General features: G+C 72.3%; 89 protein-coding genes, 2 tRNA genes and 3 pseudogenes (1 of these 94 running past the window's edge). 43 read left to right on the top strand and 51 right to left on the bottom strand.

Annotated features, from left to right (window positions below; translation table 11 throughout):
- A protein-coding gene (locus AB0H83_RS20380) for a LuxR C-terminal-related transcriptional regulator (protein WP_360095853.1) crosses the window boundary here: on the top strand, positions 1-82 show its 3' end. 539 nt of this gene lie to the left of the window's left edge; the window shows 82 of its 621 coding nt (coding positions 540-621); its start codon lies beyond the left edge, outside the window; it ends in the stop codon at positions 80-82.
- On the opposite strand, the gene AB0H83_RS20375 is transcribed toward AB0H83_RS20380, so the two are convergent.
- From AB0H83_RS20375 to AB0H83_RS20360, 4 genes are all read right to left on the bottom strand, one after another.
- Positions 54-1,688 (bottom strand): cellulose binding domain-containing protein, encoded by a 1,635-nt coding sequence (locus tag AB0H83_RS20375; protein ID WP_360095850.1) that lies wholly within the window; start codon positions 1,686-1,688, stop codon positions 54-56. The two genes, AB0H83_RS20380 and AB0H83_RS20375, sit on opposite strands and share 29 nt — an antisense overlap.
- 35 nt (positions 1,689-1,723) lie before the next feature.
- Complete coding sequence (locus tag AB0H83_RS20370; RefSeq protein WP_360095847.1) at positions 1,724-1,909, bottom strand: hypothetical protein; 186 nt, start codon at positions 1,907-1,909, stop codon at positions 1,724-1,726.
- Positions 1,910-2,174: 265 nt separating this feature from the next.
- Positions 2,175-2,651, bottom strand: a complete 477-nt coding sequence (locus tag AB0H83_RS20365) for a DUF4913 domain-containing protein (protein ID WP_360095844.1) — start codon at positions 2,649-2,651, stop codon at positions 2,175-2,177.
- A gap of 20 nt (positions 2,652-2,671) precedes the next feature.
- Entirely contained in the window at positions 2,672-4,564 is a 1,893-nt protein-coding gene (locus tag AB0H83_RS20360) for a TraM recognition domain-containing protein (RefSeq protein ID WP_360095841.1), read from the bottom strand.
- 1,120 nt (positions 4,565-5,684) lie between these two features.
- On the opposite strand from AB0H83_RS20360, the gene AB0H83_RS20355 reads away from it, so the two are divergent.
- Positions 5,685-10,559 (top strand): zeta toxin family protein, encoded by a 4,875-nt coding sequence (locus AB0H83_RS20355; protein WP_360095838.1) that lies wholly within the window; start codon positions 5,685-5,687, stop codon positions 10,557-10,559.
- Between the two features lie 641 nt (positions 10,560-11,200).
- Here AB0H83_RS20355 and AB0H83_RS20350 read toward each other — a convergent pair.
- Positions 11,201-11,273 (bottom strand) — tRNA-Thr (locus tag AB0H83_RS20350).
- Between the two features lie 71 nt (positions 11,274-11,344).
- On the opposite strand from AB0H83_RS20350, the gene AB0H83_RS20345 reads away from it, so the two are divergent.
- The gene (locus AB0H83_RS20345) at positions 11,345-13,147 is read left to right on the top strand and encodes a metallophosphoesterase (RefSeq protein WP_360095965.1); all 1,803 of its coding nucleotides are present in this window, start codon (positions 11,345-11,347) and stop codon (positions 13,145-13,147) included.
- Between the two features lie 212 nt (positions 13,148-13,359).
- Here the strand turns inward: AB0H83_RS20345 and AB0H83_RS20340 are convergent, their stop codons facing one another.
- The 5 genes from AB0H83_RS20340 to tmk all read right to left on the bottom strand — a co-directional run bounded on the left by AB0H83_RS20340 (position 13,360) and on the right by tmk (position 18,584).
- Positions 13,360-14,052, bottom strand: a complete 693-nt coding sequence (locus tag AB0H83_RS20340; RefSeq protein ID WP_360095835.1) for a WXG100 family type VII secretion target — start codon at positions 14,050-14,052, stop codon at positions 13,360-13,362.
- A gap of 445 nt (positions 14,053-14,497) precedes the next feature.
- Positions 14,498-14,806 (bottom strand): hypothetical protein, encoded by a 309-nt coding sequence (locus tag AB0H83_RS20335; protein WP_360095832.1) that lies wholly within the window; start codon positions 14,804-14,806, stop codon positions 14,498-14,500.
- A gap of 26 nt (positions 14,807-14,832) precedes the next feature.
- Positions 14,833-15,150 carry a YbaB/EbfC family nucleoid-associated protein gene (locus AB0H83_RS20330; protein WP_360095829.1) on the bottom strand — a complete coding sequence of 106 codons (318 nt, stop codon included), beginning with the start codon at positions 15,148-15,150 and terminating at the stop codon, positions 14,833-14,835.
- Between the two features lie 75 nt (positions 15,151-15,225).
- Positions 15,226-16,425 carry a DNA polymerase III subunit delta' gene (locus AB0H83_RS20325; RefSeq protein ID WP_360095826.1) on the bottom strand — a complete coding sequence of 400 codons (1,200 nt, stop codon included), beginning with the start codon at positions 16,423-16,425 and terminating at the stop codon, positions 15,226-15,228.
- A 2-nt stretch (positions 16,426-16,427) separates the two neighbouring features.
- Positions 16,428-18,584, bottom strand: coding sequence for a dTMP kinase (gene tmk, locus AB0H83_RS20320; protein WP_360095823.1), 2,157 nt, complete (start codon positions 18,582-18,584; stop codon positions 16,428-16,430).
- 142 nt (positions 18,585-18,726) lie between these two features.
- On the opposite strand from tmk, the gene AB0H83_RS20315 reads away from it, so the two are divergent.
- From AB0H83_RS20315 to AB0H83_RS20295, 5 genes are read left to right on the top strand one after another with little or no spacing between them, the layout of a single operon-like run.
- Positions 18,727-19,935 carry an amino acid deaminase/aldolase gene (locus AB0H83_RS20315; RefSeq protein ID WP_360095820.1) on the top strand — a complete coding sequence of 403 codons (1,209 nt, stop codon included), beginning with the start codon at positions 18,727-18,729 and terminating at the stop codon, positions 19,933-19,935.
- Positions 19,932-20,885, top strand: coding sequence for an SAM-dependent methyltransferase (locus AB0H83_RS20310; protein WP_360095817.1), 954 nt, complete (start codon positions 19,932-19,934; stop codon positions 20,883-20,885). Before AB0H83_RS20315 ends, AB0H83_RS20310 begins: the two co-directional genes overlap by 4 nt.
- Before the next feature lie 32 nt (positions 20,886-20,917).
- Complete coding sequence (locus AB0H83_RS20305) at positions 20,918-21,175, top strand: DUF6364 family protein (RefSeq protein ID WP_033363510.1); 258 nt, start codon at positions 20,918-20,920, stop codon at positions 21,173-21,175.
- Positions 21,162-21,452: a type II toxin-antitoxin system PemK/MazF family toxin gene (locus AB0H83_RS20300; RefSeq protein ID WP_360095814.1), complete on the top strand. Its 291-nt coding sequence runs from the start codon at positions 21,162-21,164 to the stop codon at positions 21,450-21,452. Before AB0H83_RS20305 ends, AB0H83_RS20300 begins: the two co-directional genes overlap by 14 nt.
- 10 nt (positions 21,453-21,462) lie before the next feature.
- Positions 21,463-22,599 (top strand): NADH-quinone oxidoreductase subunit D, encoded by a 1,137-nt coding sequence (locus AB0H83_RS20295; RefSeq protein WP_360095811.1) that lies wholly within the window; start codon positions 21,463-21,465, stop codon positions 22,597-22,599.
- Positions 22,600-22,802: 203 nt separating this feature from the next.
- Here AB0H83_RS20295 and AB0H83_RS20290 read toward each other — a convergent pair whose 3' ends face one another.
- The 4 genes from AB0H83_RS20290 to AB0H83_RS20275 form a co-directional block, all read right to left on the bottom strand.
- Positions 22,803-24,854 (bottom strand): hypothetical protein, encoded by a 2,052-nt coding sequence (locus AB0H83_RS20290; protein WP_360095808.1) that lies wholly within the window; start codon positions 24,852-24,854, stop codon positions 22,803-22,805.
- 96 nt (positions 24,855-24,950) lie between these two features.
- Complete coding sequence (locus AB0H83_RS20285) at positions 24,951-25,931, bottom strand: glycine betaine ABC transporter substrate-binding protein (RefSeq protein WP_360095805.1); 981 nt, start codon at positions 25,929-25,931, stop codon at positions 24,951-24,953.
- 166 nt (positions 25,932-26,097) lie between these two features.
- Positions 26,098-26,787 (bottom strand): ABC transporter permease, encoded by a 690-nt coding sequence (locus tag AB0H83_RS20280; protein ID WP_360095802.1) that lies wholly within the window; start codon positions 26,785-26,787, stop codon positions 26,098-26,100.
- Positions 26,784-27,464: an ABC transporter permease gene (locus AB0H83_RS20275; protein WP_360095800.1), complete on the bottom strand. Its 681-nt coding sequence runs from the start codon at positions 27,462-27,464 to the stop codon at positions 26,784-26,786. The genes AB0H83_RS20280 and AB0H83_RS20275 overlap by 4 nt, the downstream gene beginning before the upstream one ends.
- 38 nt (positions 27,465-27,502) lie before the next feature.
- Between AB0H83_RS20275 and AB0H83_RS20270 the strand changes: the two genes are divergently transcribed.
- Complete coding sequence (locus AB0H83_RS20270; protein ID WP_360095962.1) at positions 27,503-28,459, top strand: ABC transporter ATP-binding protein; 957 nt, start codon at positions 27,503-27,505, stop codon at positions 28,457-28,459.
- A 51-nt stretch (positions 28,460-28,510) separates the two neighbouring features.
- Here AB0H83_RS20270 and AB0H83_RS20265 read toward each other — a convergent pair whose 3' ends face one another.
- From AB0H83_RS20265 to folP, 7 genes are all read right to left on the bottom strand, one after another.
- A complete protein-coding gene (locus AB0H83_RS20265) occupies positions 28,511-28,984 on the bottom strand; it encodes a hypothetical protein (RefSeq protein WP_360095797.1) in 474 nt (157 codons plus the stop codon).
- Positions 28,985-29,032: 48 nt separating this feature from the next.
- The gene (locus tag AB0H83_RS20260; RefSeq protein WP_360095794.1) at positions 29,033-29,320 is read right to left on the bottom strand and encodes a hypothetical protein; all 288 of its coding nucleotides are present in this window, start codon (positions 29,318-29,320) and stop codon (positions 29,033-29,035) included.
- Between the two features lie 30 nt (positions 29,321-29,350).
- Positions 29,351-30,778, bottom strand: a complete 1,428-nt coding sequence (locus tag AB0H83_RS20255) for an ABC transporter permease (RefSeq protein WP_360095791.1) — start codon at positions 30,776-30,778, stop codon at positions 29,351-29,353.
- Between the two features lie 67 nt (positions 30,779-30,845).
- Positions 30,846-31,418, bottom strand: coding sequence for a DUF3180 domain-containing protein (locus AB0H83_RS20250; RefSeq protein WP_360095788.1), 573 nt, complete (start codon positions 31,416-31,418; stop codon positions 30,846-30,848).
- 15 nt (positions 31,419-31,433) lie between these two features.
- Positions 31,434-31,955: a 2-amino-4-hydroxy-6-hydroxymethyldihydropteridine diphosphokinase gene (folK, locus tag AB0H83_RS20245; protein WP_360095785.1), complete on the bottom strand. Its 522-nt coding sequence runs from the start codon at positions 31,953-31,955 to the stop codon at positions 31,434-31,436.
- A gap of 255 nt (positions 31,956-32,210) precedes the next feature.
- On the bottom strand, positions 32,211-32,576 hold the full coding sequence (folB, locus tag AB0H83_RS20240; protein WP_360095782.1) for a dihydroneopterin aldolase: 366 nt from the start codon (positions 32,574-32,576) through the stop codon (positions 32,211-32,213).
- A 20-nt stretch (positions 32,577-32,596) separates the two neighbouring features.
- Positions 32,597-33,394: a dihydropteroate synthase gene (gene folP, locus AB0H83_RS20235; RefSeq protein WP_360095960.1), complete on the bottom strand. Its 798-nt coding sequence runs from the start codon at positions 33,392-33,394 to the stop codon at positions 32,597-32,599.
- Positions 33,395-33,732: 338 nt separating this feature from the next.
- Here folP and AB0H83_RS20230 point away from each other — a divergent pair, with 338 nt between their 5' ends.
- The 7 genes from AB0H83_RS20230 to AB0H83_RS20200 all read left to right on the top strand — a co-directional run bounded on the left by AB0H83_RS20230 (position 33,733) and on the right by AB0H83_RS20200 (position 42,301).
- Positions 33,733-34,047, top strand: a complete 315-nt coding sequence (locus AB0H83_RS20230) for a hypothetical protein (protein WP_360095779.1) — start codon at positions 33,733-33,735, stop codon at positions 34,045-34,047.
- A gap of 47 nt (positions 34,048-34,094) precedes the next feature.
- Positions 34,095-34,469 (top strand): hypothetical protein, encoded by a 375-nt coding sequence (locus tag AB0H83_RS20225; protein ID WP_033363524.1) that lies wholly within the window; start codon positions 34,095-34,097, stop codon positions 34,467-34,469.
- A gap of 122 nt (positions 34,470-34,591) precedes the next feature.
- Positions 34,592-38,029, top strand: a complete 3,438-nt coding sequence (locus AB0H83_RS20220) for an ATP-binding protein (protein WP_360095958.1) — start codon at positions 34,592-34,594, stop codon at positions 38,027-38,029.
- Between the two features lie 41 nt (positions 38,030-38,070).
- Positions 38,071-39,993, top strand: a complete 1,923-nt coding sequence (locus AB0H83_RS20215; RefSeq protein ID WP_360095776.1) for a DMT family transporter — start codon at positions 38,071-38,073, stop codon at positions 39,991-39,993.
- Positions 39,994-39,999: 6 nt separating this feature from the next.
- The gene (locus AB0H83_RS20210; RefSeq protein ID WP_360095773.1) at positions 40,000-40,542 is read left to right on the top strand and encodes a hypothetical protein; all 543 of its coding nucleotides are present in this window, start codon (positions 40,000-40,002) and stop codon (positions 40,540-40,542) included.
- A complete protein-coding gene (locus AB0H83_RS20205) occupies positions 40,539-41,675 on the top strand; it encodes a M23 family metallopeptidase (protein WP_360095770.1) in 1,137 nt (378 codons plus the stop codon). The genes AB0H83_RS20210 and AB0H83_RS20205 overlap by 4 nt, the downstream gene beginning before the upstream one ends.
- 38 nt (positions 41,676-41,713) lie before the next feature.
- Positions 41,714-42,301 (top strand): hypothetical protein, encoded by a 588-nt coding sequence (locus tag AB0H83_RS20200; protein ID WP_360095955.1) that lies wholly within the window; start codon positions 41,714-41,716, stop codon positions 42,299-42,301.
- On the opposite strand, the gene AB0H83_RS20195 is transcribed toward AB0H83_RS20200, so the two are convergent.
- The gene (locus tag AB0H83_RS20195) at positions 42,302-42,925 is read right to left on the bottom strand and encodes a hypothetical protein (RefSeq protein WP_360095767.1); all 624 of its coding nucleotides are present in this window, start codon (positions 42,923-42,925) and stop codon (positions 42,302-42,304) included.
- A gap of 359 nt (positions 42,926-43,284) precedes the next feature.
- Here AB0H83_RS20195 and AB0H83_RS20190 point away from each other — a divergent pair, with 359 nt between their 5' ends.
- On the top strand, positions 43,285-45,342 hold the full coding sequence (locus AB0H83_RS20190; protein WP_360095764.1) for a hypothetical protein: 2,058 nt from the start codon (positions 43,285-43,287) through the stop codon (positions 45,340-45,342).
- 59 nt (positions 45,343-45,401) lie between these two features.
- On the opposite strand, the gene folE is transcribed toward AB0H83_RS20190, so the two are convergent.
- From folE to dacB, 7 genes and pseudogenes are all read right to left on the bottom strand, one after another.
- A complete protein-coding gene (gene folE, locus AB0H83_RS20185) occupies positions 45,402-46,034 on the bottom strand; it encodes a GTP cyclohydrolase I FolE (RefSeq protein ID WP_360095952.1) in 633 nt (210 codons plus the stop codon).
- Positions 46,035-46,117: 83 nt separating this feature from the next.
- Positions 46,118-48,121, bottom strand: a complete 2,004-nt coding sequence (gene ftsH, locus AB0H83_RS20180) for an ATP-dependent zinc metalloprotease FtsH (protein ID WP_360095761.1) — start codon at positions 48,119-48,121, stop codon at positions 46,118-46,120.
- 212 nt (positions 48,122-48,333) lie between these two features.
- Positions 48,334-48,909: a hypoxanthine phosphoribosyltransferase gene (gene hpt / locus AB0H83_RS20175; protein ID WP_360095758.1), complete on the bottom strand. Its 576-nt coding sequence runs from the start codon at positions 48,907-48,909 to the stop codon at positions 48,334-48,336.
- Between the two features lie 84 nt (positions 48,910-48,993).
- On the bottom strand, positions 48,994-50,613 hold the full coding sequence (locus tag AB0H83_RS20170) for a gamma-glutamyltransferase family protein (protein ID WP_360095755.1): 1,620 nt from the start codon (positions 50,611-50,613) through the stop codon (positions 48,994-48,996).
- Between the two features lie 292 nt (positions 50,614-50,905).
- The gene (gene tilS, locus AB0H83_RS20165; RefSeq protein WP_360095752.1) at positions 50,906-51,874 is read right to left on the bottom strand and encodes a tRNA lysidine(34) synthetase TilS; all 969 of its coding nucleotides are present in this window, start codon (positions 51,872-51,874) and stop codon (positions 50,906-50,908) included.
- 455 nt (positions 51,875-52,329) lie between these two features.
- Positions 52,330-53,373 (bottom strand): annotated as a pseudogene (locus AB0H83_RS20160) (zinc-dependent metalloprotease); the annotation flags it as partial.
- Between the two features lie 92 nt (positions 53,374-53,465).
- Complete coding sequence (dacB, locus tag AB0H83_RS20155; protein ID WP_360095749.1) at positions 53,466-54,860, bottom strand: D-alanyl-D-alanine carboxypeptidase/D-alanyl-D-alanine-endopeptidase; 1,395 nt, start codon at positions 54,858-54,860, stop codon at positions 53,466-53,468.
- An 81-nt stretch (positions 54,861-54,941) separates the two neighbouring features.
- Here dacB and AB0H83_RS20150 point away from each other — a divergent pair, with 81 nt between their 5' ends.
- Positions 54,942-55,481, top strand: coding sequence for an inorganic diphosphatase (locus tag AB0H83_RS20150; RefSeq protein ID WP_360095746.1), 540 nt, complete (start codon positions 54,942-54,944; stop codon positions 55,479-55,481).
- 4 nt (positions 55,482-55,485) lie between these two features.
- Here AB0H83_RS20150 and eccCa read toward each other — a convergent pair whose 3' ends face one another.
- A complete protein-coding gene (gene eccCa / locus AB0H83_RS20145) occupies positions 55,486-59,418 on the bottom strand; it encodes a type VII secretion protein EccCa (RefSeq protein WP_360095743.1) in 3,933 nt (1,310 codons plus the stop codon).
- Positions 59,419-59,548: 130 nt separating this feature from the next.
- Here eccCa and eccD point away from each other — a divergent pair, with 130 nt between their 5' ends.
- Positions 59,549-60,883 (top strand): type VII secretion integral membrane protein EccD, encoded by a 1,335-nt coding sequence (eccD, locus tag AB0H83_RS20140; RefSeq protein WP_360095740.1) that lies wholly within the window; start codon positions 59,549-59,551, stop codon positions 60,881-60,883.
- A 423-nt stretch (positions 60,884-61,306) separates the two neighbouring features.
- On the top strand, positions 61,307-62,617 hold the full coding sequence (locus AB0H83_RS20135) for a S8 family serine peptidase (protein ID WP_360095737.1): 1,311 nt from the start codon (positions 61,307-61,309) through the stop codon (positions 62,615-62,617).
- A 155-nt stretch (positions 62,618-62,772) separates the two neighbouring features.
- On the opposite strand, the gene AB0H83_RS20130 is transcribed toward AB0H83_RS20135, so the two are convergent.
- From AB0H83_RS20130 to AB0H83_RS20110, 5 genes are read right to left on the bottom strand one after another with little or no spacing between them, the layout of a single operon-like run.
- The gene (locus tag AB0H83_RS20130; protein WP_360095734.1) at positions 62,773-63,957 is read right to left on the bottom strand and encodes a MarP family serine protease; all 1,185 of its coding nucleotides are present in this window, start codon (positions 63,955-63,957) and stop codon (positions 62,773-62,775) included.
- Between the two features lie 4 nt (positions 63,958-63,961).
- Positions 63,962-64,615: a CoA pyrophosphatase gene (locus AB0H83_RS20125; protein ID WP_360095731.1), complete on the bottom strand. Its 654-nt coding sequence runs from the start codon at positions 64,613-64,615 to the stop codon at positions 63,962-63,964.
- Positions 64,612-65,235, bottom strand: coding sequence for a TlpA disulfide reductase family protein (locus AB0H83_RS20120; protein ID WP_360095728.1), 624 nt, complete (start codon positions 65,233-65,235; stop codon positions 64,612-64,614). The genes AB0H83_RS20125 and AB0H83_RS20120 overlap by 4 nt, the downstream gene beginning before the upstream one ends.
- Positions 65,232-65,957: an endonuclease III gene (gene nth / locus AB0H83_RS20115; RefSeq protein WP_360095725.1), complete on the bottom strand. Its 726-nt coding sequence runs from the start codon at positions 65,955-65,957 to the stop codon at positions 65,232-65,234. The genes AB0H83_RS20120 and nth overlap by 4 nt, the downstream gene beginning before the upstream one ends.
- Before the next feature lie 35 nt (positions 65,958-65,992).
- The gene (locus AB0H83_RS20110; RefSeq protein ID WP_360095722.1) at positions 65,993-67,981 is read right to left on the bottom strand and encodes a CapA family protein; all 1,989 of its coding nucleotides are present in this window, start codon (positions 67,979-67,981) and stop codon (positions 65,993-65,995) included.
- Positions 67,982-68,642: 661 nt separating this feature from the next.
- On the opposite strand from AB0H83_RS20110, the gene AB0H83_RS20105 reads away from it, so the two are divergent.
- The 8 genes and pseudogenes from AB0H83_RS20105 (at position 68,643) to AB0H83_RS20070 (ending at position 78,376) form a co-directional block, all read left to right on the top strand.
- Positions 68,643-69,320, top strand: a complete 678-nt coding sequence (locus AB0H83_RS20105; RefSeq protein ID WP_033363643.1) for a Crp/Fnr family transcriptional regulator — start codon at positions 68,643-68,645, stop codon at positions 69,318-69,320.
- 126 nt (positions 69,321-69,446) lie between these two features.
- A complete protein-coding gene (locus tag AB0H83_RS20100; protein ID WP_360095949.1) occupies positions 69,447-70,049 on the top strand; it encodes a TetR/AcrR family transcriptional regulator in 603 nt (200 codons plus the stop codon).
- Position 70,050: 1 nt separating this feature from the next.
- On the top strand, positions 70,051-70,881 hold the full coding sequence (locus AB0H83_RS20095) for a TIGR03084 family metal-binding protein (protein WP_360095718.1): 831 nt from the start codon (positions 70,051-70,053) through the stop codon (positions 70,879-70,881).
- A 56-nt stretch (positions 70,882-70,937) separates the two neighbouring features.
- Positions 70,938-72,445: pseudogene (locus AB0H83_RS20090) on the top strand (acyclic terpene utilization AtuA family protein).
- A gap of 11 nt (positions 72,446-72,456) precedes the next feature.
- The gene (locus tag AB0H83_RS20085; protein ID WP_360095946.1) at positions 72,457-73,563 is read left to right on the top strand and encodes an acyl-CoA dehydrogenase family protein; all 1,107 of its coding nucleotides are present in this window, start codon (positions 72,457-72,459) and stop codon (positions 73,561-73,563) included.
- 3 nt (positions 73,564-73,566) lie between these two features.
- Positions 73,567-75,147 carry a carboxyl transferase domain-containing protein gene (locus AB0H83_RS20080; RefSeq protein ID WP_360095715.1) on the top strand — a complete coding sequence of 527 codons (1,581 nt, stop codon included), beginning with the start codon at positions 73,567-73,569 and terminating at the stop codon, positions 75,145-75,147.
- Positions 75,148-75,170: 23 nt separating this feature from the next.
- Complete coding sequence (locus AB0H83_RS20075; protein WP_360095712.1) at positions 75,171-77,192, top strand: biotin carboxylase N-terminal domain-containing protein; 2,022 nt, start codon at positions 75,171-75,173, stop codon at positions 77,190-77,192.
- Positions 77,193-77,215: 23 nt separating this feature from the next.
- Positions 77,216-78,376, top strand: coding sequence for an acyl-CoA dehydrogenase (locus tag AB0H83_RS20070; protein ID WP_360095709.1), 1,161 nt, complete (start codon positions 77,216-77,218; stop codon positions 78,374-78,376).
- Here AB0H83_RS20070 and AB0H83_RS20065 read toward each other — a convergent pair.
- The 5 genes from AB0H83_RS20065 to AB0H83_RS20045 all read right to left on the bottom strand — a co-directional run bounded on the left by AB0H83_RS20065 (position 78,370) and on the right by AB0H83_RS20045 (position 85,113).
- Positions 78,370-79,962 carry a serine/threonine-protein kinase gene (locus tag AB0H83_RS20065; protein ID WP_360095706.1) on the bottom strand — a complete coding sequence of 531 codons (1,593 nt, stop codon included), beginning with the start codon at positions 79,960-79,962 and terminating at the stop codon, positions 78,370-78,372. The genes AB0H83_RS20070 and AB0H83_RS20065 overlap by 7 nt on opposite strands.
- A 79-nt stretch (positions 79,963-80,041) precedes the next feature.
- Entirely contained in the window at positions 80,042-83,602 is a 3,561-nt protein-coding gene (locus AB0H83_RS20060; RefSeq protein WP_360095703.1) for an adenylate/guanylate cyclase domain-containing protein, read from the bottom strand.
- Positions 83,599-84,384: an MBL fold metallo-hydrolase gene (locus AB0H83_RS20055; RefSeq protein WP_360095700.1), complete on the bottom strand. Its 786-nt coding sequence runs from the start codon at positions 84,382-84,384 to the stop codon at positions 83,599-83,601. Before AB0H83_RS20055 ends, AB0H83_RS20060 begins: the two co-directional genes overlap by 4 nt.
- Positions 84,385-84,491: 107 nt before the next feature.
- Positions 84,492-84,953 (bottom strand): RidA family protein, encoded by a 462-nt coding sequence (locus tag AB0H83_RS20050; RefSeq protein ID WP_360095697.1) that lies wholly within the window; start codon positions 84,951-84,953, stop codon positions 84,492-84,494.
- A 1-nt stretch (position 84,954) separates the two neighbouring features.
- A complete protein-coding gene (locus AB0H83_RS20045; RefSeq protein ID WP_169788980.1) occupies positions 84,955-85,113 on the bottom strand; it encodes a hypothetical protein in 159 nt (52 codons plus the stop codon).
- Positions 85,114-85,259: 146 nt separating this feature from the next.
- On the opposite strand from AB0H83_RS20045, the gene AB0H83_RS20040 reads away from it, so the two are divergent.
- The 3 genes from AB0H83_RS20040 to AB0H83_RS20030 all read left to right on the top strand — a co-directional run bounded on the left by AB0H83_RS20040 (position 85,260) and on the right by AB0H83_RS20030 (position 88,436).
- The gene (locus tag AB0H83_RS20040; protein ID WP_360095694.1) at positions 85,260-86,270 is read left to right on the top strand and encodes a hypothetical protein; all 1,011 of its coding nucleotides are present in this window, start codon (positions 85,260-85,262) and stop codon (positions 86,268-86,270) included.
- A gap of 68 nt (positions 86,271-86,338) precedes the next feature.
- Positions 86,339-87,289 (top strand): ArsA-related P-loop ATPase, encoded by a 951-nt coding sequence (locus AB0H83_RS20035; RefSeq protein ID WP_360095943.1) that lies wholly within the window; start codon positions 86,339-86,341, stop codon positions 87,287-87,289.
- 28 nt (positions 87,290-87,317) lie between these two features.
- Entirely contained in the window at positions 87,318-88,436 is a 1,119-nt protein-coding gene (locus AB0H83_RS20030) for an ArsA-related P-loop ATPase (protein WP_360095691.1), read from the top strand.
- Between the two features lie 8 nt (positions 88,437-88,444).
- Here the strand turns inward: AB0H83_RS20030 and AB0H83_RS20025 are convergent, their stop codons facing one another.
- Positions 88,445-88,753, bottom strand: coding sequence for a WhiB family transcriptional regulator (locus tag AB0H83_RS20025; protein ID WP_033363547.1), 309 nt, complete (start codon positions 88,751-88,753; stop codon positions 88,445-88,447).
- A gap of 432 nt (positions 88,754-89,185) precedes the next feature.
- On the opposite strand from AB0H83_RS20025, the gene AB0H83_RS20020 reads away from it, so the two are divergent.
- The gene (locus tag AB0H83_RS20020; protein WP_360095687.1) at positions 89,186-91,627 is read left to right on the top strand and encodes a transglycosylase domain-containing protein; all 2,442 of its coding nucleotides are present in this window, start codon (positions 89,186-89,188) and stop codon (positions 91,625-91,627) included.
- Between the two features lie 173 nt (positions 91,628-91,800).
- Here the strand turns inward: AB0H83_RS20020 and AB0H83_RS20015 are convergent, their stop codons facing one another.
- Positions 91,801-92,253: a GatB/YqeY domain-containing protein gene (locus tag AB0H83_RS20015; RefSeq protein ID WP_360095684.1), complete on the bottom strand. Its 453-nt coding sequence runs from the start codon at positions 92,251-92,253 to the stop codon at positions 91,801-91,803.
- A gap of 77 nt (positions 92,254-92,330) precedes the next feature.
- Here AB0H83_RS20015 and AB0H83_RS20010 point away from each other — a divergent pair, with 77 nt between their 5' ends.
- The 3 genes from AB0H83_RS20010 (at position 92,331) to AB0H83_RS20000 (ending at position 94,522) form a co-directional block, all read left to right on the top strand.
- The gene (locus AB0H83_RS20010; protein WP_360095681.1) at positions 92,331-93,224 is read left to right on the top strand and encodes a metallophosphoesterase; all 894 of its coding nucleotides are present in this window, start codon (positions 92,331-92,333) and stop codon (positions 93,222-93,224) included.
- Positions 93,221-94,387: an alpha/beta fold hydrolase gene (locus tag AB0H83_RS20005; RefSeq protein WP_360095678.1), complete on the top strand. Its 1,167-nt coding sequence runs from the start codon at positions 93,221-93,223 to the stop codon at positions 94,385-94,387. The genes AB0H83_RS20010 and AB0H83_RS20005 overlap by 4 nt, the downstream gene beginning before the upstream one ends.
- 61 nt (positions 94,388-94,448) lie before the next feature.
- Positions 94,449-94,522, top strand: a tRNA-Pro gene (locus AB0H83_RS20000).
- A 1,504-nt stretch (positions 94,523-96,026) separates the two neighbouring features.
- Here the strand turns inward: AB0H83_RS20000 and AB0H83_RS19995 are convergent.
- Positions 96,027-96,638 carry a Uma2 family endonuclease gene (locus AB0H83_RS19995; protein WP_360095675.1) on the bottom strand — a complete coding sequence of 204 codons (612 nt, stop codon included), beginning with the start codon at positions 96,636-96,638 and terminating at the stop codon, positions 96,027-96,029.
- A gap of 1,025 nt (positions 96,639-97,663) precedes the next feature.
- Between AB0H83_RS19995 and AB0H83_RS19990 the strand changes: the two genes are divergently transcribed.
- The gene (locus AB0H83_RS19990) at positions 97,664-100,801 is read left to right on the top strand and encodes a diguanylate cyclase (protein ID WP_360095940.1); all 3,138 of its coding nucleotides are present in this window, start codon (positions 97,664-97,666) and stop codon (positions 100,799-100,801) included.
- The gene (locus AB0H83_RS19985; RefSeq protein ID WP_360095672.1) at positions 100,785-101,396 is read left to right on the top strand and encodes a metal-dependent phosphohydrolase; all 612 of its coding nucleotides are present in this window, start codon (positions 100,785-100,787) and stop codon (positions 101,394-101,396) included. Before AB0H83_RS19990 ends, AB0H83_RS19985 begins: the two co-directional genes overlap by 17 nt.
- Here the strand turns inward: AB0H83_RS19985 and bfr are convergent.
- The 3 genes from bfr to AB0H83_RS19970 form a co-directional block, all read right to left on the bottom strand.
- Complete coding sequence (gene bfr / locus AB0H83_RS19980; RefSeq protein WP_360095669.1) at positions 101,371-101,853, bottom strand: bacterioferritin; 483 nt, start codon at positions 101,851-101,853, stop codon at positions 101,371-101,373. The two genes, AB0H83_RS19985 and bfr, sit on opposite strands and share 26 nt — an antisense overlap.
- Positions 101,854-101,874: 21 nt before the next feature.
- Positions 101,875-102,063, bottom strand: coding sequence for a (2Fe-2S)-binding protein (locus AB0H83_RS19975; RefSeq protein WP_360095666.1), 189 nt, complete (start codon positions 102,061-102,063; stop codon positions 101,875-101,877).
- Positions 102,064-102,135: 72 nt separating this feature from the next.
- Complete coding sequence (locus AB0H83_RS19970) at positions 102,136-102,426, bottom strand: DUF4031 domain-containing protein (protein WP_360095663.1); 291 nt, start codon at positions 102,424-102,426, stop codon at positions 102,136-102,138.
- Positions 102,427-102,445: 19 nt separating this feature from the next.
- Between AB0H83_RS19970 and AB0H83_RS19965 the strand changes: the two genes are divergently transcribed.
- Positions 102,446-103,861 carry an FAD-linked oxidase C-terminal domain-containing protein gene (locus tag AB0H83_RS19965; RefSeq protein ID WP_360095660.1) on the top strand — a complete coding sequence of 472 codons (1,416 nt, stop codon included), beginning with the start codon at positions 102,446-102,448 and terminating at the stop codon, positions 103,859-103,861.
- Here AB0H83_RS19965 and AB0H83_RS19960 read toward each other — a convergent pair.
- Both AB0H83_RS19960 and AB0H83_RS19955 read right to left on the bottom strand, forming a co-directional pair.
- Complete coding sequence (locus AB0H83_RS19960) at positions 103,858-104,481, bottom strand: UdgX family uracil-DNA binding protein (RefSeq protein WP_360095657.1); 624 nt, start codon at positions 104,479-104,481, stop codon at positions 103,858-103,860. The two genes, AB0H83_RS19965 and AB0H83_RS19960, sit on opposite strands and share 4 nt — an antisense overlap.
- A 29-nt stretch (positions 104,482-104,510) precedes the next feature.
- The gene (locus tag AB0H83_RS19955) at positions 104,511-106,358 is read right to left on the bottom strand and encodes a glycerol-3-phosphate dehydrogenase/oxidase (protein WP_360095654.1); all 1,848 of its coding nucleotides are present in this window, start codon (positions 106,356-106,358) and stop codon (positions 104,511-104,513) included.
- A gap of 66 nt (positions 106,359-106,424) precedes the next feature.
- Between AB0H83_RS19955 and AB0H83_RS19950 the strand changes: the two genes are divergently transcribed.
- Entirely contained in the window at positions 106,425-106,874 is a 450-nt protein-coding gene (locus tag AB0H83_RS19950; protein WP_360095651.1) for an SRPBCC family protein, read from the top strand.
- On the opposite strand, the gene AB0H83_RS19945 is transcribed toward AB0H83_RS19950, so the two are convergent.
- Positions 106,859-108,460 (bottom strand): NAD(P)/FAD-dependent oxidoreductase, encoded by a 1,602-nt coding sequence (locus tag AB0H83_RS19945; RefSeq protein WP_360095648.1) that lies wholly within the window; start codon positions 108,458-108,460, stop codon positions 106,859-106,861. The genes AB0H83_RS19950 and AB0H83_RS19945 overlap by 16 nt on opposite strands.
- Positions 108,461-108,522: 62 nt before the next feature.
- Between AB0H83_RS19945 and AB0H83_RS19940 the strand changes: the two genes are divergently transcribed.
- From AB0H83_RS19940 to AB0H83_RS19930, 3 genes are all read left to right on the top strand, one after another.
- Entirely contained in the window at positions 108,523-110,814 is a 2,292-nt protein-coding gene (locus tag AB0H83_RS19940; protein WP_360095645.1) for a S8 family serine peptidase, read from the top strand.
- A gap of 742 nt (positions 110,815-111,556) precedes the next feature.
- Positions 111,557-111,769 (top strand): hypothetical protein, encoded by a 213-nt coding sequence (locus AB0H83_RS19935; protein ID WP_360095642.1) that lies wholly within the window; start codon positions 111,557-111,559, stop codon positions 111,767-111,769.
- 803 nt (positions 111,770-112,572) lie between these two features.
- On the top strand, positions 112,573-113,454 hold the full coding sequence (locus AB0H83_RS19930) for a GNAT family N-acetyltransferase (RefSeq protein ID WP_360095639.1): 882 nt from the start codon (positions 112,573-112,575) through the stop codon (positions 113,452-113,454).
- A gap of 149 nt (positions 113,455-113,603) precedes the next feature.
- On the opposite strand, the gene AB0H83_RS19925 is transcribed toward AB0H83_RS19930, so the two are convergent.
- Complete coding sequence (locus AB0H83_RS19925) at positions 113,604-113,831, bottom strand: hypothetical protein (RefSeq protein ID WP_360095635.1); 228 nt, start codon at positions 113,829-113,831, stop codon at positions 113,604-113,606.
- A gap of 90 nt (positions 113,832-113,921) precedes the next feature.
- Here AB0H83_RS19925 and AB0H83_RS19920 point away from each other — a divergent pair, with 90 nt between their 5' ends.
- Positions 113,922-114,995 (top strand): dipeptidase, encoded by a 1,074-nt coding sequence (locus tag AB0H83_RS19920; RefSeq protein ID WP_360095632.1) that lies wholly within the window; start codon positions 113,922-113,924, stop codon positions 114,993-114,995.
- A 179-nt stretch (positions 114,996-115,174) separates the two neighbouring features.
- Here the strand turns inward: AB0H83_RS19920 and groEL are convergent.
- Positions 115,175-115,343, bottom strand: a pseudogene (gene groEL, locus AB0H83_RS19915) (chaperonin GroEL); the annotation flags it as partial.

The raw sequence follows: 115,343 nt of genomic DNA, 5'->3' as shown, positions 1-115,343 counted from the left end.
GATCTATCTGAAGCTGCGGGTCAACAACCGCACCGAGGCGATCGTGCAGTGGCTCAGCCGCACTGAACGCCGTTCAGGGTGAACGCGGTCGGCGCGGGGTTGGCGTCCTGCCAGGTGCCCTGCAGCCCGAACATGAGCATCGCGCCCGGCGCCAGCTCCGGCGTGTACCCGCCGTCCTCGACGATGACCGTCGCGCCGGTCTGCGTGGCGACCGCGTTCCAGTAGCTGATGAGCTTCTGCCCGGAGGAGTACTCGAACCGCAGCGACCACCCGTCGATCGCCTTCGTGCCGCTGTTGGTGACCACGACCTCGGCGACGAAGCCGAAATTCCACTCGTTGCGCTTGGAGTAGCGCACCCTGCAGGCGTTTGCGGCGCCGGTACCGGTGGATCCTCCGGCGCCGGGAACGCCTGCGGCGGTCGAGGGGCCGGACGAGGCGGCGGCGGTCTTCGGCGGTTTCGAGGCGGCCGGTGCGACCGTCGGCCCCGACGCCGAGGGCGGGACGGCGGCCGGCGCCTGCGCCGTCATCAGCGACGGGACGGACCCGGCCGGCGGCGCGGCGATTTGGTCCCGGGGCGGCGCCGCGGCGCCGGTGAACGGCAGGATCAGCGCCACCGGCAGGGCGACCGCGGCCGCGCCGACGAGCAGCCGCAGCCGGCGCGACGGCGGCGCGCCCACCGGCGCCGGCCCGGCCGGCACGGTGGCGGTGACCCGGGTGCCAGCGCCGGGGCGGGACCACACGGTCAGCGCCCCGCCGCACAGCCGGGCCCGCTCGGTCATCCCGACCAGGCCATGGCTGCCGGCGCGGTGCAGCACGCTCAGGTCGCCGGGCACGGCGAAGCCGTCGCCGTCGTCGCGGACCTCCAGGGTCACCTCGCCGCCGGCGCGGGTCAACGTGATCGCGACGAGCTCGGCGCGGGCGTGCGCGGCGATGTTGCGCAGCGCCTCGCGCAGGATCCAGCACAGCTCGATGCCGACCTCGGGCGCGACGTCGACGTCGGTGTTGTGCAGGATGACCCCGACGCCGCTGGTCACCGACCATTCCTGGCCGATCGCGGCGACGAGGTCGGCCAGCGGCGCGTCGGCCGGGTTGGAGCGCAGCTCGTCGATGAGCACGCGGGCGTCGCGGGCCGCGTCGAGCGTCCCGTCGCGCAGCGTCGCCGCGAGCCGGCTGGCCCGGTCCGGCTCGGCGAGGGTGCCGGGCAGGGCCGCCGCGCCGAGGGCGATCGCGTCGAGGGTCTTGCTCAGCGAGTCGTGCATCTCCCTGGCGAGCCTGGCCCGCTCCGCGGCCGCGGCGGCGGCCCGGGCCTCGACCCGCAGCCGCTCGCCCCGGCTCGCCCACATCCGCCGGATCCGCAGCGCGAGCACGGGCAGCAGGCCGGCGGTGGCGACCACGCCGAGGACGACCAGAGGGTGCGGCCCGGCCACCGCGCCGCCGGTGCCGCTGCCGGAGCCCGGGCCGCCGGTGGTCCCGGTGCCCGGGTGCAGCCACCACAGCAGCGCCGCCGCCGGCAGCCAGATCGCCGCCGCGGCCGGGCCGAGCAGGGTGCCCGCGAGGGCGGCCGCGGCCGCCAGGGGGACGACGGCCAGCGCTCCGGGAAGGGCACCGGTCAGTCCCACCCCGGCGATGGTCGCTCCCGTGGCGGCGAGGAGCGACGCGCCCGCACGAAGACGCACAGAGTCACGCATGGTGCGACGAGTATCACTCGCCGCCGGTCAGCCCGCTACTGTGCCGGCGGGCAGCTGCCGCTCCAGGCGGTGCGCTCGACCTCGGCGGTGTGCGCCTGCAGGTGCCCGAGGGAGCCGTCGCCCACGGTGAAGACGACCATCGCGGCGGCCACGATGCCCAGCGGTCGCCGCGCCGCCGGGTCCGTGCCCCGCAGCAGCGCCCTGGCCAGGACGAACAGCATGGCGAGGTCGGCCCCTGGTCTTCCACTGTGGCGGGTGAGCGGTGCAGCACGTCGAGGAACTGCGGGTGGTGTGAGCCGGGCACGGCGTGGATGCGGCGGATGTTGGTCGCGATGATCGCGTATCGCCAGCCGGTCTTGCGTTCCAGGGTGGTGAGTTTATTCGCGTGCCGGGCGGTGGGCCGGGTCAGGCGCACCTTTCCTTCATCGCCCCCGATGAGCCAATTCCCCTCTGAACGGGGGAGGCTGACTGAGGCCGCATTCGACCTCAGCCGCCATCGTAGAACTGGGCGAGTATCTCTGGTGGCGCCGGCTCGGATGGCAGTGGTTGTGGGTCGACGTGCCGGTCCGGGCGGCAGCGGCTGAAGGGGCCCACCTCGCTGGTGAGGGCAGCGAAGTGTGGATCGAAGTGGTCGCGCCACCAGAGGCTCATGCCGGTCTGGGGGTCCGACACCCGCAGGGTCTCCCACACCCGCCAGAGGCAGTACAGGCGGGAGATGCCCTCCGGGTGGGCCCACCAGCGCGGACACCAGTAGAGCCCCGCTGTGGCACCGACGGCGATACGCCGCTCGACCACCTGGGTGAGATAGCCGCGGACGAAGGCGTCGATGTTGCTGAAGACGGGTTTCGGGTCATCCGGCTTTGGTCCGTGCGTGTTGGGAACCGGTGGGATGCTCGAAGACCCGGTCGCAGCCCTGGCGGGCCGGCCCGGCAGGACGCTCGGATCGGCGCCGGGGTTGATCATGAGCTCTGCTCCGGCAGTCGTCAGCGGTCACCAAGGGGTTCGGTCGACACATGACCGGCGTGATCCCAGCGGGCAATGGAGGCACGGATGGCGTCGGCGTACCGGCCGGTCTGCCATGGTGCGGTCCGGGCAAGGACCGGTGGGCTGCCTGAGTGGTAGACGACCATCCGGCCGAGGGGGAGCGCGTGCAGGTCGGACACGTCCAGGACACGCTGCCGGCGTGGGGCGTGGTTGATGGATCGCTGCATGTCCCCCCACCCGTTTTGCGTTCCGAGTCCCAGCCCATCGCCGAGGCTGGTCGACCGGACGGTGACGTCATGTTCGCCGATGAGTTTGGACAGTTCTTCAAGCCAGTCCGGGTCGGCGACGCCGCCGCCGTAGGTGCGTACCGTCGCCGCGGACCACAGTTTGCGCATACCCTCCTGTCCCCAGACCTCGACGCCTTGGGGGTAGGACTGCAGGATGGTGATGAGTGACAGTCCGTGGGAGCCGTAGTACGAGTACAGGTTAGGCAGTTGCGGGAGGCGGCAGATGTTCGCGGCCTCGTCGAGAACGCCCAGCAGGGGTGGGTCCAGCCGGCGGTTGGCTGAGGTACGGGCTCGTAGTTCACCGGCGTGCAGCACCGCATGGGTGATGGCGGCGACCAGTGGGGCGGGGGAGCCGGGGCCGCCCTGGGACAGCAGGTAGAGCGTGTCGGTGCTGGTCACGAACGCAACCGGGTCGAATTCGGGGAGCGCGGGATCTGCTGGTGGGGTGACCCATCGGGCAACGGCGGGTTCGGTCAGGCACATGAGCATTTTCTGTGCACCGGCGAAGATGCCGCCTCGGGTCTTGTCGGGCATGTTGAGCATGCCCGACACCGATTCCGCCGGCAGTGCGAAGCCGTGATCGCGCAGCAGCAGTGCGGGTTCGTCGTCACGCGGGTTGACCGCCCACCGGTACGCGGTCAGGATGTCCCGGTCTCCCACCGCGGCGGCGAGGAGCAGGTTGGCGACCAGTTCCTCCGAGGTGGGGTCGAAGAAGGCGTCCCGGCTGACGTCGGGTTCCCGTTCGACGGCGGCGAAGTGTTCGGCAAGGCGGCGGGCGTCGGTGACGGTGCGGATCTGGCCCAGCGGGTTCCACCACAGCCGCTGTTCGCCTGCGAGGATGTCCTGCGGGTCGAATATCCATACCGTGCCCCGAGTGGCCCGTACCTCCCGGGTGGCATCGACGATGTCGCCTTTGACGCTGGTGACGACGGTGGGTCCGGGTGCGGCGACCACGGCAGGGATGGCTCTGGCCGTGGTCTTGCCGGTGCGTGGCCCCCAGATGTCGATGGCCATGTCCTCCCAGGACTGCCGCAGCGGCATGCCGCCCTTGACGGTGTAGCCGATCAGTACACCGAGTTGGTCGGGGTCGGGCTTGTCGACGCCGGCGAGGCTCGCCCGTAGTCGCCGGCCGCTGACGGCGACGCCGGCCGGGCTGAGTTTGGCCAGGTCTTTCCGGCTGGCCATCGAGCCGGCCATCGCGTCGACCCGGGTGCGGCCAAGCCTCCGCCGCTGCCACTCACGTGCCGCCCACGTGGCCGGCACCGCCACGACGATGCCTTCGGCTATCACGACCACGGTGCAGGCGGCGGTCCACTGGATCTCGCCTGAGGCCAGGGACATGACCACCTGGAAGGGCCCGCCGCCGTGGTAGCCGGGCGGGTCGGTGAGCCAGATCGGCAGCCACACCACGGCACACACCACGCCGACGCCGACCAACGCCAGCAGAATGGCCGCTAAAACCAGTAGATCCTGGAATTCCCAACGAGGGGCAAGCAGCGCGAATATGCGCCGGCTCTTCACGATGAGGCGGCTTTTCACTTCACCATCCCGACTATGCGGCGACTCTGCCGCAGTCCAGCGGACCCTGGCGTTACCGAATTGCATTTCAGCCCATGCGATTGTTGCGAAATGGGCCGATTACGGAAGGTGTGCCCGAAAAGCACGGCTGTACGGCTGCTGCGGACGAACGGCGGACGCCACCGGATCGAAGGCGGCTCAGTTTCGAGCCATCGGTCCAATTTGAAACGGCACGCGTATCGCTCCAAGATGCATTCAGAAAGGAAATCAGGCGGGTATCGAGGTATGTACCAGTGCTACGACCTGCACGGAAGTGGAGAAATCCAGAATGCTACCCATTGCTTGCAGCTACTCACGCATCGGCGAAGGTACCAGTCCTCTCGCGGTAAGTCAAAGACGTTGATCAAGCAGTGCTACTGGGTCTGGGACGGCACGCCGAGGCGGCGTTGCGTCAGCGCGCCGAGCGGTCCGCACAGTCGAGAGGCAGGTCAGGCCGCGAAGATGAGATGATTCACGTCGAAGGAGCCGATGCCGACATCAAAAACTACCAAAAGTCAATGGCCAACGTCTCAGCCCTGGCACTTGCATAGACGTCTACCTATTAATGCCGGTTTTTCGTTCGAGCTGCGGGCGCTGTGCAGCAGTTCCACGGACGGCGCACCGTGTCTCGGGGTCATGACCGCTCGGTCGTCGCGATCATGGACACACGCTCGCTCGGCCTCGAACTGGTGATATACCGCACTGGACGCAACGGGGTCGGTCCGTAAAATCAGGGTCGCGCAAGGGAGCGCTCGGAGCGGCGGGGGAAATGCTTGAGGCGTTGGTGTCAGCGGTCTCCTCGATGCGGATCTCGACCGGGACGTCGAGCGGGCGTGCGGCGGCTTCGCTGACCTGCTGCGGAAGCGTTGATGGCTGACCAGCCGGACCTCACAGACCAGGTCCCGGCCGCGCGCCTCGACCACCGGCACCGCCTCCAGGCGACTCAGCCGCACGATCTGGTGGCCGCCCACCTCACGGAGGTCAGCCGGTTCTGGGCCGCGCCGGAGCGAGGCCGGCAAGCCTCGGCCCGCGACCTTCGGCGCAGGTTCAGCTCCTCGCGCCCGCCGACGGACCCGACGGGCTGCCGCCGCGCGCAGCCGACGGTCGGGTCGTAATGGCCGCGCGGAGCCACCTCGCCGGGGGGCAGCACGCGCAGTCCGCACCACAGTTGGCACGGCAGGACGAGCAGGGGCCGTTCTTCGTGGAGCGGATGGTGCGGGAGAGCAGCGCCCAGCAGCTCGCCGCGGCTGCAGCTGCCCTGGATGACGCCGCGTCCAGGATTCGTGAGGGGCTGGCGAGGCTTGACCCGGGCCTGCAGCTGGACGGCTACGACGAAGTCACCTCGACGATACGGGTACGGACCGCGGGCGGCCGTACCCTCACCGCCGAGGTGGCCTTCGACTCGCTTGGCCCCACCAGGAGCCAGCGCGTCGAGGCCGTGGTGGGCGACGCGGCGTCGACGAGCCGGGCGCGGATCACCATTGGGGATTCGGTAGTTGGCGATCCGGGGCGGTTGGCGAGCCTTCTCGCCGTCCATGTGGTCGGTGCGGTGGAGTTGGTTCGTCAAGACGAGTTCCTGGAGGTGCCGAACACCCTCGCCCCCGCCGCCCGGCCGAGTAGGAAGCAATCTGCCACCGATCTGGCCAGGCTGGCCGCGATCGAGCAGGCATCGCTCATCGACGAGCCGGACATTGTGGTGGCGTTGCTCGCCGAGAGCGGGTTGCTCGGCGATCAACCGCGAGCGCGGGAGCGGGCCGAGGCAGTTTGGCGACGACTGGAGTCAATGGACGGCTCGGTTGCCCGACGCATGTTCGACACGCGCGCGGAGGCAACCGAGGCGACCGTCGTCGCCGCACTGCAGGTCGCACTCGCCCTCGCACCGGGGTTCGCGACGGATGCCGTTGTTGGCGCGGCCATCCGGGACGTGACAGACCCGGTCGTGACGGTGCGGGTCGGCGATGTGGTGTCGCATCTGCCGGTGGAGGTCGTCGCACCGGGCGATCGGGGCTTCGCGGTCCGGCTGGTTGAGGGGCCGGACGGCGCCTTCCGGATGCAGGTGCGCATGGACGCGAGCGACCCGGCGATCCTGGTGGACGCGGCCGGGGTCTTGGCCGAGTTCGGTCAGCGCGCCGACGGCGCGGAGGCGTCGGCCGCCCAGGACGCTCGCGCACGTGTCCTCACCGCGCTGCATCCGGTCGCCTCGCGGGCCGAGCGCATCATGATCAGACACTTTGTCGACGCGCTGCCCGGCCTTGACGATGATCTACGTGCCCTGCTGATGACTGAACCGGGCCGGGTGAAACGGCTTGACCAGCCGTTCGGCGTCCCGACCGATCGCGGCAGGCTCGTTCTCGGCAGGTGGGTGCGCCGGATGCTGAAGTCCGGGGGCGTCAGCACCAACACGGGGGTTGTCGGTGTTCACTTCGGGCGTGACCCCGCCAGCATTCTGATCAGCGTGACCACAAACACCCTTGGCGACCTGCTGCAAAGCCAGGTTGACGGAGGCATGGCCAAGGTGCTGCCCAAGGTCCCGCTGACGCTGGACGCCCCGAAACCGGCCGATCCACGCCCACCCGAGCGCCACGATGGCATGTCGTGGGGCCAGGCGGTGAAGGAGCGGATCGCATTCGGCGTCACGGGGGCCGCCGCGGTAACGGGCTTCATGTGGGCTGCCGGCGCTGGGCTCGGCAAAATCCTCACCGGCTCTGGCCTCATGATCGGTGCTTCACTGGCGCAGGCCGCCGTGAATCATGCGGCCGACCCTTTCGAGCAAAGCGTCACGTCCAAGCGGGGGGAACTGGAGGCGCACGAGCCGGACCAGAAGCGCAACGATTCCGCCGAGGCCATCTACTACCTGGTGAACCGCATCCGGTCCGAGGTGGACACACCGACCGGGGACACCCGCAGGCACCTGGAGAAAGCCCTCGCGGACGTCGAGGCGATGATCGAACGAACCGCGCCGGAGGTGGAACACCGGCTGGCCGAGATGCGGCGGCGGCGTAACTGGCTCCAGCCAGCCTGGCTCCGCTTGCAGCGGATAACCCGTCGTCCGGCACCACGGGACGAAGCCTTCACCTACGGCATGGCCCACCTTCCGTCGGCCCTGCCGCCGGCCTTGACGAACCCGGGTCGCCTTTTCGGTCATCTCGTCGCGGGGCAGGCCCCGTCGTTCTACACGGGTTCGGCCGAGTCGCCCGAGCTGATGAAGGCCAACATGGTGGCCGCCAATGGCCGTGGCCCGAGTCTTGGAAAGGGTTGGAACCAAGCCATCAAACAGATGGCCGACGACGCCGCGACGACCAGGGCGGCGCGCGCACTGCATCACCTCCGCCAGACGGAGCAAGCGATCAAGGCGATCCTCGACGACGGCCAGGTCCGCCAGAGCCGGCCAGAGCCATCGTCCGGTCGCAGGGAGCAGCACCGGCGTGACAAGGCGGCGGGCATCCCGTACGAGATGAACCTGGCCACGCAGGGTCGCAAGTGGGCCGGGGCATTCATCGGTTCGATGACCGCCACAGCGCCGTATCTCATGTGGATCGACGGCCTTCCCGGCGGGAATGGGTGGGTCTGGGTGGCCGGACATGCTTTCTACGACGCGATGATGGGCGCTGCGGAGGTGGCGGGTGCCCGGATCGAGCTGCTGGACACGCGGATCGATCGCGATCGCCAGCTCACCGAGGCGGCGGACCGACTGCCGTACAGCATGGACGAGATCGCCGAGGCGGTCCGGAACCGAGCGGAAGCGGGACGGGCCGCGAACGAGGAGATCGTCCCTATGCGGTACCCGGCGCCGCCGAGCCCGGCCCGGCGGCGACGAGACCTGAGACGCGGCGTCGTGCGCATCGCGGTTCGAGGGGGAATCGGCATCCAGCGGGCACTCGCGTCGGATCTGGGCCTCGGACCGTCGCTGCGGCCCGGCGACAACGAACCGGACGGCGTACGACTGCATCGCCGCGACGCACTCGCGGTGAACCGGCTCGTCGAGATCGCCCGTGACCTCGACCGCGTGGTCAACAACCCGGCCGAGGTGGCAGCAGGCGCAGCCGGAGAACACCGTCTGCCCGTGGCCCAGCCCCCCACCATGCTGCGCGGCTACCTGCGGACGGAGCTGGGGCGGCTGGGTCTGCTGGCCGACCAGACCGGCGCCGCCGCTCGCTGGGATGCCGTCGTGGCCGATGTCCAGCGGCGGTTCGGCCTCGCCCTCGACGAGGGCCAGCTGGAGCTCGCCGCGCTGCGCGCCCGCTACGACGAATGGCCCGACCAAGGCCAGGCCGAGGCGGTACGCGACTGGGTGGATGACGAACGCCGGCGTGATCCGCTCCGTCACACCGTCGCCGACGCGGTCGATGTGATGGCCCGCAACAGGTGGTTGTCTCTTCAGCCGCTGCCCGGCGACGCCGGCATGGCGCGTCACATCCGCGCCTCCCCAACCGGGCTCCTGCGCGTCCTCACCCAGGACGGCGAGATCGAGCTGGACGTTACCGTCCACGACGGCGGATCACCAGAGATCATGGGCACCCTGAAACCAGCACCGAACGGGCCACATCGGCTGCTGGTGCACCCGACCCTGCTCGGTGACCCCGAGAAGCTCGCGACCGTCCTGCGAGCCGTCGTAGACCGGTGGCACACCGACCGCCTGGGCGGCTCCGCCACCCTGATCGTCTTCCGACCAGGCGAAGCCGAACCCGAACCAACTGACGAACCAACTGACAACCCAACTGACAACGAGTCCACGATCGACCAGTCCGGTGCGAGCCGGCTCGAAATCGGCGCCGGAACGCCCATGGAACGCGCGGATTCCGTGGCGCCGAAGTCTGGCATAGAGGCGGCCGCTCAAGCCTTCCCACAGTCCACCAGCGAGGCGCTGATCGAGAGCACCCCCCGTTCGCCCGTGGCCGAACGCATGGGCGATGCTGGGCTGAGGGTTGACGACCTCGCGTTGAGCGATGCCGAACGGAACAGGATCTTCCAGGAGCAGATCCTTCCCACCCTCACCGGCGTCCCCCGGGCTGACCGCCCGCCCACGGCGGTCTTCATCGGCGGTCAGCCCGGTGCGGGCAAGAAGACCCTGCAGGCCGAGACCGCCGACCGGCTCGGCGCGGCTACCATCGACAGCGATGATTTCCTGCCGCTGCACCCCCGGTACGAGGAACTGGCCCTGGCCGATGACCGAACGGTCGGTGGGCTGATCGGTCCGTTGACCTCCCCGTGGTGGTCCCAGGCCGCCGAGTATGTGCGCGAGCAGCGCTTCGACGTCGTGATCAGCAGCCCAATGGCCGGGGAGGTCGATGTCGAGCGGCTGCAGGAGTTCCGGGACGCCGGCTATCGGATCGAAGTCGCCTACGTCGCGGCGGACGGGCATACGAGCGAACTGAGTGTCATCGATCGCTACCAGCAGATGCGCGACGCGGTGGGGTACGGCCGTTGGGTTCCGCCAGCGACGCAGGAGGCGTCCTTGACCGGAACGCTCGACGTTGCGGAGCACTGCGAACGTGACCACCTCGCCCACCGGGTGACGGTGCGCCAGCGCGGCGGTGAACCGGTGTACGACAATGTCCTCACCACCGAGGGCACATGGAGGGATCCACCCGGGGCCAGGGCCGCGATCGAGACCGAGCGGAGCCGGCCGTGGCCGGCGTCCAAGGCGGCCGACTTTCGCGGTCGAAAGGCCCGCCTGGTCGACCCCGAGCGTAAGCCCCCACTCGCCCCTGACCTGGTTGACCGCGTGCACGACCTCGAACGCCGCGCGGAAGAGGCGCACCTGCTGCCGCCAGAGCCGACGTCGGCACAGCAGGCAGGTCGGGAGCCTTCCGTGCCGGATCCCGGGCTCGACAGGGATCGTCAGGATGACCGGGACGATCGCCGGAGTGGGCAGCCGAGCCAGGGCGCGTCACCAGGAGCCATCGCCGCGGGCCTGGCGTTCCCTGTTGACACCAGGGGCGCGGTTTCGCACCAGAAATCCGGTGTACCGCCAGCAACCCGGCCGGACCGGCCAGCCCATGAACCTCAACGGCCGCACAGGGACAACGCGCCAGAAAGATAGCGGTCGACGCGCCGGGCTTCATGCCCTTCACGGGCGGCCGGTCCGCGATGATCAGCGCGTGCTCGTCGCGGGGGTCGACGTTTCGGTGATCGTGGTGGTGCTCCAACGGCTGTGTCGGTGGGTGAGGTAGCTGCTCGTGCTGTCGCCGGCGCCGAGTTGGCCTCGGGTTCGCTGGGGTTGGTGTGTGCGGTTGGCGCGGCGGCGGATAGCCCGCGGGTTGCTGAGGAACTTATGCGGGTGCCGGTGGTGGTGGAGGCTGATCTGCCGGTGGTGTTGGGGGCGGTGCAGGCGCCGACGCCCCCAGCTTGGGCACGCCAGCGAACAGGTGACCAGGAGGCACTACATCTGACCGGGAGGCACCACATCGCCAGGCCCGCGCTCGCCCCAGACAACTCCGAGATCCTCGAAAAGCTCGGCCCCTGCGGCGAGCCGGGTGATCCGGCCCTGCGGAGCAGCGGCATCCAGCGGCCCACCTGATGCCGGTCGGCGGGCAGACCTGGCCGGCGCCCGCAGCCGGGGCAGGTGTGAATCTGACCCCCGGACCCCGGTTTATGGGGGGTTTTTGGGGGGCGGTTCAAAACCCGACCCGGGAAACGGGAACGCCCTGACCAGGGATCCCCTGGTCAGGGCGTCGTTGCCAGAGCCGCCTAACGGAATCGAACCGTTGACCTATTCATTACGAGTGAATCGCTCTGCCGACTGAGCTAAGGCGGCAACGATGACCTAGTGTACGGCACGCCTGGGGGGCGCGCGCGAGGGGATTCCCGGGTAACGTCCGGCGCGTGATGCCCGACGATCTGCCGGCCGCCCCCGGCGAGCTCACCGCCGAGCCCGGCGAGCCGATCCTGCCGATGCCCGAGGCGAAGAAGCCGGTCGTGCAGGTCGGTGACCGGCCCTCCGCGCTGGACCCCGACCAGATGGGGTTCACCCCGCGGCGGGCCGTGCCGTGGCTCAGCCCGGTGCTGCTCAGCGGCACCGCGGTGCGGGTCGTGCTGGCCGACCTGTTCGGGGCGTACCTGGACAAGCGCGAGCTGCAGGACTCGATGCCAGACCGGATCATGCGCGAGGCGCCCGGCTACACCGGTGACCTGTCCGCGGACGAGGCGGAGGTGCCCGAGGGCGAGCTGTGGGTCGACTACTGCGCCGACACCGGGGACGGGTTCAACGCCACCTACTCGATCGCGTACCTGCTGGCGCAGCCCTCGCTGAGCGTCGAGGGGCACGAGCTGCCACGCGGCGAGGTGCTCGTGCTCGGTGGGGACCAGGTCTACCCGACGGCGAGCGGCCAGCAGTACGAGGACCGGTTCAAGGGCCCGTTCCGCGCCGCGTTCCCCGATCCGCCCGCGAAGGGGCCGCGCCCGCGCATGTACGCGGTGCCCGGCAACCACGACTGGTACGACGGCCTGACCGCCTTCCTGCGCCTGTTCGTGCGCGGCGGCGAGGGCAAGATCGGCGGCTGGCAGACCCGGCAGTCGCGGTCGTACTTCGCGATCCAGCTGCCCAACCGGTGGTGGATCCTCGGCACCGACGTCCAGGCGGGCGCGTACATCGACGACCCGCAGCTGCGCTACTTCACCCGGGTCGCCGCCCACCTCGGCCCCGGCGACAAGGTCATCGTGTGCCCGCCGTCGCCGAGCTGGGTCGAGGCGCACGACGACCGCAAGGCCTACGACAGCCTCGACTACTTCGTGCGCACGGTGATCACCCCGACCGGCGCCGACGTGAAGCTGATGCTCTCCGGTGACCTGCATCATTACGCCCGGTACGAGGGTGCCGACCGGCAGCTGATCACCTGCGGTGGCGGCGGGGCGTACCTGTACCCGACGCACGAGCTGCCCCAGCGGCTCGAGGTGCCGCCGCGCCGCTCGCTGGTGCGCAACGCGAGCCCTTCGCAGTGGTTCGACTTCAAGGCCGCCTACCCGAGCAGGGCCCGGTCGCGCGCGTTGTCGTTCGGCGCCTTCTGGCGCATCCCGTGGCGCAATCCCATGTTCCTCGGTCTGCTGGGCGTGCTGCAGACGCTGACCATGCTCGCCTTCGTCAACGCCGCGGACCGCGTCATCTCCGGCGCCGAGCAGCGGCTCGTCACCATCCCCGCGTTCCTGATGGTGATGGTCGACGTGCTCAGCGGGTACTTCCTCGCGATGCCGGGCGTGGCCGGTAAACGCAGACCCAAGCACTGGATCCTGGGCCTGGGCCACGGCGCCGCGTTCGTCGGCATCGCCGCGCTCGGCACGTGGGCGTGGCTCAACCTGCCGTTCGTCGATCTGTCCTGGCCGCTGCCGCTGCTGATCGCGATCGTGCTGTACTTCCCGCTGTCGTGCGTCGCGGCCGGCGAGCTGTTCGCCCTGTACCTGCTGGTCGCCGCGAAGTTCGGGGTCAACGTCAACGAGCTGTTCGCCGGCCAGGGCATAACCGGCTACAAGGGCTTCCTGCGGATGCGCTTCGGCGCCGACGGCACCCTGACGATCTACCCGATCGGCGTGGACCGCACCGCCCGCCGCTGGGACGCGCAGCCGGAGGGCTCCTGGTTCGCCCCGCGCAAGCCGCTGGCCCTGCGCCTCATGGAGCCCCCGATCGAGTTGTCATAGCTCAGCGGGTACGCCAGCAGCCCGGCCTCCGGCGCCGGCGCCCCGACCTGCCCGAGGGCGCGGAAGTCCTGCTCGCCGGTGGCCCGGTCCACCCGGGTCGGGCCGGTGGGAGCCCGAGAGCCGGGCAGTTACCGGCTCGCGGCCGCGGCGTCGAACGGGTGCAGGCTGGACAGGCGGACGCGGCCCGAACAGGGGCGCGCTGCGGGCCTGGTTCACAAGGTGACGCGGGTGATCGGCAACGTGGTAGCGGACTGCGTGGACGTCGGCTCGGTGTAGCGCAGCTCGGCGAGCTCCGGCGACCAGCGCCGCTCCAGGTCGCGGGCCGCGTCGAACGCGTCGGCCACCGGCTGCAGGACGCGCGCGCCGATCCGGGCCGCTGCCTCCAGCACGGCGGCGGGCGGCGGTGCGTCGGGCCGGGTGCCGCGGATCGTGACCGCCTCGACGGAGGTCGCGACCCGGGCGACGGCCTCGGCGAGCTCGTGGCGCAGCCCTTCGGCCCAGCCCGCGACGGCATCGGCGTAAGCCGCCGTGGCCCGTAGCCGGCCGGCGATGGTCACGGGGTCGCTGCCGTCGCCGATGTGCCCGGCCAGCGACTGCCACCGCGCCGCGAACGCCTCGGCGCCCGAGCCCTCCCAGCCGCCCGCGGCGGCGCCAAGGTCCGCGGCGAGCCGCTCCCGGCGGCGGGCGAACCGCTCGGCGTCGGCCCGCAGCCGCGCCGCCGCCTCCCGCAGCGCCGGCGGGCTCAGCTTCAGCCCGAAGTCCAAGGCGTCACCGGGCAGCGCCCCGACCTGCCGCAGCAGCGGCCACAGCGGATCACCAGCCGGCGCCCCACCGGCGACGAGGACCCCGTCGACGCGGTGCAGCAGGTCGGCCCCGATCGAGGCGAGCCGCTCGAGGGCGTCCATCACGCACCTCCCTGCCGCACCAGGTCGGCCACCCGAACGCCGTGCCGGACCTCGGCCGACCGGACGCCACACCCTGACGCCCGCCCGCCGCAACCGGCCACCGCCGACCCGGCAGGCCCCACCACACCACCCGGCGCCACCCAGCCACAACCAGCCACCGCCGACCCGGCAGACCACGCCACACGACCCAGCGCCGAGCCATGGCAACCGGCGGCCGACCACACCACCCGACCCGGCGGCACACAGCCACAACCCGCCAACACCGACCCGGCGGATCGACCGCCCCACCCAGCCGGCACCGGCCCGGCAGATCGCGCGTCGCTCACGACCGCGCGAATGCCGGGCCCCGCCGCGACACCGCAGCGGGCGCCGCGCGCCGCACGGCCGGCAGCGATCCGCTCAGTCCCAGCGGACCGCACGCCTGGGGGGCAGCGGCCGCCGGGCGTCACGTGTCCTCCTGGCGCTGGTGACGGCGGCGGGCGTCGTCGTCTGCGGCCCGGTAGCCCTGAGCGGCCTGGCGCAGCGCCTCGGCGGTCTCCGCAAGCCGGATGCCGTGGGCGGACGCCTCGCGGGCGCGGGAGGTCAGCGCGGCCGTCAGCGTCCGGTGCAGCGCCCGGCCCAGCTCCCCCGGGGCGCCCGGCGCGTCGCCGCCGAATACGCGGGAGCCTGGATCGGCGAGCGCCATCGTGGTGCTGGCCCCGGCGAGGTCGTCGCCGGCGGCGTCCAGCCGGCCGGCCAGTTGGTCGAGTCCCATGCGCTCCCCCGCCATGTCGACCGCCCCTACGTCAGGGACCTGTAGTCGCCGAACGTCTCGGCGTGCAGCTTCTTCCTGGCCCAGGCGGCGGCGTCGGTGGCGGCGGTGACGGTCGCCCGGACCGAGCGGGACAGCTCAGCGCCCGTCTGCCCGCGCAGCTGGTCGATCCGCACGTCGCGGATCGTGCCGTCAGCGGTGACCACCACCTCGACCAGGCCGTCGGGGGAACGCACGCTGACCTCGACGGTCGTGACCGCCTTGTCGAACTCGGCGAGCAACGCGTCGATGCGGCGATAACGCTCCACCGCCTGCTCGATCCACGTCTCGTCGATCTCGCGCCCCATGTCGGCCCCTCCCCCGGGTGACCGTACGGCACCAGCGAGTGACACGGAACCCCGAACGGCAGCCTGTGGATAACTTCAGCCGCGCCAGAGCGCGAGCATCATCGCTTCGACGGCGATGCGTGGCTTGACGTTGGCCTCGATGGCGACGCGGCACTCCAGGACCGACTCGAGGCGGCGCAGCGTGCTCTCCGGTGCCCACTTCTGCGCGGCGGCGCCGGCCAGCTCGTCGGTGTCGCCGTGCACCGGCTCGACCCCCGCGTCGAACGTGTGGACCAGCACGTCACGGTAGAAGCCGGCGAGGTCGACCAGCGCCCGGTCGAGGGCGTCGCGCTGGGCCCTGGTGGCGCGGGACTTCTGCCGCCGCTCGAGGTCCTTGAGCTGCCCGGCCGAGCCGCGGGCCGCCCCGGCGGCGCCCTTGCCGGTGCCGCCGGCGCCGAGCGCGGTCTCCAGCGCGGAGCGCTCCTTGGCGTCGGTCTCGGCCACGGACGCGGCGGCCTCGGCCTCGGCGGCCTCGATGAGCGCGGCCGCGGCGTCGAACGCGGCGCCGATCCCGGTCAGCCGGCGCGGCACGGCGAGGACCGCCTCGCGGCGGGCGCGGGCCTGCGGGTCGCGGGCGAGGCGGCGGGCCCGGCCGACGTGGCCCTGGGCGGCGGCCGCCGCCCAGGCCGCGGTCTGCTCGTCGAGGCCGTCGCGGCGGCGCAGCAGCGCGGCGATCGCGTCGGCCTGCGGCTGGCGCAGCGCGACGACCCGGCAGCGGGAGCGGATCGTGACGGAGATGTCGTCGGGGTGGGTGCTGGGCGTGCACAGCAGGAAGACGGTGCGCGGCGGGGGCTCCTCGATGGCCTTGAGCAGCGCGTTGCCGGCGGCCTCGGTGAGCCGGTCGGCGTCCTCGACGAGCAGGATCTGCCAGCGGCCCTGGGTCGGCGAGCTGGCCGCGCGCAGCACCAGGGCGCGCATCTCGCCGACCGCGATCGACAGCCCTTCCGGCACCACGAACCGCACGTCGGCGTGGGTGCCGCCGAGCGTGGTGTGGCAGGCCGCGCACTCGCCGCAGCCGCCGGTGGGGCACTGCAGCGCGGCGGCGAAGATGCGGGCGGCGACAGACCGGCCGGAGCCGGGCGGGCCGGTGAAGAGCCACGCGTGGGTCATGCCCGCCTCGGCGTCGTCGCCGCGGACGATCGCGGCGGCCGAGGCGACGGCGCGGCTCAGCGTCGCGACCGCGTCGTCCTGGCCGACGAGCTCGGCGAAGATCGGCGGGGCGGTGCTGACGTCCACGCTCATACCCTGGTCTCCCGGCCTCCGTCGGGCAACTCGTCGGTCAGCTCGTCGCCGGTCAGCGCGGTCACGGTCTCGGCGGCGTCCTCGAGGGCCTCCTCGATCGCCTCCTCGAGGTCGAACTCCTCCTCGGCGGGCATCAGGTGCCGGACCCGCTGCAGCACGCCGGTGGCGAGGGCCTCGACCGGCCGGGACGCGTCGAGCACCAGGTAGCGGCTCGGGTCGGCGGAGGCCAGGTCGAGGAACGCATACCGCACGCGCTCGTGGAACGCGAGCGACTCGCTCTCCAGGCGGTCGGCGTCGCTGCGGCGGCCGGCCCGGGCCAGGCCGATGGACGGCTCGAGGTCCAGCAGGACGACCAGGTCGGGCTTGAGGCCGCCGGTGGCCCATTTCGACAGCCACGACACCTCGTCGACCGGCAGGGTGCGGCCGGCGCCCTGGTAGGCCAGCGAGGAGTCGACATACCGGTCGCTGATGACGACCGCGCCGCGGGCGAGGGCGGGCCGGACCACGGACGCGACGTGGTGGGCGCGGTCCGCGGCGTAGAGCAGTGCCTCGGCGCGCGGGGTCACGACCTCGCCGGTGATCTCGGGCGGGTCGAGCACGAGGCTGCGGATCCGCGAGCCGAACGGCGTGGCGCCCGGCTCGCGGGTGACCACGACGTCGCGGCCGATCTTCTGCAGCGCCTCGGCGAGGTGGTGGACCTGGGTGGACTTGCCGGCGCCCTCGCCGCCCTCGAAGACGATGAACAGCCCTCGGGCCGCGAGGGGCTCGTCGGGGCTGAGGGGGCGGCCGCGGATCGAGCCGAGCACGTCGGCGAAGAACGGCACGCCCTTCTTGTCGTCCATCTGCCGCAGCGCGATGACGCCGGCAAGGACGCCGAGGACGCCGGCCAGGGCGAGCAGCGGCCGGGTGCTGGAGATCTCGAACTCCCGGAACCCGAGATTGAGGTGGCGGGACCCGCCGGCGCCGACGATGACGCTGGACAGCGAGATGGTGAGCATGAGCACCACGCGGGTGCCCATCTGCACGAAGGCGAACGCCCGGCCGCGCATGTCGTCGGCGACCTCGCCGCCGAGCAGCGTGGTGCCGGACAGGAACGCCATGCCGGCGCCGACGCCGACGAGCAGCGCGCCGCCGACGGCGACGGCCAGGTGGGTGGCGAGCGCGAGGATGAGCACGGAGCCGGCGGCCAGCACGATCGACAGGCCGAACCAGCGGCGCCGCGACAACGCGCCCACGATGCGCGGGCCGGCCGCGATGCCGATCCCGAGGCCGAGGAACAGCGTCGCGAAGAGCAGCGCAAAGCCGGAGTCACCGGCGCTGAGGGACACCGCGTAGAACTTGGCGGTGCCGACGACCACGCCGCCGCCGGCGAAGGCGCCGAAGATGCCCAGCACCAGGCCGCGCACCAGCGGGGTCCTGCTGACGAACGACCAGCCCTGGGTGAACTCCTTGAGCATCCCGGGCTTGCGCTCGACGTCGGCGGTGCGCCGGCCGCTGATCTCCTTGATGCCGAAGAACACGGTGAGCGCGGTGGCCAGGAACGTCAGCGCGTTGAACCACAGCGCGACCTCGCTCGGCTCGGTGCCCTGCGGGCGGTCCACGGCGCCGAACACCACGACGACCAGCTTCTCCAGGCCGATGAGCACAAGGCCGGCGAGCACCGGGGTGATGCCATACGTGGTGGCGAGCGTCAGCTGGTTGGCCGTCTCCAGGCGGGCCCTGGGCAGCAGGTTGGGCACCGCCGCCTCCTTGGCCGGCGTCCAGATCATCGCGGTGGTCTCGATGATGAACGTGGCGATGGCGGCCCAGGCGATCACGAGCGTGCTGTCGTCGATGACGAGCGCGGCGGCCGGCATCGAGGCGAAGAACAGGAAGCGGATCAGGTCGCAGACGACCATGGTGAGGCGCCGGTCGAAGCGGTCGGCGAACACGCCCGCGACGGGCCCGAGCACCAGCGCGGGCAGCAGGCGGACGGCGATGACCGAGCCGAACGCCACACCCTGCGCCGCGGAGTTGTCCACCTGCGCGGCGGCGAACGTCGACGCGGCCAGCAGGCCGAGCCAGTCACCGAGGGACGACAGGCCCAGCACCGCCCACAGCCGGCGGAACGGCCGGATGCGCAGGACCGCCTTCAGCTCCCCGAAGCCGGACAAGTCGCTGCTGGCGATGGCGGCACCTCCTCAGTAGAACGCTTACTGTAACCACGCTACCGGTCTGCAGGTGTCGCCCGGGTGTCGGCCGACGCGCCGTACGCGAGGTTCTTTCATATTCACCGGCGACTCGGTACGGTGAGTCGTGTCCAGCTCACGTGACGCTCTCAGGACCCGCTACGACCGGGCCACCGCCGATCTCGACCCGCCGTTCGCGATCGTCGACCTCGATGCGTTCGACGCCAACAGCGCGGCGATGCTCGGCCGGGCCGCCGGCAAGCCGCTGCGGGTGCCCAGCAAGTCGGTGCGGGTCCGCGCGCTGATCGACCGGGCCCTGGCCCAGCCGGGCTGGCGGGGCGTGATGGCGTACACCTTGCCGGAAGCGATCTGGCTCGCCGGGCAGGGCACGTCCGGCGACATCCTGGTCGCCTACCCGACCGCCGACCGGGCCGCGCTGCACCGCCTCGCCACCGACGAGAAGCTCGCCGCGACCGTCACCGTCATGGTCGACAGCACCGCACAGCTGGACCTGATCGACGCCGTCGTCCCGGCCGGCGAGCGAGCCGGCGCCGTGCGGGTCTGCATCGATCTGGACGGCTCCTGGCGCCCCGCCCGGGGCGTGCACATCGGCGTGCGGCGCTCGCCCGTGCACAGCCCCCGCCAGGCCGGCGACCTTGCCGCCGCGATCGCCGGCCGCGCCGGGTTCCGGCTGGTCGGGCTCATGTGTTACGAGGCGCAGATCGCCGGCCTCGGCGACGCGCCGCCCGGGCGCCCGGTGCGCGGCGCGCTCATCCGGGCGATCCAGTCGCGGTCGTTCCCCGAGCTGACCGCCCGGCGGTCGGCCGTCGTCGCCGAGGTCCGCCGCCACGCCGAGCTGGAGTTCGTCAACGGCGGCGGCACCGGCAGCGTCCAGGCCACCGCGCAGGACCCCGCGGTCACCGAGGTCGCCGCCGGATCCGGGCTCTTCGGGCCGTGGCTCTTCGACGGGTACCGCCGCTGGCGCCCGCAACCGGCGGCGTTCTTCGCCATGTCGGTCGTGCGCCGGCCGAACCCACAGGTCGCGACGGTCCTCGGCGGCGGCTGGATCGCCTCCGGGGAGACCTCGCCGACCCGCCAGCCGCTGCCGTGGCTGCCGGAGGGGCTCAAGCTCATCGGCACCGAGGGCGCCGGCGAGGTGCAGACCCCGCTGGTCGGCCCCGGCGCGGCCGGCCTGCGCCTGGGCGATCGCGTCTACTTCCGCCACGCCAAGGCGGGTGAGCTGTGCGAGCACGTCAACGAGGTGCACCTGGTGTCCGGCGACACGATCGTGGACGTGGTGCCGACGTACCGGGGAGAAGGCAAAGTGTTCCTGTGAGCGAGCGGTGGCGGGCGGCGATGCAGCGGGCGCTCTACGGCGCCGACGGGTTCTTCCGCCGCCCCGGCCCCGGCCCCGCCGCGCACTTCCGGACCAGCGCGCACGCCTCGCCGCTGTTCGCCGGGGCGCTCGCCGCGCTGCTGGAGCGCCTCGACGAGGCGCTGGACCGGCCCGCCCGCCTGGACCTCGTCGACGTCGGCGCCGGCCGCGGCGAGCTGCTGCGCGGCATCCTCGCCGCCCTGCCGCCGCCCGTGGCCGACCGCGTCGCCGCCGTCGGCGTCGAGGTCGCGCCCCGCCCGCCCGACCTGCCCGAGCGGATCGGGTGGGCCGCCGGCATCCCCTCCGGCATCACCGGCCTGCTGGTGGCCACCGAGTGGCTCGACAACGTCCCCGTCGAGATCGTGCAGCTCGATTCGCGCTTGCGGCCACGGTACGTGTGCTGCGCCGCCGACGGCACCGAGACGCTCGACGAGGCACCGCTGGCCCCTGCCGACGTTGCCTGGCTGGCCGACTGGTGGCCCCTGGAAGGGCTGCCGGAGGGCGCCCGCGCCGAGGTGGGGCGGCCGCGCGACGAGGCGTGGGCGGCCGCGGCGGGCAGTGTCGCGCGCGGGCTGGCCCTCGCGGTCGACTACGGGCACCTGCGCGGTGCCCGGCCGCTGTTCGGCACGCTCACCGGCTTCCGCGACGGCAGGCAGACCCCGCCGGTGCCCGACGGGTCGTGCGACCTGACGGTCTCCGTGGCGTTGGACTCGCTGGGCGTACACCATCTGCTGCTGACCCAGCGGGAGGCGCTGCGGCTGCTCGGGGTCCACGGTGGGCGGCCGCCGCTGGCGATGGCCTCCACCGACCCGGCCGGCTACGTGCGCGCCCTGGCCCGGGCCGGCGAGGGGGCCGAGCTGACCGACCCCGCCGGGCTCGGCGGGCACCACTGGGTCATGCGGTGGGTATGACGTTCGGTCATACCAGCGGTACACTTTTCGGCATGACGGCCAAGGTGACGTTGTCCTTCTCCGATCAGACCATCGCCGACGCCCGGCACTGGGCCGAGCGCGACGGGGTCTCGCTCAGCGCGTGGATCGACCGCGCCGCGCAGGAGCGCGCCCTGCGCGAGATCTTCACCGCGCACGCCGAGGCGGTGCGCCGGGCCAAGCCGGACCTGGAGCGCGCCGCGCTCGCCGACGAGGAGGAGATCGCCCTGGTCGACGCGGAGCTGTTCAGCGGGCGCCGTGCGGCGCGGTGAGGTCTGGCTGATCAAGGGCGCCCGCGAACGCCTCGGGCTGATCATCAGCTCCGACGTGTTCAACGGCACGGACGTGCCCGTGGTCATCGTCGCCGAGGTCACCGACCAGGAGGAGCTGCGCGACTCGCCGCTCGCCGTCGAGCTCGACGACCTGGTCGTCATGCCCGACCGGCTCTCCTCGCCGCTGAAGCGCTGGTTCACCGAGCGGGTCGCAGTCGCCGACACCGCCACCATGCACAACGTCTCGCGCGCGTTGCGGATCCTGCAGGACCTCTAGGCTGTTTCGTATGACCTCCGAGTTGACGGTCGGCACAGGGGCGGGCCTCGACACCGCCGACATGGTGCTCAACATCGGCCCGCAGCACCCCTCCACGCATGGGGTGCTGCGGCTCAAACTCGTCCTGGACGGCGAGCGGGTGCTCAGCGCCGAGCCGATCATCGGCTACATGCACCGCGGCGCCGAGAAGCTCTTCGAGGTCCGCGACTACCGGCAGATCATCATGCTGGCCAACCGGCACGACTGGCTGTCGGCGTTCGCCAACGAGCTCGGCGTGGCCCTGGCCGTCGAGCGCCTCATGGGCATCGAGGTGCCCGAGCGGGCCACCTGGCTGCGCACCGCCCTGGCCGAGCTCAACCGGGTGCTCAACCATCTGATGTTCCTCGGCTCGTACCCGCTGGAGATCGGCGCCATCACCCCCGTCTTCTACGCCTTCCGCGAGCGCGAGACGATCCAGGCCGTCCTCGAGGAGGCGTCCGGCGGGCGGATGCACTACATGTACAACCGCGTCGGCGGCCTCAAGGAGGAGGTCCCGGCCGGCTGGACCACCCGCGCCCGCGCCGCCATCGACCAGGTCCGCCGCCGCATGCCCGACCTGGACAACCTCATCCGCCGCAACGAGATCTTCCTCGCCCGCACCGTCGGCGTCGGGGTGCTCTCCGCCGAGGACGCCGCCGCGTTCGGCGCCTCCGGCCCGGTCGCCCGCGCCTCCGGCCTGGACTTCGACCTGCGCCGCGACGAGCCGTACCTGGCTTATGGCTCCCTGACGGTGCCCGTGGTGACCCGCACCACCGGCGACTGCCACGCCCGCTTCGAGGTGCTCCTGGATCAGGTGTACGCGTCGCTCGACCTCGCCCAGGCCTGCCTCGACGAGGTCGACAAGCTCACCGGCCCGGTCAACGTCCGCCTGCCGAAGGTGGTGAAGGCGCCGGAGGGGCACACGTACGCCTGGACCGAGAACCCGCTCGGCATCAACGGCTACTACCTGGTGTCCCGCGGCGAGAAGACCCCGTGGCGGTTGAAGCTGCGGACCGCGTCGTACTCGAACGTGCAGGCCCTGTCGAAACTGTTGCCGGGCACGCTGGTGCCTGACCTGATCGCGATCCTGGGCTCGATGTTCTTCGTCGTCGGCGACGTGGACAAATGACGAACTGAGCTGGCTGCCGGTGGCCGCCGTCGCGCCGGCCAGACCGCGATGGTGCCTTCACAGATCGAAGTCGCCTCCCGGCCGTCCGGACGACCACGGCGCGACTTCGATCAAGCAAGCAAGATCAACAGCCTCGCTCTGGCGGCTTCCGTGGCGGCCTTGGCGGCCTTGGCGGTTGCGGGCGAAGTGGCGGCGCCGTGGGGTCAGCGCCAGCGGTCGTCGTTGCCTTCGAAGTCGACGATCTGGCGGGCGGGACGGGAGCGGGGCTCGTCGCGGGCGCCGTTCCAGCCGTAGTCCTCGTCGTCGTCGTGGCGGGCGCGGCGGGAGACCCGCTCGTCCTCGCGGGGCGGGGCCGGGTCCTGCCAGCGGGACGGGGGCGCGGCGGGGAGCGCTGCCTGGGCGGCGCCGAGGGCGGGGCGGTCGCGGCGGACCTCGGACCAGCGGGTGGTGCCGGTGTCGTCGCGGCGGGCCTCTTCGTAGCTGCTCTCAGACCAGTGGGTGTCGGCCTCGCGGAGCTGTTCGCGCTCGCGGCGGGCCTCGGAGCGGCGGGGGCTCTCCCGGCGGGGTTCGTCGGCGGGCGGGTACTCCTCGTGCCGCACCGACGCCCAGCGGTCCTCGATGCGCACGTGGGTGCCGGTCTCGTCGGCGTGGACGGCGGCGCGGCGCTCGCCCATGCGCAGCTCGCGACCGCCGCGCTCGTCGCTGTGCACCGAGGCCCACCGGTCGGTGGTGCGCACGCCGGTCACGCTGCCTGCGTCGTCGTCCGGGTCGTACGCGCGGCGGCGGCCACCCGAACGCTCCACGTCGCGGGACGGGCCGTCGGCGTCGGCGCGGGCCATCCGCTCGCGCAGCAGCTGCTCGGTCCAGGACTCCTCGCGGGGTGTCTCGGAGCGTTCGATCCACTCGGAGCGTTCGCTGCGCTCGGTCCACTCGGAACGCTCGGTGCGCTCGGACCTGCTGATGCGCTCCGCGCCCCAGGCGCGATCGGTGCGGTCGGACTGCTCGTCACGATCCCCGCGGTCAGTGTGCTCACCACGTCCGCCGCGGTCGGCGTGGTGACCCCGGCTCCGTTCGCCGCGGTCGTCGTAGTCGCCCCGGTCGCCATGGTCGCCGCGGTCGCGGCCGCCGTAGTCGCCGCGGTCGTAGTCGCCCCGGTCGCCGTCGCCGCGGTCGGCCCGCTCGTCCCGGCGGCGTCGCCCGCCGCCCTCGCCGCCGTCGGCCCGCTCGCCTCGGCGCCCGCGGCCGGCGTCGCCGTCGGACCAGCCGCCCTCGGCACGGCCGCCGTCTGCACGACCGCCCTCTGCACGGCCGCCCTCGGCGTCGGACCAGCGGCCGGTGCGCCCACCGGCGTCACCGCGCCCGCGCTCGGCCCGCCCGGCGTCCTCGTCTGCTCGGGCGCCCCACTCGCCGCGGCCCGTGCGGTCGTGCGAGCCGGCCCGGCCCCGGTCGGCGTCGGGGTCCTCGCCGCGGTCGGTCCAGCCCTGGCGGCCGGCCCGGCCGGTCCGGTCGGCGGACTCGCTCCAGTGGCTCGCGTCGACGACCCGGCCGGTGCCACCCTCGTGGCGGCCCCGGTCGCCGGGCTCGTGCCAGTCCTGCCCGTCGCGGTCGGCCCACTCGCCGGGGCGCTGCGGCCAGTCGGCGTCGGGCACGCGCTCGCCGACCGGCCGGCGCTGCTGCGGGATCTCGACCGGGCGGGCGCCGTACACGGTGCCGTCGCGACGCTGGTCGGCCGGGTCGACGACCATGGTCTTCGTGGTGACCTGCACGGTCTCGGTGTGCCGCAGCACACCCTGGGGCACCGCGGCGGAGCCTACCGGCTGCGGGCCGCCGTGCTGGGCGGCGGCCTGCTGGGCGGCGCGGGTGGTGCGCTCGAGCTGGCCGCGCATCATGTCGACCTGGTTGCGCAGCGCGTCGACGGTCTCGTGCAGCACGCCGATGCGCTCGACGAGCTGACTGTGCGTGGCGCGGGCCGCGTGGGTGATGTCGCCGCGGATGTCGTCGCGGAGCGTGTCGAGCTCCTCGAACATCGCCTCCTCGATCTCGCTGCGCACGTTTTCGTGGTCGGGGCGCAGCGCGATCGACAGTCCGATGAGCACGACGACGCCGACCGCGAGCACCGCGGCCAGCTGCAGGACGAACCCGCCGCCGAAGAGCAGTAGCAGCGCGGCCAGCGGGGCGAGACCGACCCCGGCCCAGAAGAGGATCTGGAGCAGCTTGGCGCTCCGCACTCCTCCGGTGGTTTCCGCGCCTGGCATGAGCAGAGACCTTACCTAGTCTTCAGAGCAAGCGAAATGCCCGCCCTCGGGGTCGAGGACGGGCATTTGCCAACTGCCGTGCGTTATCGCCGGGGCCTAGGCGAGCGAGCCGTCCGAGGAGAAGACGAGCACGATCGTGGCCGTGCCCTTCTTCAGCGCGTCGAGGCTCTGCGGGCCGCCCGCGTCGAGGCTGACGAACTTGCCGAACTGGATGCTGTACGTCTTCTCCAGACCGGGCTGGCAGAACGTCCGCTGCGGGCACTCGGCCGGGCCACCGAGGACGGTGTCCTTGCCGGAGCACTTGGCGGCGAAGTCGCTGAGCGTCTTCACGCCGTGCTTGTCGGCGAACGCGGTGGTGACCGCGAACGCGTTCTGGTCGGCCGCCTTCGACGCCTTGCCGAACGTCAGGCCGGCCTTGCCGCCGATCTCCTTGAGCGCGGTGACGGTCTTGTCGACGTCACCGGATGCGAGGGCCGTGGCGTCCTTGCCGTTGACCTGCCCGTTGATGAAGTCGGTCAGGGTGCCGGCGTACTCCGGGACGACCTGGATGTCGCCCTTGGTGAGCTGGCCGTAGTAGATCTCGCGCTTGCCGATGGTCTGGACGGTCGCGTCGTAGCCGGCGGCGTCCAGGACGATCTCGTAGAGCGCACCGAGCGTGGCGCTCTCCGCGAAGTCGGCGGCACCGATCTTGATCGCCCCGCCCTTGCCCTTCTCGATGCCGGTGGTGAGGTTCTCGGCCTTGGCGAAGTCCTCGGCCGCGACCTTGGAGGTCTTGCGGTCCACGACGACCGCCTTGTTGAGCTGGATCAGCTTCTCGGTGGTGAGCGCATCCGCCACCTTGTCCAGCGCCGCCACGAGGGCCGGGTCGGCGGCCTTCGTGTTGATCGCGGCGATGATGTTGTCCGCCGTCTGGAGCTGCTTGTCATCGGTGAGGACGACGAGCTTGTCCCCGGCGACCGGGGCACAGCCGGCCCCGCTCACACTCGCCGGCGCCTGGGTGCCCGAGGAACCCTCCTCGCCGCAGGCCGCGAGGCCCACGGTGGCGAGGCCCAGAAGGACCCCGAGCGTGGCGCGCATGGCTGTTCGCAAAATGGCCCGCCTTCCGTGTCCCGGCGCGATCACTGTGACCGGCCGCGTGTCCGACGGACGGCGCTATCGGCAATGAAGCCCGCCCGCTTCCCATAGGCAACTCCGCCGATGGGAAATCGGCAACCGCACCCAGGCACGGTTTCGTAACGACCGGTCACGCCCGCCCGGCGGCCTGCCGTAACACCCGCGGTGTGACCTTGCGCTCCAGCAGGGCCATCAGCCCGTCGATCAGCAGCGCGAGCAGGGCGACGAGGACCGCGCCGGCGAGGATCTGGGCGTCGCCGCGCCCCGGCCCGAGCCCGAACCCGGCGGAGATGATGTTGCCGAGGCCGCCGCCGTTGACGAGGGTGGCGAGGGTCGCGGTGGCGACGACCTGGGTGGTCGCGATGCGCAGCCCCGTCGCCAGGAAGGGCACGGCGAGCGGGATCTCGACCCGCAACAGCAGCTGCGTCCAGGTCATCCCCACTCCCTTGCCCGCGTCGCGCACCTCGGGATCGATCTCGCGCATGCCGGTGTACGCGTTCGCCAGCAGCGGCGGCAGCGAGAATACGGTCAGCGCGACCACCACGGCCGGCATGCCGATGCCCAGCGGACTCAGCGACAGGATGGTCAGCAGCGCGATGACCGGCATGGCCTGCGTGATGTTGGACAGGATGACCACGACGCCGGAGCCCGCACCGCGCCGGCCGAGCCAGGTCCCGACCGGCCAGGCGACCAGGCAGCCGAAGAGCACGGACAGGAACGAGATCTGCAGGTGCTCGCGCAGCCGGGTGAGGATCCCATCGGGGTTGGTCCAGTTCAACGGGTCGTTGAACCAGGTCACCATGTCCGAGAACGCGCTCATGCTTTGCTCCTCGTCCACGGCGTGAGGGCCCGGGTCAGCGCGACCAGCAGCAGATCCAGTACCAGGGCGAGCAGCACGCAGATGAGCGCGGCGGTGGCGATCTGCGCCTTGTAGAAGTTGTTGCGGAAGCCGCTGAGGATCAGCGCGCCGAGCCCGCCCTGCGAGCCGACGGCCGCGCCGACCGTGACCAACGCCACTGTGGACACCGTCGCCAGCCGCAGCCCGGTGAGGATCGCGGGCAGGGCGAGGGGCAACTCGACGCGCAGCAGGCGGGCGGCCCTGCCGTAGCCCATTGCGGTGGCGGCTTCCCGCACGTCGCCGGGCACCTGCTGCAGCCCGGTGAGCGAGTTGCGGATGATGACGATCAGCGCGTACAGCACCAACGCCACGACGACCGGGGTGCGGCCGGTGCCCAGGAACGGCGCCAGGAAGGCCAGCAGCGCCAGGGACGGAATCGTGTAAAGCACGCTGGCTGATGTCAGAATCGGCGTGGCGAGCGGGCGCACCCAGTACGCCAGCACCGCCAGCGGCACCGCGATGGCCACCGCGATCGCGACCGACCACACGGTGATGGTCACGTGATCCAGCAGCGCGTCCCGGATCGTGTCGGCGTTGTCCCGGACATAGCTCCAGGAGAACCAGGGGTTGCCCGCCTCACCGCGAGCCAGGAAGGACATGCGTGGACCGTACCGCGAAGGCCGACGGCGCGCCGATCATGCTCGATCGGCTCGGCAAGACGTACCCGAACAAGACCACGGCGGTGGACGAGCTGTCCCTGGACGTCGCCGGGGGTGACGTGACCGTGCTCATCGGCCCGTCCGGGTGCGGCAAGTCGACCGTGCTCAGGATGGTCAACCGGCTCATCGAGCCGACCAGCGGCCGGGTGCTGGTCGACGGCCAGGACGTGACCAGGGTCGATCCGGTGCGGCTGCGGCGGACCATCGGCTACGTGATCCAGAACGTGGGGTTGTTCCCGCACCAGACGGTCCGGGCCAACGTCGGCACCGTGCCGCGGATGCTGGGCTGGGACAAGGCCCGCATCGCCGAGCGCACCGACGAGCTGCTGGACCTGGTCGGGCTGGAGCCGGGGCGGTACGCCGCCCGCTACCCGCACGAGCTGTCCGGCGGCCAGCGCCAGCGGGTCGGGTTCGCCCGCGCGCTCGCCGCGGATCCGGTGGTGCTGCTGATGGACGAGCCGTTCTCGGCGGTCGATCCGATCAACCGGGGGCGGCTGCAGGACGAGTTCCTCCGGCTGCGCCAGAGCGTGCGCAAGACGACGATCCTGGTCACGCATGATTTGCAGGAGGCGATCAAGCTCGGCGACAAGATCGCCGTGCTGTCCGACCACGCGCGCCTGGAGCAGTACGCGACCCCCGCGGAGCTGCTGGCGAACCCGGCGAACGCCTTCGTCGAGCAGTTCGTCGGCGAGGACCGCGGCATCATGCGCCTGTCGGTGACCCCGATCCCCCGCGACCGCCTGCACCCCCTCGATGGAGCCCTCGGCGACCTGCCCACGGTGCCCGCCGGCGCGACCCTGCGCGTCGCCTTCGGCGCGATGCTGGCCGCGGGGGCCGGCGCGGTGATGGTCCGCGACGGCGACGAGCCGATCGGGGTGTTGTCCGCCGCCGATGTACAGGTGGCGCTCGCCGAGGTCGACACAGCACACCGGTGAACAGCGCGAAGACCGGCGCCGGGGTCCGTCGCCGGTCTTCTGGTCAGCGCGTCACGGACGCCGGCCGGCCATGGAGGCCAGACCGATGATCCAGCCGACGATGAGGCCGTATCCGGCGCCACCGGTGGCGTTGACGACCGCGCTGCTGACCGATGCGTCTGCCAGCAGGAACGCGGTGATGAGGGCGGCCAGGGCGGCCGCAAAGATGTAGGCGGCCCAACCGGTCAGGATCGCCGAGATGGTGCCGCGCGCGCTGGCGAGCTGCGCGCCGACGAGCAGGGTGATGAAGACCGCGGTGAACAGGACCAGCAGGATCGCCTTCAGATCGGCGGCCAGCAGGTCACGCACGGACTGGTCGGTGTCGAAGTTCCAGGCCGGCCAGGCCAGGGTCTCCAGGAACAGACCGCGGTTGCCCGAGTTGACCCAGTCGACGTACCAGGGGCTGCCGAAGATCAGCACCAGCAGGAACACCACCAGGGTGCCCGCGCTTGACGCGGTGCGGTAGCGCGAACGAGTAACTGCCATGCCCGGGATTAGTCCCGGGAAACAAATTTTGTAAACAGATACCGGTAGTTACTTCGATGCCGACATCAGGTAGTCGATGAAGGCCGCCCGGACCAGCGGCTCCGACTCGCCGTAGGTGTGGTCGGTGACCTCGCGCCAGAGCGCGACGACGTCGTCGACCGTGGCGTCCAGCGAGCCGAGCCAGCCGTCCTGCGTCTCGTCGTTGCTGGACGTGACGTGCTTGAACAGGTCCCAGAAGAACTTCACGTCGCGACGCTGCCGGGCGAGGCCGAACGCGCGTTCGCGGAGTTCCTCGGTGGGCAGCGCGTCAAGCTCGGCGAGGGTGGCGTCGGTCATGACATCAGCTTAGCGAGCCGGGCGCCGCCGTCAGCGACTGCTGCCCCACCGCTCCTCGACGCCCCAGTCCTCGTCGGTGGTGCGGGCCGGCAGCTGGCTCGTCCAGCCCCCGGTGCGCGAGGCCGACCAGCCGTTGTCGGGCTCGGCCTGACTGGCGCCGTAGCCGCCGGTCGAGGAGGTCCCGGGGGTCCAGACCTCTTCCTCGACCGCGTCCTCGGCGGCGGCCCGCGGCCGGCCGAACGTCTCAACCAGCCGGGTCACGACCAGCCCGATCGCGATCGCACCGCCGCCGACCGCCAGCGGCGAGATGTTCCACTGCTCGGCGGTGGAGTACTGGAACAGCACCGTCATCGCGGCAACGGCCAGGACGGTGCCGAAGACGCCGCCGCGGCGGCCATAGGCGGAGGTCCCGCCGACCAGGGCGGCGCCGAGGGCGAGGACCGTGGTGGACAGACCGGCCGCGGCCATGCCGTTCTCGGTCGTGGCGATCTCACGCACGTCGAGGGCGGTCAGCACGCCGGCGGCCGAGGCGAACAGGGCGGAGCCGGCGATCGCGAGGCCGGTGATGGTGGCCGCGCCGCCGCCGCGGCGCCGGGCCGGGTCGGCGACCGGGCGGAAGCGCCCGACGGCGCGGCGGACCGGCCGGATCAGGCCCACAGCGCTGCCGACGGCCCCGACCGCGATGACCGCGAGCATCCAGTACAGCGCCTGGTCGTGCGGGTCGTACGCGCCGGCGACGACCTGCTCCGCGTTCTGGTCGGCGATCCAGGCCATGAGCGCGACCGCCACGCCGAAGCTCGCCGCCCAGCCGGGCACGTGGAAGCCGACGACCAGGACCGCGATCACCACGCCGACGCCGAGCGCGACGAGGGCGGTGATCGCGGCGGTCATCGCCAGGCCACGGTGGGAGTTGTCGGCGAAGAACAGGGCCGATGCGTACGCGATCGGGCCGAGCGCCAGGTTGGCCGCGCCGGCGCGCAGGGTCAGCCCCATGGCGATCGCCACGAGCCCCAGCTCTGCCCCGGCGAGCAGGAGCGACTCGAACTCGGCGCCGCGCAGCGCCTCCGGCCGGGCGTCATGCAGCAGGAACAGCAGCGACGCGGTGGCGAGCAGGAGCACCATCTCCCACAGCGCGTGCACCGCCAGCCGGTCGCGGCCGGGCTCGCCGTGCTCGGGGTCGTCGAAGACGTCGTCGAGCTGCGCCGGGCTGGGCGTGGCGCGCCTGGCGGCCAGGCCCAGCGTGCTCTCCGTCGGCGGCACGCTGTAGTCCGTGCCCGCCGAGTACCCGCCGGGGGTGTAAACCGACTGATTGGAGACGCCGAGCGTCGGTGCGTCCTCGGGCACGCCGCCCGAGCGGAAGTCGGGTTCCTCGCGGAACCCGGGCTCGCCGCGGAACCGCGAGTCGTCGTACGCCATCGCGCGCGCCTCCTGCCAGCCGACGACCGGTACGGGTCGCACAGTAACCGCGGATCGTGACGCGCGACAGTCTTTGGGCGAGGAAGTCGCCAGTGTTTGTTCCAGATGTCTATCGATCGAGGCTTTCGTCCGGCGAGCGATCGCCCTCCTGGCGCCCGTCCAGGCGGCCCTGCCTGGGAAGATCCTTGTCCCGCGGGCTCGGTGGCACCCGGCAGGCCCGCTCCAGCCACAACGCGGCGGCAAGCAGGACGATCGATCCCGCGACGCCGAGCAGCGCCTGCGGCAGGTTCTCCGAGACCTTGGCCAGCACGCCCCGCTGGGTCAGCAGCCATGAGGACATGCCCAGGTAGAGACCGCCGAACAGGGCCGCGACCAGCGCGGATGCCTTACCGAGGACGGCGTACCGGGCGACCACCAGCGGCTGCAGCGGGCCGGCGCCCTCCTTGCGCAGGATCCGGTTGCGGGTCGAGTACGCCTCGAAGCCCTCGAAGATCGCCAGTCCGATCAGGGTGAGCGGCGGCAGCCAGGGCAGCGTCGGCAGGCTGTTCCACAGGCTGCTGATGCCGATCCAGGACAGCGCGGTGGTCGCGAGTGCCGCGATGACGAGGGTGGCCGGCCGGGTCGGCTCCATCCGGCCCTTGGGTCCGGTCGCGTTCGGTTCGTCGGGTGACGGCGTGGCCATCGGCTCGGCTCCAGATCACGAATCGAGGTGGATGTCTTCCCGCGGGCGCAGGTCGGCGAGGTCGGCGGCCACCGGGGCGCTCCGGACCAGGTCGTAGAGCCAACCGTGGCCCGGCAGCTGCCCGTAGGGCTGGATGTCGAGCCACGGCCGGAGCACGAACGCCCGCAGATGTGCCCGTGGGTGGGGCAGGGTCAGCTCCGGGTCGTCGGTGGTGACCGGCCGGTCGTCGTCGTCCCAGACGGCGATGACGTCTACGTCAAGCGTACGCGGGCCGAACCGGCGCGCCGGGTCCCGGACGCGACCGGCCGCGTCCTCCAGGCGGTGGGCCCGGTCGAGCCAGTCCCTGGGGCGCGCGGCGGGGTCGACGGCGAGCAGGACCGCGTTGAGGTAGTGCGGTTGGTCGGCGTCGCCCCACGGGGGTGTCTCGTACACGCCGGAGACCGCGACCACGACGTCGCCGAGCCCGGCCACGGCGCCGCGCAGGTTGGCCTCGCGGTCGCCGAGGTTGCTGCCCAGCGCAAGCACCGCCCTGGTCACGCCGGCACCTCCGCTGCGCTCCGGCACCGCCGCGAGCCAAACCGAGCCCCTGGTTCGCGGCCCGAGCCGCTCCGCTGGCCGCTCACGCCGGCACCTCCGCTGCGCTCCGGCACCACCGCGAGCCAAACCGAGCCCATGGTTCGCGGCCCGAGCCGCTGCGCTGGCCGCTCACGCCGGCACCTCCGCTGCGCTCCGGCACCACCGCGAGCCAATACTGAGCCCCTGGTTCGCGGCCCGAGCCGCTCCGCTGGCCGCTCACGCCCGCTCCCGGCGGATCGTGACGGCCACGTCGGCGAACTCGTGCGGGATCGGGGCCTGCGGCTTGTGGACGGTCACGGTCGCGGCCCGTACCCGCGAATCCGCCAGGCACACGTCGGCGAGGCGGTGCGCGAGGGTCTCGATGAGGTTGACCGGCTCGCCCGCCACCACCTCGACGAGACCGCCGGCCAGCTCGCCGTAGTGCACGGTGTCGGTGACGTCGTCGGACGCCGCGGCCGGGGCGAGGTCGAGCTCCAGGACCACGTCGATCACGAAGTCCTGCCCGTCGCGGCGCTCGAAGTCGAACACGCCGTGGTTGCCGCGCACCCGCAGCCCGGTCAGGGTGATCCGGTCGGCCGTCATCGCACCATCCGTCGTCGCTGTCATCGTGCCGCCTGTACGGCCTGCCACACCTTGATCGCGTCCACGTTGCCACGGACCTCGTGGACCCGCACGCCCCAGGCGCCCGCGGCGACGGCGAGCACGGTCGTGGCGATCGTGGCCGCCTCCCGCTCCTCGGTCGGGCGCGGCGAGCCGTCGGCGGCCTCCAGGAGCCGGCCGAGGTGGGACTTGCGGCTGGATCCGACGAGCACCGGGTGCCCGAGCGCGACGAGCTCCGGCAGGTGCGCGGCCAGCCGCCAGGTGTGCTCGGCCTTCTTGGCGAACCCCAGGCCCGGGTCGAGAATCAGCCGTTCGGGTGCCACGCCGGCGGCGACGGCCTCGTCGACCCGCTCCAGCAATTCGGCACACACCTCTTTCACGACATCGTCATAAACGGCTAAATCGGCCATTCTTCGCGAATGCCCACGCCAATGCATGAGGACCCAGGGGCAGCCGGCCTCGGCGACCACCCGCGCCATGTCGGGGTCGGCCAGGCCGCCGGAAACGTCGTTGACCAGGGCCACCCCGGCCGCAACGGCCTCGGCGGCGACCGACGCGCGGGTGGTGTCGATGCTCATCGTGACCCCGGCCGCGGCGAGCTCGCGGATCACCGGCAGGACCCGGTCGAGCTCGGTCCGCGCATCGACGCGGTCCGCGCCGGGGCGGGTGCTCTCACCGCCGATGTCGATCACGTCGGCGCCCTCGCCGACCATCTGCATGGCGTGCTCGACGGCGGCACCGAGCCCGGCGTAGCGCCCCCCGTCGGAGAAGCTGTCCGGGGTCACGTTGAGCACCCCCATGACCACGGGGGAAGGACGGCGAAGGAGCGTCACCTGAATGAAGGTACTCACCTTCGTTCTGTCACCTGTCCCCCACCAGGGGTAACCGCCCGGACGCCTCATCAGCCACACTGATCACGGACCGGTCAGCTTGTTGGATAGAGGGCCGCAACGTACTCTCTGCAAGTGAACGTTATTCGGACCGTTAAACCCGACAATGGGCATTTAGCAGGGCAAACGCCCGGATAAGGTTCCGCTGGAGGGCGACACAGCAGCCGGGGTTGTATGACCGGGTCGTCTTATCAGCGAGGCTTAACGCGCGGCGTGCACCTCGCCCGTCGCGCCTCCGGGGAGGTCTGATGATGTTGTTGGAGATCGGCCAGGCGTTGTGGGGGGAGACCACCCGCGTCGCGGACGCCATCGCTCTGGCCCCGTCGCCGAACCCCGAACCGAAGACGATCAACACCGACGGCATCCTGGACTTCTTCACGACGAAGATCGTGCCGATCCTCCTCGCCGCGCTCGGCGTCATCTTCATCGGCCGGGCCAGCAAGGGTGAGGTCTCCCGGGTGCTGACGAGCTCCGCCATCGCGATCATCGGGCTGGCCTTCGTGGCCGGCGCCGCGTCGCTGTTCTTCTTCGGCGACTCGCTCGTCAAACTGCTCTTCAACTAGAGCTGCCGTGCCCTCCTGGCCTCACTGCCGAGACGAGTGAACAAGACATGCGGCTGCGCACCGACGACGACATCTACCGGGCCCGCCTGGTCTACCTCGGGCCGCCCGGCTACACCCTGCCCATCCAGCTGCCGTATGCGCAGTACGGGGTGTTCGCGCTGCTGGTGCCGCTGTTCATGTTCATCCGCTACCTGATCACCCTGCAGGTCGATTACTTCCCCGCATACGAGATCGCCCTCGCGATCGTGGCGACGTCGCTGATCTTCCGCTACGTCGACCCCGACCGTCCCGCCCGGATGGTGGTCCGCACAGCCCTGACCGACTGGCGCCACACTCGGGAGCCGAGCCGCGAGCAGCGCGATGCCAAGCTCGTGGCCACCAGGGTGCGGATCCGCCCGGAACTCACCGGTGATCTCGCATGACCAACCCGCCTCCCCGTCGCACCGGGGGCTACTCGAACCAGCCCGACGCGGATGACGACGCTGCGCACACGTCTGATTACGACGGCGGCTTGAGGGCCGCCGCCGAGGGCGGTCGCGTGGCGATGTTCCGCGGACCGGCCCGCGGCCCGGCGGCCGATCGCCCGGCGAGCGCGCCACCCGCGGCCGACGTCGACTCGCCGTTCCTCGGCCTGTTCGACGACCCGCCCGGCGGGCGCCCGCGCGACCGGGTGAAGGCCCTGGACCCCGGCGGCAGCCGGCCGGTCTCGGGCATCCCGGTCTCGGCGGCGCCGTCGTCGGGTGCCGGGGCCGGACGGGCCCCGGAGGACCTGCGCGCCCCCAAGCGGGTGGCGCAGCGGACCGAGGCGCTGCCGGCGAACGGGCACGAGACGGGTGGGCAGGAGCGGCGGCAGCTGGGCCGGCCGCCCGTGGAGCGGTACCCGGCCGGCGCGGCGCAGCCCGCGCTGCCGTCCGCGGCGGCGCCGCCTGCTGGGCCTGCTGGGCCTGCTGCGCCGTCGCGTGCGTCGCTGCCGCCTGGTTCCCGGTCCGACGCGTCGCGGATCGATGCGTCGCGTATCGATCCATCGCGGATCGATCCGTCGCGGATCGACGCGTCGTTGTCGGCTGCGGAGCGGCTGGAGCGCAGCGGGGAGCGTCCGGGGTATCCCGAGATCCTCGACTGGAGCGGCGAGCACCCGCGCCTGCCGGGTCGGCCCGGGGTCGCCGATCGGCAGCCCGCCCAGCGGCAGCCGGACCGTTCCTCCCGTCTGCCGAGCCGGCCGTCGGGCGGAGGCGCCAGTCGTACACCTGCGAAAAACAATGGCAAGGTGGTGCCGGGCCGGGAGATCGTGCCGCCGGCGCGCAGGACGCAGTCGGACCCGCCCGGGCGCAAGCAGCCCAGCCTGCAGCAGCGACCGGCGGCGGTCAAGCCCGGCCGGCGCACCCCGCTGGAGCGCACCCCGAAACCGCGGCACAATGATCGGCAGGCCTCGATCGACCTGGCGATCACGGAGATCGCCGGGCACCTGACGTTCACGCCGAACACCGTCACCGCGTGGTACTGGCTGCCCGAGGTCCGCTGGGCGTTCCGCCCCGACGCCGAGCGCGAGGCGCTGCTGTCGGCGATCTCCGAGCAGTACGCCGGGCTCGCCGGCTTCCGCCTGCACCTGCGGCGCACCACCAAGCCGTTCCCCGCCGACCAGTGGGCCCGCGTGGTGGACAACAACACGCCGTATCCGCTGCCGTCCGCGGGCGCCGGCCCGTCGTGGGCCGACCACCTGGTCGCCGCGCAGAAGCACCTCCTGGCGATCAACCACGCCGAGGGCCAGACCTACCTCGGCATCTCCTTCGCCCGGCGCACCCTCGGCGACACGTTCGCCGAGCGCATCGGCTCGCTCTTCCGCCGCGGGGTCGCCGACGCCGAGCGGCGCCGGATGGCCCGCACGGTCGAGCAGTTCGACGAGGTCCTCGGCGCGTTCGGCATGCGCGGCCGGCGGGTCACCGCGTTCGAGCTGGAGTGGCTGCTCTACCGGTCGGTCGCGCTGTGCATGTCCCCGCCGGGGCACATCACCACCCTCGACGGCGCCTGGGACCGCGGCGACCTGCTGGCCCTGACGGAGCAGGTCGAGCGCTACCGCACGCCGTACGGCTCCACGGTCAAGCTGGTCAACCGCGTCAGCGGCGAGGAGCGGCACGTCGCGGTCCTCACCGTCGGCCGGATGGAGCCCCTGGAGATCCCCGAGCGGCACGAGCCGTGGCTGCACTTCCACGAGCGGCTGCCGTGGCCGATGGAGATCTCCTCGCGGATCGACATCCTCGGCCCCAACGACTCCTTCCGCAACCTCGAGCACCGGCTCCGGCTGATCCGCTCCCAGCAGGCCGACTACAGCGAGCACGGCATCGACGCGCCGCCGGAGCTGGAGCGTCTCGCCAAGCGCGCCCTCACCATCGGCGACGAGATCAGCACCGGCCTGCCCGTCGACTCCTCCCGCGCGCACGGCTGGCACCGCATCGCCGTCGGCGGCCGTACCCGTGAGGAGTGCCTGGAACGGGCCCGCCGAGTCACCCAGATGTACTCCCGGGAGATGCGCATCGCCCTGCAGCACCCCAAGCAGCAGGACTGGCTGGCCCGCGAATTCATCCCCGGCGAGCCCCTCGCGAACACCGGGTACCTGCGCCGCATGCCGGTGAAGCTCTTCGCCGCCGCCCTGCCGCAGGCCGCCTCCACCGTCGGCGACCGCCGCGGCGACCTCATCGGCCGCACCGCCGGCACCTCGCGCCGCCCCGTCTTCCTCGACCTGCACTTCCCGATGGAGGTCCGCGAGCGCTCCGGCCTGGCCGTGTTCGTCGCCGAGCCCGGCGGTGGCAAGTCGACCCTCATGGGCGCGCTCGGGTACCTGAACGCCCGCCGCGGCGTGCAGGTGACCCTGCTCGACCCGTCCGGCCCGCTGGCCCGGCTGTGCGCGATGCCGGAGCTGGCGCCGTACTCCCGCGTACTCAACCTCACCGGCTCCGAGCAGGGCACCCTCGCGCCGTACTCACTGATCCCCACCCCGCAGCGCGGCCACTACGCCCCTGGCGCGGCCGGCGACCGCGAGTTCGAGATCGCCATCTCCAACGCGCGCGCCGAGCGCCGGATGCTCGTGCAGGACATCTGCATGATGCTGGTCCCGCCGCAGGTCGCCCGCGAGGCGACGACCGCGACCATGCTCCGCCACGCCGTGCGCCAGGTCCCGGCCGAGGAGTCCTCCACCCTCGAGGACGTCATCCGCTCCCTGCGCGACACCGGCGACCACGACGCCCTGGAGCTGGGCAACCTGCTCCTGGACACCGCCGAGATGCCCCTCGCCATGCTCTTCTTCGGCACCCCGCCCCCCGGCCTCCTCGGCGCCGACGCGACCCTCACCGTCATCACCATGGCCGGGCTCCGCCTGCCCGACCTCAAGATCGAGCGCGAGTACTGGTCGGCCGAGGAGTCCCTCGCCCTGCCCATGCTGCACACCGCCCACCGCCTCGCCGTACGCCGCTGCTACGGCGGCGACATGACCCAGCGCAAGCTGGTCGGCCTCGACGAGGCCCACTTCATGGAAGGCTGGCGCTCCGGGCGCTCCTTCCTCGTCCGCCTCGCCCGCGACTCCCGCAAGTGGAACCTCGCGGCGCTGGTCGCCTCGCAGAACCCGAAGGACATCCTCGGCCTCGACGTGCAGAACCTCGTCTCGACCGTCTTCGTCGGCCGCATCGCCGAGGACAGCGAGATCGCTGCGGAGGCGCTGCGCCTGCTGCGCGTGCCCACCGACGTCGGCTACGAGCAGACCCTGGCCGCGCTCTCCCAGGCGGACACCGCCTCCTCGTCGCGCCTCGGTTTCCGCGAGTTCGTCATGCGCGACGTGGACGGCCGCGTCCAGAAGGTCCGCGTCGACGTCTCGTACGTCCGGGACCTCCTGCGGTACCTGGACACCACACCGGGGGGTACACCCGTCGACGGCACCGTCGGCGGCGAGGTCGTGGACGTCCACGACGACGACCCGGAGGTCGACAGGTGAGACGCCTGCCCGTGTATGCAGCGGTGATCATCGTAACCGCGATGGCAACGTTGTTCGGCGGACCGGTAGGGGCAGCGAACGCAGCACCAGCGCCAGCACGGGCCCCCGGAGACCCACTGTGCTCGGTCGAAGAGTGGCGGGTACCGGGGAACTTCCAGAATTGTGCAGATCGACTACAGGTTGATATCCAGTCTCGGATTAGCTGTTTGGATGCGCCGACACCAAGCGCACCAGATTCCGGCATGGCCGGCTGGTTCTCCCAACAACCAACAACACCCGAAGCGTCCCGTATGCGTTTTCGGTACAGTGAATACGGCTACGCCGGATACGACTTTACTACTTATGATCTTAAGTGCGCCTCGGTGGTAACGAACCCCAGCGCGGAGTTCGAAAACACGATAGCTAACGGAGAGTTCCTATTTGCCACTTCCGTCATCGGCGCATCTAACGCTTTGCGTGAACGCGCATGGGACCCATCCTACATGTGGGGTTGGGCGGAACCCCTGGTTGAGCAGGCAACAAAGGCCGTTTACGAAAAAGTCTTTACAGCATTCGGGGCAGTTACAATCTCAATTGTTGGCCTCTACCTTCTGTGGCGCTCCCGCCAGTCTGACCTCTCGAATGCAGTAACGACTGCGGGCTGGGCGATCTTCATCATGGTTCTCATTACGGGAATCGCGAAGTGGCCGACATTAGCGGCCAGCCTCGCAGACAAGACGCTTGTATCGAGCCTCGGCGTTATTCATGATGCGGTCGGCCCTCCCTCTCAAGAGATCTCTCCCGACAAGTGCCGCAACCCCGATCCTTACGCCTGCACAGATCCCCGACCCCCAGCGGTCAGAGCAAGCAATACTGTTGTTGATGGACTCCTATATCGAAACTGGCTGCGGGGAACTCTCGGCTCCGACGACAGCCTGACCGCAACAAAGTACGGGCCTGCTTTGTACGACGCGAAGTCCTTCTCATGGCAGGACATCGAGAAGATCCGATCAGACGAACGACGTGCAGCAAAAGAAGAAGAGCAGCGAATCCTCGACGGACGCCCAGGGCCCGCGATTGAGTCCCCCATGCGGAAGATCGTTACCGAGGAAAAGAAGCAACGCTGGATGCGGATCGCTGAACAGATTAAGACGGAAGACCCTGAGGCATACGAACACATGCAGGGCAGCAAAGGCATGGACCGCATCGGGGCGGGGTTCCTGGCTATCCTCTCCGCCCTGTTCTTTGCGCTCTTCGACATCACTGCTTCGGTGCTGGTGATCCTTGGGTTCCTGATCTTCCGGTGGGCGGTCATCGCGTCGCCGATTTTGGGGACCGTGGGGCTGCTTCGGCCAGCCAACGCTGGGCTGCGACGGCTCGGCAACGCGGTCATCGCGGCAATGTTCAACATCATCATCTTTGGCACCGGCTCCGCCATCTACCTGTTCGCGGTCAGTTTGATTCTTGGTACTGCGTCGCTGGCTGGATGGCTGCAGGTGCTGCTGATCTGGCTCACCGGGGTCGTCGGCTGGCTGCTGCTGCGCCCGTACCGCCGGATCACGCAGCTCGGCGGCAAAGACTCCACGAGGGCCATTACCTCCGCCGGTAGCTGGCACCGTTTGTTCCTTCGTGACGTGCGCCAGGCTGCCGCTCTGAAACTCGTCGATGCTGGCGGTACCAACGAACCCCGGCAGCGAGGCGAAAGCGGAACGGTACAACAGCGGCCGGAATCACGGGACGAGGATCCGTTGTCGGTGGGTGCTGGTGAACGGACCACGGGCGCCGGGGAACGGGTGCCGCGCCCCGAGGAAAGGCCGGTGCGGCAGGACAGTCCGCAGCGCCAGCGGCGGGATCCGGTGTGGGAAGAGCCGGATTCACCGGCGGAGACGGCGCCGTCGTATTCGATTTACCGACCCGACTCGGACCGGTCCACGGCGGACCGGACGCCGGCTCGACGGCCGGAGTCGGCGAACCTGCCGGGGTGAGCATTCATGCGTACGGTTCTGCGACTGCTCGGCACGCGGTACGGCATCGCGATGGTGCTCATTGTCGTGGTGCTCGTGGTCGTGGGATTCGGTCGTACTGTATTCACCGATGATGATGCATCCCGCAATGATGTGCTCGGTCCGACCGTCGCTCCGGTGACGACGACGCCGGATCCGTTCAGTTCGCTCGGTGATGACGGGGTGCAGGACGAGCCGGCCTCGGCCGCGCCCTCGCTGAGCAAAGGAGCCGCGGATGCCGGTACTGTGGCCACCCGATTTGCCAAAACGTGGATCCGCAAGCCCGGGGTGACCGGGGACCAGTGGCGTGCGGCACTGAAGCCTGACGCGTCGAGCGAATTGATGGAGGACCTCGCCGACACCGATCCGCTCGACGTTCCGACCGCGACAATCACCGGTGCGACGGTACTGGAGGAGTTCGGCCAGGCCGTGACCGCAAAGGTACCGGCTGACGGCGGAACAATCGTGCTGCAGCTCGAGGCCATCAACGGGCGTTGGTTGGTCACCTCGCTGGACTGGGAGGTGGCGTGAGCGACTTCGAATCCACTAGTGAGGACGGCGGCCGGCGCAGAATCCGGCCGGCGTTGCTGATCGCGCTCGCCGCGGTGCTGGCGCTGGTCTGCTGCGGCGGCGGCGTCGTCTCGTTCTTCCTCGACGCCGCGACAAAGACCGCCACCTATGACGCAGGCTGCGGCAACGGCAAGCTGGTCGATGTTTCGGCGGAAATGCCGAACCACCGCCGGCTCGGTCCGGAGCAGGTGCGCAACGCCGCGATCATCGTACGGGTCGGGCAGGACATGAACGTACCTCCGCGGGGTTGGGTCATTGCTGTGGCGACCGCGATGCAGGAGTCGTGGCTGAAGAATCTGCCGCATCTCGGCAAACGCAACGACCACGATTCGCTGGGGTTGTTTCAGCAACGGCCGAGCACCGGATGGGGCACACCCGAGCAGATCATGGATCCCAACTACGCGTCGCGGAAGTTCTACGAGAAGCTGGTGACCATTCCCGGCTGGCAGACCATGAGCCTGACACGGGCCGCACAGAAGGTGCAGCGCAGCGCGTACCCCAACGCATATGCCAAACACGAGGAACTGGCGTCGACAGTCGTCAACTCATTGACGGGCGGCGCTGCACGCGCCGTCGGCGACCAGACCGATCTGCAGTGCGTCAACGCCGGGCAGATCGCCGCGTCGGGATGGACGGCGCCGGTCAAAGGAAAGGTCGGCTCGGGGTTCCGCACGGCATCGCGGCCGACCCACCAGGGCGTCGACCTCATCGTGCCGCGGGGCACCGTCATCCACGCCGCCGCGGCGGGCCGCGTCATCAAGGTCCGCTGCGACGCGATCGGCCCGAATGGCAGGCAGTGGGGCTGCGACCGGGACGGCTCGCCATCGGTCCGCGGCTGCGGCTGGTTCGTCGACATCCTGCACGCGAATGGCATCATCACCCGGTACTGCCACATGGTGAAACAACCGAGCGTCGTGGTCGGCCAGAGCGTCGCGCCGGGCCAGGAAATCGGGCTGTCGGGCACATCAGGCCATTCCTCGGGTCCCCATCTGCACTTCGAGACGCACCGTAACAATGATTCGAGCAAGAACGGCGCCGTCGATCCAGTGCAGTTCATGCAGCTGATGGGTGCACCGTTGGGAGCCGAACCGTGAGCGATTTCCCCGGTGAGGGTGACCTTCCCGACTGGGACTTGATCGCGGGCAACAGCGAGCGGGCCCCAGCGGGCATCGAGCTGGTGCCGGCGACCGCCGCTCGGGACCTGCGCGGCCGGCGGGCGATGATCGGTTTACCAGGCCTCGGCTGGCGCGGCGACCTACGCGTCGACGACGCCGTGGTGCAGGCGAGCCGTACCTATGTGCCGGTGCTGCCGGAGCAGGAATGGTACCGGGCGGAATCGGAACAGACCGAGGTCTTCGCGCCGCTGGTGCCGGTTGAGCGCGTTTGGGTGGAGCGGGTTTCCGCTTCGGTGACGCCTGCCGGGGACGATGTGGATCTGGTGGGACGGCTGGTGTCGCTTGACGCACCGCCAGTTCGACCGCCGCGGCCCGTGCGTGCGGTGGGGGCTGTGACGGGGTTGCGGGTGGTTCGGCTGCCCGGGCCGGATGACAAGGTCGGCCGAGACGAGCGGGACCTGCGGGCCGTTACGGAGCCGTACAACAGCGCGGAGGGTGATATTTGCGTTCGGGTCTGCAAAGAGTTGGACTGGTACCGGTGGGCGTGGAGCGGACAGGCACCGAAAACCCTCGAACTCCCGATCCACCTGCTGTGGGTTGAATAGCTAAGAAACTACTTCTGCGCCACACACTCTCCAGCCATCTTGCTTAACGAGGCGAAAGCGCCACTTCTGCACACGAATCGAATCTCGGCCGTTTTCTTCTGGAATAATAGTGTTGATATTTGCACGTATATCGGCAACATCATCACTACCACTTACATCAAGGTCCGACAGTGACGTACTGATCGAGATGCTATACTTACGCTCCAGTTGTTCAATCTCGTTCAACGCCGCGCTGACTGCCTGCAGTTGCGGCGACGAGCATTCGAAGACACTTGCACGGACCGAATCGCGTCGGTCAAAGCGTGCGCTGACATATTGCTGCAGCGTTGCAGACGGGCTACTACGTTCTGGTTGGGTGGCTTTGTCGTACAGGACGTAAGCGGTGATCGAGCCACCCAAACACAAGCCCATCGCCACAACGGCTATCACCAGGAGCAGGGTCTTGCGGAAGCCCAGGCCGCGTTTCGGGGCCTCCGGCGGGCGTGGAGGTACGGCACCCGGGCGGCCGAGTGGCTCGTCCTTGCCGATGACCTCGCCCTCGAGCACCTCGTCGTTGCCGGGACGGGATCTGGGGATCGACCTGCCCTGATCGATGCTCGGTTCGTGAGGCTTCGATGGGTCCACGCACAAGAGGCTATCCGCCCGCGGAAGAACAGGCATCCTCCCGCGCCGCGCAACGACCATGCCCGTCAGACACGACGGCCACACCGTCGAAACTGCGGCAACCACGCCCGTCGGACACGACGACCATGCCCGTCAGACACGACGGCCACACCGTCACTGCGGCAACCACTGCGCCTCAACACAGGTTCAACCAACACCGGCAAGGACCCGTCGCAGCGACCGCAAGATCGAAAGACGGCGTGCAAGCTTTCCCAACCACACCCCGTACCTGCGGGAACACAAGACTCCCAGTGCGCCTACTGACTGGTTCCGCGGTCTGCGTTACCGTTCCCGCATCTGCTGGATCGGAAAGGGGCACGGTGGCACGCCTGCGGGCACGGATCGAGCGAGCGGCTGCGCTGCATCGGCACACCGCTGCCCTGGTCGCCGCCGCCGGGCCGATCCTCGATGGTTACTCGCCGAGTGCGGCGCCGACGGGGCAGTACGCGGAGCAGCACGACCTCACGGCAGAGCTGCGGGCCGACGCGAACCTGCTGGCCCCGGGGTGGCTGGGCGCGCAACTGGACGCGCTCGCGCCGACCACGCCGCTCGGGGGGCCCTTGCCGCCGACGTTCGTGCGGGTCGGGCAGGCGCATCCGCTGGACGACGCGCGGTTCCCGGTCGTGGTGCCGCTGCTGCGGGCGGGGCACATCGCCATCGACGCCGATGCCAGGGACAGTCGGGTCGCGGGGTTGCTGCGCAGCCTGGTGCTGCGGCTGCTGGCCTCGTCGCCGCCGGGGTCGGTGCGGATCCGGGCCGTCGACGCGGTTGATTCGGGGGCCACGTTCGGGTGGTTCACCGGCATCGAGTCGATCATGCCGCCGCCGGTGAGCGACGCGGAGGGGTTGCGCGCGGTACTGGATGAGGGTGAGCAATGGCTCGCCACTCGGACGGACGGGCCGGGGCCGACGCTGCTGATCGTGATCGCGTCGCTGCCCGAGCTGACCGAGGGCCGGGACCTGGCGAGGATCGCCGGGTTGGCGCACGCGGGGCCGGCCGGACGGTTGCACCTGATCGCCGCTGGGTGGCCGCCGCCGCCGTTGACCGCCGAGACGACGCAGGCGCCGCTGCCGCACGCCACGCAGATCGCGATCCGCAACCCGCACGCGTGGGTGGGTGACCCGCCCGGCGCCACGTTCTCCGGCACCGGCGTGACGCCGGCCAGGCTCAACGCTCCGGTCTACCTCGACCCGGATCCGCCCGCCGATCTGGTACGCCGGGTCTGCGCCCAACTGAGCGGCCCCTGGGGCTCCCCGCCGGCCCAGGTGGGTGAGCCGAGCCGGACCGCGTGGCTCAACTACGTGGCCGCGGGGCAGCGGCTCGACGCGGTACGGCGCGAGGTGATCGCGGTGGTCGCGGAGCACAAGGCGGCGCTGAAGGCGGCCCGCGACGACCTGTCCGCGATCCGGGCCAAGCTCGCCCACCACCAGGCGTACCTGACCGAGGTCGCCCGGGAGGTCAGGGGCCGGCCGTTCGAGGTCGTGCCGAGCTGGCAGGAGACGCAGACCGCCGCGGCGGTGCTGACCGGCGCGGCCCAGCCTGCCGGGCGCCGCCGTGGTGCCGCGCCGGCCCCGGCCTCGGCGCCGGCGGCGTCCTACCCGCAGCAGGGCTCCCGCACTGCGACGCTGCCCGTCAGCGCGCCGCCCGCGGCGCCCGGTGTGACCAGCCCGGCGCCGCCACCGCCGACGGGCAACCTGTACCTGGGCAGCACCGCGGGCAACACCGGCGCGATCATGGGCCCGTTCCAGCAGTACCCCGGCACCGGCGCATTGCACGGCCCGACCGGCGCGCAGCCGGTCTACCGCACCCCGGTGAGCGGAGTCCCGGCCAGACCGCCGGTGAGCGGGATCCCCGCCCGGCCCCCGGTGAGCGGAGTCCCGGGCCATCCACAAAGCCCGCAGACGAAGCAGGTCAGCGGCGTACCGGCATCCGTCGCCAACAACGCCACCGGAACCGGCACCGTGCGCCCTCTGAGCCCCCCAGCGCCCGATTCGCTGCCCGGCAGGGTGTCCCATGCCCTCCGCGTGGCGGCCGCCGGTCTGAAGCAGTCTGAGGCCGCGCTCGCCACACCGGAGCGGGCCGACACGGCGTCCAGCACGCGGGTCTGGATCAATGCCGCGGTGTACTTCACGTTCGCGGTGCTGGCGGCGGTCGTGCAGGTGCCGACGCTGCTGGCCGGTGAACGGTTCGACGAGATCAGTCTGCTGGCGCTGCCGTGCGCACTGGCACTGCCGGCGCTCGCCTTCGGGCTGGGCTGGCTGACGATCGGGGCGACGACCCGCCGCCCCACGGCGCGGACCCCGGTGATGGGCATGGCGATCAGCCTGCTGTCGCTGATCCCGATGATCGTGTTCGCCGCCGTGCTGTTCCTGGGCTGACCCCGCGAACAGCACGGACAACGGCGGCTGACCAGCGAACAGCCAGGCGGACGGAGAATCTAGCCGCGCAGGATGAGCGACATCGCCTCGGCGCGGGACTTGGCGTCGTCGCGCAGCAGCCCCCGCACGGCCGACGTGATCGTGCGCGAGCCACCCTTCTGAATGCCGCGCATCGACATGCACAGGTGCGTGCACTCGATGACCACGATGACGCCGCGCGGGTTGAGCTCGGTCATCAGCAGGTCGGCGATCTGCGAGGTGAGCCGCTCCTGCACCTGCGGGCGGCGCGCGTACACCTCGACGAGCCTGGCCAGCTTCGACAGCCCGGTGATGCGGCCGTCGTGGCCGGGGATGTAGCCGATGTGCGCGACGCCGTGGAACGGCAGCAGGTGGTGCTCGCACATCGACATGACCTCGATGTCGCGGACGAGGACGAGCTCCTCGTGGTCGGCCTCGAAGGTCGTGGACAGCACCTGGGCCGGGTCGACGCGCAGGCCGGCGAAGAGCTCGGCGTAGGCGCGGGCGACCCGGGCGGGCGTCTTGCGCAGGCCGTCGCGGTCGGGGTCCTCACCGACGGCGAGCAGGATCTCGCGGACCGCGGCCTCGATGCGCTTCAGGTCCACGTTGCGCTCGACCTCGACGCCGCCGAGCTTGCCGCTGACGAGCCGGGCCGCGACGTGGTCGAGCTCGATCCCGGCGTCGAGCGTGTCGGCGGGGTCCAGGGACGCACCGAGCCCGACGACACCGTCGTCGGGCTCGGTGCTGCTGATCTCGTTCAGTTCTTACCGTCCGTGGTCTCGCCGCCGCTGGTGATCCGCACGTGGTCACCGTCGCTGCTCAACCCGACCGGCTGGCCGATCTCGGCGCCGTTCGCGCCGGGCTCGAGGGCCCGCCGCCGGCGGCCGTTGCCGCTGTACGGAGCCATCGGCGGCCGCTTGACCACGCGGGCGCAGATGCGGGCCATGTCGGTCTGGGAGATGGTCTCCTTCTCGAACAGCTCCTCGACGATCTGGTCGAGGACGTCGCGGTACTCGACCAGGATCTCCCACGCCTCGTCGTGCGCGATCTCGATGAGGGCGCGCATCTCGCCGTCGATCTCGGCCGCGACCTTCTCCGAGTAGTCCCGCTCGTGGCCCATCGTGCGGCCCAGGAACGGCTCGCCGTCACCCACGCCGTACTTCACGGCGCCGAGCTTGGCGCTCATGCCGTACTCCGTGATCATGGAGCGGGCGAGCGCGGTCGCCTTCTCGATGTCGTTGCCGGCACCGGTCGTCGGCTCGTGGAAGACGAGCTCCTCGGCGGCCCGGCCACCCAGCGCGTAGGCCAGGGTGTCGATCATCTCGGAGCGGGTCTGCGTGTACTTGTCCTCGGTCGGCAGGACCAGGGTGTGGCCCAGCGAACGGCCGCGGGACAGGATCGTCACCTTGTGCACCGGCGCGGAGTGCGGCAGCGCCCAGGCGACGAGCGCGTGACCGCCCTCGTGATAGGCGGTGACCCGCTTCTCGTGGTCGCTCATGATCCGGGTGCGCCGCTCGGGGCCGGCGATGACCCGGTCGATCGCCTCTTCGAGGTAGTCGTTGGTGATCGCGCGCTTCTCGTTGCGGGCGGTCAGCAGCGCCGACTCGTTGATGACGTTGGCCAGGTCCGCGCCCGTGAAGCCGGGCGTGCGGCGGGCGACCGAGTCCAGGTCGACGTCGGGCGTGAAGGGCTTGCCCTTCGCGTGCACCCGCAGGATGGCCTTGCGGCCCTCCATGTCGGGGCGGTCGACGGCGATCTGCCGGTCGAAGCGGCCCGGCCGCAGCAGGGCGGGGTCGAGGATGTCGGGCCGGTTGGTGGCCGCGATCAGGATCACGCCGCCCTTGGTGTCGAAGCCGTCCATCTCGACGAGGAGCTGGTTGAGCGTCTGCTCGCGCTCGTCGTGCCCACCGCCCATGCCGGCGCCGCGGTGACGGCCGACGGCGTCGATCTCGTCCACGAAGACGATGGCGGGCGCGTTGGCCTTGGCCTGCTCGAACAGGTCACGGACCCGGGAGGCACCGACACCGACGAACATCTCGACGAAGTCCGAGCCGGAGATCGAGTAGAACGGCACCCCGGCCTCGCCTGCGACGGCGCGGGCCAGCAGCGTCTTACCGGTGCCGGGCGGGCCGTAGAGCAGGACGCCCTTCGGGATCTTGGCGCCGAGGGCCTGGTACTTCGCCGGGGCCTGCAGGAAGTCCTTGATCTCGTGCAGCTCCTCGACGGCCTCGTCCGAGCCCGCCACGTCGGCGAAGGTCGTTTTCGGCGTGTCTTTGGAGATCAGCTTCGCCTTCGACTTGCCGAAGTTGAGCACCCGCGAGCCGCCGCCCTGCATCTGCGACATGAACAGCAGCAGCAGCACGACCAGCACCGCGATGGGCAGCAGGTTGATCAGCAGGCTGACGAATATGTTGTCCTGCGTGACATTGACGTTGTACTGATCGAGCTTCTTGTCCGCCTGCAGCGTCGCGAGCTCGTTCTGGAGGTCGTCGGCGAACTGCGCGGAGAACTGCGTCTCGACCTTGTCCGTCTTGGTGTTCTTGATGGATTCCTTCGTCTTCAGGTCAAGCCTGAGCGTCTGCTCCTTGTCCTGAATCACCGCCTTCTTGGCCTTGCCCTCGCGCAACAGGGCAAGCACCTGCGATGTGTCCGCCTTGGTGTAGCTGGGGCCGGACGTGAAGAAGGAACTCAGAATGATCGCACCGATGATCACCAGGAGGATCCAGACCACCGGCCGGCGGAACAAACGGGTACGTTCCATGTTGTCGTCGGGCGCACGCGGCGCCCGGCCCCTCCATCCGTAAGGCCGCTGACCGCGCCGGACCCACTGTGCCGACGCGATGTCAAAAGCGTCGAGGAGTATGGCCCGGTTGACGCTCGTGACCATTTGACGGTACACCGTGGCACCGACAGTCGCGGATCGGCGTGGGCCGGGATGCGGATGCTCCCAGCAGACTCCCAGGAAGAACGGGGTCAGCCGCGCCCGTAGACCGACGGCTTGAGGACGCCGACAAAGGGCAGGTCACGGTACCGCTCGGCGTAGTCGAGCCCGTAGCCGACGACGAACTCGCTGGGGATGTCGTACCCGACATAGCGCACCGGCACGTTCACTCTCAGCGCATCGGGCTTGCGCAGCAGCGCCACCACGTCGACCTTGGCCGCCGAGCGGCTCTGCAGGTACTTGAGCAGCCACGAGAGCGTGAGACCGGAGTCGACGATGTCCTCCACCACGATCACGTGGCGGCCGGCGATGTCGCGGTCCAGGTCCTTGAGGATGCGCACGACCCCGGAGGACGTCGTGCCCTGCCCGTACGACGAAACGGCCATGAACTCGAGCTCCACCGGCGGACCGACCCGCCCGAGCGCGCGGGCGAAGTCCGCCATGAACATGACGGCGCCCTTGAGCACACCGACCAGGAGGATGGACTCGGCGTCGGCGTGGTCCGCCGCCACCTGCTTGGCGAGCTCCGCCGTCTTGTCCCGGATCTGCTCCTCGCTGATGATCACGTGGTCGATGTCGGACGCGTGCCAGGTGGTGCCGTCGGCCATGAACCTAGCCTGCCGTATCGGCTCTCCCGGATCGACGGCGGGTCACCCCACAAGAGACCCGCGTCGCAGCGGACCCCGCGGGGGCTAGTAACCCACGGCCGCACCGTCGGCCCGCGGCTCCGAACCCGCCACATAGCCGGACGAGGTACGCCAGATCGCCTGCCCGTAGCCGAACGCCCCCTGCTCGTCGACCACCCGCACCTCGTGACCACGGCGTCGCAGGTCGTCGGCGGCGTGCGCGAGGCCGGGCTCGAGGCGCACGTTCAGCCCCGTGTGCCAGTACCAGCGCGGCCGGTCGAGCGCGGCCTGCGGGTCCAGCGCGTCGTCGACGGTCGAGCGGACCACCTGCACGTGGCCCTGTGGCTGCATGTGGCCGCCCATGACGCCGAACGGGCCGACCGCCGCGCCGTCCCTGGTCAGGAAGCCCGGGATGATCGTGTGGAACGGCCGCCGGCCCGGCCCGACCTCGTTCGGGTGGCCCTCGGCGAGCGCGAACCCGGCGCCGCGGTTCTGCAGGCTGAAGCCCGTGCCGGGCACCACGACGTGCGAGCCGAAGCCCATGTAGTTCGACTGGATCAGGCTGACCATGCGCCCGTCGGCATCGGCGGTGCAGAGGTAGACCGTCCCGCCGCGGGACGGGTCGCCGGGCGGGTGCTCGGTCGCCTGGCGGCCGATGCGCCCCCGGCGTCGCGCCAGGTAACCCGGATCCAGCAGCTGCGGCGGGTGTACGACCAGCGCCGGATCTCCCACGTACGCGTGCGCGTCGGCGAAACCCAGCTTCATCGCCTCGATCTGGCGGTGCAGGTCGTCCTCGCCACCGGCGTCGAAGCCGTCCAGGATGCCGAGTGCCTGCAGCGCGGCGATGCCCTGCCCGTTCGGCGGCAGCTCCCAGACGTCATGGTCCCTGTATCGCACCGACATCGGCTCGACCCAGAGCGACGCGTGCCCGGCCAGGTCGGCCTCACGCAGCAGTCCTCCGGTCTGTTCGGCGTACGCCACGATCGCCTCGGCCAGCTCGCCCCGGTAGAACGACGCCGCGCCGGTCGCCGCGATCGACCGCAGCGTGCGGGCGGCGTCGGGGTTGCGGAACCGCTCCCCCGCCCGCGGCGCCCGGCCGCCGTGCGTGAAGACGCGACTCCACTCGGTGAACTCTTCGCCGGTCAGCCCCGCCTGGACCACCTCGACGGCCCGGTCCCAGTGGTGCGCGACGGTCGGCGAGACGGGGTACCCGTGCTCGGCGTACGCGACGGCGTCGTCGAACAGGTCCGCGAACGGCAGCGACCCGAACCGCTCATGCAGGTCGCGCCAGCCGGCGGGGGCGCCCGGCACGGTCACCGGCAGCCACCCGCGGGCGGGCATGACCTGGGCCGCGAGCGCCTGCGCACCGCCGAGCGCGGCCACGGCGCGGGCGGCCGGCTCCCGGTCGAGGACCAGGTCCCGGGTCAGCAGCGCCGGCGACCGCCCGGAGCCGTTCAGCCCGTGCAGCTGTGAACCATCCCACACCAGGGCGAACAAATCGCTGCCGATGTCGTTCGACCCCGGCTGCAGCACGGTCAGCGCGGCGGCGGTCGCGATGGCCGCGTCGACGGCGTTGCCGCCCCGGCGCAGGACGGCGAGCCCGGCGGACGCGGCGAGCGGCTGCGTGGTCGCTACGACGCCACGAGGCGCGTAGACCGCCCGGCGCGGGTGCAGGTCGTTCGACATCGGTTGATCTTAAGCCACGCAGGTCGACCCGGGCCGTCCTGCGATGCGGCACCGCCGGCCCGGCACAAGGCTGGGCGGCTCCTTTCGCATCGGCTCGCGGCGGTGCGGCGGTGGGGCAGGCGCTCGCGGCGCTGCCGACCACTCTGCGCTGCGGCGTCGTGGCCGCGGGTGCGCTGCGGCGTCGTGTGCCCAGTGCGCTGCCACGGCGTTCAGCTCTGCGCGCTGCGGCAGCGCGGTCCGGTGCGCTGCGCCAGCTCGGTGCAGTGTCGGTGCGGCGGTGTCGGTGCCGTTCCTATGTGATGCGGCGCAGCCTGCCGTCCTGGCGGGCGACCCGCAGTCCTCCGGGCAGCGCCGCCGGCCCCTGCCCGTGCCAGTCGGTGACCAGCGCGTCCATGGCGACCACATGGCGGTGCGACAGTGCCCCGCCCGACACCCCGAGCCGGCGGGCCCAGCCGTGCAGGACCCGCGTACGGACCGCCTGCGGCAGCCGCTGCAACTGAGCGACGTCGAGCTCGTCCAGCCCGGCGACGGCTTTGTCGTACGCGTCCGAGGCCAGCTCGTCGAGCACCGCGGTGTCGGCGGCGACCAGCGCCGCGGTCCGGGCGAGGTTGTCGATCACGGCCGGGCCGAGGGCGGCGACGAGGGGCCGGACGCGCGAGCGGGCGTACGCATGGTCGCTGTTGTGCGGGTCCTCCCACGGCGTCAGCCCGGCCACCTCGCACGCGGCCCGGGTGTCGGCCCGCGTCACGTCCAGCAGCGGCCGGGCGAAGCACACCCCTTGGCGCTCCCGCCTGGCCGGCATCCCGGCCAGCCCGTGCGGCCCGGCGCCGCGGGTCAGGGCCAGCAACACCGTCTCGGCCTGGTCGTCGCGGGTGTGCCCGAGCAGCACCAGCGCCGCCCGGTGGGCTTTCGCGGCGGCGACAAGGGCGGCGTACCTGGCGTTACGCGCGGACGCCTCGGGCCCGCCGTGCCCGGCGACCTTGACGGTCCGCACGTCCACCGGGTCGAACTCGTGGTCCCGTGCCCAGCCCGCGAGCCGCGCGGCCAGATCCCCGGAACCCGCCTGCAGCCCGTGGTCGACCGTGACGAGCCCGCAGTGCGTCCGCATGCGCTGCGTGACGAACCGCGCCGCCACAGCCAACGCGAGCGAGTCGGCGCCACCGGAGCAGGCCACCAGCACCATGTCACCCGGCGACACGTCGGCCAGGCCACGCCGGACCGCGGCACGCACCGCGGCCACGGCCGGCGCGAGCGCGGCCACCGCGATCAGCCGGTGGCGTCGGGCTTCGCCGGCCGCTCCTGGCCGCCGTCACCCTCGCCGGCGTCCGCCTTCGCGACCAGCGGCTCCACCTCGGCAGGCTCGTCCTCGTCAACCGTCGCGGACCCGGCGTCCCCGGCGGACTCGGCGGGCTCGGCCGGCTCGGCGGTCGTGGTCGCCGGCGTCACCGGCGCCGGAACCGCGGCCTCCTCGGTCGACAGCCCGGCCACCTCGGTCGACTCCGCGATCCCCGCCTCCGCCACCGCTGGCTCGGGCAGCGTCGGCACGGGCGCCGGCGGCGTCTCGACCACCCCGGCCTTCGCCGGCGAAGCAGCCGGCGACCCAGCCGCAGCGGCAGCCCCCGCCGAAGTCGCGGCCGACGCGGCAGCCTCAACAGGCGCAACAGCCGCAACCGGAGCAACAGGCGGCACGGCGACCGGCCTGCTCAGCGCACTCGCGCCGAGCACCCGCACCACCCACGCGTCGGGGTCGCCGAGCTCGTCCAGCCGCGGAATGGTCAGCGGCGACTGCCAGATCTTGTTGAATGCCTCCATGCCGACCCGCTCCACGACGGCGTGGACGAACTTGCGGCCCTCCGCATACTGGCGCATCTTCACGTCGATGCCGAGCAGCTTGCGCAGCACCCGGTCGAGCGGGTTGGCGGCCGACTCGCGACGCCGGTTGAACTTGGCGCGGATGTCCTCGACCGACGGCAGCACCTCGGGGCCGACGCCGTCCATGACGAACTCGGCGTGCCCCTCCAGGACCGTCATCAGCGCGGTGAGCCGGTCGAGCACGGCGCGCTGGCCGGGCGTCTGCACCAGATCGAGCACCGAGACCTTGCTGTTGGGGTCGCGGACCACGTCGGCGAGGGCGCCGATGCCGCGGCGCAGCCGCTCGGCGAGCTGGTCCTGGTTGAGCTGGGACGCGTCCACGAACGCGCCGACCTCACCCAGGAAGTATCCCCGCATCCAGGGCACGGCGGTGAACTGCACCCGGTGGGTGACCTCGTGCAGGCACACCCAGAGCCGGAAGTCGCGGGAGTCGGCGCCCAGCCGGCGCTCCGCCTCCACGATGTTGGGCGCGACGAGGAGCAGCTGGCCGGGGTCGGCGGAGAAGACCTCATACTGCCCGAGGACCTTGCCCGACAGGTACGCCAGCACGGTGCCGGCCTGCACGCCGGTGAACCGCGACCCGATGGCGCTGGCGACCGGCCCTGGCTGCTTGCCGCCCGCGAGCCGCTCCGCCAGGGGCTGGATCACCTGCCGGAGGCCCTCGATGTTGGTCGCCGCCCAGTCGCGGCGGTCGACGATGCGGACCGGCGGTGCCAGGAGCTTCGTGCGCAGCCCGGTGAAGGAGCTGACGTGCTCGGTCGCCTCGTCCGCCAGTCCCCGCAGGTCGGTGACGGCGGCGGCGGCCTCCTCGTAAGACACGGCGGGGCCGCTCTTGCCCAACGCCGCGGCGGTTGCTGCGGCCAGATCCCAATCGACGAACTGCGCCATGCCCCCACCGTACCCGCGCCGGACCATCACCGGCCGCCGAGAATGCCCGCCGTCGACCGTACGTTCATGCTCGACCACGTAGAGCGACAGGATTACCGGCAGCCGCAGGCGGCGAGCGCGGCGGCGACCCGGTCCAGCGCGACGACCGCCTTGGGTCCGTCGGTGGTCTGGTCGGCCATGAACGCGAACGCGAGCGTCCGCCCGTCGGCGTCCACCACGATCCCGGTGAGCGAGTTGACGCCGGTGAGCGTGCCCGTCTTGGCCCGGACCATGCCGGCCGCGCCGGCGCCTTCCTGCGGTTTGGTGAACCGTCCGGCCAGGGTCCCGGAGTACCCGGCGACCGGCAGCCCGCTGAAGATCCCGTGCAGGTCGGCGCGGTCGGAGCGGGCCGCCATCGCCAGCAGCGTGGTGAGCAGCGCCGGTGACAGGCGGTCGTTGCGGGAGAACCCGCTGCCGTCCACCAGCCCGTACGCGGTCACGGGCACGTTGAGCTCCTCCAGCACGGTGCGCATGGCGGCGGCGCCACCCTCGAACGACGCCGGCTGGCCTTTGGCGAGCGCGACCTGCCGGGCGAGGATGTCGGCCAGCACGTTGTCGCTCTCCAGCAGCATGAACTCCACCAGCCGTACCATCGGCGCGGACTCGACCTTGCCGAGCTCCTGGGCGCCGGCGGGCGCGGTGCCCGCCACGACGGCGGTGGCCGGCAGCCCGAGCAGTCTGGCGAACGCCTGCGCGGCCTGCATGTCGGGCTGTGCGTAGCGCTTGGCGTACTTGCCGCTGTTGGGGCGGCCCCCCTCGGTCATGATCGCGGTGATCACCGCACCGGAGCCCTCGGTGGTGGCGTCGTCGTCCCAGCCCGGGCCGATCCCGGACCCGGTGAACAGCGAGCCGTCGTAGACGACCTTGGTCGGCGCGGTGTCGCCGAGCGCCTTCTTCACCTGGCCGGCCAGGTCGTCGAGGCGGGCGGCGCCCGGGTAGTAGGGGGTCTGGAACACGCCGAGCGTCGGGTCGCCGCCGCCGATGAGGACGACCTCGCCCGGCTGGGCGCCGGCGACGACGCGGGTCGGGATCCGGTACGCCGGTCCGCGCGTGGCGAGCGCCGCCACGCCCGTGACGACCTTCGTCGTCGAGGCCGGGGTCATGGCCGCGTCGGGCTCGGAGGAATACAGGACCTGCCCGGTCGCCACGTCCACGACGGAGGCGGTGATGTGCGGGCCGAGCGCGGGCGCGGCCAGCAGCGGCGCGAGGGCCGCCTTGACCCCGTCCGGCGACGGCAGCGGTGCCTGGCCGTCCACCGCGGTCAGGACCGCGGGCGGCGGCTCCGGGGTGACCCCGGCGGTCCACTTCGCCTGCTCGCCGGAGCCCACGAGGCTCAGCAGACGGATGGTCTCAGGTCCCGCGTACACCGAAGCCAGCGCGGCAACGAGCGCCACGGCCAGCGCGACGGCCGCGGCGACAGTGCCAAGCTGTGGTCTTTCCCTCGCCAACCGACCCTCCCCGTACTTCGCTGTGGTGCTGTCAGGGAGACTAGTGGTCGGCGCAGCGGTGCGAGGGTGAGGAGTCATCAGATGGACTTCGACGTAACGGTCGAAATCCCGAAAGGTCAACGCAACAAGTACGAGGTTGACCATGCGACGGGCCGGATCCGGCTCGACAGGACGCTGTTCACCTCGACGCAGTACCCGGCGGACTACGGCTTCATCGAGGGCACGCTCGGCCAGGACGAGGACCCGCTCGACGCGCTCGTGCTCGTGCAGGCCCCGACGTTCCCGGGGTGCCTGATCCGTTCCCGGGCGATCGGCATGTTCCGCATGACCGACGAGAAGGGCGGCGACGACAAGGTCCTCTGCGTGCCTGCGGACGACCCGCGCCTGGAGCACCTGCGCGACATCCATCACCTGGGTGAGTTCGACCGGCTGGAGATCCAGCACTTCTTCGAGGTGTACAAGGACCTGGAGCCCGGCAAGAGCGTCGAGGGCGCGACGTGGGTCGGGCGGGTCGAGGCCGAGGCGGAGATCGCCGCCTCCCGCAAGCGTTACCAGCAGGCCATCGCGGACGGCAGCTACCACGACCCGGGCGTCGCCCCGACCGCGCACCCGACCGAGTAGCGCCTCAGCCCGCCTCGACGTGCGCCACCTGGATCAGGCGCGCGCCGTCGCGGCGGGTGACCAGCCAGCCCCGGCCCGGCGGCAGCGGCCCCGGACGGACGTTGCCGAGCAGCGCACCCTCCTCTCGGTCCGCTGACAGCAGCAGGCCGGGCGAGGACAGCTCCCGCAGCCGTTGCAGCACGGGCTCGAACAGTGCCCGTGCCGCACCGCCGCTGCGCCGCGCCACGATCAGGTGCAGGCCGATGTCGCGGGCCTGGGCCAGGTAGGGCAGCAGCGGTTCGAGCGGGTTGCCCGCCCCGGAGACGACCAGGTCGTAGTCGTCGACCAGCACGAAGCACTCCGGCCCGGTCCACCAGCCGCGGGTGCGCAGCTGGTCCTGCGTGACGTCGGGGCCCGGCAGGCGCCGCTGCATGTAGGCGGCGACCGACGCGACGAGGTCCTCGGTCTGCTGGGTGCCGGTGCCGGTGCCGATCAGGTGCTCGGTGTGCACGGCGCCGAGCAGGGTGCGCCGGTGGTCGACGAGCACGATGCGCGCCCGCTCGGGGGCGAACCGGCCGCTGATCGTCGCGGCCAGCCCGCGCAGCAGCGTCGACTTGCCCGAACCCGCGTCGCCGAAGACGAGCAGGTGCGGCTCCGCGGCGAAGTCGACCCGGGCCGGGCGCAGGTCGGCCTCGGCGAGGCCGACCGGCAGGTCGAGCGGGTTGGCGGGGTCGGCGTCGCCGGCCACCGCCGCGTACGGCACCAGGCCCGGCAGCATCCGCACCCTGGGCGCCGGCGCGCCGGTCCACGCCGCGGTGACCGCCTTGACCAGGTCGGCCTGGTCACCGCCGGCCAGCTTCGGCAGGGCGACGATCAGGTGCAGCCCGTCGGAGGTCACGCCGCGGCCGGGCGCCTCCTTCGGCACGTTCGCGGCGGCCCGGCGCGAGGCGAGGGAGTCGCTCTCGTCGCCGAGGCGCAGCTCGATCCGAGATCCGAGCAGGTCCCGCAGGGCCGGGCGGAAGTCCGTCCAGCGTGACGCGGAGGCGGCGACGTGGATGCCGTAGGAGAGCCCGCGCGTCGCGATGTCGGTGATCACGGTCTCGAGGTCGTCGTACTCGCTGCGGACCGTCGCCCAGCCGTCGATCACCAGGAACACGTCGCCCCACGCGTCGGCGGCCGCGGCGCTGCTGACGGTGGCCCGGCGGCGCCGGTAGGTGGCCATGCCGTCGACGCCGGCCTCGGCGAAGCGGCGCTCCCGGTCGTTGAGCAGCGTCGCGACCTCGCCGACGGTACGGCGCACCGCGGCCGGATCGAGCCTGCCGGCCACCCCGCCGACGTGTGGCAGGTCCCGCAGGCCGAGCAGCTGCCCGCCGCCGAAGTCGAGGCAGTACACCTGGGCCTCGGCCGGTGTGTGGGTCAGCGCGAGCCCGGCGATCAGCGTGCGCAGTGTCACCGACTTGCCACTCTGCGTGCCACCGACGACGGCGACGTGCCCGTTGGCGCTGTCGAGGTTGAGCCACAGCACGTCACGACGCTGCTGCAGCGGCTTGTCGACGAGCGCGACCGGCACCTGCAGCGCCCCGCGCAGCCGCCGGTCGGTGACGCCCAGCCCCCGGCCGGGCTCGACCGCGACCGGGCCGAGCAGCTCGTCGATCGACGCGGACGCGCTCAGCGGCGGCAGCCACACCTGGTGGGCGGGGACGCCCTGGCCGACCAGCCGGTCGACGAGGATGTCGAGCAGGCTCCCGGACGGCTCGTCCGGTGGCGGATCCGGCACCGCCCGCGGCGGCGCGAACCGCGTGTCGTACGCCGCGACCCGCCGCCCTGATGCGGCCGCCGCACCGGGCCGTCCGGGCTGCTGGTGTGCGCCGGACACGTATGCCGCCTTGAACCTGGTCAACGGCTCGGTGCCGGACTTCAGGTAGCCGTGGCCGGGTGAGCGCGGCAGCTCGTAGGCGTCGGGGACGCCGAGCACCGTGCGCGACTCCAGCGACGAGAACGTCCGAAGCCCGATCCGGTACGACAGATGCGTGTCGAGCCCGCGCAACCGGCCCTCCTCGAGCCGCTGCGAGGCCAGCAGCAGGTGCACGCCCAGTGACCGGCCGACCCGCCCGATCTGCACGAACAGGTCGATGAAGTCCGGCTTCGCCTCCAGCAGCTCGCTGAACTCGTCGCAGATCACCAGCAGGCTGGGCAGCGGCGCGAGCGGCGCACCGCCGGCGCGGGCCCGCTCGTAGTCGCGCAGGGAGTCGTAGTCACCGGCGCGGCGCAGCAGCTCCTGGCGCCGCACGACCTCGCCGTTGATCGCGTCGGTCATGCGGTCGACCAGCGGCAGCTCCGCCTCCAGGTTGGTGATGAACGCGGCCACGTGCGGCAGCCGGTCCAGCCGCGCGAACGTCGCGCCGCCCTTGAAGTCGATCAGCACGAAGTTGAGCGTCTCCGAGGAGTGCGTGGCGGCCAGGCCGAGCACCACCGTGCGCAGCAGCTCCGACTTGCCGGATCCGGTCGCGCCGATCAGCAGCCCGTGCGGGCCCATGCCGTCCTGTGCCGACTCCTTCAGGTCGATCTCCACCGGCTGTCCCTGCGGGCCGACTCCGATCGGCACGCGCAGCCGGTCGCGGTGCGGGCGCGGCGCCCACGCCCTCGCCACGTCGAGCGACCACGGGTCGTCCAGCCCGAGCAGCGCCGCCAGGTCGGCGCCGGTGTCCCGTTTCGTCGTGTCGTCGCCGGTACCGCCGGCGACCGCCAATCTGAGCGGCGCCAGGCGACGGGCGAGCGCCTCCGCCTCGGCCGGGGAGAGGGCGTCGGGCACCCCGACCTCGCCGTCGGCCTCCACGGACGCGGTCACCAGCCGCCCGCCGGCCGGGTCGAGCACGATCGCGGCCGGGTCGAGCAGCCGCGGCGGCGCGCCATCCAGGCTGATCAGGGTCACCCCGTCGACGCCGCCGTCGGTGCCGAGGTGGCCGCTGCCGGCGAGGTCACCGCCGTCGAGCACGATCACCAGGTGCGGAGCGGCCCGCTGCGGACCGGCCCGGTCGGCGGCGAACCTGGCCCGGTTGGCGAGCAGGTCGTCCAGCAGCCCCTCCAGCTCGACCGCGGCGCCCGTGACGAGCCGGACCGGCCCGACCGCGTCGGTGCGGGCCGGGTGCATGGCGTGCGGCAGCCACTTCGTCCACTCCCACCGCTCCCGGCGGTGCGGCCCGGCGCAGACGGCGATCAGCAGGTCCTCGGGCGCGTGGAACACCGCCAGCTGCGCCAGCATCGCCCGCACCAGCGCGACCGCCGGGTCGTCGGGCGCCGCGCCGGTGCCGACGTGCACGCGGGCGAAGCTGCGCAGGGAGATCGCGACCGGCAGGTCGGGCACGACCGAGTACGCGTCGAGGAACCGCCGCAATGCCCCGGCGGTCAGCGGCTCCAGGTCCTCCAGCGGCCCGGTCTGCGGCGGGTGCAGCGGCGTCGCCAGGGTCTGCGGCCCGACGGCGACCCGCACGACCGCGAAGTCGGCGTCGGCCGGGCGCCGCTCCCACAGCCGGAAGCTGTCCACGGTCGACCACAGCGACCCGGGATCGGGATGCCGGTAGTGCAGGCCGGTGCGCTGCCTGGCGGCGGTGTCGCGGACCTGGCGCCGCAGCGCCGCGAGGTGCCGCAGATACTCCCGGCGGGCGGCCATCATCTCGGCCTTCTTCGGCCCTCCGGCGCCGGTCGACGTCAGCAGCATCCCCAGCGTCGAGAACCCGAACACCGCCCCGATCACGTACGAATACGTCCCGCCGTCGCGCCCGGCGAACAGCATCGCCGTGGCGAGCGTGCCGGTGAGCATCGGCACCAGCTGGACCAGCTGCTGCCAGCGCGACGGCGGCACCGGCGGGATCTGCGGCGGCGCCTGGACGATCAGGTCACCGCTCGGGATCTCGGGCGCGGGCCGTCGCGGAGACCGTTTCACCACGACCGTGCTCACGCCAGGCACTGTAGGACTCGCACGGGGCCAGCGGGACCCCTGATGCATCCAGCGTGACAACTCCGTCACACAACGTCCGATTCGCGGGAGCGGGACGACACCCGGGCATCGACCGTGGTACCTCTGAGCGATGCCCGCAGCCTCGCCCGGCCTCGCCCGCGTGACGATCAGCTCGCCGCAACGGCGGGTCGATGTCGCGCTGCCTGATGCCGTGCCGCTGGCCGAGCTGCTGCCCGAGCTCCTGCAGCACGCGGGGGTCGGGCTCGCCGACGACGGTGAGCGGCACGGCGGCTGGCTCCTGCGCCGCGGCGACGGCACCGCCCTGTCCACCACGACGGGCCTGGCCGGCCAGGAGGTCCGCGACGGCGCCGTCCTGCACCTGGTGCCGGCCCGGGCGAGCTGGCCCGAGCTCGAGTTCGACGACGTCGTCGACGCCATCGCCGCGGGCGCCCGCCGCCAGGGCGTCGCCTGGAGCCCCGCCGCGACCCGCGCCGCCGCGCTCGCCGTCGCCGGCGTCGGCCTGGCCGTCGCGCTCGCCGCCACCGTCCGCGGCGACCTGCCGCTGCCCGCCGCGGTCGCCGCGCTGGTCCTGCTCCTCACCGGCACGGTCGCCTCCCGCGCCTACGGCGACGCGTTCACCGGCGCGGTCCTGGCCGGGTTCGGCCTGCCGTTCGCGGCCGTGTTCGGCTGGCTCGCCGCCCCTGCGCCGGCCGGCGCCGCCGCCCGGGCGCTGCTGGCCGCGACGGCACTCCTCGTCGCGTCGCTGCTCGCCGGCGCCGGGGTCGCGCACCTGCTCCGGGTCTTCGTCGCCGGTGCCACCGTCGCGCTGACTGGCGCCGGCGGCGCGTTCCTGGCCGTCCACGTGCGCCCTGCCGCGGCCGCCGCCGTCGTCCTCGCGACCGTCGTCGCGGGCGTGGCCGGCACCCCGCTGCTCGCCATCCGCCTGGGCAAGCTGCCCATGCCCGTCGTCGCCCTCCCCGGCGACCTGACCGACACCGGCGCCGGCCTCGGCACACCCCCGGACCGCGCCCGCGTCTTCGCCGCCGTCGCCCGCACCGACGAGATGCTCACCGGCCTGCTCCTCGGCTCGGCCCTGACCGCCGCCGCGGCCGCCGCCGTCCTGACCCGCTCCCGCGACGTGTCCGGCCTGATCATGGTCGCGGTCTGCGGTGTCGCCCTGCTGCTGCGCGCCCGCATGTTCGTCACGGTCCGCCACCGCCTGCCGCTCCTCGCCGCCGGCGCAGGCTGCCTGGTGGCGCTGGCTTCGGCCGCTCCGCCGACCGTTGCGACGGCCGTGGTGATCGCGCTGGTCTCGGGTGCCGTCGCCCTGACCGGCGCCCGTGCGGCGGCGCACCCGCTGTCCCCGTACGCCGCCCGCGCCGCCGACATCCTCGACATCCTCTGCCTGATCTCGGCTGTGCCGCTCGCCTGCGCCGTCCTCGGCCTGTACGGCCTGCTGACCTGACTCCCGCCCGCGCCCCGTCCACTGCCCGACCTGCCGGGCGCGGGGCTCCGGGGGTAACGGGTGGTCGATCCGTGCCAGCTCACCGCCGGGCCAGCCGGGGGCCGCCGCCACCGCCCGCAGGTCCGCGGCCTTCGCACCGCCACCGCCCGTAGGTCCGCGGCCTCCGCACCGCCACCGCCCGCAGGGGGCCGCGGCCTCCGCCCTGGCGCACGGTTCGTCAGCACCGACCGCGCCGGCGTCTCGTCTGGCCGGGCCATCGACGTATGGCGCAGCGAGATGAATCATCCATGACATCCGCACCTGCGCGCGGAGGCCCCACGAGACCGTGATCAGACCTCCTGCAGCGAGGGTGTTTTAGCGGCTGCTTAAGAATCGCCGGGTAGCGGGGCGGGAGGCTGACAGACCCGGCCAACACGGTCCAGAATGGGTGCCATCGCACCCGTTCCCCTCCCCCGTGCCGCCGCCCGTGGCCTTGTTACGGCGATCTTTGCGCTGCTGGCGTGCCTGCTCACGGCGCAGCCGGCCGGCGCGGACCAGACCCGGTCGGCGCAGTGGCAGCTCAACGAGCTCGGGGCGAAGGCGGCCTGGAAGGTGTCGACCGGCAGTGGGGTGGTGGTCGCGGTCCTGGACAGCGGGGTCGACGCGAGCCACCCCGACCTCGTGGGGCAGGTGCTGCCGGGCGTGGACCTCGTCGACGGGGGCGACGGGCGGGAGGATCCGGTCGGGCACGGCACGACGGTCGCGGGGCTGATCGCGGGGCGGGCCGACGACACGAGCGGCGTCGCCGGGATCGCGCCGGGAGCGAAGATCCTGCCGGTACGGGTGCTGGACAAGCTGAACAAGTACGACGACCCCGCCATCATCGCCGAAGGAGTGCGGTGGGCCGTCGACCACGGGGCGACGGTGCTCAACCTGTCGCTGGGCGGGGCGCTGCGCAGCGACGCGATCGCGGAGGCGCTGCGGTACGCGGCGGCCCGTGACGTCGTCGTCGTGGCGTGCACCGGCAACGTGGCGACCGACCCGTCGATCCGTGAGGTCTGGTACCCGGCCCGGGAGCCCGGCGTCGTCGCGGTCGCCGGGCTGAGTGGGGGTGCGCCGCCGAGCGCCCGGCCCACGGCCGGCCCGACCGCGTCAGGCGGGCAGGGCGGCGCGGACGACGGGCTGTGGGCCGGCTCGCTGACGGGGCCGGAGACGGTGCTGACCGCGCCCGCCGACAACCTCACCGGGGCGCGTCCCGGCGGAGGGTACTGGCAGGTGCAGGGCACGAGCTTCGCCGCGCCGCTGGTCGCCGGAACGGCGTCGCTGATCCGCGCGAAGTACCCGGAGATGAGCGCGGCGAACGTGATCAACCGGCTGATCGGCACGGCCAAGGATCTCGGGCCGGCCGGGCGGGACGACGAGTTCGGGTACGGCGAGGTCGACCCCGTCTCGGCGCTGCGCGAGCCGGTCGAGGAGGTGGCGGCGAACCCGCTGACCGCCGCCGCCCAGCCGAAGACGGAGTCGGGCAGGCCGGCGAAGGCGACCCCCTCGGCGAGGCAGGCACCGCACGAGGGCGGCGCCGCCCCGCTGCCGTCCGGCGAGGTGGCCGGTCTGGCCGGCGCCCGGCAGTCACCGGCGAGCGAGCCGGTCGGCGCCAGCATCACCGTCGGCCTCATGGCGACCCTGGTCATCCTGCTCTTCGGCGCCGCCGGGGTCCTGCTCCACCACCGGACCAGGCGCTCAGACCGCTTCTGAGCAACCAGCCCCTACGCCGGCAGCAGGCCAGGCACCGCGCCACCGAGCGAACGCAGTCGCCGCCGCCCGAAGCAGTCGCCGCTCGCCCCTAAAAGCGGCCGGGCAACAGCAGCCGGCCGGGCAACACCGCAGCCGGACGGCGGTTCAGCCGCACGTCAGGCGCACTTCCCCGTCCCCGTCGGCTCGTTGTGCGTCTTGCCCGCCTCGGCCACGACGGCCGCCTCGTCGGCGGTGATGGCGAAGCCCGTGTTCTGGTCGTCGGCCGCCGCCGCGAAGATCACGCCGAGGACGGTGCCGTCCGGGGAGACGAGCGGGCCGCCGGAGTTGCCGCTGCGCACCAGTGCCCGGATCGTGTAGATCTCGCGGGTGACCTTGCCGTCCTCGTAGATGTCGGGGCCGGTGATCTGGCGGTGGTCGCGGATGCGGGCGGACTGCGCGTTGTACGGTCCGTCCAGCGGGTACCCGATCACGATGGCGTCGGCGTTGGTCTCGGCCTTCTTCGTCGCGAACGGCATGATCGGCGCGTTGAGCCCTTTGACGTAGAGGACGGCGAGGTCGCGGTCGGGGTCGTACGCGACGACGACCGCCTTCTTCTGCGAGCCGTTGACCTCGACGGTGGTCGACTTGGTGCCGGCCACGACGTGGGCGTTGGTCATGACCCGGTCGGTGGCGTAGACGAAACCGGAGCCCTCGATGCGCCGGGAGCAGCTCTGCGCGATGCCGCGGACCTTCACCACGGACCGCTCGGACTTCTTCACCAGCTCGGAGCCGGCGAGCTTCGGGTCGGGCGCCTCAACCTGGCGGACCCGGGTCGGCGCCAGGCCGTCGAACACGTCGGGGAAGCCGCGCGTGTCAACGGTGTCGCGCAGCGCGGCGGAGAGCTGGTCGGCCTGCTGCGGCATGAGCTTGTCGACGCCGTTGAGGATGATCGAGTTGCTCACCGAGCGGGCCAGCCACGGCAGCGACGACGAGCTCAGCGGCGCCGCGACGAGCCAGACGACGACGAGCACCGCGATGACGGAGACCACCGCCCCACCGGCGTTGTCGACGCCCTGCGCGGTGCGGTTGACGATCGCGCTGCGCAGCCGGTTGCCGACGAAGCTGGCGAGGGCCTGTCCGGCGACCGCGAGACCGAACACCGCCGCCAACGAGATGACGACCCGGATCGGGTCGTCGTCGAACAGCTCCGCGATGCGGGGGCCAACCTGCAGCCCTAAGAGGGCACCGCCGAAGAACCCGGCGAATGACAGCAGACCAACAAGGAACCCCTGGCGGTAGCCGTTGACGGCGAACATCACCACGAGGAGCACAAGGACGATATCGATCACGCTGCCAGACACGTACTCAGCCTACGGTGGCGGCACCAGGTGCCGGCAGTTCCTCAACCCGGTCTGTCGGCCACTCGACCGCCCATCCACCGAGTTCCAGCAGCGTGGACAGCACGCCGGCGGTAAACCCCCACACCAACATGTCGTGTATCCGAAACGCGGGACCGATCCATCCGCTCGGGTGACGCACCCGCAGCCGGTTCGCCGGGTCCACCAGGTCACGGACCGGCAGGCGCTCGACCCGGGCCACCTCCGCCGGGTCGGCGGGCCCGACGGGGTGCGGCGAGCGCCACCACCCGACCACCGGCGTGACCAGGAAGTTGCTCACCGGGATCCACAGCGTCGGCAGGGTCGCGACGACCTCGACAGTGGCCGGGTCGAGCCCGACCTCCTCCTCGGCCTCCCGCAGCGCGCACGCGATCGTGTCGGCGTCGGTCGGGTCGACCGCCCCGCCGGGGAACGCGGGCTGCCCGGCGTGGTTACGCATCGTCGCGGCCCGCTGCAGCAGCAGGACGTCGGGGCCGCTGCCGGGCTGCTCGCCGAACAGCACGAGCACCGCGCTCTGCCGCTGCCCATCCCCGTCGGGGGTGGGCAGGCGCGTGAAGTCGCCCGGCTCGGTGTCCCGCAGCCGGGTCAGCAACGGCTCCAACCAGTCAGGAACGTCGCTCATTGCCCCACCTCGATCCCGAGATGCGCGGCCGTGAGCGCCCGGATCTTCTCCTCGTCGAGGGCTTCTCCCTGGTACGTGTAAACGATGCGCCCTCCGGGTGCGACGAACAGTGTGGCCGGCAGCGCGTTGGCCACCGGCTTGCCCACGACCCGGCTGAGGGCGATGGAGAACTGCTGGTCGCGGTCCTCCAGCATCGGAAACGTCAGCCGCTGGTCGTCGATGACCGACTGCGCCGCGTCGCGCCGGTCCTTGACCACGACGCCGACGACCCTGAGCCGGCCGCCCGCCTCGGTCACGAACCGCTGGAACGCGGGCAGCTCGGTGCGGCACGGCTCGCAGTACGACGCCCAGAGGTTCACGATCGTCGGAGCGGAGCCGAGCAGAGCGGCATCGACGTACCGGCCGCCGTCGAAACACCGGACGGCCATCGCGGGCAGTGCCTTGCCAGCGGTACCACCGGACGGGGCCGGACCCGGCGAGGCGGCCGCCGGCGAGGAGGGCTGCAGGCAGGCCGGGCCGGTCGGCGCGGCGGCGACGTCATCGGCCTTCGGCGGATCTTCGGTGCAGGCGGACACGGTGAGCAGCGCCACAGCGAGCAGGCCGGCGAGGACCCGCCTCATGACGCGAGCGCCAACTCGGTCAGCTCCGCGACCCGCGGGCCCTTCAGCAGGGCGGCGGCGGTCTCGAAGTCGGTGGGGCCTATCCCGTACGACGGGCAGTCGCGCCGCAGGGTGCACGCACCACAGGCCGGTCTGCGGGCGTGGCAGACCCGGCGCCCGTGGAAGATCACCCGGTGGGACAGCATGGTCCAGTCGCGCCGCTCGATGAGCTTCGCGACAGCGAACTCGATCTTCACCTCGTCGGTCTCCGTGGTCCAGTGCCACCGCTGGGTCAGCCGTTTGAAGTGCGTGTCGACGGTGATCCCCGGTACGCCGAACGCGTTGCCGAGGATCACGTTGGCGGTCTTGCGCCCGATCCCGGGCAGCGCGACGAGTTCGTCGAGGGTGCCCGGCACCTCGCCGTCGTGCCGGTCGACCAGCGCCTGCCCGAGCTTCATCAGCGAGTCGGTCTTGTTGCGGAAGAACCCCAGCGGCATGAGCATGTCCTGCATCTCCGTCCGGTCCGCCGCCGCATAGGCCGCGGCGTCCGGGTAGCGCGCGAACAGCTTCGGGGTCACCTGGTTGACCCGCACGTCGGTGGTCTGCGCGGACAGGATCGTGGCCACGGCGAGCTCCAGCGGGCTGGTGAAGTCCAGCTCGCAGTGCGCGTCGGGGTGGATCACCGTGAGGGCCCGCGCCATCCGTCGGGCCCGTCGCTTCAGCCCCAGCGCAGTCTCAGTCACGCTCCGACTTTACGTCGCCGCCCGGCGGGGGCGGATCAGCCGCCCGCCGGTGGGGTGATAGTCCCGTCGGCGGCGATCTTCGCGCCGGTGGTCGGGAAGTCCTGCTTCGTCAGGTTGGACACGAACGGGATCGCCTGCTTCTTCGGGTCGGGCTTCGGCAGGCCGGGCGCCACCATGTACGTCGCGGTCAGCGATCCGCTCTTGTACGTGCCGTCGCCGGCCAGCGTCACCTTGAGCACGCCGCCGATGCCGACGACGCCGTTGTAGCTCAGCGCCCGGTACCCGGCGAAGTTGCCGAGGCTGTACGCGATCAGCCGGCCCTTGTAGAACTCCATCGCCCGCATCACGTGCGGCCCGTGCCCGACCACCAGATCGGCGCCCGCGTCGATCACCTTGTGCGCGAACGCGATCGTGTCGCACCGGTTCTCCCCGAGGAAGTACTCCGTGCCGGGCTTGGTGCGCGTCTTGTCGGAGCCCTCCGCGCCCTGGTGCACCTGGACGACCACCAGGTCGGCCTTGGTCGTGGCCTCCTTGATGATCGTCTCCGCCGCGGCGAGGTCGCTGCACAGGTTGGACCACCGGTACGACGCGAACCCGACGACCGCGATCTTCACGCCCTTCGCCTCGCCGACCGAGATCTGCCCGGGCCAGCCGGTGTACTTGATCCCGGCGCCGTCGAGGGCCTTCTGGGAGTTCTTGTAGCCGACCTCGCCGAAGTCGTACGCGTGGTTGTTCGCCATGGTCATCATGTGGAACCCGGCGTCCTTGAGGTTGTTCACGTACGACGGCGGCGTCCGGAACGCGAAGCACGTCTTGCCGGCCGACTCGGCGGAGCACTTGCCGACGCCGGTGTCGTCGGTCAGCACCTGCTCCAGGTTGCCCATCTGGAAGTCGGCGGCCAGGAACTCCTTGACCGGGTCGAAGAATCCTTTGCCGTTGTTGGGCGGCAGCCCGACGGGCGCCATGCCCATCACGATGTCGCCGGTCGCGGTCATGGTGACGCCGTCCGCGGGCCCGGGCGCCGCGGGCGCGGTCGACCCACCCGGCGTCGCCGCCTCGCTGCCCTGCTGCGCCACCGGCGGCTGGCTGTTGCCCGGCGCCGGGTCGTCGCCGCCGAGGAACGTCGCCGCCCCCGCCGTGCCGGCCCCGATGACGAGCGCCGCGAGCGCGCCCAGGATGATCGCCGTCCGGCGCCGGCCCCCGCTCTTCGGCGGCGGTGTCTCCCCGGGCAGCGGCAGCTTCCGCCGGCCGGCCCGCTCCTCCGGCTGGTACGCCTGCGCCGCATACAGGTCTTCGGGGCCTCGGGTCGCCCCAGGGTCCGGCGCCCGCGTGGCACCGTAGACGGGCCCGGTCGCCTGGGCACCGTAGACCGGCCCGGTGTTCTGCCCACCGGCCGCGAACAGTGACCCGCCGCCTGGCGCCCCGTCCCGGAAGGTGCCGGTCGCCGGCGGCTGCGCGTCACGGAAGGTGCCCGTGGCCGGCGGCTGCGCGTCACGGAAGGTGCCCGTGGCCGGCGGTTGCGCGTCGCGGAAGGTGCCCGTCGCGGGCGCGTCACGGAAGGTGCCCGTGGCCGGCGGTTGCGCGTCACGGAACGTCCCCGTCGCGGGCGGCTGCGCGTCGCGGAAGGTGCCCGTGGCCGGCGGTTGCGCGTCACGGAACGTGCCCGTCGCGGGCGGCCGGGCGTCGCGGAACGTGCCCGTCGGCTCGGGGCCGGCACCGGGCACCGCCGCGGCGCCATACGCCCCGCCGGCGGGCCTGGCGCTGCCACGAGCGGGCGGCGGCGCGCCGTCGAAGCCGGGAGCCGCGCTGCCCCGCGCGGAAGGTGGCAGGTCGAACAGTGAGCCGGTCGGCCGGTCGCCGCCGCCCCGGACCTGGGCCGTGCCGCCGAAGACCGAGCCGGTCGGCCGGTCGCCGCGGGTCTCCTCGGGCGCCCACGCGCTGCGACCCGGCGGCTGGCCACCGTGCGCGTCACCGGAGGGCGGCCCCGCCCGGAAGTCGCCACCACGCAGCTCGCCCCCGCGCACATCACCAGGCCGGGGATCACCAGGCCGGGGATCACCAGGCCGGGGGTCGCTGCTCCACGCGGCCGTGGCCGGCTCGGCGCCCCGCCCGTCGCCACCCCAGGCCGCCGCGCCGGGCTCGGCGCCCCACGCCGCTGTGCCGGGCTCGGCGCCCCACGCGGCAGTGCCGGGCCCGTCGCCGCGACCACCACCGGCGCGCCGGTCGGCCCAGGCGTCACCCGGAGGCTGCTCACCCCGCCGGTCCAGCCCGCGGGGATCCGCCCCGGCCGGCCCGCGGGGATCGGCCGGCCCGCGAGGGTCCATCCCGGACGGCCCGTAACCAGGGCCGGGCGCGGGCGGTTGGTCGTGTGGAGGCTGCTCGCGATCGTCCGGCCAACGGGACGGGTCGCTCGGCGGTCCGCCGTACACCGTCATGCGCTTCCCACCCCACCGGTCTTTCAGCTATGGGGTCGAGTTGCCCCGCGGCGAACATATCGCACCCGCGCGAGCTCGTGATGGTCCGGTTCCACTGCGTGACCAGTACCGTTGAAGGACGCCGCGCCGCAGGTCGGCGTGTATGGTGAGCATCCTGCCCGACGACCGGGACACGACCCCGTGTGCATAAACTGACGTTCGCGTGATTGCTCACGGCGAGTGACACGCCGACGGATTCGAGGTGGACGCGATGGACGAGGTACTGGCGCGCAGCGGCATTTTCCAGGGCGTCGAGCCCGAGGCTGCCGAATCCCTCGCCAAGGAGATGGAGACGATCGACGTCCGCAAGGGCGAGATCGTGTTCAGTGAGGGCGAGCCGGGCGACAGCCTTTACATCGTGCTGTCCGGCAAAATCAAGGTCGGTCGGCGGGCCGCCGACGGCCGGCAGAACCTGATCGCCGTGATGGGCCCCAGCGACATGGTCGGGGAGCTGTCCCTGTTCGACCCGGGTCCGCGCACCGCGACCGCGACGGCCGTGCTCGACACCCGGCTGGCCCGGCTGCGCAAACAGGCGCTGCGCCCGTGGCTGACCAACCGGCCCGAGATCGCCGAGCAGCTGCTGCGGGTGCTGGCCAGGAGGCTGCGGCGGACCAACGACGCCCTGGCAGACCTGATCTTCACGGACGTGCCGGGCCGGGTGGCCAAGACGCTGTTGCAGATGGCGGGCCGCTTCGGCACCCGTGACGGCGGCGTGCTGCGGGTCAACCACGACCTGACCCAGGAGGAGATGGCGCAGCTGGTCGGTGCCTCCCGCGAGACGGTCAACAAGGCACTCGCGGACTTCGCCTCCCGGGGCTGGCTCCGCCTGGACGGCAAGAGCGTCATCATCATGGACCCCGAGCGGCTGGCTCGCCGGGCCCGCGTCTGACCGGCAGCACCACAGAGGACACCCCAGAAGCACAACAGAGGACACCCCAAAAAGGCACGCGGCCGCGTGCCTTTTTGCTTGCTCACAAAAAAATCAGTCTTGACTGTTTGTTTCTGGAGCAGCACCCTGAAAGGCGTGAGAGCCCCGCAACAGGAGCGCAGCCGTGCCACCCAGCAGCGCCTGCTGGAGGCGACCGTCGACTGTCTCGTGCTGCACGGCTGGTCCGGCGCCACCACCACGGTCATCGCCGAGCGCGCTGGCGTCTCCCGCGGCGCCCAGCTGCACCACTACCCCACGCGCGCCGCCCTGGTGCTCGCCGCCGTCACGCACCTCGCCGAGCGGCGCGCCGAGGAGATCCGCATCGAGGCCGCCACGCTCACCGGCAACCGCGACGAGCGCCTCGACAAGGTTCTCGACATGCTCGCGGCCGCGTTCACCGGCCCGCTGTTCGTCGCCGCTCTCGAGGTGTGGGTCGCCGCCCGCACCGACCCGGAGCTGCGCGACGCGCTGGTGCCCCTCGAGGCCAAGGTCGGCCGGGAGATGCACCGCCTGACGGTCGAACTGCTCGGCGCCGACGAGCGCCGGCCGGGGGTCCGCGAGGCGGTGCAGGCGACCCTGGACCTGCTGCGCGGCCTCGGCGTGGCCAACCTGCTCACCGACGACAGCCACCGCCGCGGCCTGCTGCTCGCGGCGTGGAAACAGCAGCTCACGACGATCCTGGGGACCTGAGATGGTGACGTTGTCCGAGGTGCTCGCCGACCTGCGCGAAGAGTCCGAGTCGCTGGACCGTCTGGTGTCGGCCCTTGACGACAGGGACTGGAGCCGGCCGACGCCCGCGAAGGGCTGGACAGTCGCGCACCAGATCGCCCACCTGCACTGGACCGACACGGTGGCGACGCTCGCCGCGACCGACCCGGCCGCGTTCGTCGAGCGGATGAGCGCCGTCGAGGACCCGTTCACGATGGTGGACCGCGCGGCGGCGGACAACATCGCCCCGCCGCCCGAGCTGCTGCGCCGCTGGCGCGACGGCCGGGAGGCGCTGGCGGAGGCGCTGAGCACGCGGCCGAAGGACGAGAAGCTGCCGTGGTTCGGCACCGCGATGTCGCCGCTGTCCAGCGCGACGGGCCGGATGATGGAGACCTGGGCGCACGGCCAGGACGTCGCCGAGACGTTCCCGGAGCGGGCCGATGCGCAGGCGCACCGCCGCCCGACAGACCGGCTGCGGCACGTGGCCAACATCGGCTACCGCACGATCGGGCACAGCTTCCTCAGCCACGGCCGTGCGGCACCGCGGCAGCCGTTCCGGGTCGAGCTGTCCACGGTGGACGGCGCCCTGTGGACGTTCGGGCCCGAGGACGCGCCGAACAGGATCGCCGGCCCGGCCGAGGACTTCTGCCTGCTGGTCACACAGCGCCGCCACCCGGCCGACCTGGCGCTGCAGGCCACCGGCGACGAGGCCCGCGAGTGGACGACCCTGGCCCAGGCGTTCGCCGGCCCACCTGGAGACAAGCGCGAGCCAAGATCAGCGGACAAGCGCGAGCCAAAAGAGTCACAGCAGTGATCCGCATCGGCAACGCCTCGGGGTTCTACGGCGACCGCGCCACCGCCTGGCAGGAGATGCTCGACGGCGGCCCGCTCGACGTGCTCACCGGCGACTACCTCGCCGAGCTGACCATGCTGATCCTGGCCAAGGACCGGATGAAGGACCCGGACACCGGCTACGCCAAGACATTCCTGCGCCAGCTCGAGGGCTTCCTCGGCACCGCGCTCGACCGGGGTACCAAGATCGTCACCAACGCGGGCGGCCTCAACCCGGCGAAGCTGCGCGAGGCGATCGAGGCCCTCGCAAGCAGGCTCGGCCTCACCGTCAAGGTGGGGCACGTCCAGGGCGACGCCGTCCGCCCTGACGCGAACGCGTACCTCGGCGCCTTCGGCATCGCCGAGTGCCTCAAGGCCGGCGCCGACATCGTGGTCACCGGCCGCGTCACCGACGCGTCGCTGGTCGTCGGCCCCGGCATCGCCCACTTCGGCTGGCAGCCGTCCGACCTCGACGCGCTCGCCGGCGCCACGGTGGCGGGCCACATCCTGGAGTGCGGCGCGCAGGCGACCGGCGGCAACTACGCGTTCTTCACCGAGCTGCCGGACCTCGACCACCCGGGCTTCCCGATCGCCGAGCTGCGGCAGGACGGGTCGTCGGTCATCACCAAGCACCCCGGCACCGGCGGCGCCGTCACGGTCGACACGGTCACCGCGCAGCTGCTGTACGAGATCGACACCCCCGAGTATCTCGGCCCGGACGTCACCACCCACTTCGACACGATCCGGCTCGCCCAGCAGGGCGACGACCGGGTCGAGGTGACCGGCGTCAAGGGCAGCCCGCCGCCGGAGACGCTGAAGGTCGGCACCGTCGCCCTCGGCGGCTTCCGCAACAGCATGACGTTCGTCCTGTGCGGCCTGCAGATCGAGGAGAAGGCCGCCCTCGTCGAGCGCCAGCTGCGCGGCCGGATCGGCAGCGACGGCCTGGAGTTCCGGCTGGCCCGCACCGACCACCCCGACGCCGGCGACGAACAGCGCGCGAGCGCCCTGCTGGCCGTGCACATCAAGAGCGCCGACCCGAAGGCGGCCGGCCGCGCCTTCTCGCAGGCGGCGGTCGAGCTGGCCCTGTCCTCCTACCCGGGCCTCACCCTGACGAGCCCACCCGGCGACGCCACCCCCTTCGGCGTGTTCCGTGCGGGTGCCGTACCGCGCGGCGAGGTCCGCCACGTCGCCGTCCTCCCCGACGCCACCACCGTGGAGGTCCGATGAGAGTGCCGCTGGGGACCCTGTTCGGGGCCAGGTCGGGCGACAAGGGCGGCGACGCCAACATCGGCGTCTGGGCCCGCTCCGACGAGGCGTACGCATGGCTGCGCGAGACGCTCACCGAGGACCTCCTCAAGACGCTGCTGCCCGAGGTGCGCGACGTCGGCCGGTACGAGCTGCCCAACCTCCGCGCGCTCAACTTCGTGGTGCGCGGCATCCTCGGCGACGGCGTCTCCGCCGGCACCCGCTTCGATCCGCAGGGCAAGGCCCTCGGAGAGTGGCTGCGCTCCCGGGTCGTCGACATCCCCGACGAGCTGCTGCCATGACCGGCCCCGCCATGACCGACGCGTTCGCCAAGCCGGAGCTGCGGGACCTGGTGCGCAATTTCACCCGCCGGGAGATCGTGCCGCACCTGGCCGACTGGGAGCGGGCCGGCGAGGTGCCCCGGGAGCTGCACCGCAAGGCGGCCGAGCTCGGCCTGCTCGGCATCGGCTTCGCCGAGGAGGTCGGCGGCGAGGGCGGCGACCTGACCGACTCGATCGTGGTCACCGAGGAGATCATCCAGTCGGGTGGTTCGTCGGGGCTGATCGCGGCGCTCTTCACGCACGGCATCGCGCTGCCGCACATCGTCGACAGCGGCGACCGCGACCTGATCGACCGGTTCGTCCGGCCGACGCTGCGCGGCGAGCTGATCGGCTGCCTGGCGATCACCGAGCCCGACGGCGGGTCCGACGTCGCCGGGATCCGCACCACGGCGAAGGCCGACGGCGACGCGTACGTCGTCAACGGCACGAAGCTCTTCATCACCAGCGGCGCCCGGGCCGACTTCGCCACCACGGCGGTGCGCACCGAGGACGGCGTGCGGCTCGTCGTCGTGGCGAAGGACGGGGGCTTCACCGTCACCCGGACGCTGGAGAAGATGGGCTGGCACTGCTCGGACACCGCCGAGCTGTCGTTCGTGGACGTGCGGGTCCCTCGTACCCACGACGTGGGCGGCTTCCTGGCGCTGATGCGGCACTTCGCGGCGGAGCGGATCTCCCTGGCGGTGCAGTGCTACGCGACCGCGCAGCGCTGCCTCGACCTGACCCTCGCCTGGGTCCGGGACCGGCACACGTTCGGCCGCCCGCTCGCCAGCCGGCAGCTGGTCAGGCACCGGCTCGCCGAGATGGCCCGGCAGGTGGACGTCGCCCGCACGTACGTGCGACACACCGCGCTGCGTGTCGCAAGCGGCGAGCAACTCGTTACGGAGGTGGCGATGGCGAAGAACACGGCGGTCGCGGCCTGCGACCACATCGTCGACCAGGCCGTGCAGTTGCACGGTGGCCTCGGGTACCTGCGCGACGCCGAGGTCGAGCGCCATTACCGGGACGCTCGGATCATGGGCATCGGCGGCGGGACCACGGAGATCATGAACGAGATCATCGCGAAGCAGTTGGGGGTCTGAGGCATGCCGGTTCTGACGAGTGCCCTCGACCCGCGCGGGGCCGTCTACCTGGACAACCGGGAGGCGATGCTGGAGCGGCTGACCGAGCTGGAGTCGGCGCTGCGGCAGGCGCGCGGCGGCGGGGGCGAGAAGTACGTGACCCGCCACCACGCCCGCGGCAAGCTGCTGCCGCGCGAGCGCATCGAGCTGCTGGTCGACCGGGACTCGCCGTTCCTGGAGATCTGCCCGGTCGCGGCGTGGGGCACCGACTACCCGGTCGGCGCCAGCGTGGTCACCGGCATCGGGATCGTCGAGGGTACGCCGTGCGTCATCGTGGCGAACGACCCGACGGTCCGCGGCGGCGCGGTCAACCCGTTCTCGCTGAAGAAGACCCAGCGGGCCGGCCAGATCGCCCGCGAGAACCGGCTGCCGATGATCAATCTGGTCGAGTCGGGCGGCGCGGACCTGCCGCAGCAGGCGGAGATCTTCATCCCCGGCGGGGCGGCGTTCCGCGACCTGACCCGGCTGTCGGCGGCGAGCATCCCGACGGTCGCGGTGGTCTTCGGCAACGCGACCGCCGGCGGCGCGTACGTGCCCGGCATGTCGGACTACACGATCTTCGTGCGGGACCGGGCCAAGGTGTTCCTCGCCGGCCCGCCGCTGGTGAAGATGGCCACCGGCGAGACCGTCGACGACGAGACGCTGGGCGGCGCGGCGATGCACGCCACGCGGTCCGGGCTCGCCGACTTCATGGCCGAGGACGAGCGCGACGCGCTGCGCCTGGCGCGCGGCTGCGTCCGCAACTTCCGGCACACCGTCGCCCGCGGTTACGGCCCCGAGCCCAAGTACGACGCCGACGACCTGCTCGGCATCCCGTCCGCCGACCTGCGGGTGCCGTTCGACCCCCGGGAGATCCTCGCCAGGATCCTCGACAGCAGCGAGTTCGACGAGTTCAAGCCCGCCTACGGCCAGGCGCTGTGCACCGGATGGGGCGCCATCCACGGCCACCGCATCGGCGTGCTGGCCAACGTCCGGGGCGTGCTGTTCTCCGCCGAGGCGCAGAAGGCGGCCCAGTTCATCCAGCTCGCCAACGCCACCGGCACGCCGCTGCTGTTCCTGCAGAACACCACCGGGTACATGGTGGGCAGCGAGTACGAGCAGGGCGGCATCATCAAGCACGGCGCCCTGATGATCAACGCGGTGGCGAACTCGAAGGTGCCGCACCTGACGGTCAACATCGGCGCGTCGTACGGCGCCGGCAACTACGGCATGTGCGGCCGCGCGTTCGAGCCGCGGTTCCTGTTCACCTGGCCGAACGCCAAGTCGGCGGTGATGGGCCCGCAGCAGCTGGCCGGGGTGCTGTCGATCGTGGCCCGGCAGGCCGCCGAGGCCAAGGGGCACGCCTACGACGAGGAGCAGGACCGCACGATGCGGTTCATGGTCGAGCACAAGGTCGAGCAGGAGTCCGCGGCCCTGTTCCTGTCCGGCCGCCTGTACGACGACGGCGTGATCGACCCCCGCGACACCCGCACCGTGCTCGGCATGTGCCTGGCGCTCGTGGGCCGCGGCCAGGCCGAGCCCAACTTCGGCGTCTTCCGCCTTTAAGCCACTACGCAAAGGACCGAGCCGTGATTCGCAGGCTGCTTGTCGCCAACCGCGGCGAGATCGCCCGGCGGGTGTTCGCCACCTGCCGGGCGATGGGCATCGAGACGGTCGCCGTCTACGCCGACGCCGACGCTGACGCGCCCCACGTCGCCGAGGCCGACTACGCCGTCCACCTGCCGGGCAACGCGCCGGCCGCCACGTACCTGCGCGGCGACCTGATCATCGCGGCGGCCCGCAAGTGCGGCGCCGACGCGGTGCACCCCGGCTACGGGTTCCTGTCGGAGAACGCCGACTTCGCCCGCGCCGTCATCGACGCCGGGCTCACCTGGGTCGGGCCGTCGCCGAAGGCCATCGCGCTGATGGGCTCGAAGATCGAGGCGAAGGCGCTGCTCGCCGACGTGGGCGTGCCGATGCTGCCGACCGCGCTGGAGCCCGAGCAGGTCGACACCTTCCCGGTGCTGGTGAAGGCGTCCGCCGGCGGCGGCGGCCGCGGCATGCGCATCGTCCGGGACCGCGAAGCGCTCGCCGAGGCGGTCGCGGCCGCGCGGCGCGAGGCGGCGTCGGCGTTCGGCGACGGCACGGTCTTCTGCGAGCGGTACGTCGAGCGGGCCCGCCACATCGAGGTCCAGATCATGGCCGACTCGCACGGCAACGTGGTGACGCTCGGCGAGCGGGAGTGCTCGATCCAGCGCCGGCACCAGAAGATCGTCGAGGAGACGCCGTCGCCGGCGGTCGACCCGCAGCTGCGGGACCGGCTCTGCCAGGCGGCGGTGGCGGCGGCCCGCGCGGTGTCCTATGTGGGCGCCGGCACGGTCGAGTTCCTCCTCACGCCGGCGGGCGAGTTCTTCTTCCTGGAGATGAACACCCGGCTGCAGGTCGAGCACCCGGTGACCGAGTGCGTGGTCGGCGTCGACCTGGTGCGGCTGCAGCTGGTCGTCGCCGAGGGCGGCCCGCTGCCGTTCAACGGCCCGCCGCCGTTGCGCGGGCACGCGATCGAGGTCCGCCTGTACGCCGAGGACCCCGCCTACGCCTGGATGCCCTCCACGGGCACGCTGCACCGTTTCGACGTGCCGGGCGTCGCGCACGCGTTCGGCCCGCTGCCCGCGCCGGGGCTGCGCCTGGACGCCGGGGTCGTGGACGGCTCGGTCGTCGGCGTGCACTACGACCCGATGCTGGCGAAGCTGGTCGCCTGGGCGCCGACCCGCGCCGAGGCGGCCCGCATGCTGTCCAACGCCCTGGCCAGGGCCCGGATCCACGGCGTCACCACCAACCGGGACCTGCTGGTGCGGGTGCTGCGGCATTCGGCGTTCCTGTCCGGCGGGACCGACACCGGGTTCCTGGACCGGCACCCGGAGGTGTTCGCACCGCTGCTGTCCTCTGTGGACGCGGTGCGCCTGTCGTGCCTGGCCGCCGCGCTGTCCGGCGCCGCCCGCCGGGCCAAGACGGCGGCGCTGCCGGGCCTGCCCTCCGGCTGGCGCAACGTCCCCAGTGCGCTGCAGACGGTGGTGTACGAGGGCCCCACGGGCACGATCGAGGTCGGGTACCGGCTGGACCGCGCCAACGACCTGGCCGCCTGGGCGGTGCGCCGGGTCGACCCCGACGACGTGGGGCTGCCCGGCGTCGGGCTCGACCCGGCCGGCGCGCCCGACCACCCACCGGCGCAGATCCTCTCGGCGACCGGCGAGCAGGTCGTGCTCGACGTCGCCGGCGTCCGGCTGCAGTTCGCCGTGCACGAGGTCGGCGCGGTGTCCTACGTGGACAGCTCCGAGGGCTCGGTGACGCTGACGGAGCTGCCCCGCTACCCGCTGCCGGTCGCCGAGCAGCCCGAGGGTTCGCTGATCGCGCCGCTGCCGGGCGCGGTCGGGCGGGTCCTCGTCGTGCCCGGCCAGCGGGTCGCCGCCGGTGAGCTGCTGCTGACCGTGGAGGCGATGAAGCTCGAACACCCCGTCCACGCCCCCACCGACGGGGTCATCAGCGACCTGCGGGTCGCGGCCGGCTCGCAGGTCGAGTCGGGAGCCCTGCTGGCGGTGCTGACCCCGGCATAAGCCCTGATTGGAGCCCACCCCTCATGGACTTCGACTACACCCAGGAACAACAGGACCTCCGCGACGCGGTGGCGAAGCTCGGCAAGCGCTACGGGCACGAATACTTCGTGCGCAAGGCCAAGGCCGGCGAGCACTCCGACGAGCTGTGGAACGAGGCGGCCAAGCTCGGCTACCTCGGCGTCAGCGTGCCCGAGGAGTTCGGCGGCGGCGGTGGCGGCATCACCGAGCTGGCGATCGTCTGCGAGGAGCTGGCCGCGGCCGGCGCGCCGCTGCTGCTGCTCGTCGTGTCGCCCGCGATCGCGGCCACGATCGTCAACCGGCACGGCACGCGGGCGCAGCGCGAGCGCTGGCTGCCGGGCTTCGCCGACGGCACGCGCAAGGTGTGCTTCGCGATCACCGAGCCCGACGCCGGGTCCAACTTCCACAAGCTGTCCACCGTGGCGAAGCGCGACGGCGACGAGTACGTGATCACCGGCCGGAAGGTGTACATCTCCGGGGTCGACGAGTGCTCCCAGGTCGTCGTGGTGGCCCGGATGGCCGACGAGCGCACCGGCAAGCTGAAGCCGGCGCTGTTCATGGTCCCCACCGACGCGCCCGGGCTGACCCTGTCCAAGCTGGAGATGGAGATCGTGTCGCCGGAGAACCAGTTCCTGCTCTTCTTCGACGAGGTCCGGGTCCCGGCCGACACCCTGATCGGCGAGGACGCCGAGGCGGGCCTGCCGGCGCTGTTCTCCGGCCTGAACCCGGAGCGGATCACGGTGGCCGCGATGGCGTGCGGCACCGCCCGGTACGCGCTGGATCGGGCCTCGACGTACACGGCCAGCCGCTCGGTGTGGGGCCGGCCGATCGGCAGCCACCAGGGCGTGGCGCACCCGCTGGCGCACGCGCACATCCAGGTCGAGCTGGCCCGGCTGATGGTGGCGAAGGCGGCCGCGCTCTACGACGCCGGCCGGGACCTGGAGGCGGGCGTCAACGCCAACATGGCGAAGTACGCGTCGGCGGAGGCATCGGCGCTGGCCGTGGACACCGCGATCCAGGCGCACGGCGGCAACGGCATGACCACCGAGTACGGCGTCGCCACCCTGCTCGGCGCCACCCGGGCCGGCCGTATCGCGCCGGTGTCGCGCGAGATGATCCTCAACTTCGTCGCCCAGCACCTGATGGGCCAGGAGAAGTCCTACTGACGGCGCAGCTGCTGGCCGGTGAACGTGCTCGGCGGGTTGCCGGCCAGGCAGCGGAACGTCGTCGGCCCGGCCTGCTGCTCGGCCGGGTCCGGCAGCAGCACGTCGACCCGCCAGCCGACCGCCGGCAGGTACACCAGCAGCAGGGTCTTCAGGCTGCACACCTCGGCGACCGTCGCGCTGTCCCTGGCGGTTTTGACCTGGCTGCCGGCCGGCAGGTCGCCGTAGGCGAAGACCTCCCAGGTGTGCGCCCCGGCGCAGCCCGCGGGCCGGTGGTCGGCGTCGAAGCACTCGACCGTCTGCGAGCAGCGGGCCGCCTTCGACACCGTCGGCGGGCAGGCGACCGTCGCCGGGATCCCGCCGGTGCCACGGGTCGGCGAGGGCCCGGCGCTCGCGGACGCGTTCGCCGACGGGCTCTTTGCCGGGTCGGGTCCGGCGCCCGCGTTGAGGTTGTAGGCGATGCCGGCCCCCACCAGGGCCAGCACGAGCAGGATCACCGCGCCGGCGACCAGCATGAACTTCCTGGCGCCGGGCGGGGGCTGCGGCGTGTCCGGCACGACACCGTCCCCGGGCGGCCCAGCCGGTGGCGGCCCGACGGCCGGCGAGGACATCTCGTCGGCGGCGTGCTGGACGGTCTTTTCCGGGTCGTCGCCGCCGAGGAACGGCGAGTCGAGCAGGCGGCCCGGCGTCGGGGGCGGGGTCGGCGGGGCCTTGGAGGTGTAGACCGGCTCGATCGGCGGTGAGCCCAGCGGCGGCACGGTCACCGGCGGCACCGGCTCCAGCCGCAGGCCGATGAGCAGGTCGCGCAGCTCGATCGCGCTCGGCCGGTCGGATTCGTCGTTGGCCATGCCGGCGCGCAGGACCGCCATGAGGCTCTCGGGGCAGCCGGGCAGGTCGGGGATGTGCTCGTTGAACATGTCGACCAGCGACAGCAGGCTCGGCGCCTGGTCGTCGCGCCAGCGCGGCGGGCGGCCGCGCATGAGCGCGTAGAGCGTGGCGCACAGCGCGTACACGTCGGCGGCGGCGGCCGGCGGTGACTGCCGGAACGTCTCGGGCGGCGCGTAGGCCGGGGTGAGCGTGTCGAGCGTCATCGACTCGTCGCGCCACTCGGCGAGGATGGCCAGGCCGAAGTCGGCCAGCGCCGGCTCGCCGAACCGGCTGAACAGGATGTTGGCCGGCTTGACGTCGCGATGCAGCACGCCCAGCGCGTGCGCGTCGGCGAGGGCGTCGGCGATCTTGAACCCGACGTCGCGGGCCTCGGCGGCAGCGAGCGGCGAGTCGCGCATGCGCTCGGCGTAGGAGCCGTCGCACAGCTCCATGATCAGGTACGGGTGGCCCTGGTCAGTCACGCCGGCGTCGAAGAGGTCGACCACGTGCGGGTGGCTGGACATCCGCCCGGCGGCCCGGGCCTCGCGCAGGAACCGCCGGCGGTCGCGCTCGGTCTCCAGGGTCCGGTTCTCCACCTTGACCGCGACCTCCCGGCCGACCGATTCCTGGGTGGCCCGGTAGACCGTCGCGTAGCCGCCGCGCGCGAAGACGGACAACCCGGTCATCCCGGGCACCGTCGGCAGGGGTGCGGCTGCGGTCACGGCTAGAACGGTACGACAGCCGCTGGATATTCGCCGTCACGCATCGGCCACAACGGATGCTGACCCACCCGGGAGCCGCTCAGGGAGTGGCCGACGCCGTCGTCAGCGCCGCCGTCACGACCGCCGCCTCGTCGCACTGGCCGTTGGCCTCCAGTGCGTCGGCGAGGACCCGAGCGGCGTAGATGCGGCTGCGGACGTCCTCCCCGGCCAGGGTCTGCGCCTGCCGGGCCCAGTCGAGGGCCTCGACCTGCCGGCCGGCGGCGAGCAGCGCGCCCGCGTAGGCGGCCACCGCGTGCCGGCGGGAGAACATCACCGACGGCCCGGGGCGGTCGGCGGCCACGCAGCCGAGCACCTCCAGGGCCGTCTCCAGGTCGCCCTGCGCCTGGCGGGCCAGGCCGAACAGCACCTTCGGCGCGACCTTCGCCGCCTCGAGCACGTCGTGGGTCTCCACGACCTGCAGCACCGCGCGGGCGTCGTCCTCGGCGGCGGCCGGGTCGCCGCGGTCGAGCAGCACGAAGCCGCGCATGGTCCGCGACATGCCGATGAGCAGCGGGTGGCCGGTCTTCTCGCCGTACTCGGTGGCGTCGGTGAGCAGGTCGTGGGCGTGCGCCGGCTCGGCCAGCTCGCGGGCGATCACGCCGCGGACGACGAGCGCGAGCCCGCGGCCCCAGTCGTCCCCGGCGGCGGCGAAGTCCCGGTACGCCCGGCGCGCCTCCCGGTCGGCGTCGGCCAGGTCGCCGCTCTCCGCGGCCGCGAACGCCTCGACCGCCCGCAGGGTGCCGACCGCCCACGCGTCGCCGACCTGCTCACCGAACGGCAGGAACGCCTTCGCCAGCCGCCTGGCCTCGCCGAGCCGCCCGGCGAGGAGCCGGACGAAGGCGGTGGTGCCGCGCAGCCAGGCCCGGCCGACGGGGTCGCCGAGCTCGGCGAAGCGGCGGGCGGCGCGGCCGAGGGCGGCGTCCGCGCCGGCGAAGTCGCCGCGGGTGGTGGTGACCCAGGCCAGATGCTGCAGCGACCAGGCCTGTGCCCGCCGGTCGCCGGCGCTGACCGCGATCTGGAACGACTCGGCGAAGCGCCCGCCGGCCTCGGTGAGGCGCCCTTCGAGGAAGTCAGCCATGCCGAGGCGGCGCATGGCGTCGCCGCGCTCGTACGTGAGGCGGGCCTCCGTGGCGGCCGCCAGGGCCTCGCTCAAGGTCTGGTAGCTGCGGCGCTGGTCGCCCGCGGCGCGGTAGGCGCGGCCGGCGACGAGGAGCGCGCCGACGTGCACGGCCGGGTCGTCGGCGGTGTTGGCGGTGATCTTCTCGGCGCTCGCGAGGGCCTCCGAGACCCGGCCGAGCTGCAGCAGTGCCCGCGCGTGCACGAGCCGGTCGGCGGGCGGCACGACGCCGCCGCCGAGCGCGGCGGCCCGCTCGGCGGCCTGCGCGGCCTGGGCGGGCTCGCCGGTGGCGAGTGCCTCGCGGGCGACCCGGCCGAGCGCCTGGACGCCCAGCGGCGCGGCGGAGCGGGCGAGGGAGTCCGGGCGCAGCCCGACGACGTCGGCGAGGCGTGAGGCGCGCTCGGCGTGCTCGGCGATGAACGCGTCGGCGGCGCCGGCGGTCATGTTGAGGCCGGTCACCGTGCCCGCGGTGTTGCCGGCGCCCTGATGGGCGGCCATCGCGGCGGCGGCCCAGCGTGACAGTGCCGCGTGCCGCTCGGCGAGGTCGGCCTTGCCGATGCCCGCGTACGCGGCCTCGCGCAGCAGCGGCGTGGCGAACGCGAACCCGCCGCGGGCGCGCCGCAGCATGCGCCGCTGCAGCAGCTCCTCCACGGACCGCTCCAGCTCCACGGCGGCGACGACGGCGGGCCTGGCGGGCTGGCCGGGCGGGTTGAACCGCAGCGCCTCCAGGGCCCGGCCGGGCACGGTGTCGCCGATGACGGCCGCGTCGCGCAGCACGGCGCGGGTGTCCGGCGGCAGCGCGTCGATGCGGGCGGCGAGGACGGCGGCGAGGTCGCGCGACAGCAAGCGCCCGCCGAGGGACCCGGGCGTGAGCCGCCAGCCGGTGGAGTCGCTGCCGGGCACGGTGCTCAGCGCGCCGCGCTCCTGCAGCAGCGTGACGAGCTCGGCGAGGTAGAACGGGTTGCCCTGGGCGGTGGCGAGGAGCCGGTCCTCGTCGGGCGCGGCGAGCCGCCCGCCGCCCAGGTACGCGGTGAGCAGCCGGGCCGCGTCGGCGCCGCGCAGCGGCGGGATCGGCACCAGCTCGGCGTCGGGGACGCGGGTGAGCACACCGGCGGAGCGGACCAGCTCGGGCCGGCCGAGCAGCACGATGAGGACCGGTCCGGTGATCCGCTCGATGACGGCGCCGAGCGCGTCGACGGTCTCGGGGGTCGCGTCGTGCAGGTCGTCGACGATGACGACGAGGGGCGTCTCGGCCGCCATGCCGGACAGCAGCTCGGCGACCGCGTTGGGCACGGCGTGCAGGTCGAGCTCGTCGGGCTTGGCGCCGGGCGCGACCCAGGACGCCTCGGGCGCCGAGCCGGAGTAGCCGATGAGGCTCAGCAGCAGGTCGGTGGCGAAGCGCGGCGGCTCGGGGCGGCCGCGGGCGGCGCGGGCCAGCCGCTGGGCGAGGCGGCGCAGGCGCTCCTCGACCGCCTCGCGGGTGCGGTTGGCGGCGTCCGGCGGCAGGCCGATCGCGGCGCGGACCAGGTCGGCCAGGGGCGCGAGCCGGCGGCGCTCGCCGAACGCGGCGCAGTGCACCGACAGCACCCGGGCGCCGCCGCCGGGGGCGAACCCTGCGCTGGGCGTGTAGCCGGCCCCACCGAGGTAGCCGGCGGCGAAGCGCTCGATCTCGCCGGCGAGCCGCGACTTGCCCAGCCCGGCCTCGCCGGTGAAGACCAGCACGCGGGTCTCCTGGCGGTCGGCGATCTCGGCGAGCCGCCCGGAGACCCGGGCCAGCTCCGCCTCGCGGCCGACGAACGGCGCCTCGTCGCCGAGGCCGGAGCGGGTGCCGGGGGCGTCGAGCAGGCCGAGCAGCTCGAACGCCTCGACCGGCTCGCGCTTGCCCTTGAGGCGCAGCGGCCGCAGCGCGCGCCACGAGGCGAGCCGCCGGGTGGTGGCCGCGGTGCGGTCGCCGGCGTAGACGGCGCCGATGGCGGCGGCGTCGGCGAGGCGGGCCGCGGTGTTCACGGTGTCGCCGATGACCGTGTACTCGATGCCGGCCTGGACGCCGGCGACGACGGTGCCGGTGTTGAGCCCGATGCGCAGCCCGAGGGGGGCGCCGCCGCCGCGCTCGTCGTCGAGCACCCGGCGCACCGCGCGCTGCATCGACAGCGCCGCGCGGACGGCCCGCTCGGCGTCGTCCTCGTGCGCGACCGGGGCGCCGAAGACGGCCATGATGCCGTCGCCGGTGAGCTTGTCGACGTGGCCGCCGAAGGTCTTGACCGCGCCGGCGAGCGCGGCGAGCACCCGGTCGGTGACCGCGCCGACCCGCTCCGGGTCGAGGTCCTCGGACCAGGCGGTGAAGTCGGACAGGTCGCCGAAGAGCACCGTCACGATCCGCCGCTCGGCGGCCGGGAGGGTGGCGGCGGCCGGCAGCGCGGAGCCGCAATGGTGGCAGAACCGCGCACCGGGAACGGCCACGGTCCCACACACCGAACACGTCACGTTGCGTCCAACCCTAAGTGGGGTGGTTGTGATTCCCGCCTCAGGTAGGCAAGTTGCGCGCGGACCGACGACTCGGCCGCCTTCCACAGGCTGCGGTCGACGTCGGCGTAGACCCGGGCGACCACCTCGGCCGGCTCGTGCGCGCCCGCGGCGAGCGCCTCGCGGACCTGCTCGAGCCGCGCCTGGCGGTGCTGGCGGTAGAAGCGGGCGGCGACCGCGGCGTCGGTGAGCGCCGGGCCGTGGCCGGGCAGGGCGGGCACCCCGTCGAAGCCGGCGAGGCGGCCCAGGCTGTCCAGGTAGTCGCCGAGGTCGCCGTCGGGCCAGGCCACGATCGTGGTGCCGCGGCCGAGGATGGTGTCACCGGTCAGGAGCACCCGCTGGTCGCCGTGACGGGCGGCGAAGCAGACGGAGTCGGCGGTGTGACCGGGCGTGACGACGGGCTCGACCAGCACCCCGTCCACGTCGAGCGTCGCGTGTACGGGTGGCTGGTGCACCGGCGCGCCCGTGAGCTCGGCGAGCCGTGGTACACCTTCCGTGTGGTCCACGTGACTGTGGGTCAGGATAATGGCCGCAACCGGGGCGTGCCGGGCGACCGCCCGCAGGTGGCTTTCGTCCAGCGGGCCCGGGTCGACGACGACACAGCCGCCACCCGGCGCCCGCAGGAGCCAGGTGTTGGTGCCCTCGAGCGTCATGGGCCCGGGGTTGGGCGCGCGCACGAGCGTCACCCAGTCGGGCAACGTCGTGAGGACCTCGGCGGTCGGGGCGGTGACGTGGCTTACCACGAAATGATCGTACGGCGGGCCAGTTCACTCGACACGTCACCCGACCGGCTGAGAGACCCGCGGCGCAACCCGCGGCGCCCGCCGGCCGGGGGCCGCGTCCGGTCGCGTCAGGCGACCTCGAAGATCGCCTCGACCTCGACCGGTGTGTTCAGCGGCAGGGCGGAGACGCCGACGGCGCTGCGGGCGTGCCGTCCCGCCTCGCCGAAGACCTCGCCGAACAGCTCGCTGGCGCCGTTGACGACGCCCGGCTGGCCGGTGAAGCCCGGCGCCGACGCGACGAACCCGACGATCTTGACCACCTTGACGACCTTGTCGAGGCCGACCAGGGCGTGCACCGCGGCGAGGGCGTTGAGCCCGGCCAGCCGGGCGAGGTCCTTGGCCTGCTCCGCGGTCACGTCCTGGCCGACCAGGCCCTCGGCGGGCAGCTTGCCGTCGACCATCGGCAGCTGGCCGGAGACGTAGACGTGGTTGCCGGTCTGTATGGCCGGCACATACGCGGCGACCGGCGGCACGACCGCCGGGATCGTCAGCCCGAGCTCCTCGAGCCGGGCGAACACCTCGCTGCCCATGTCAGCCGGCCTTCGGCCGCTTGAAGTAGGCGACGAGATTCTCCGGGTTGAGGCCGGGCACGATCGCCACCAGCTCCCAGCCGTCCTCGCCGAAGTTGTCCAGGATCAGCTTCGTGTTGTGGACCAGCAGGGGTGCGGTCAGGTACTCCCATTTCTGCATGAGGCGAGACTATCGGTCGGCCGGTGCGCCCCGATGGAATCGGGTCCCCCAACGCATGCACGTGGCGGCTACCCTAAGGGCCGCGCCGCACGGGTCCCGGGAGCCGGACCGCCGGCGGACCCGGCCGTCGCACACGAGGTGGAGACATGACACAACCGCCCCAGTACCCAGGGCAGCCCGAGTATCAGGGCCAGCCGGGTGACCCTTACGCCGCGCCGGGCCAGCCTCCGCAGGCCCCGCCGGGGCAGGGCTGGCCACCCGCGCCGGCGGTGCAGGACCCGTTCGCACCGCCCACCTCGGCCCCGCCGACGTCCGGCCAGCCGTACGCGGTGCCGGTCCAGCCGCCGTTCCCCCAGGCCGGGTATCCGCAGCAGCAGCCGGATCCGACCCAGTACGGGCAGCAGCCCCCGCAGTACCCGCAGCAGGGCTTCCCGCAGCAGTACCCGCCGACGGGCGCGTTCCCGACCGGCCCGCAGCCGACCGGGCAGTTCCCGGCCGGGCCGCCGCAGCAGCCGACCACCGGCTTCCCCGCCCAGCCGACCAGCGGGTTCCCGGGCCAGCCCACCAGCGGTTTCCCCGCCCAGCCGACCAGCGGGTTCCCGGGCCAGCCCACCAGCGGCTACCCCGGCCAGCCGACCAGCGGGTTCCCGGCCGACCCGTATGCCGGCGCCTACCAGCCCGGCTACCAGCAGCCGGCGCCGCCGAAGAAGCGCGGCCTGATGATCACGCTGATCGTCCTGGCGGTCGTCCTCGTGCTGTGCGGTGGTGGCGGCGCGGCCGCGTACTTCGTCTCCCAGGGCAACCAGGGCAAGGGCCAGCCGACCGCGATCGAGGCGGTCAACGGCTTCCTCAAGGCCGTCTACAAGGACAAGAACACCACCGAGGCGCTCAAGTACGTGTGCGCGAGCGCGCGCGACAAGAACAACAAGAACAAGCTGGCGGCGCGGGTCGACGAGATCCGCAAGTACGACTCCGGTCTGAGCAGCCCGACGTACACGTGGCCGGCGCCGACGGTGGAGAAGCAGGACTCCTCCTCCGCGACGCTGCTCGTGCCGATCAAGGTCGCCACCAGTGACGAGAAGGTCGCGGAGACCAAATACAAGATCCTCGCGACGAAGGACAACGGCTGGTGGGTGTGCGAGATCACTGCCGCGTAGTCCCGCACGGCGCCCTGTAGCGTCGAGGGGTGACAACGCGCGAGGCTCAGGACGGGCGGGGCGGCCGGGTGGGAAACCTCGGCTGGCCCGCCCGCCTGCATGTGGTCACCGGCAAGGGCGGCACCGGCAAGACCACGGTCGCCGGCGCCCTGGCCCTGGCGCTCGCCCGGGACGGCCGGCGCACCCTGCTCGTCGAGGTCGAGGCGCGGCAGGGCATCGCGCAGCTCTTCGACCGCGACCCGCTGCCCTACCAGGAGCTGCGGATCGCCACGGCGAGCGGCGGCGGCGAGGTCCGAGCGCTGGCCGTGGACGCCGAAGAGGCGCTCCTGGAGTACCTGGAGATGTTCTACCGGCTCGGCGTGGCGGGCCGGGCGCTGCGCAAGGTCGGTGCGGTGGACTTCGCCACGACGGTCGCGCCCGGACTGCGCGACGTCCTGCTGACCGGCAAGGTCAAGGAGGCCGTGACGCGCACCACCGACGGCCGCCGGGTCTACGACGCGGTCGTGCTCGACGCGCCGCCGACCGGCCGCATCGGCCGCTTCCTCAACGTCACGGCGGAGACCGCACGCCTGGCGAAGGTCGGCCCGATCAAGACGCAGAGCGAGGGCGTGGCGGCGATCCTGCGCTCGCCGATGACCGCGGTGCACGTGGTCACCCTGCTGGAGGAGATGCCGGTCCAGGAGACCGCCGACGCGATCGACGAGCTCACCAGGCTGGGCATCCCGATCGGCACGGTGATCGTCAACGCGACCCGCCCGCCGATGCTGGCCGGCGCCAAGGTCACCCAGGCCGACCTGCGCCGCGGCCTGACCGCGGCCGGGCTCAGCGCCGACAAGGAGACCCTCGCGGGGCTGGCCGGCGAGGCGAAGGCGTATCAGACCAGGGTCGCCGCCGAGGCGTCCTTGCGGGCCGACCTGCAGGGTCTCGGCCGGCCGCTGGTGGAGCTGCCGGTGCTGCCGGGCGGCGTCACCACGCAGGCGCTGGAGTCGCTCGGTGATCTGTTGCTCACCTCGGCTTGACCGAGCGCCCAGCGGATACGCTCGCTAGGTGGGGACTGGGAAGCTCGACGTCGACGCGATCCTCGCCGACCCGGCGATCCGCATCGTCGTCTGCTGCGGCTCTGGCGGTGTGGGCAAGACCACGACCGCGGCGGCGCTGGCGGTGCGCGCCGCCGAGCGGCACGGCCGGCGCACGGTGGTGCTCACCATCGACCCGGCCCGCCGGCTGGCCCAGGCGCTGGGCCTGACCGAGCTGGACAACACGCCACGGCTGGTCAAGGGCCTGCAACCGGACTCCGCCGAGCTCCAGGCCATGATGCTGGACATGAAGCGGACCTTCGACGAGGTCGTGCTCGAGCACACCGACCCGAAGCGGGCCGAGGAGATTTTCGCCAACCCCTTCTACCAGGCCATGAGCTCCACGTTCTCCGGCACGCAGGAGTACATGGCGATGGAGAAGCTCGGCCAGCTGCGGGCCCGCGACGAGTGGGACCTGATCGTGGTCGACACCCCGCCGTCGCGTTCCGCGCTGGACTTCCTGGACGCGCCGGCCCGGCTGTCGCGCTTCCTCGACGGCAAGATGCTGCGGCTGCTGCTGGCCCCGGCCCGCGCCGGTGGGCGCAGCGTGTTCAACCTCGTGTCCGCCTCGTTCGGGCTGTTCAGCCGTACCGTCACGAAGATCCTCGGCGCGCAGCTGCTGACCGACCTGTCAGGGTTCGTCGGTGCCCTGGACTCGATGTTCGGCGGCTTCCGCGAGCGGGCCGAGCAGACCTACCGGGTGCTGCAGGCGCCGGAGACGGCGTTCCTGGTGGTGGCGGCCCCGGAGCCGGACGCGGTGCGCGAGGCGATGTACTTCGCCGGCCGGCTCGCCGCCGACCGGATGCCGCTGGCCGGGCTGGTGCTCAACCGGGTGGTGCCGGTGCCCGCCGAGCTGGCCGCTGACGAGGCCCGTGCGGCCGCGGCGCGGCTCGACGCGCTGGGCGGTCATCAGGCGACGGCCGAGGTGCTGCGGGTCCACGCCGAGCTGGCGGACCAGCGGGACCGGCAGGCGGCGGTCTCCGGCCGGTTCCTGCGCGCCCATCCCGGTGTGCCGGTCGTCAAGGTCCCGGCGCAGCCCGCCGACGTCCATGACCTCGACGGGCTGCGTGCGATCGGAGTGTCGTTCTGACCGGTGCCTCAGCCGGTCGGCACGAGCTCCTTGGGAGCATCCTTCTCATTACGGTCCATGGCGGCTTCGAACATCTTGCGCCAGCTGGGCACCTGCGGGTGACGGCGCAGCAACGCACGGCGCTCGCGCTCAGTCATGCCGCCCCAGACTCCGAACTCGATCCGGTTGTCGAGGGCGTCTGCCAGGCATTCGTACCGCACAGGGCAGCTCCGGCAGATCCGCTTCGCCACGTTTTGCTCGGCACCCTGGACGAACAGTGCGTCCGGGTCGCCATTGCGACACGCGGCGATGCTGGGCCAGTCGACGACCATGCTCATATTTCCTCTTCCCCCCTTGGACTCCCCCCGGGTCCATCCGCCGTGCTTGCCCCAGCGAATAGCCCCCAAACCACGTCCCCCCATGGCTTTTGGATGCTGTTCGCCGGGCCACCCGGCGCGACGGCAGGGTCCCCGGCCACGGGAACCCCGAGAGGAGCTTTCCGGAACATCATGCTCTGTAGTCGTCCAGTTACGCAACGTTGTTGCACCAGGTTAACCGGCCCTTTGCCATCCACCAAAAGGCCGGAGCGTGCTACCGCTGCGTCACGACCGGGTGCGATTTGAGCAAAATGCCGGCAACCTCGTGATCCGTGTATCAGACTCGGCTACGGGTCAACCTCGCGCCCGGTGTCACGCGTCTAGTGCAACGAGGACGCCAGCATCTGGACGCGGCCTCATGACGTCGTCACGTAGGCTGAGGAAGTGACCTGGATGCGTAAACGCGAACACGGCCTGCTGCCCAATGCAGCATCGCTCCTGCTGTGTGGGCTGCTCGCGGGCTTGGTGGTCGCTGCGGCCGCGTTCCCCGCGGTCGCGATGTCGGGCCTCGCCGCGAAGGCCGGCGCCGACACGTTCGAGAATCTGCCGACCGACATCGACGTCCTTCCGTCGCCGCAGATCAGTTATGTGTACGCATCCGACGGCAAGACCCTGCTCGCGATGATGTACGACGAGAACCGGCGCGACGTCCCGCTGACCGATGTCGCGGAGGTCATGCGCCAGGCGATCGTCGCCGCGGAGGACAACCGGTTCTACGCGCACCGCGGCGTCGACGTGAAGGGTGTGGCCCGCGCGTTCGTGGCCAACCAGAACGCCGGCGGCCAGACCGAGCAGGGCGCCTCGACGCTGACGATGCAGTACGTGCGCCAGGCGATCTCCTACTCGGCGAAGACGCCGCAGGAGGTCGTGGACGCCACCGACAAGACGCCGACGCGCAAGCTGCGCGAGATGAAGTACGCGATCGACCTGGAGAAGAAGCTCAGCAAGGACCAGATCCTCGAGCGCTACCTCAACATCGCCGCGTACGGCCACGGCGCGTACGGCATCTTCGCCGCCTCGCACGTCTACTTCGAGAAGGACCCGAAGGACCTGACGCTGCCCGAGGCCGCGCTCATCGCCGGCCTGGTCAAGGCGCCCGGCACGAGCGACCCGGCGACCACCGAGGGCCTGCCCCGCGCCCTGGACCGGCAGAAGTACGTGCTCAACCAGATGATCGCGATGGGGTACATCAACCAGCAGCAGGCCGACGAGGCCGCCAACGCGAAGCTGAACATCGTCGGCAAGCGCACGCCCGAGGGCTGCGAGTCGGTGCAGGGGGCCGGACTGGGCGCCGGCTTCTACTGCGACTACCTGCGCCGCTGGTGGATGGACCAGAAGGTCTTCGGCGAGGACCAGTACCAGCGCGCCAACCGGCTGCGCGCGGGCGGCTACACGGTCGTCTCCGCCCTCGACATCAACACCCAGGCGGCGGCCGCCAAGTACGCGGCGGACCAGCCCAACGTCGGCAAGAGCGAGAAGATCAGGCTCGGCAGCCAGAACGCGGTCATGCTGGCCGCGGTCGAGCCGGGCACGGGCCGGGTCACCGCGATCGCGACCAACCGCACGTTCAGCAACGACAACAGCAAGAACGGGGCCAACACCAACCCCGACAAGAAGGGGCAGAAGGGCAACTACCCCAACACCACGGTGCCGATCATCACCGGTGACAAGGACATCCCCGGCTACCAGGCCGGCTCGACGTTCAAGATGTTCACCGCGGTGGCGGCGCTGGAGGCGGGCCTGCCCCTCGCCACGCCGATCAACACCGAGAAGCAGTTCATCTCCAACTTCATCGTCGGCCCCGGCCCCGCCACCTGCAACGGCAACAAGTACTGCCCGAAGAACTCCGGCGGGCAGTCCGGCCCGTACAACATGTGGACCGCGTTCGGCAGCTCGATCAACACGTACTTCGTGCCGCTGGAGCAGCAGGTCGGTGCCGACAAGGTCGTCGACGTGGCGAAGCGCCTGGGCATCCAGTTCAACGCCAAGGAAGACGCCGGCTTCGCCACCTACCCGGCCTCGAAGCAGTGGGGCGCCTTCACCCTCGGCGTCAGCGCGACCACGCCGCTGCAGCTGGCCAACGCCTACGGCACGCTCGCCGCGGACGGCCTGTACTGCGAGCCGACCCCGATCGTCGAGGTCAAGGACAACAACGGCAAGAAGGTCGAAGGGCTCGACCCGAAGTGCAAGCAGGTCGTCGACAAGGAGGTCGCACGCGCGGCCGTCGACATGGCCCGCTGCCCGGTCGGTGACCAGTCCGCCACCGGCAAGTGTGTCGGCGCGACCGCTGGTTACGCCCGCAAGTACGTGGGCCGCCCGCTGGCTGGCAAGTCCGGCACCACCGACTCGGAGAAGAGCGCCACGTTCGTCGCGATGACCAAGCAGCTCGCGGTCGGCGGCTTCCTCACCGACCCGGACTGGCCCGAGACGAACAAGGACATGAAGCACCCCCCGATCAACTACGCCACCCTGGGCACGCTCAAGGACGGCCTGGCCGGCAAGCCGGTGGTCCCGTTCACCGCGCCCACCAAGGAGAAGTCGACGGGCAAGCTCGTGGAGATCCCGTCGGTCAAGTGCGCACCGGTCGACCAGGCGCGTAGCCGGATCACCCGCGCCGGGTTCACCGTGACGGTCTCCGCGGCGCAGGTCGCTTCGCCCTGCCCGGCCGGCACGGTCGCCCGGACCGAGCCCGGCGGCGCCACGGTGAAGGGCGGGCAGGTCTCGCTCGTCATCAGCAAGGGTCCGGGCGCGCCGGCCCCGCCGTACCTGGGCACCGACCCGGGCACCGGCAACGGCGTGCGCGACGACGAGTGCCCGCTGCCCTGGGTCTGCTGACCCACCCGGCACACGACGAACAGCGGCCGCCCCGGATGCCCGGGGCGGCCGCTTCGTCGTCACGGCGGTTCGCCGGTCCAGCTCAGCCATTGGTGAGCTGTGCGCTCGGCCTTGACGAGCCGGGCGCTCAGCCCTTGGCGAGCCGGGCGCTCAGCCCTTGAGGACCAGGGCGCTCAGCCCTTGGCGAGCTGGGCGCGGACCTCGGCGGCGACGCGGCCGCCCTCGGCGCGGCCGGCGACGGCCGCCTGCGCGGCCTTCATCGCCTGCCCCATGCTCGCCATCCCGCTGAGCCCGGCCGCGGCAAGGGCGTCGCGGACGATGCCGGCGAGGTCCTCGTCGGACAGCTGGGCCGGCAGGTAGGCGGCGAGCACCTCCTCCTCGGCCCGCTCCTTCGCCGCCTGGGCCTCCCGGCCGGCACCGGCGAACGCCTCGGCAGCCTCGCGCCGCTTCTTCGCCTCCTTGGTGAGCACCGAGAGGACCTCCTCGTCGGACAGCTCGCGGGCGGCCTTGCCGGCGACCTCGGCGTTGCGCACCGCGGTGATCGCCATCCGCAGGGTCGAGGTCACCAACTCGTCACGGGCCTTCATGGCCTGGTGCAAGTCGGACTCCAGACGCTCCTTCAACATGAGCGAAGTCTATCGGCGGCGCCCTGGCCATATTGGGTTGTAAAAGCGCGCCGGCGGCTGGCCGGTACCCTTTGACCATGCGCTCGAAGACTGTCCGGCGGCTCGCGGCCGCAACCGCCGCGGCCGGTGCCGCCACGTTTGCCTACGCCTCGCTCGTCGAGCGCAACATGTTCACCCTGCGCCGCTTCGACGTGCCGGTGCTCGCGCCGGACGCGGAGCCGCTGCGGGTGCTGCACCTCAGCGACTTCCACCTCACCCCGGGCCAGCACCGCAAGCAGCGCTGGATCGCCGAGCTCGCCGGCACCGACCCGGACCTCGTCGTGGTCACCGGCGACAACATGGCCCACGTCGACGCCGTCCCGGCGGTCGTGCGGGCCCTGACGCCGCTGCTGGACCGGCCCGGCGCGTTCGTCTTCGGCAGCAACGACTACCGGGGGCCGGTGTTCAAGAACCCGCTCGGCTACTTCAACCGCAACAAGCCCTACGTGCAGGGCGCCGTCCTGCCCACCGAGGAGCTGCGCGACGTGCTCGCCGGCTCCGGCTGGGCCGACCTGAACAACGCCCGCACCACGATCAAGGCCGGTGGCCGCGCCGTGGAGCTGGTCGGTGTCGACGACCCGCACATCGGCCGCGATGACTACGACAGCGTCGCCGGCCCGGCCTCCGCCGAGGTGGACGTGCGCATCGGCCTGACCCACTCCCCCGAGCCGCAGCTGCTGGACCGCATGGCCGACGACGGGTTCGACCTGCTGCTGGCCGGTCACACCCACGGCGGCCAGGTCGCGCTGCCGTTCTTCGGGGCGCTCGTCACCAACTGCGGGCTCGACCGGCGCATGGCCAAGGGCCTGCACCGCTGGCCCTACTCGTCGGCGTTCCTGCACGTCTCCGCCGGCCTCGGCACCCACCCGACGGCGCCGGTCCGGTTCGCCTGCCCGCCCGAGGCGTCGATCCTGACCCTCGTCCCGCGATGACCGCCTCGACCGTGCCGGCCGCCGCCGTCGCGCCGGCCGTCAGCAAGTGGCCGCGCCGAGCCGCCTACGCGGGGGTCGCGAGCGCGGCGGGCCTCGCCGTGCTGCTGCCGACGGGCACCGCCGGCGCCGGCTGGTTCCTGGCCGGTCAGGTGCTCAACGTCAACGCCGTGCGGGCGTATCCGGTGCGGGTCCGCGCGCACGCCGGTGACCGGGTCACCCTGACCCGCACCCCGGACACGTCCCGCTCGATCCCGCTGGCCTTCGTGTGGCCCTCCGGCCACGCCGTCCTCGGCCCGGTCATCGCCACCGACCGCACCACCGTGACCCGCGAGATCACCAGCGTGACGCGCGGCACACTGATCAGCGGACTCAAGGGGTACACCACCGGCTATGTCTTCGAGGGCGACCCGCTGTCGGCACGCGGCCTGCCCTTCGAGGAGGTGCTCGTCCCCGCCGAGCTCGGCGACTGCCCGGCGTGGCTGGTCCCGCCGACCAGTGGCCCCGCCGACGACACGTGGATCATCGCGGTGCACGGCCGGGGCGCCCCTCGCGGCGAGGCGCTGCGCATCCTGCCCACCCTCGCCGAGTCCGGGCACAACACCCTTGTGATCACCTACCGCAACGACCCCGAGGCGTTCCCCAGCCCCGACGACCGCTTCCACCTCGGCCACACCGAGTGGCGCGACGTCCTGTCCGCCGTCGAGCACGCCCGGGCCGCCGGCGCCCGCCAGGTCATCCTCTACGGCTGGTCCATGGGCGGCGCCGCCATCCTCAACCTCCTGCGCAACTGGGAGCACGGCGGCTTCGTGCGGGGCATCGTCCTGGACTGCCCCGTCGTCGACTGGACCGCGACGCTGCGGATGAACGCCCGCCAGCTCAACGTGCCGCCCCTGTGGACCTGGACCGCGCTCAAGCTCATCCAGCACCGCCTGGGCGTGCGCGCCGCCGACCTCGACTACCGCGACGTGAGCCTCGACGTGCCGACCCTGCTCTACGTCGACCACGACGACCGCACCGTCGCCCCGCAGCCGACCGTCGACCTGGCCGCCGCCAGCCCGTCCGTCCAGCTCGTCGAGACCCGCGAGGCCGGTCACTGCCGCAGCTGGAACCTCGACCCGGTCGCGTACGAGTCCACCGTGAGCAGCTTCCTCAAGTCCCTCTGACGCCACAGGGGATACCGAGTTGGAGCCCTGCCGGGCGTGGGCTACGATTACTCGGCACGCTCGGGGTATAGCGCAGCTTGGTAGCGCGCTTCGTTCGGGACGAAGAGGCCGTCGGTTCAAATCCGGCTACCCCGACTTCGTGAAACAGCAGGTCAGGGCCGGTTTTCCCGCAAGGGGAGATCGGCCCTGAAGCGTCTCCAGACCCCTCTCGGGCGAATTCTGGGAGACGATCTTGGTACCTCACTACCCACCCCCCCGTGCAGCAGCCCGTCCAGGACACGGTCGGCGAGCGGGCGGGATCCACCTGCGGCCGTCCAGCACGGCCGTCCAGCGGCACGCCAAGGCGAGCAGCCCGCCACCAACACATTCGGGATGACGTTAGGCATAGCAGGCATACACGGAGCCGTCTGCGTGGATACCTGCTCGTCCGTCGGCACGCCCCAGGACCGCCAACTCGACGGCAGTCATCTCCGTATGACACAGAACACACCCGCGAGCCAGGGCTCAGACAAGGTAGTGATATGACCGTTGTGAGCGTTTAGATACGGACACTCCTTGCCGGCTTCGACCTGACCGCCGTGGTGGTCACCGCCGACGCGTTGCACACCCAACGAGAACACGCCCGCTGGCTGGCCGAGACCAAACACGCCGGCTACCTGTTCACCGTGAAGAAGAACCAGCCGCGTCTCCACCGACAACTCAAAGCGTTGCCCTGGAACAAATACCGATCCAGGACGAGACCAGCGACCGCGGCCACGGCCGCTACGACATCCGCCGCCTACAGGCAGTCACCTGCGTCGGAGTACTCGCTCTGGACTTCCCGCACGCCACCCAGGCCCTGCGGATCCGCCGTCGCCGGCTCAACCTCGCCACCGGCCGCTGGTCCACCATCACCGTCTACGCCATCGCCAACCTGACCACCATCCAGGCCCACCCCGCCGAGCTCGCCGACTGGCTCCGTGGTCACTGGGCCATCGAAGTCCTGCACCACATCCGCGACACGACCTACGCCGAAGACGCCAGCCGCATCCGCACCGGCAACGCACCCCGCGTCATGGCCACCCAACGCAACACCGCGATCAGCCTGCTCCGCCTCGCCGGGATCACCACCATCGCCAAAGCCCTCCGCCATAACAGCCGAGACCCCTACCGACCACTACAAATCCTCGGACTCACCTAAACCCGGCATATCCCTACCTTGCCGGAGCCCTGGCAGAAGTCATTGCCGAATTTGGCTGTACTAGATCAAGGCGCCTTCGGCGCAGGCCCGGACGTGGACAGCCGGCCGGCGGGCAAGCGGCGCCCGGCCCTGCGGGCCTGCGCCGGAAACCCGCTCGGCCGGCACACCACGTCCAGGCCGACATCGAGCGAATGACAGACAGGCCAGCTCAGGGCAACCGCACAAGACTTGAGCTACCGCGACGTCCGCCGGCGTAAGAACGTCGCTCCCGCGGCGTCGCCTTCCACGTATAGCTGAGCACCTGGACACGGCTCAGGCGCCGGACATGCCTTGCGGTCCGGCGACACCCTCCCCGGCGCCGCCTCTCTGAGCGTGCGCCTCAGAACCCCACCGTTACGAACGGTCCGACGTGGTCTGGCACGGCGCCCACAGCGGTCCCAGCCCGCCGGCCACCCAGTGTCAGGACGTCGAAGCCCGGCCGGTAGCCAAGGCGCCGGTGTCGAGCTGGATCGCGAACGGCATGTCCGAAGTCAAGGTGTCACCGCCGCCGACCACCGCGTGCTGCACGTAGTGCTCGCCCTCCAGTCGCAGGAAATTCAGCACGACCGAGGTCAGCGAGTCCTGCTCTACAAGGAGGTACCAGCCGATCCTGGCCTTCGCGTAGAACCCCATCTTCGCCACCCGGTCCGTGCCCGCGTTGCTGGGCGACACGATCTCGCCGATCAACGCCACGTCGACCGCGTCGATCATCGTGCCATCGTCGACGTCGGAGACGACGAGGTCCGGGATGACGATCCGACCCGTCTGCAAGCGGACGTTGACCGCCTCCAGGACCACGAAGCTGGCCGCCGACGCACCAGGGTCGAGCGCGTTCGCGATGCGACGGGACAGAATCTGGTGCCGAATAGCCGGCGCTGGACTCACCAGCAAGCTCCCGTCGATCAACTCGATCCGGTTCGGCGTCTCACCGAGCGCGAAGTACTCGCCCTCGCTCCACGGCCCGACATGCTCCAGAACACCTGCACTCATCGGCGACTCACCTCCACACCCATGCTGCCACCAGACTCCCACGCGCACGTGCCCGGTGACGACACCAAGCCACCCAGGCGACGACCCCGCCGGGAGAATTCTGGGAGACGACCTTGCGAAAAAGCACTCCCAGAGCCCTCCGCCGCCCAACCGCACCCGACGCCCTGACCTGCATATTCAGGTCAGGGCGCAGGTCGGCGACGCAGCCGTTCCTAATTCGGGACGAAGAGGCCGTCGGTTCAAATCCGGCTAGCCCGACAGCGTCCAGGGCCGGTCTTCCACACGGAGGACCGGCCCTGAGCCTTTCCTGCACCACGCGGGGCGATCGGGAAGCAACCACGGACCGGCGGGGACGTGGTCAGCATCACGCACCGCCTCGCAACAGCCGATCACGAGCCGTCCATGAGCACGGCCGGCGCGCCCCACTCGATCATTCGGTGTCTTGTACGAAGTTGCCGCAGGCCATGCGGCGTCAAGTCCCCGCGCCACCGCAACCGGCCCACCAACGGCGTTGTGGCGTCGCACCGGGCCAGGCTTCGCCCAGCACCGGCACCGGTCGCACTCCCGGCCCTCGTCACCTGCGGATACCGGCCGGCCGGCGCGGGCCTGAACAGCCATGGGGCAACCGGTGCCGCCGCTGATGCGACGCCAGCTCGCCCGGCCGGCCACCCGGTACATACTCGATCGCCGCCTGATGCACCGCGAGTGACGATGCTCCGCTGAGGGCTGGCCGTCCTGTTCGCGTTGCTGCCGCATCGGGTGTCGGGCCGGGGCCGGATCACCAAGGCAACCCCCCGGACCACCGCGGCCTCCCGCCCGGAGATCCGCCTCGAACAAACCCCGGGCCAACCGACGCAAACAGCCGCGTGGGCTCGCTTCCAGCGCTTGACGGACCAGGGGCTGGCTCCAGGAGTGCCCCGACCAGGTGCCGCCGGACCAGTGGGTGTCCACCGGTCACCCGACATGCGTCCCCCGAAGTGTCAAAACCTGCTGAACACCTCAGCGGCGCCCCGGGGAGGCCGATCAAGGTGACAATGAACGTGCAGGGCGGTCCGGCACCGGTGACGATGGATCCAGTCACCGGTGCTCATTCGCGTGCCGCGCTGGACGTGGCCCTGCACGAGGTCACCGGGTGCAGCCTGCTGCTGTTTGACGTCGACCACTTCAAGACGGTCAACGACGCCTTCGGCCACCTGCGCGGCGACCTGCTGCTGCGCCAGCTCGCCGAGCGCATCGCCGGGCTCATCCGCACCGACGACGTGCTGTTCCGGTACGGCGGCGACGAGTTCGTGCTGCTGCTGCCCAACACCGGGGCCGACGAGGCGCTGCGCCTCGCGATCCGGCTGACGGACGAGATCCGCGCGCGGGAGTTCGCCGGCACCCCGCCGCTGCACCTGTCGATCAGTCTCGGCGTGGCGACCAGCCCCGTGGACGGCACCGACGGCGAGACCCTGATCGCGGTCGCGGACCGCCGCAACTACCTGGCCAAGCGGCGCGGGCGCGGGCAGGCGGTCGGCGACGACGTCGAGGCGTCCACCGCCGCCGGCTCGTCCCGGCTCTGGGAGCGCGACGCGGCGCTGAGCGGCACGCAGGAGTTCCTCACCCGGGTCGCCGCCGGCAGCCAGGCCGCCCTGCGGATCGCCGGCCCGCCGGGCGCGGGGCACACGCGGTTCCTCCGCGAAGTGGCGCAGATCGCCCGTTTGCGCGGTTTTCCGGCGGTACTGGCGGCAGACCGCACCCCCGGCTGCATCCTGCTCGCCGACGTGGGCGACCCGCTGCCGGAGCTCGGCGACGCCAAGGCGATCGTCTACGCCACCACCAGCCTGCACGACGACGACCCGCGCCGGACCGGGCTGCCGGAGGCCGTCGTCGAGCTGACCCCGTGGTCGCCGGCGACGCTGCGCATCTGGCTGCGCATCGCGCTCGCCGGGGAGCCCAGCTCGGCCTTGGTCGACCGGCTCGTCGAGCGTTCCGGCGGGCTGCCCGCCCGGGCCGAGGCGGAGCTCGGGCGGCTGCGCGCGCAGGGCGAGCTGATCAGCTCGCCGGACGGCACCTGGACCGTCAAGCCGCAGAAGGCGAAGCGGCGGCGCAGCCGGCTGCCCGTACCGATGACGAAACTCGTCGGCCGGGACCGGGAGACCGCCAAGGTCGCCGCGCTGGTCCGGGACGGGCGCCTGGTCACCCTGGTCGGGCCGGGCGGCATCGGCAAGACCCGGCTCTCGCTGGCGGCCGCGACGGTGCTCGCGGACGACTTCGCCGGCGGCGCCGTGTTCGTGCCCCTGGCCGACAGCACCGACGCGGAGCTGATGACGGCCGCCCTGGCCCGGGCGTTGCAGGTGAGCGAGCTGCCCGACCAGCACCTGTTCGACACCGTGCTGGACCAGCTCGAGGAGTCCGAGCTGCTGCTGGTGCTGGACAACTTCGAGCAGGTCGTCGACGACGGCGCGGCCCTGGTCAGCGACCTGCTGGCGGCGGCGCCAGGGGTCCGGGCGCTGGTCACCAGCCGGGAGCGGCTCTCGCTCTACGGCGAGCAGGTGTACCAGGTACCGACGCTCGCCGACTCGCCCGCGGTGACGCTGTTCGAGCAGCGGGCCCGGGCGGTCGACGCCGACTTCGAGATCACCATCGACACCGCGCTGCCGGTCGCGGCGCTGTGCCGCCGCCTCGACGGCCTGCCGCTGGCTATCGAGCTGGCCGCCGCCCGCATCGACCGCTGGACCCCGGACGAGCTGCTCAACCACCTCACCGAGCACCTCGACCGGGACCTCGACTCGCTCGGCGGCGCTGGCCCGCGGGACCTACCGGCGCGCCAGCAGACGCTGCGCGGGGCGATCGACTGGAGCTTCGTGCTGCTCGACTCCGAGGAGCAGCGGCTGCTGACGGAGCTGTCGGTGTTCGCCGGTGGCTGGACCGCCACGGCGGCGCTCGCGGTGACCCTGCCCGGCGGCGACCTGCACCTGCTGGAGAAGCGGCTGTCGGCGCTGGTCGACAAGCACCTGGTGGTCCGTGACGAGGACGACGACGGCCGGTACCGGCTGCTGTCTACGATCCGCGCCTATGCCCGGCACCGGCTCGGCGACGCGGTCGAGCCGCTCGACCGGCACGCGGAGTTCTACGCGGCGTTCGCGGAGGCGTCGGCGGCCGGGCTGTCCGGCCCTGAGCAGGTCGAGTGGACCGGGCGGATCGAGGCCGACTACCAGAACGTGCGGGCCGCCTTCGGGCACGCCGGCGTCGCCACGAAGACCCGGATCTGCCTGGGGCTGTGGCGGTACTGGCGCAACGGCGCCCACATCAACGAGGGCCGGGAGTGGCTGTCGTCGCTGCTGGCGGCGCCGGGCCTGCAGGACGGTGCGGTGGCGCGGCTGCTGCACGCGGCCGCGATCCTGGCCGCGACCCAGGACGAGCACGAGGAGGCGCTGCGCCTGGGCGCGTCGGCGCTGCGGAAGGCGACGGCGGCCGGCGACCGGGCGACCGTCGGGCACGCGCACAACGCGATGGGGATCGCGGCGATCGGCGGCGGCGACCACGCGGCCGCGACCGAGCACTTCGGGCACAGCCTGGCCATCTGGCGGGAGCTGGAGGTGCCGCAGGGGGTGGCCGCGTCGCTGGGCAACCTCAGCAAGGTCGCCCTGTCGCGGGGCGAGATCGCGGAGGCCGAGCGGTACGCCACCGAGTGCCTGGCGCTGGAACGCGCCGCCGGCAACACTCGGGGCATCCAGCTCGCCCTGGAGTGCCTCGGTCAGATCATGCTGGCCCGCGGCGACGTCGCGGCGGCGCGCGAGGCGCTGGACGAGAGCCTCGAGCTGAGCCGGCAGATCGGCGACGCGTTCGGCGCCGCGATGGCCCAGCACCAGCTCGGGCTCGCGGCGCACCTGGAGGGCGACCGGGTGGAGGCGCTGCGGCTGCTGGTGACCGCGCTGGTCACCCGGCACGAGGTCGGCGACCGGCTGGACCTGGCGATTTCCCTGGACGTGGTCGCGGCGCTGGTCGCGGCGGACGACCCGGCGCACGCGGCGCGGCTGATCGGCGCGGCGGACGGGCTGCGGGCCCGGCACCGGCTGGCCGAGCCGCCGGACGCGCAGACGCTGCGCTCGGTCACGCTGCCGCTGCTGCTGGACCACCAGCGGGACCGGGCGGCCGGCCGGGCGGTCAGCATCGAGCACATCGTGGAGGCCCTACAGTCGTCCTATGGTGTCGTTGGCTGACTGGCAACGCCTGTTCCCCGCGGACTCGGCCGCCGGGGCCGACCTGATCGAGCGGTGGTCGCAGCCGCACCGGCGCTATCACACCCTGGAGCACCTGGCCGTCATGCTCGGCGTGATCGACGCGCACGCCGACCTGGCCGACGACGCCGACGCGGTGCGGCTGGCGGCATGGTTCCACGACGCGGTCTACGAGCCGTTCGCGCCCGACAACGAGGAGCGCAGCGCCGGCCTCGCCGCCTCGGTGCTGCCCGGGTTGGGAGTCGCCGCGGACCGGGTGGCCGAGGTCGTGCGGCTGGTGCGGCTGACGGCGGGGCACGCAGTGGCCGCCGGCGACCGCAACGGTGCCCTGCTCGCCGACGCCGATCTGGCCGTCCTCGCGTCGGCGCCGGCCGACTATGCCCGTTATGCGGCGGCGGTACGCGACGAGTATGCGGCCGTGCCGGACGATGCCTTCCGCTCCGGGCGCGCGCAGATCCTCGGCACGTTCCTGAGCCGGCCGGAGCTGTTCCGGGTGGTGCCGGCGCGGGCGGAGTGGACCGCCCGCGCGCACGACAATCTGCGGGCGGAGATCACGACTCTTCTGGATGCTTCGTGACGTTCTGCAGGTAGAGCTGCTCGCCCAGCTTCTCGATGAGCGCGAGCTGGGTCTCCAGGTAGTCGACGTGGCGCTCCTCGTCGGCGAGGATCTCCTCGAAGATGTTCGCGGACGTCACGTCGCCGATCGAGCGCATGTATTCGATGCCGCGGCGCAGCCGGTCCACGGCCTCCATCTCGACCTGCATGTCGCACTTGAACTGCTCCGGGACGGTCTCGCCGATCCGGAGCGCGAAGAGCCGCTGGTAGTTGGGCAGCGCCTCCAGGAACAGGATCCGGTCGGTCAGCACCTCGGCGTGCTTCATCTCGTCGATGGACTCGTGCCGGGTGTATTTGGCCAGGATCGTGTATCCCCAGTTCTCCTGCATCTTGGCGTGCAGGAAGTACTGGTTGATCGCCGTGAGCTCGGCGGTCAGTTGTTCGTTGAGAAATTCAATGACTCGTGCATCCCCCTGCATGTGGGCAGGGTAGCCGCTTTCCTATGCCAAAGCGGGCAATACCGCTGCAGGTACCTCGGCCTCGATGAGGTCGGCCACCCGATCGAGGCAGGTGCCGCAGCCGGCGCCGGCGCCACACTCGTCACCCACGGCGTCCTCGGTGTGTGCCCCGGCCCGGATGACCCGCCGGATCTCGCACTCCCGCACGCGGGCGCAGATGCAGACATACACGATGGTGCTCCTCGCTTAGGCTTACCTAAGCAAGGGTGGCCTAAGTCGGCCGTTGAGACAAGGGTTGAGCAGCTATTTCCCTGCCCTGGATACGACTGTCCAACCGGACAAATGCCGTGGCCGACGCAGCCCGGCAGCTTTCAGGCGGGCCACGATCTCCTTGCCAGTGATGCTGGTGGCGCCCAGCCAGACGGCCGCCTGCACCCGGTCGGCGGGCACGTCGTAGTGATCGCGCTCGAACCCCCGCCGCGGCAGGCCCAGCAGCTCGGCGAACGCGTGCAGCTCCGCCACCGAGACGTCACTGATGAGATGGGCCCAGAGCCGGCCGTGCGCCGGCCACCGCGGCGTGTCGATGTAGAGCACGCCCACTAGCCTGCCAAACATGGATCTCAACACGGATCTCAACACGGGTCTCCTTGAGGAGCTTCGCGCCGCGCTGCCCCACGAGGGCGCCGTGCTCACCGACCCCGACCTGCTGCGATCGTACGAGCACGACGAGGCCGACCTGTGCGCCTACGGCACCCCCGCGGTCGTCGTGCGCCCCCGCACCACGGGTCAGGTCTCGGCCGTGCTGCGCGCGGCGAGCCGCCACCGGGTCCCCGTCATCCCGCAGGGCGCCCGCTCCGGGCTGGCCGGCGGCGCCAACGCCATCGACGGCGCGATCGTGCTGTCCCTGGTCGCCATGAACGAGATCATCGACATCGACCCCGCCAACCGCATCGCCGTCGTCCAGCCGGGCGTCGTCAACGCCCAGCTGCGCCGCGAGGTGGCCGCGAAGGGGCTGTACTACCCGCCGGACCCGGGCTCCTGGGAGCAGTCCACGATCGGCGGCAACGTCTCCACCGACGCGGGCGGCATGTGCTGCGTCAAGTACGGCGTCACCAGCGACCACGTCATCGGCCTGGAGGTCGTGCTGGCCAGCGGGGAGGTCCTCAACTGCGGCCGGCGCACCGCGAAGGGCGTCGCCGGCTACGACCTGACCAGCCTCTTCGTCGGCTCCGAGGGCACCCTCGGCGTGATCACCGAGATCACGGTCAAGCTGCGCCCGGCGCCGCTGTCGTCGCTGACCCTCGTCGCGGTCTTCGACACGCTGCCCGCCGCCGGCGCCGCCGTCGAGTCGATCATCGCCGCCGGCATGCAGCCGAGCATGCTGGAGGTCATCGACCGGGTCACGCTCAGCGCCATCGAGGCGTTCCGGCCGATGGGCCTGCCCACCACCGCCGCGGCACTGCTCATCGCCGCCGTCGACTCCGGCGCCGGGGCGCCGGACGACCTCGCCGCGATCGCCGGCCTCTGCCAGCGGGCGCAGGCCGCCGAGGTCCACGTCGCCACCGACGCCAGCGAGGCCGACGCCCTGCTCGCCGCCCGCCGCCTCGCGCACCCGGCGATGGAACAGTTCGCCACGCAGCTCTTCCCCGCCGGCGGCGGGGTCATGGTCGACGACGTCGCCGTGCCCCGCACCCGCCTCGTCGAGCTGATCGAGGGCATCGAGGGCATCGCCGCCGAGCACGGCACGGTCGTGGCCACCGTCGGGCACGCCGGCGACGGCAACCTGCACCCGATCATCGTCATCGACCGCTCGGACCCGACCAGCCTGGCCCGCGGCCAGAAGGTGTTCGACGCCATCATGTCCCTGGGCCTGTCCCTCGGCGGCACCTCCACCGGCGAGCACGGCGTCGGCCTGCTCAAGCGCGACTGGCTGGCGCGCGAGATCGGCCCCACCGGGCTGAAGGCGCACCGCTCGATCAAGGCCGCGCTGGACCCGGACAACATCCTCAACCCGGGCAAGATCTTCTAGCCGGCCGCCAGCACCCGCAGGTCCTCGACCAGGCCGGCGAAGGCGCTCTCGCGGTCGTCGGCGCGCAGCACCGCCGACGGGTGGATGGTCGCCACCAGCACCGCATCGTCGGCGGCCGCGAACTCCGCCGGCACGGCCAGCCGGCGCCCGTGCTCCTTCGTCACCCGGAAGGCGGGCCCCAGCATCGCCTTGGCCGCCGTCGCGCCCAGCACCACGACCTGCGCCGGGCGGATCCGGTCGAATTCCGCCACCAGCCACGGCCGGCAGGCCACGATCTCGGTCCGGTCCGGCGTCTGGTGGATGCGCCGCTTGCCCGGGGCCGCGGGCCGGTGCTTGAAGTGCTTGACGGCGTTCGTGACGTACATGCTGCCGCGGTCCAGGCCGGCCGCGTCGAACGCCCGGTCCAGCACCTTGCCGGCCGGACCGACGAAGGGCGCGCCGCGCCGGTCCTCGATGTCGCCGGGCTGCTCGCCGACGACGAGGATCCTCGCGTCGCCGGGCCCATCCCCGAAGACCGTCTGGGTCGCGTCGCGGTACAGGTGGCAGCCGTGACACGCCTTCGCCGCGAGCCGTAGCTGTTCCAGGTCGCCCTGCTCCGGCACGTACTCCTGCGCTGTCATACGGGTACTGGTACCCCGCGGGCCCGGGGTTACGTGACGGATGTGCGATCCGACTGGAAGCCGCGCACGTCGGGCACGCCGAGCCGGGCCGCGTCGGCGGTCAGGTCGTCGGGCATGCGCTGCGACTCCTGCTCGGCGGCGACCCGGGCCAGGTAGTGCTCGATCTCCCGGGACCGCGTCGCCGCGTCCCAGCCCAGCACCGCCCCCATGACCTCGGCGGTCTCGGCGGCCGAGGCGGCGCCGCGGTGGTCGGTCTCGAAGGAGATCCGGGTCCGGCGGGTGAGCACGTCCTCCAGGTGCAGCGCGCCCTCGGCGAGGGCCGCGTACGCCACCTCGGCCGCCAGGTACTCCGGGGCGCCGGGCAGCGGGCGGCGCAGCGACGGGTCCAGGGCCAGCACGTCGAAGGCGAGCGAGCCGTACCGCTCCAGCAGGTGCTCCAGGACGCCGACCGAGATCCCGTGCCGGCGGGCGAGGTCGGCGCGGTTGGTCCACAGCGCGTGGTAGCCGTCGGCGCCGAGCAGCGGCAGGTCGGCGGTGCGGGACGCCGGGACCAGCCCGCCGTGCCGGCGCAGGCCGCCGAGGCGGTGCGCGACCCGGTCGATGACGTCGGCCGCCATCACCCGGTAGGTCGTGTACTTACCGCCCGCGATCAGCATCAGCCCCAGCATCGGCTCGACCACGGCATGGGTGCGCGACAGGGCCGAGGTCTGCTCGTCGCGGCTGTGCGGCTGCCGCTGGCGGGCCTCGCGCGACAGCAGCGGGCGCAGCCCGGCGTAGACGCCCTCGATGTCCTCCGTGGACAGCGGCCGGTCCAGCACCGCGTTGACCTGGCCCAGCAGGTAGGAGATGTCGGTCGCCGACGCCGCCGGGTGCCCGCGGTCGAGGTGCCAGTCGGTGTCGGTGGTGCCGATGATCCAGTGCCCGCCCCACGGGATGACGAACAGCACCGAGGTCTGGGTGCGCAGGATCAGCCCGGCCTCGCCAGTGATCGCGGAGCGGGGCACCACCACGTGGACGCCCTTGCTCGCGCGCACCTGCAGGCCCGCCGACTCGCGCGGGCCGGCACCGGACAGCAGGCCGGCGATGTCGTCCATCCACACGCCGGTGGCGGCCACCACCGTGCGGGCGTGCACCTCGAACTCCTCGCGGGACTCCAGGTCGCGCACCCGCACCCCGGTGACCTCGCGCGCGTCGCGCAGCAGCCCGACGGCTCGGGCGCTGGGCACGACCGCCGCGCCGAGGCTGGCGGCGGTGCGGGCCAGGGTCGCGACCAGCCGGGCGTCGTCGACCTGGCCGTCGAAGTACTGGATGGCGCCGCTGATCGCGTCCTCGCGCAGCGACGGGAACCGCCGGTGGGTCTCGGCACGGGACAGGTGCCGGTGCAGCGGCATCCCGCGGGGCGCGGACCCGCGCAGCTGGGCGGCGGTGGCGAACGCGTCGTAGAGGCCGACGCCGGCGCCGTAGTAGGCGCGCTGCCAGACGCGCTGCGCGACGCCGGTCAGACCGCGGTGCGCGGGCAACGGCACCAGGATCGGCACCGGCCGGACCAGGTGCGGCGCGAGGCGGGTGGCGAGCAGGCCGCGCTCCTGCAGGGCCTCGGCGACCAGGCCGAACTCGAGCTGCTCGAGATACCGCAGGCCGCCGTGGATCAGCTTCGAGGACCGGCTGGACGTGCCGGAGGCCAGGTCACGGGCCTCGACGAGGGCGACGGACAGCCCGCGGGACGCGGCGTCGACGGCCGCACCGGCGCCGGTGACGCCGCCGCCGATGATCAGGACGTCGAAGCGCTCGCGGCGCAGCCTGGCGACGTCCTGCGCACGGCGGGCCGGCGACAGGCGGCTGGCCTCGAAACGGGACGTGGAGGGTTCACGGCGCACACCATTACCGTAGCCGCGCCCGTCACGAGTTGGTGTGGGATGAGGCCGTGGGGGAATCAGACCAGCGTGTCCATCACCGAACGTATCGTCAGCGCGCCGGCCGACCAGGTCTACTCCGTCCTCGCCGACGGGTGGTCCTACAGCGACTGGGTCGTCGGCACCGCCCATATCCGTGACGTCGATGCGTCGTGGCCCGAACCCGGCACGCGGCTGCATCACAAGGCCGGCCCCTGGCCCGTGTCGGTCAAGGACCGCAGCGAGTCACTGGCGTGTGAGCAGGACCGGATGCTGCTGCTCAAGGTGCACCTGTGGCCGTTCGGCGCGGGCCAGGTCCGCTTCACGCTCGACCCGCTCGACGACCAGGCGACCCGGGTGACGATGCAGGAGCAGTTCACCGACGGGCCGCTCGTCGGGGTGCGCAACAAGGTCGGCGACGTCCTGCTGCACTACCGCAACGCCGAGGCGCTGAGCCGCCTGGCGGACCTGGCGGAGCGGCGGGCTCAGTCCCTGCCGTAGACGGCGCGCATCGCCTTTCCGACACCGGCCGCGTAGACGTCACCGAGCAGCGGCCGGTGCCGGGCCAGCGCGGCGCGGGCCGCGTTGGCGCCGGGGGAGCCGTGCACCCCGCCGCCCGGGTGGGCGCTGGAGCTGGCCAGGTACAGCCGGTCGATCGGCGTGTCGGCCCGCCCGAGGTTCGTCACCGGCCGCCAGAACAGCTGCTGGTACGCCGCCGCCGTGCCGCCGTTGATCGCCCCGTCGACCAGGCTCGGGTTCTCCGCGGCCAGCTCGGCGGGGCCGCTGACGTGCTTGGCGAGGACGAGGTCGGCGAAGCCCGGGGCGTGCCGGCGCATCGCGTCCTCGACCCGGGCGACCTGCGTGCGCACCATCTCCGCGTCGACCTCGCCGGGGCGCACGGGTCGGGGCAGGTGGGTGTACGCCCACAGCGACTCGGTGCCGGCCGGCGAGCGGGTCGGGTCCGAGGTGGTCATCTGGCCGACGAGCAGGAAAGGGTCCTGCGGCGCCCGGCCGACGGCCAGGTCGGCGGCGTAGCGCTGCGGGTCGGCGCCGAGGTGGATGGTCCCGGCACCGGCGACCTCCGGCGAGATCCACGGGGCCTTGCCCGACAGCGCCCAGTCGATCTTCAGCGTGGCGTTGTCCCAGCGGAAGCCCTCCAGGTCACGCAGCAGCCGGGCGGGCAGATGATCCTTCAGGACCAGGCTCTGGTACAGGGTGGGCGCCGGCACATCGGCGAGCACGGCCCGGCGGGCCCGGACGAGGCCGCCGCCGACGCACCCGACGCCCAGGGCCCGCCCGCCGCCGACGATCACCCGCTCGACCATCGCACCGGTGCGGATCTGGCCGTGGCCCGTCGCCGCCAACCGGCGGACCAGGGCGTCGGTCAGCTGCTGGGCGCCGCCGACGGGCACCGGGAAGCCGTACTGCTGGCCGAGCATCGCCAGCAGCCAGCCGAACCCGCCGCTGGCCGAGTCGTCCGGGGTGAGGTCGGTGTGCAGGGCCAGGCCGGTGAGCAGCAGCCGGGCGCCGTCGCCGCGGAAGAGCTCCTCGCCGAGGACCCGCGCCGGGACCAGGAACCTGCGGCCGAGCCGCAGCGCCTCGCCCAGGCCCGCGTGCGCGGCCAGCCTGATCCCCGAACGGACCGGCGGGAACGGGGTGAGCAGCGACGGGATCAGGTCCGCGGAGAGCCGGCGCCATTGGGCGTACACCTGCCGCCAACGCTCCCCGTCGCCGGGTGCGAACCGGTCCAGCGACTCGGCCGTGAGGTCCAGCTCGCGGCTGAGCACCGCGGCACGGCCGTCCGGGAACAGGTGCGCGACGACCTCCGGCGCGTGCGTCCACCGCAGGCCGTGCGCCTCCAGGTCGAGCGCGCGCAGCGGCGGCGAGGCGGCGCTGAGCGGGTAGAACGCGCTGCACAGGTCGTTGAGGAACCCGGGCGCGGTGATCTGCGCCGAGCGCACGGCGCCGCCCACGTGGTCGGTGCCCTCCAGCACGACGACGTCCCAACCCGCGTCGGCGAGCATGTTGGCGGCGACGAGCCCGTTGTGCCCGCCGCCGATGACCACCGCGTCCACTGCTTCCGTCATACCCCACACTTTGCCCCCGCAGGTCATCCGAAACTGTCACACCCGGGTCGTAGAGTGCCGCCATGACGAGGTCACGGGGGTGGGCGCTGGGATTGACCATCGTCCTCGGCCTTTGGGCGGTGGCGGTCACCATCGGCGTCCATGCCGGCGCCTGGCTGGTCGGCGAGGCCGTGCAGGCCCTGGGGTCGACCGCCCCGCGGTGGTTCTGGCCCGTCGCGGGCTGGCTTGCCGCCGTCCTCGTCGCGGGGCCCGCCATGCTGCTGGCGTGGCTGTCGCCGGTGCCGTTCGCGCGCACCGCCGGCCGGCAGTGGGCGCTCACCGCGCTGCTCGGCGGCCTGCTCGGCACCGCGCGGTTCGTCCCCGACACCTATCACGAGGTCTATCTGGCGCTGCTCGCCCTGCTGGCCGCGGCGGCGGCGCTGGTGCACCGCGCCGTGCGGGGCCGGGCGGAGCGCGCCGACCGCTGGCTGCTGTGGCTGGCGCTGGCGGCCGGGCTGGTCGCGCTGCTGCCGTGGCTGTGGGTCGGCGCGTTCGGCGGGCTGGTGGAGACGGTGGCCGCGCTGCTCGCCGCGGTGGCGGTGGCCTGGCTTGCGGCGCGGCCGGCCACGGCGCTCACCGCGCTCGGCGCGTCGCCGCGCAGCACCTGGGGTGGCACGGCGCTCGGCGGCCTGACCGCCGGGGTCGGCCTGCTCACCCTGGTCGCCGGCGTCGGCGAGCCGGCGGTGCAGCTGTTCGCCCTGGTCGCGATCCCGCCGCTGGCGTTCCCGCTGGCCGCGCTGGCGCGCCGGGGCCGCCCGGCGGTGCCGGCCCTGCTGGCGCCCGCCCTGTTCGGGCCGCTCGCGCTGATCGACCCCGACGAGACGACGCTGCTGCTGGGCCTGCGTGACGTCGCCTTCTGGGCCGTCATCGGCGCCGTGGCGAGCCTGATCCTGGTGCTGCTGGCCGGCGCGGCCCTCGTGCCGGCGACCGGCCGCGTCCGGTGGCTGCCCCGGTTCGCCGCCCTGACCGCGGCCGTCGTCGCGGCCGCCGGCGTGCTCGTCGCCACCGCCCTCGGCCAGCCGGGCCTGCACGGCGAGCGCCTCTTCGTGATCATGAAGGAGCAGGCCGACCTGAGCGGGCTGCGCGACGTGCCCGACCGCACCACCCGCATCCGGCAGACCTATGAGCGGCTGGTCGGCACCGCCGAACGCTCGCAGGCCCCACTGCGCGCGGCGCTGCGCGCCAAGCGCCTGGACTTCACCCCGTTCTACCTGGTCAACGGCGTTGAGGTGCACGCTGGCCCGCTCGCCCGGCAGTGGCTGGAGGGCCGCTCCGACGTCGACCGGGTCCTGCTCAACCCGCAGCTGCGGCCGCTGCCCGTCACCCCGGGACCGGCGCACGACGGATCGTCCGTCGCGCCGGCCACCCCGCCGTGGAACGTGACGCTCATCAAGGCCGACCAGGTCTGGTCCGAGTTCACCACCGGCCGCGGCATCGTCGTGGGCAGCTCCGACTCCGGCGTCGACGGCAACCACCCCGCGCTGCGCAGCTCGTTCCGCGGCTCGGACGACTCGTGGCTCGACCCGTTCGGCCACACCAGGGTCCCGTTCGACCCCAACGGCCACGGCACCCACACCCTGGCCACCGCGGTCGGCGTGGGCGTCGGCGTGGCCCCCGGCGCGCAATGGATCGCCTGTGCCAACCTGCCGCGCAACCTGGGCAGCATGTCCGCCTACCTGGACTGCCTGCAGTTCATGCTGGCCCCTTACCCGGCGGGCGCCGACCCGCTGCACGCCGGCGAGCCCCAGCGCGCCCCGCACGTGCTCACCAACTCGTGGGGCTGCCCGAAGCTGGAGGGCTGCGACACCCGCTCCCTGCAGCAGGCCGTCGACGCCTTCTCCGCCGCCGGCATCTTCTTCGTCGCCGCCGCCGGCAACACGGGCCCCGACTGCGCCACCGTCACCGACCCGCCGGCCAACTATCCAGCCACCTTCACCATCGGCGCCGTCACCAGGACCGCCCAGGTCGCCTCCTTCTCCAGCCGCGGCCCCACCCCCGCCGGCCTGCCCAAGCCCGACCTCATGGCCCCCGGCGCCGCCATCGTCTCCGCCCTGCCCGGCGGCGGCTATGGCGCCCTGAGCGGCACCTCCATGGCCACTCCCCACGTGGCGGGCGTGGTCGCCCTGATGTGGGCGGCCAACCCGGCCCTCATCGGCCACATCGAGCAGACCCGCACCCTGATGCTGCGCACCACCCAACCCGTCGACGCCACCACCTCCCCGTGCGGCCAGGCCGACACAGCGGGCGCCGGCTTGGTCGACGCCCTGTCCGCCGTTCGCGCCGCCACGGCCGCCACCCAAACCCCCACCCCTTGACGCTCTGTCTGTGGTTGTGCCGCCCTCCGCCGCGATCCAGCCAGGCAAATCTGACCCGGGCCGCCCGCCCGTTCCCCTTCGCCGCGATCCAGCCGGGCAGACCCGCTCCGACCCGTCTGTCGTCCCTTCGCCGCGAGCCGCGATCCAGCCAGACCCGCACCGCAGCCGCACGTCGTCACCCTCTGCGCCCGACCGGACCGACCGGCATCTTGTCGCCGCACAACCGCAACCGCCGCGACCAGGACCACCTTCGGTGGGCGTTCGGCATCTCGCCCTGCGGGCAGGACGCGATGCCGGGGCCGCCGACGTTCATCGGCGCCTTCGCCACCGAGCCCCGTTCCCCGGCTCCGGCGAACCCGGCGGCGGCCTCCAGCTCACCCCGCTCATCTCCGCCCGCCGTCGTCGCGGGTGCACGTCAGGCGCACCGGCATCCGGGCGGGCCGAGCCGCCCGTCGTCACCATCGTCGGGGCCGGCGCTCCACACGCCTGTCCGCCGGCTTGGTTGTCCTCGCTTCGGGCCGGCGCTCGGTCGCGCCTCCCGCCGCGGCGCCGGCTCGGCGACCCGTCGACCGCCATCCCGGGCAACCAGCACAGCACCCCATCGACCTGCTCAATTCCACCGGCCACCCCAGCGAGGCGCGTCAGCCGGCTCGCCGACACAACCGCCTGGTGCTCTGATCACGGACGTTCACGGTGTTGGTCAGGCCGCGCGGTCCAGGCCGGGGCGGAGTGGTTGGAGCCGGTGGCGGTGAACCTGCGCAAGGGTCCGAAGTGCGCTTCGGTCGGGCTGGCCGTCGGGCCGACCGTCGGGCTGGCCGTCGGGCTGGCCGTCGGGCTGGCCGTCGGGCTGGCCGTCGGGCTGGCCGTCGGGCTGGCCGTCGGGCTGGCCCAGGATGAGTGCGCCGGGGGCGGCGAGTGGCCAGTCCCGTACCGGCCGCGACCGGCTCACTGGTGATCTTGCCTGGTTGATCGAAGTCGTGTCGTGGTCGCCCGGACGGCCAGGGCGCGACTTGGATCACCACAGCGATCCGGCCGGCAGGGCGGCGACCACCGGCCAGGATGAGTGCGCCGGGCGCGGCGAGTGGCCGGGCGCAGCGAGTGGCCGGGGCGCGGCGAGTGGCCGATCCCATACCGGCCGCGACCAGCTCACAGGTGATCTCGCCTGATTGATCGAAGTCGTGTCGTGGTCGCCCGGACGGCCAGGGCGCGACTTGGATCACCACGGTGGTCCGGCCGGCGGGGCGGCGACCACCGGCCAGGATGAGTGCGCCGGGCGCGGCGAGTGGCCGGGCGCAGCGAGTGGCCGGGCGCGGCGAGTGGCCGATCCCGTACCGGCCGCGACCAGCTCACAGGTGATCTCGCCTGGTTGATCGAAGTCGTGCCGTGGTCGCCCGGACGGCCAGGGCGCGACTTGGATCACCACGGTGGTCCGGCCGGCGGGGCGGCGGCCACCGGGATGCCGCACGCACGCACGTGAGGCTGCCGCGCGCAGCGCAGACACTGCCAGCGCGGCAGCGAGCATGGAGGGCTCCAGGCGGGCACCCCCGGGCCGGCTGAGGCCCGCCCCACCAGCGCGGAGGGGAGTTTCTCGCCGCACCCGTACAGCGGAGGGGCCACACCCGGGGAGCGCCAGTGGTCACAGCCCTAGGCGCTTCGGGTGGCTCCCCGGGGCGGGCCACCACCGCAGCCGGCAGGGCTGGTCAAGAGGGGGCCGGGCGGCCGGATCAGGCCCGGCTAACAGTTAGGTAGGTTTACTGAATGATCGTTGACGGGGTGGATGAGTGGGCGGTGGTCCGGCTGTGCGGGCGGGCGTTGGATCTGCCGGAGGATGCCGGGGAGGCGGAGGCGCTGGTGCGGCGGCTCGCGGCGCCGCCGGTCGACCGGGTCACGGTGCGGCTCGCGGTGCTGGACCACGACGGGTCGGCGGCGGGGGTGGTGCTCGGGTCGATCAGTGACGCCGACCCGCTGCTGGGGCACGTCGAGCTGATCGCGGTCCACCCCGACCGGCGGCGGGAAGGCATCGGCACGGCGTTGCTGGCGGCGGCGGAGCGGCGGCTGGCGGATCTCGGGGTGCAGCGGGTGCGGATCGGGGGGAACCCGCCGTGCTACGCCTGGCCGGGGATCGACGTCAGGTACACGCCGGCGGTGTGCCTGGCGCAGCGGGCCGGGTACGAACGCAGCAACACCGCCTGGAACATGACCGCCGACCTGAGCGTGGTCAGTCCGTCGGCGCAGGCGGACGAGGAGCGGCTGGACGGCGCCGGGGTGAAGGTGATGCGGGCCGGGGCCGACACGCCCGGCTGGGTGCGGGGCATCTGGGGTGACGGCTGGGCCTGGGAGGTCGGGCAGTCGCTCGACCGGGACGGCGCCGGCTGCTGGGTGGCGGTGCGGGACGGCGAGATCCTGGGGTTCGCGGCGTACGGCGCCAACCGCCCCTCCTGGTTCGGCCCGATGGGCACCGCGCCGGCGGCGGAGGGGCTCGGGGTCGGGCGGGTCCTGCTGCGGCGGTGCCTCGCGGACCAGCTCGCCGGCGGGCACCGGACGGCGCAGATCGGCTGGGCGGGCCCCGTGGCGTTCTACTCCAAGACGGTCGGCGCGCGGGTCGAGCGGGTCTTCTGGATCTACACGAAGCAGCTGTAGGACCAACGCATGAAGGGCAGGATGTGGGTTCGCCACGATCCTGCCCCGCACACGTCGCACCGGCGCCCAGTGATCCCCCGTCGCGCCACGGGCGACCGGTGCCGTCTCAAAAGCGGCACGAGGCCGCGAACTGTTACCCGCGAAAGGCCTCAGCGGTCGGGCTGGTTGCCGCGCTTGTCCTGCATCGTGGTCTGCTCCTGCTGGAGCTTCTTCGCCTGCATCGTGGCCGTGTTCGCGGTCGCCGGCTTGCCCGCGATGTCCGCGTCCGGCGTGATGGTCATGTCGTCGGCAAGGTCCGGGTCCATGTAGCCGAGGTCGTCCTCGCTGCGGTGCATGCCGCGGCTGTCGAAGTTGCTGTTCTTCTCTGACTTACCCATGGCTTCCCCCTCGTGTAGGCCGCTCCCACCATATGAGGACCCTTCACGTGATGCCGGCAAAATCCGCATTTCGTTCCTACAGTCGGTGGGATGAGCAGTGCGATACCCGTCATCGACGGCCACAATGACCTGCCCTGGCGGCTGCGGATGCGGGCCGAGGCGGCCGACGTCGCCGAGCACGCCGAGGGGCTGCACACCGACCTGCCCCGGCTGCACGAAGGCGGCGTGCGGGCGCAGTTCTGGTCGGTGTACGTGCCCTGCGGCGGCCCCCAGCCCGAGGCGACCGTGAAGGTGCTGGAGCAGATCGACCTGGTACGGCGGCTGGTCGAGGCGCACCCGGACCAGCTGGCGCTCGCGACCACCGCCGGGGAGGTCGAGCGGATCGCCGGCAGCGGGCGGATCGCGTCGCTGCTGGGTGCCGAGGGCGGGCACTGCCTGGACGACTCGCTCGGTGTGCTGCGCAGCCTGTACCGGCTGGGCGTGCGGTACCTCACCCTCACCCACGGCAGGAACACCGCCTGGGCGGACAGCGCCACCGACGAGCCGGCGGTCGGCGGGCTGTCGCCGTTCGGCGTGGAGGTGGTGCGCGAGCTCAACCGGCTGGGCATGATGGCCGACCTGTCGCACGTCGCACCCTCGACGATGCACGCGGCGCTGGACGTGTCGACGGCGCCGGCGTTCTTCTCGCACTCCTCGGCGCGGGCGCTGTGCGACCATCCGCGCAACGTGCCCGACGACGTCCTGACCCGCGTGCGCGACACCGGCGGGGTGGTGATGGTGACGTTCGTGCCGTTCTTCCTCAACGAGGCCTGCCGGCAGTGGGGCGACGAGCTGTACCGGGTGGAGGACGCCATCCCGGCCGAGTTCGGCTCGGCGGAGTTCGAGCGGCAGCAGCGGGAGTGGATCGCCGCCAACCCGTGCCCGCCGTCGAGCGTCCGGGACGTCGCCGACCACGTGGAGCACGTCCGCGACGTCGCCGGGATCGGCGCGGTCGGCATCGGCGGCGACTTCGACGGCACGGAGGTACTGCCGGAGGGCCTGCCCGACGTGTCGGCGTATCCGGCGCTGTTCGACGAGCTGCGCGGCCGCCGCTGGTCCGACGCCGACCTGCGCAAGCTTGGCTGGGACAACACCCTGCGCGTCCTGCGCGACACCTGCGGCTGACGAAGCCCCGGACAGCAAAGCTGACGAAGCCCCGGACGGCAAAAACCCCCGGACGGCAAGAGCCCCGGACAGCAAGACTGACGAAGCCCCGGACGGCAAAAGCCCCCGGAGGACAAGAGCCCCCGGACGGCAAGAAGGGCAGGCCCGGCAGGGCCTGCCCTTCTGACGTGGAACCGGACTTAGAAGTCCATGTCGCCGCCGCCGGGCGCACCCGCCGGCGCCGGGGTCTTCTCCGGCTTGTCCGCCACCACGGCCTCGGTGGTGAGGAAGAGCGCCGCGATGGAGGCGGCGTTCTGCAGGGCGGAGCGGGTGACCTTGGCGGGGTCGATGATGCCCTCGCCGAGCAGG

It is taken from the genome of Dactylosporangium sp. NPDC050688 (genome assembly GCF_040654515.1).
Classification (GTDB): Bacteria; Actinomycetota; Actinomycetes; order Mycobacteriales; family Micromonosporaceae; genus Dactylosporangium.
Note: the sequence above shows the minus strand (reverse complement) of the source record. Positions and strands in the feature narration are given on the sequence as shown.

Excerpts from the sequence above, each read along its gene's own strand:
- AB0H83_RS20375 (WP_360095850.1), bottom strand. The coding sequence starts at position 1,688 with ATGCGTGACTCTGTGCGTCTTCGTGCGGGCGCGTCGCTCCTCGCCGCC.
- AB0H83_RS20370 (WP_360095847.1), bottom strand. The coding sequence starts at position 1,909 with ATGCTGTTCGTCCTGGCCAGGGCGCTGCTGCGGGGCACGGACCCGGCG.
- AB0H83_RS20365 (WP_360095844.1), bottom strand. The coding sequence starts at position 2,651 with ATGATCAACCCCGGCGCCGATCCGAGCGTCCTGCCGGGCCGGCCCGCC.
- AB0H83_RS20360 (WP_360095841.1), bottom strand. The coding sequence starts at position 4,564 with ATGCAATTCGGTAACGCCAGGGTCCGCTGGACTGCGGCAGAGTCGCCG.
- AB0H83_RS20345 (WP_360095965.1), top strand. The coding sequence starts at position 11,345 with ATGCCCGACGATCTGCCGGCCGCCCCCGGCGAGCTCACCGCCGAGCCC.
- AB0H83_RS20340 (WP_360095835.1), bottom strand. The coding sequence starts at position 14,052 with ATGGACGCCCTCGAGCGGCTCGCCTCGATCGGGGCCGACCTGCTGCAC.
- AB0H83_RS20335 (WP_360095832.1), bottom strand. The coding sequence starts at position 14,806 with ATGGGACTCGACCAACTGGCCGGCCGGCTGGACGCCGCCGGCGACGAC.
- AB0H83_RS20330 (WP_360095829.1), bottom strand. The coding sequence starts at position 15,150 with ATGGGGCGCGAGATCGACGAGACGTGGATCGAGCAGGCGGTGGAGCGT.
- AB0H83_RS20305 (WP_033363510.1), top strand. The coding sequence starts at position 20,918 with ATGACGGCCAAGGTGACGTTGTCCTTCTCCGATCAGACCATCGCCGAC.
- AB0H83_RS20295 (WP_360095811.1), top strand. The coding sequence starts at position 21,463 with ATGACCTCCGAGTTGACGGTCGGCACAGGGGCGGGCCTCGACACCGCC.
- AB0H83_RS20290 (WP_360095808.1), bottom strand. The coding sequence starts at position 24,854 with ATGCCAGGCGCGGAAACCACCGGAGGAGTGCGGAGCGCCAAGCTGCTC.
- AB0H83_RS20285 (WP_360095805.1), bottom strand. The coding sequence starts at position 25,931 with ATGCGCGCCACGCTCGGGGTCCTTCTGGGCCTCGCCACCGTGGGCCTC.
- AB0H83_RS20280 (WP_360095802.1), bottom strand. The coding sequence starts at position 26,787 with ATGAGCGCGTTCTCGGACATGGTGACCTGGTTCAACGACCCGTTGAAC.
- AB0H83_RS20275 (WP_360095800.1), bottom strand. The coding sequence starts at position 27,464 with ATGTCCTTCCTGGCTCGCGGTGAGGCGGGCAACCCCTGGTTCTCCTGG.
- AB0H83_RS20270 (WP_360095962.1), top strand. The coding sequence starts at position 27,503 with ATGCTCGATCGGCTCGGCAAGACGTACCCGAACAAGACCACGGCGGTG.
- AB0H83_RS20265 (WP_360095797.1), bottom strand. The coding sequence starts at position 28,984 with ATGGCAGTTACTCGTTCGCGCTACCGCACCGCGTCAAGCGCGGGCACC.
- AB0H83_RS20260 (WP_360095794.1), bottom strand. The coding sequence starts at position 29,320 with ATGACCGACGCCACCCTCGCCGAGCTTGACGCGCTGCCCACCGAGGAA.
- AB0H83_RS20250 (WP_360095788.1), bottom strand. The coding sequence starts at position 31,418 with ATGGCCACGCCGTCACCCGACGAACCGAACGCGACCGGACCCAAGGGC.
- folB (WP_360095782.1), bottom strand. The coding sequence starts at position 32,576 with ATGACGGCCGACCGGATCACCCTGACCGGGCTGCGGGTGCGCGGCAAC.
- folP (WP_360095960.1), bottom strand. The coding sequence starts at position 33,394 with ATGGGGGTGCTCAACGTGACCCCGGACAGCTTCTCCGACGGGGGGCGC.
- AB0H83_RS20230 (WP_360095779.1), top strand. The coding sequence starts at position 33,733 with ATGATGTTGTTGGAGATCGGCCAGGCGTTGTGGGGGGAGACCACCCGC.
- AB0H83_RS20225 (WP_033363524.1), top strand. The coding sequence starts at position 34,095 with ATGCGGCTGCGCACCGACGACGACATCTACCGGGCCCGCCTGGTCTAC.
- AB0H83_RS20220 (WP_360095958.1), top strand. The coding sequence starts at position 34,592 with ATGTTCCGCGGACCGGCCCGCGGCCCGGCGGCCGATCGCCCGGCGAGC.
- AB0H83_RS20215 (WP_360095776.1), top strand. The coding sequence starts at position 38,071 with ATGGCAACGTTGTTCGGCGGACCGGTAGGGGCAGCGAACGCAGCACCA.
- AB0H83_RS20210 (WP_360095773.1), top strand. The coding sequence starts at position 40,000 with ATGCGTACGGTTCTGCGACTGCTCGGCACGCGGTACGGCATCGCGATG.
- ftsH (WP_360095761.1), bottom strand. The coding sequence starts at position 48,121 with ATGGAACGTACCCGTTTGTTCCGCCGGCCGGTGGTCTGGATCCTCCTG.
- hpt (WP_360095758.1), bottom strand. The coding sequence starts at position 48,909 with ATGGCCGACGGCACCACCTGGCACGCGTCCGACATCGACCACGTGATC.
- AB0H83_RS20170 (WP_360095755.1), bottom strand. The coding sequence starts at position 50,613 with ATGTCGAACGACCTGCACCCGCGCCGGGCGGTCTACGCGCCTCGTGGC.
- AB0H83_RS20150 (WP_360095746.1), top strand. The coding sequence starts at position 54,942 with ATGGACTTCGACGTAACGGTCGAAATCCCGAAAGGTCAACGCAACAAG.
- eccD (WP_360095740.1), top strand. The coding sequence starts at position 59,549 with ATGCCCGCAGCCTCGCCCGGCCTCGCCCGCGTGACGATCAGCTCGCCG.
- AB0H83_RS20135 (WP_360095737.1), top strand. The coding sequence starts at position 61,307 with ATGGGTGCCATCGCACCCGTTCCCCTCCCCCGTGCCGCCGCCCGTGGC.
- AB0H83_RS20125 (WP_360095731.1), bottom strand. The coding sequence starts at position 64,615 with ATGAGCGACGTTCCTGACTGGTTGGAGCCGTTGCTGACCCGGCTGCGG.
- AB0H83_RS20120 (WP_360095728.1), bottom strand. The coding sequence starts at position 65,235 with ATGAGGCGGGTCCTCGCCGGCCTGCTCGCTGTGGCGCTGCTCACCGTG.
- AB0H83_RS20105 (WP_033363643.1), top strand. The coding sequence starts at position 68,643 with ATGGACGAGGTACTGGCGCGCAGCGGCATTTTCCAGGGCGTCGAGCCC.
- AB0H83_RS20095 (WP_360095718.1), top strand. The coding sequence starts at position 70,051 with ATGGTGACGTTGTCCGAGGTGCTCGCCGACCTGCGCGAAGAGTCCGAG.
- AB0H83_RS20085 (WP_360095946.1), top strand. The coding sequence starts at position 72,457 with ATGACCGACGCGTTCGCCAAGCCGGAGCTGCGGGACCTGGTGCGCAAT.
- AB0H83_RS20080 (WP_360095715.1), top strand. The coding sequence starts at position 73,567 with ATGCCGGTTCTGACGAGTGCCCTCGACCCGCGCGGGGCCGTCTACCTG.
- AB0H83_RS20070 (WP_360095709.1), top strand. The coding sequence starts at position 77,216 with ATGGACTTCGACTACACCCAGGAACAACAGGACCTCCGCGACGCGGTG.
- AB0H83_RS20050 (WP_360095697.1), bottom strand. The coding sequence starts at position 84,953 with ATGGGCAGCGAGGTGTTCGCCCGGCTCGAGGAGCTCGGGCTGACGATC.
- AB0H83_RS20045 (WP_169788980.1), bottom strand. The coding sequence starts at position 85,113 with ATGCAGAAATGGGAGTACCTGACCGCACCCCTGCTGGTCCACAACACG.
- AB0H83_RS20040 (WP_360095694.1), top strand. The coding sequence starts at position 85,260 with ATGACACAACCGCCCCAGTACCCAGGGCAGCCCGAGTATCAGGGCCAG.
- AB0H83_RS20025 (WP_033363547.1), bottom strand. The coding sequence starts at position 88,753 with ATGAGCATGGTCGTCGACTGGCCCAGCATCGCCGCGTGTCGCAATGGC.
- AB0H83_RS20020 (WP_360095687.1), top strand. The coding sequence starts at position 89,186 with ATGCGTAAACGCGAACACGGCCTGCTGCCCAATGCAGCATCGCTCCTG.
- AB0H83_RS20015 (WP_360095684.1), bottom strand. The coding sequence starts at position 92,253 with ATGTTGAAGGAGCGTCTGGAGTCCGACTTGCACCAGGCCATGAAGGCC.
- AB0H83_RS20010 (WP_360095681.1), top strand. The coding sequence starts at position 92,331 with ATGCGCTCGAAGACTGTCCGGCGGCTCGCGGCCGCAACCGCCGCGGCC.
- AB0H83_RS20005 (WP_360095678.1), top strand. The coding sequence starts at position 93,221 with ATGACCGCCTCGACCGTGCCGGCCGCCGCCGTCGCGCCGGCCGTCAGC.
- AB0H83_RS19990 (WP_360095940.1), top strand. The coding sequence starts at position 97,664 with ATGGATCCAGTCACCGGTGCTCATTCGCGTGCCGCGCTGGACGTGGCC.
- AB0H83_RS19985 (WP_360095672.1), top strand. The coding sequence starts at position 100,785 with ATGGTGTCGTTGGCTGACTGGCAACGCCTGTTCCCCGCGGACTCGGCC.
- bfr (WP_360095669.1), bottom strand. The coding sequence starts at position 101,853 with ATGCAGGGGGATGCACGAGTCATTGAATTTCTCAACGAACAACTGACC.
- AB0H83_RS19965 (WP_360095660.1), top strand. The coding sequence starts at position 102,446 with ATGGATCTCAACACGGATCTCAACACGGGTCTCCTTGAGGAGCTTCGC.
- AB0H83_RS19960 (WP_360095657.1), bottom strand. The coding sequence starts at position 104,481 with ATGACAGCGCAGGAGTACGTGCCGGAGCAGGGCGACCTGGAACAGCTA.
- AB0H83_RS19945 (WP_360095648.1), bottom strand. The coding sequence starts at position 108,460 with ATGACGGAAGCAGTGGACGCGGTGGTCATCGGCGGCGGGCACAACGGG.
- AB0H83_RS19940 (WP_360095645.1), top strand. The coding sequence starts at position 108,523 with ATGACGAGGTCACGGGGGTGGGCGCTGGGATTGACCATCGTCCTCGGC.
- AB0H83_RS19930 (WP_360095639.1), top strand. The coding sequence starts at position 112,573 with ATGATCGTTGACGGGGTGGATGAGTGGGCGGTGGTCCGGCTGTGCGGG.
- AB0H83_RS19925 (WP_360095635.1), bottom strand. The coding sequence starts at position 113,831 with ATGGGTAAGTCAGAGAAGAACAGCAACTTCGACAGCCGCGGCATGCAC.
- AB0H83_RS19920 (WP_360095632.1), top strand. The coding sequence starts at position 113,922 with ATGAGCAGTGCGATACCCGTCATCGACGGCCACAATGACCTGCCCTGG.